The organism is Cytobacillus luteolus (assembly GCF_017873715.1).
Taxonomy (GTDB): Bacteria; Bacillota; Bacilli; order Bacillales; family Bacillaceae_L; genus Bacillus_BV; species Bacillus_BV luteola.
This window is the reverse complement of sequence record NZ_JAGGKM010000001.1, coordinates 1-115343: the sequence shown is the minus strand read 5'-3', so window position 1 is coordinate 115343 and position 115343 is coordinate 1. Positions and strand designations below refer to the sequence as shown.

The window sequence follows — 115343 nt, the reverse complement described above, 5'->3', positions numbered from 1 at the left end:
TGGTTAGACATATTTCATGCAGCCTTGGAACACAATGGAGTGGAAGTGAAGAGATAATTAACAACTTTACATTTTCACTGATTATATTAGGGAACGAAAAAGCATGATGTTTTATATGCTAAAATCACCATGCTTTTCACTACGTATTTGTGTCGTTATTTACAATTTGGGGCTCCCAGAATAACCCGTTTTTACTATACTAGAGGCCTTTTTGTTTTTCACTTTAAATACTTATCTAAAAACTCTAAAATCGCACGATATCCTGTAATTCGGTTTTCTTTCTTGGAAAAGCCATGGCCTTCATCTGTGAAGACGATATATTCTGTTGGAACTTTGTTTTTGCGAAGTTCATCGACCATCTCATCGGATTCCACCTGAAGGACACGTGGGTCGTTTGCTCCTTGCAAGACAATGACGGGCTTGTTAATTTTATCTCCATGAAAAAGTGGTGATATACTTCGGATATACTCTACCTGCTCATATGGATTCCCTAACTTCTGGTAAAGGGCGTCTCTCATGGATTCCCACCACGATGGAATGTTCTTCAGCGTTCTCTCCCAATTTGTTACACCGAAAATATCGACTCCTACTTTAAACTCTTCTTGGCGAAAGGCTAGTGTTGCTAGTACCATATTGCCGCCATAGCTTCCTCCGATGATACCAATCTTATCTGGGTCGCAGAGGGTTGTAGTAAACGGTTGATTCTCCACCTGGTCCACCGTGTACCCAAACAAGAGCCGGTACCTTTTCCGTTGCCGCTTGATGTGGAGAGTACATAATAGCTGGATGAAGTCCGAATACACGCCTTTTTTAGACTTCAATCACACATTCGACCGTGATGAAGTCCTAATACCGGTTTTAGTTTTTACGATGACATAAACTTACCCCTCGTCAATCTCGGCACATGCAACCAAAGAAACACAGATCGCCCTAGACTAAATATCACAAACGCTAACCATACCCCTTGGTTCTGATAAGTCGGTACGAGCCACCAGATGGCTACTATAAAGAGTAGCAAAGCCATAAAGATGGAATTCCTAACAGGTCCAGCCTCAGTTGCTCCAGAAAAAATCCCTTCTAGTAATAAGCCCCAGAATCCAACAATCGGAAAAATAACCAACCAGATTAATAGACTAGCGGCCGTTTCCTGAACCGCAGTAATGGTTGTGAAAAATGAAACAAGTTCATTTCCAAAGAGCATAATAACCGATGTCAATAGAACAACGGTCAGTACCCCCCATTGAGCTGAAAGGAAATAGGCTCTTTTATATAAAGCTTCATTTTTTCCACCAATGGCCCTCCCCACTAGAATGCTAGAGGCATTGGCAAAACCGCCTATCAAATAAGCCATTATATAATGAATCTGGAGTAAAATAGCATTTGCTGCTAGCGTTATCTCACCCATACTCGCACCTTTCGCGGTAAAAATGACTGTCATCGTAAGTAAACAAACGGTCCTTAAGAACAAATCGCGATTCACCTTAACCATCTTTACTAGAGCTTCAGCTTCTAATAGCATCGAAAGTTTCAGTTTACTAAAGCTTACTTTATTTGTTTTTACAATCACCAGAATCCCAAATAATATGGCACTAACCTCAGCAATTAATGTAGCATAGGCTACTCCAGCAACACCAAAGCCTAGGCCCATCACAAAGACAATATCGAGAATGATGTTCAGAACGTTCATGACAATCTGAGTGGCTAGAGCTAACTTGACCTTCCCCATCCCAATTAACCAGCCAATAATAACATAGCTTACTAGAATAAACGGTGCTCCCCAAATACGAATCGTGAAATACGTTTCCGCATAGGCTGACACTTCTTTCGTCCCACCAATCAAAGGTAACGCAATGTTGATGATCGGCTGCTGCAGAATGATGAATAAAAGCCCAAAAACAACAGCCAAAATCGCTGGTCTGAAAAAGGAAGCGAGCATTTCGTTTTCATTCTTTGCCCCTTCGGCCTGCGCGGTAAATCCACTCGTACTCACTCTTAAAAAGCCAAGAAGCCAGTACATTGTATTAAAAATTACTGCACCAATCGCCACTCCACCAATCGCTGCTGGTACAGGCATTCTCCCAACAACCGCTGTATCTACCGCCCCTAAGATAGGAGTTGAAATACCAGAAATAATAAGTGGAAGGGCCAATGCCAAATACTGCCGATGACCTAAAGGTGTAGCCTGATTTAATGTAACAGAAGTCACCACAGCCTTCATATCTTTCTCCTCTTTTCCAAAAAACTTATCGTAAAACTCAAACCCTACTCCAAAGAAGCTGCTTTAATAAGAGCTTTAGTATACTCATGCCGTTCTTCTCGATAAAGGTCCGCCAAATCAAAGAAATCAACCATACTACCGTTCTTTAAAACAATCACTTTTTCACAAAGGTAAGATACAGCTCTAATGTCATGTGAGATAAAAAGGATTGTGAGGTTCTTCGTTTTCTGAAGCTCCTTTAACAAGCCTAAAATTTGGACTTGAACCGTTACATCTAAGCTGGCCGTAGGTTCATCACACACTAACAGTGACGGCTCAATACTAATCGCTCTCGCAATCCCAACCCTTTGCTTTTGTCCTCCACTTAACTCTTCTGGGTACCGTTCACTCAAACGTCGATCTAACCCAACTGTCTCCATTAACTCTTCTGCTATCTCTTTTCTTGAAAGTCCTTCAACATTTAGAAAAGAGGGAGACACTTCTTTAAAGTTATCTAGCGGTTCAAGAATACTTTTCCAAACCGGAAGTTTAGGGTTCAAACTACTTGTAGAATCCTGAAAAATCATCTGAACATTTTTACGATACTGCCGTAATAAGGCCCTCTTTTTAGGTACGATGGGAATTCCATTAAAAAGAACAGTACCATCTCGATATGATTCCAGCCCTACAAGCACTTTTGCTAACGTACTTTTTCCACTTCCACTTTCACCAACAATCCCAATGCATTCTCCTTCATTTACAGAGAAAGATACATCATTCAAGGCCTGCACATTTTTTGTGTACTTTTTCGATAAACTTTCTACCATTAGTAAACTCATACACTACCCACTCTTTCCTGCCCCATGAATGCCACTTCGTTTGGTAAAGAAAGCAGGCAGGAACATAGTTTTTTCGTATACGGATGCTGGTGGTGACAACGGATCTCCTCTGACAATCCTTCTTCAACAATTTCTCCCTGGTTCATAACATACATACGGTCAGCCCGCTTATAAGCTAATGCGAGATCATGCGTAATCATTAGTACTGCACAGCCTGTTTCTTTTCGTAACTGATCAATAGCATCCAATACCTTCTCCCCACTTAGTACATCTAAGGCTGTTGTCATTTCATCACAAATCAATAAGGAGGGTCTTAATGCAAGCGCCAAGGCAATGGCTACTCGTTGTGTTTGACCACCACTTAATTGAAAGGGATAGCTTTGATATGTCTTTTTCGAATCTAAACCCATCTCTTCAAGTACTTGATGAGCAATCTCTTTCGCCTCGTTTTTACTCATTTTCTGATGGGTACGGATGGTTTCGACCATCTGTTTACCAACTTTAATAAACGGAGTAAAACTTCCTCTGTAATCTTGAAAAATCATCCCGATCTTGTTTCCAAGCATCTTTCGGTGTTCTTTTGATGGAAGAGCTACCACGTCTACATCGTTAAAAACAATACTTCCCTCTACTTCCATAGTTGAAGGGAGAAGACCCATGATAGCTCTAGCCGTTAAGCTTTTACCACTACCACTCTCGCCAATTAAACCGACAATCTCTCCTTTTGCTAGCTCAATAGACACACAATTAATCAGAGATTTTTTGGCACCTTTACTGTGAATGGACAAATTTTCGATAGAAAGTAAAGAACTATTCAAAACGACTCCCTCCTTTTCTTGTATCAAAATAGCTTTTCAACCCATCTCCTAGGAGGTTACAGCATAGAACCGTTATCATAATTGCTAGACCCGGGTAAATCATGAGAGAAGGAACCACTTGAAAATAGCCTCTTCCTTCGTTTAGCATCGCACCCCACTCCGGAATAGGTGGCTGAGCCCCAATCCCGATATAAGAAAGTGCGGAAATGAGCAAGATTACTTTTCCAATATCAATCGCAGCCATCACAATAATGTCCGGCATAACATGAGGTACTAGGTGAACACGAATTGTTTTAAAGGCACTTGAATGCGAGAGCTTTGAGGCTAATACATATTCCTTTTCTTTTTCAGCTAAAACAAGGCCACGAACGACACGCGCGTAAACAATCCATCTTACCAGCACAATTGCAATGATTACATTCGTTAAGTTAGGTCCTAAAATACCTGCAATCGCAATTGCTAAGATAAAATCTGGAAAAGATAAAATTCCGTCCACAATCCTCATCATAAAGGCGTCTATTTTCCCTCCATAGAAACCAGATAATAGTCCAACTGGAACGCCGATGAAAATGGCTAACAAAATAGCAAACAGCCCTAAACCAACTGTTAATTTCGCTCCATAAATGATTCTTGAAAAAACATCTCTCCCCAGTTGATCTGTCCCAAGCCAATGAGTGAAAGATGCTCCTTGTAACCTGTTCCCCATATCAACGTGAAAGGGATCGTGCGGAACAAGACTGCCGCCTAAAAAAGTTAAAAAGGCAAGGCCGACAGCAAGGAAGCCTCCGATAACTAAATTAGGATTGCGAAAAATCGTTGAAGTTTTAGTAAGTATGGCTTCCATTAGGCGATCTCCTTTCCTTGCTTAATTTGCGGGTTAATGACCATGTACAATAAATCCACAATAAGGTTTGTAAGTATAACGAGTGTGCCTACAATCAGAATGTAGCCTTGAATCACTGGATAATCTCGTTGCATGACGGCTTGAACAATGAGCTCACCCATGCCTGGCCATGAAAACAATATCTCAATCACCGTGATTCCACCAAGTAAACTTCCGATACTAAGTCCAAACATCGTAACCAAGGGAACCAAGCTTCCTCTTAAGGCATGAAAAAGAAGAACACGACCTTTGCTTAATCCCCTTGCCCTTGCTGCTTCAATATAGGAGCTTTGCAAGGTGGAAATCAGTCGTTCACGTAAAAGCCTGATATACATCGGTGCCATTGCAATTCCTAACGTAATAGATGGTAAAATATAATGTGCTAATGTCCCCTTTCCCATTACGGGTAGAAGATTAAGTTTTAACGAGAAAAAATAGATAAATAGTAAACCTAGCCAAAAGCTTGGAATGGAAGCTCCGAACATCGCAATCCACCTACTTACATAATCGGGCCACTTTCCTTCATAAACGGCACCGACTACACCAAGCGGCACGGCAATGAGAAAAAGAGCAACTAACCCACCTAAGGCTAAACTACCAGTCGCTGGTAACCTACTCATAATCATATCCAATACAGGCCTCTTAGAAATAACCGACTCTCCTAAATCAAACCTTGCTACATTTAAAATCCACTCACGATATTGGACGAGGATTGGTTGGTCAAAGCCATATTCCTTCAGTAGCCTTTCCTCATCTGCTTTCGTAGCTACTACATCATCGACCTTCAGTATTTCTCTAATCGGGTCACCTGGCGTAACTTTCATTAATACAAACGTTAAAAAAGAGAGAACCAACACCGTCATAACTAATTGAATGACCCTAGAACCAATCATAGAAAATACTCTATTCACAGGACTCACCTACCAATCCTAAATTTGATTTAAACCACGAAAAGTGAAAGTACCAAAAAGGATACTTTCACTTCGCCTATTATTCTACATCCATTTTATTTGTAATTAAGTAGTACTCTTCCGAACCAGGCTGCCAATTCTTAATCCGTTCATTTACCCCAACAATGATATGCGGATGTAATATAAACGATTGTGGCACCTCAGTTTGAATAATCTCAACCGCTTTCTTTTGTAGCTCAATTCGCTCATCAAGATTTGCTGTAACATTCAGTTGTTGTGTAATCTCATTTAATTTTGGGATATTTATTTGTCCAGGATTCAAGCCACCTTCAGGTAAATAAGCAACATTTAGAAAATATCCACCATCTCCACGAGGAGCCGTTAAGTTCGAGTATGTTACTAAATCCCACTCATCCTGTTGCTCCCATAAGTAACTATCAATATCTTCAACGGTAAAAATGTCTATTTTTATTCCAAGGCTAGCTGCTTCTGCTTGGAGGTATTGCGCCATTAAAGGAAGCTCTGGTCTTCCTTGATAGGTTGCTAATTTCAACTCAAGAGACTTACCATCTTTCTCTAACATTCCATTTGCATTTTTCTCATAGCCAGCTTCTTCTAAAAGCAACTCCGCTCTCTTTGGGTCATACCCTTCAGGAGCTTTTTCACCTGCAAAGGCGAATGTAGGGTTGAATGGCCCCGACGCTTCAGTCGCATGCCCATTCATAATCTCACTAACTGCCACAGGTCTATTAATCAATAAATCTAATGCCTTTCTAACATTTACATCCTGTAATGCAGGCTTATTAGCATTATAGAGAAGGAAATGTACACGTAAGCTTGACACCGACTCAACTCTTAAATCTTCGCGACTTTCAATTGGAGCTAATGCTTCAGGCGGTAAATGGTAAGCAATGTCTGCTTCCCCTGATTGAAGGGCCAATGCACGCACATTTCCATCTGAATTAAACTTGATTGTAACTTTATCTACCTTTGCAGCTCCATCCCAATAGCCATCATATCGCTTTAAGTTAATTTCAGATTCAGGCGTAAAACGAACGACCTCAAATGGCCCTGTTGCAATTGGCTTTTCACTCATATTTTCAGCATCAGCCTTAATGATTGAAGCATTTGTATGAACTAACTCTGATAGAAAAGCAGGATACTCTTCTTTCGTTGTGAACGTGATGTCTTGACCACTCGCTACCATGGCTTCAATTTTTAAGTTAGATCCAATTGACTCGTTTACACTCAACAACCGTTCAAACGAAGCCTTAACAGCTTCTCCATCAACAGGTGTTCCATCATGAAACGTCACACCATCTCTAATGGTAAATTTCCAGGTTGTCGGATCAATTTGCTCCCATCTTTCTGCGACCCAAGGCTGAATCTCTAAATTCTCATCGACCTTTACCAACGTCTCTGCAATCCCTGCACGAACCCCCATCCAATCTTGGTGTGGATCAATCGTTTTTGATGCAAAGCTAAATAGTAGGGTTACCGACTTTTCGGCTGTCTTACTTGATTCATTTGCAACATCTTTGTTTTCTGAAACTGATTTCGTCTCATCATTTGAGCAACCCGCTGCAAAAGCAAAAAGTAAAGCTACTAGCAAGTAAAATATTGTTTTGTTTGTGAACTTCATTATTTCCACTCCTATTTTTGTAAAGTAATGTTATGTAAGGACTTTCTTCAGTTGTGGTGCAGGAGTCTTTTTCCTTGATAGAGCAATTGATGCACCGATAATAATTGCACCACCAATCACTGAATATATACTTAAGACCTCTCCCCAAAAAACAAATCCCCAAAACACGTTAAAAAAGATCCCTATGTATCGAACAACCTCAACTACAATGATATTTTCATGCGTAAATGCACTCGTTAAAACAAGCTGACCTATAAGCGATACAACACCTATACAGATTAGGTAAAACCACCCTGTTAAGGACGGAACAACAAACTCATTCCACATCAACGGAAGTGAAACAATCGTTCCAGCTGCCAAAAAGTAAAAAACAATCTCATAGTTGTGATGTGACTTCGTTAGAAATCGTATCGAGGTTGCTGCACAAGCTGCGAGAAAGGCACTTAATACTCCGACAAGCGCATAAACCGTATAAGACTCATAGCTAAAGGGGTTGATCAAAAACATGGCCCCTAAAACAAAGAGCGGAAAAAGCAAAAGCATTCCTCTTGTCATTCTTTCTTTTAAGAAATAAATAGATAGCAAAATCGCAAAGAATGGTGACAAATGCGCTAGAATACTTGCATCTCCTAGTGGAATATGGGCAATGGTAAAAAAGTAAGCCAATAGATACAGAGCACCTAGTACACCTCTTAGCACTAGCATTGGAATGCCCTTTTTAGAAAAAGCAACTTGTGCTCTTCTCATTAGTAAGAAAATTAACAATGCACCAATCACACTACGAAAGAAGACGATTTCCGATACCGGAATAGTAACACTCGCTGCCTTCACAAAGACGTTCATAATGCTAAATGTAAACGCTGAAGCAATTGCAAGCAGTATCCCTTTTTTCACAGCCTACCCTCCAAATGCCATCCATTCGACACAAATCGTAATAATTACGATTTAAAGTCGAGAATTGTAGATAGAATTTTTATACACGACCACTATATCGTAATCATTTTGATTTGCACTAGATTACTATACGAAAATTAAATCTGCTCGTCAATATAAATCGTAATAATTACGGATTATTTTTTTAGAGAGTCATAAATCTTTGAAACACTGGGACGGTTCTAGTGTTTACTTCGTTTAGCTAAACGAAAGAAACATGAGGACCGTCCCCATGTTCCACCTTGATCTCCCTATTTCTTATGCTTGTCGTTATAACTATTCTCTACAGTCTTAAAAATTCTCGAATACATTTCCTGTATATGTGCTTCTTTTTTTTCATCATTATACAAGCCAAATCCCCAGCTTTTTAATGTGTCACCTTCTTCAGATATAAGAACCCCAGCAGCATAGTTTTCCCCACTGCTCCACCCCCAAAAATCTGAATACTTTTCATCTTTGCTAGTAAAAGGAATATGCGCCTTTGCTGATAAAAAGAAGAACGGGATACCCGAATTTAAATAAACATCAGCGTATTGACTTTCAGAAGCCTGATTAAGGTGCTCTTTCATAATAAGGACTGCATCATATGACATTAAATTATTATTTAGTAACTCATCAAAAGAAATTTCATTGAATTTCACTTGGCTCTCTTTAACCAATGGTGACGTGCCTATTACCGCTATACTTAAGGATTTACCTTCATATATTTCAAATTCAGGAGAAGTATGGGAGCAAGCGGATAGGGCAACAAAAAGTGAAATAATAAAAGGGATAACTAGGTATTTAGACTTCAAAATAAACCTCCACTACTTATATTCAAAGTGTATTATTTTTTTCAATATTTAATTGAGTAGTTCCTATTACTAATAATGAAGCTAAAAATAAAGGGACAGTATAAATCATTGTAATATCTAAAATGGAATTTACACCCTTATCACTATAAAAATTCATGAAGATAAATAAACTAATACCTATCGTAATTAGAAAGACAATACTTAAAGCATATTTATTAAACCCAGGATAAATTTTGTAAAAAACGTGTACTCCACTTAAAACAAGAAATAAAAGTGATAAAGCAAGAGCTATTACCCAAACTACTGTGCTTAAGTTTAGCCCATAAGGGATACCAGCAAATAATACATGTAACCAACTTAGAAGATAGAGAGTAACTACAAATAAATTAACATATGCCATTCTTTTCTTACCTAAACGATAAAAGATGAATGGGCTTACAAATAATAAAAGCAGTACCATACTAATTATAAAAGCACTCATTAATTCTACCTCCATAAAGCCTTATTTCAGTGTCCCTCATTAGTTGAAGAAGAGAGTTTACTCAATATTAGCACAATTACAACTTTCTGAGGACCACTGGTTATTTTTTAAAACACTGGGACGGTTCTAGTGTTTGCTTCGTTTAGCTAAACGGAGGTCCGTCCCCGTGTTCTATTTCCGTATCTTGGGCATAATACAGTTTATATTCATCAGAGAGGGGGATCGTATGAGACTAAGAAATGGAGATTTTTATACCAATGTCAATACCAATAAATTATATAGGTTAAACGAAGATAAAAATAGCAGTTGGTACTTGAGTTTGCGTGGTGAAGAAGCTGATTATCATGAAACAGAAAAGATATCAGGGCGTGATATGATTAGGTTGGTAGAAGGTAGTTTTAAAAAAAGTTAATAACAACAACCACCACCACATTCCTGTCTTAATACCTGTAATAGTTTTTTCAGTATAGAGGAAATAGTCACCTTTAAGTCGAATGCCGAATAAGGGAAAGCTTAAAGAGTGAAATTCATTCGGGAGAAGGAAGTTATGTCCTTAATTCAGTGACCAGCGAAAGTAAAATTAAGCGGAGTTTTTCCGGTTATATTCAGAATGGAAAACGTTTTTTGCTAAATAAGCGGAGTTTTTCCGCTTATTCCAAGAAAAATCTCACAATTTAATGTTTTTCGAGTCAATAGGCGGAATTTCTCCGTCTATATAAGCTAATTTCAGTGCAATATACTAATTAAGCGGAATTTTTCCGTCTATTTATCAGATCGTGTTTTATCTGAAAACTCCAATCTTAAACTAATAGTGTATCTCCAATTAAAAAGACTCAAAATTTCATGGGAAAATTCAGAAGCAAAAAAGCACAATGATTAAATTGCTAACCGGCATGCATGTTACTACTTAATTTTGTAATGTAATTTATGATTTTGCACTCCAAAAGAGAACCCGTTATTATCATATCCATTTCCCTCTTGTTGAAATAAATTAAGATTTAAAAGGAGAACGTAGAGGTTATGAATCCTCTGCGTTTTCCTTTGTGTGTTCAGTGGCACCTGTCTACTATGAAGACCTCATAATAGGCAAGGATGCTAGTCCAATACCATACAAGAAGAACGAGCCTTATAAAAGCTCGCTCACGTATCTTGTTCTATAGAATCTAGTAAAACCTCTCAAACTATAATATACGGGCAGTCTCCTCATCTATTAATTTAACGTGAATACCATTCGATGTTCCGCCTTCAATATGGTTTGGTATATCTGATAAATCGAGTAAATTCTTCATATGAATCGTTTTTATATCATTAGCTTCAATTGTAATACTATAGGGACCAACTATATTCATAAGTGACTCCATTCGCACTTCATCTTCCATGAAAAAAGAATCTAGGAATTCTAATTCAAATGTCACAGCTTTATTACTTCGATTGTGTAAAACAAGATTACATTCCCCATTCAATAAGTCTTCGCTAACCAACTGAAAATTGCAGTTTCCATTACCATCGTAGGAAACTGCGTTAACGCCACTCGCAAAAGTTTCTTGGTACATCGTTATTAAGAGTGTTGGTAAAATAGAATAGACTATTACAACAATAACTACTGTTCTAAAGTGATACTTCTTTAAACCAAACATAAGTAAAATCATAGCAATTATAAACAATATGGAACCGATTATACCGAGCAAAATATATCCATCATGATTGCGAATTGGAAACGACATGAAGGTAGAACGCGCTTCAATCATCACATTATTAGGAAATGGGAAATATAAATACATACATATACCAAAAATAATAACAGAACCTATGATTGCCACTTTACTTCTTATCATCTTATCCCTCATTTCCTAAGCAATTGAAGCTAACCTCTGCATTTAACTAAGTGATTTATAGATTAATAGAAGAGCTTAATCTATCAACACTTCCTTCTCAAAAATCTCACCATTCGAGTATTCAACTTTAATGACTAAGCGCATATTCTCATACTTCTCTATTTGATTAACATGGAAGTGGCGCGGCCATTCCTCTTCGGGCCCTAGAGATTCCATTTCCTCTTCTTCAATCAGCTTATCTCCTTCGTACTTCACAAGATACGCATTTACCACATGATCCGAGGGTTCCATCATAAATTCATTATAAAGAGTAAGACTAATGTTATCTTGATGGATATGAATATCAGATCTAATAATTCCATACTTACTCGTTCCAAAATGACCTAAATGCTCCGTATGGATTTCACTACTCTTTACCATATCGTCATACGTGACAGACACAAAGTACTTTAATCTATGCTGTTGATCGCGCTCTTCCATTCGATCTTCAAACTTTTGTTTCGATTCTTCCTCCATGCTAGAGCCTGTTGTTGTAATAACCCCAACCTCCCACAATGGTTTTACCTCAACTTCTATCGGAATCCTAACCTGGAATAATCCTTGTTGTATTTCCTTGGCTGGAAGAGTGATAAAATCCTCACCTGGACCATAGACATAATTGAATGTCACTTCAGAATTACTCTGAAGCTCCTTCACCTGCCACTCAAAGGTTGCAGCTGCCTTACCATCCTCTGCCTCACTCTGATCAAATTCCATGTGAATTCGACTGATCCAGCTCTGCTCATTTAAAAACTCATTCATGATATTCTGAATCTGCCCCGCTTGGCTGTTGACGTCACTAAGGATGTTGTGTTGATTGTGAGATAAACTGTTTACCTGATGTTCCACCCTATCTAAACTCACTAATAAGTTAAAATTCAAAATTAAGCTCGCGGCTAAGGCGATAACGATGAAAATTCGGAAGTATTTTGAGTAATTGTTGTTGTTCAATTTCTTTTGTTCCCCCCTTATTTTGATGCCCCTATGAATTTATACGAATGTACTTCCATATAGTTACAGGATTTTAGACTTTCATTCTAACATACTGGTAGTCTTTATCAATGAATACAGGGGATAAAAAATCGACAGGTACCTGGACCTGTCGATAGAAGTTATTATTTAAACTATGCCCAACCACCCTAAATATCAATCAGATTTCCATCCAAGTATTTAACATTTATTTCCTTTACAACTATTCCAGTTTGCTTTAGAGCCATTTATGTAATGAATCTATGGAACATGTCACCTATCATGAAAATAGGATAGATTGTTTTAGGAAGCTACTTAGTTGTGAACTTGAAGTTTATTTCCACTTGGATCGTAAAAATAAAAGAAGTTATGTCCCATGTCCTCTTGGATAGGTTCTACTTGAACATCTTTTGTGGTTAAATATGTGTGGAATTCTCTAATTCTTGATGTGGTAAACCCAACTGAAAATTCAGGTTGCCCATTGACTGTAAAATGTCCCCTTGAATCATGGTCTGCTCTAACCAATACATATAATGGTCCTGATTTAAGTGCTAAATCAGCCAAATGGTCTTGGCTAAATCGTAGTTGAAGTCCTAACGTTTCTGTATACCATGTTATAGATTGTTCAAGATTTTTAACCGGAACTCTAAAATAGTGTATTTCTTCTAGAAAACTATCGCTCATTTTTTCAATCTCTCCTTCTAAAAGTCATATGTTAAATAATCCCAAAATAATTATATATAATATACCCCAGGATGTAACCTTTTTAGTTTATGTCACCAGTATCCTTGTAAACAGTTTTTTCCCCTACCATCCTTGTGAGACATATTTCATGCAGCCTTGGAACACAATGGAGTGGTAGTGAAGAAATAAAGGTGAAAGTTAGAGTCAGAACACAATTTTTTCATACAAATAGAATTAGAGACGATTTCATTATAAACGTAATCGTCTCTACACGTTGAAATACTCTATAACTTAATTCGACTTTTCAAGAGCATTAAGTCCATGTACTAAAAGCTTCGCAACTAACCCCAATAGGATATAAATAGGTACAGAATAAATATGTTTCCAGTTAATAATCAAATAAATCCCTAACCACTGAAAAAGGTTTCCCCCAATATAAGCTGCAAATAGGGCCAATCCAATCTGAGCAATAATATAGTTTTTCCAACTAGAGAAATATTGATAAATTAACATATAGAAGACTGGAAGGATGGCTAAATCAGCAGGGTCAAATACTTCTCTTGCTAATGGAGTAGGTGTTACTTTATATGTCCATAAAGATAGGGATGCACCCATTTGATCCAACAGATAGGAAGTAATCATTATAAAAAAGCCAATAATGCTTATTTCCTTGATCCTTCTCCTATCAACGAACTTCCACCATAGTAACCAAGGAAGGATAAGTGTAACCAAGACAACCCACCAAGGAAAGGTAAATACGACTTCTTCATACCACCATTCTTTCGAAAATGCAGCCATTTTCTTATTAAGTATCAATAGCTCTTCAAACTTATTATCCACAAGTAATCTCCCTACAATCTATCGCAATTTAATATTTATAGTTCCAATTTACTAACATAATTAATCATTAAGTTGAGATAAAAAGTGGCTTACTAGGCAGTGGTTTTGGGCTATAGCTCAAATTTAGAGAAGTATCTTGGGACCTTTATGTTGATACCCAACCTATCAATCAAGTATTGTATTCCGTATAACAAATAAGGTTTAAGCTCAAAACTTCACAAATTGATGCCCCTATGATTTATACATATGACCTTCCACAAAGTTACTGAATATTAGATTTTTATTCTAACCTACTGGAATTCCTAACCAATAAAACAGAGAAAAAGGACGGTAACATTCCATACCGTCCTTCGTGTACTTCTAACTATTTTTTTCACCAAGTTCGTTAAGTTGTACCGGGAAAGTCAGTCATTTCAACTAACCTCCCAATAACAATGTACACAATTTTTGCCGTGTTTTTTGGCAAATCTTTCGGCCAAGTCTGCTCTTTCTATAAGCTCCTGAAATGTCAATGTTGTATTTTTATCAACACTAGATACACCAATACTAGCTGTTATTTGGTACGTATCGTTAATATAGATTTTGCGTATTTCTTTTAAAATACGATGGGCTACACCCTTCGCAATCTCTGAATAGGTATTAGGCAGGATGACAATCAATTCCTCTCCACCATAACGACCAACAATATCACCACTGCGCACAGACTGCTGGATGGTCCTAGCCACCTTCTCTAAAATACGATCTCCTTCTACATGTCCAAATTGATTATTTACGTAACTAAAATTATCAATATCAATCATAATAAAAGAAAGGTCGTTTCGGTAATCCGCTGTTTTTTGAAATTCTTCTTCCAATCTTTTAATAAAAAAGTTTCGATTATAAAGATTTGTTAACACATCAATATGGACCAATTGATTAAAGATAACATTTTCTATCTTAGGAGAGATAAAATGTAAAAATTGTTCTAAATAATAGAAGCTTTCTTCAGAAAGAATACTTTGGTTCTTTATCAGAACAATTGATACAACCTCCTTCTCATTAGATAAAATTGGGAAACCATGATAATACGTGTTACCTAACTCAAAATAACAAACTCTCAGTTCTTGATGAACCTTACGTAAGGCAGCTTCCACTTTGTCATCAGTGACCTCTTCATTTTGCAACTTATCATTAACATGAAGAGTTTTCGTCCTTATTTTATCAAAGATAAAATGAAAATAAACATCTTCAAACTTCATATTTTCATAGAAAACCTTCGTGATATATTTACAAACATCCTCAAGATTCTTGGCTGAATGAACTAATCTAATGCTCTCAAACATGATTTCATTGTTTGTCAGCAGATTCATCATTTCTAACTGCTTATTCGCTGGTATTTCTAGTAATAATTTATCAATCGTTTCGATAGTACAATCAATTTCCTGCTGTTTCAAAAGATTCTTTACCTTAGTAAAATAACTATTTGCTCGAATAAAATAAACTCTTGCTTGGATATATAATTTATTTTCCAAGTAAAATAATGCCTTATAATAATAGACATAACTCAAATAACCGAAATATCCCTTGTTATAGACCAAATCTTCAAAGGATTGCACATACTTTACGAAAGATTCCTTCTGGCCTGTTTTTATTAATGATTCTAATAGGGTCATTGAAAATTCAATTCTACACTCTACACTCAGGTTCTTTTCTTCAAGACACTTTCTAGCGATAGAAAGTGTTTTATCGTACTCCTTGATTGAGGCATAATATTGGCATTGAAGTAATAATAGATTAACTTCATCTTTATGTTTCTCACACATCTTTTCAAAAAAGGGCCAAATCCTCTTCGCCTTTTTTTCATCATTTTTCCTCAAGATGATTTTATATTGAAAAACCAATGCATCTACTCTCGCCATAGCCAGGTTATTACTCCTCACCTTAGGCTTTAATTCACGAATGAGCTTTAATGCTTGAGGATAATCCTCTATAAGATAATAAAGCTTCACTAAATTTATTTCATTAAAGTTTGAATCAATGTCTTCTCCAAGCGCTTTTGCTTTGTCTGCAAGCTCTAGAGCATGGTGTGTATCCCCTAAATACTGATAGAACATAAATAGGTTTGAAGTCGAGGCCATTTCTTGTTGTTTACTTCCTAGCGCTATTGCCAGCTCCCTCGATTTTATCATGCAATCCTTTGCTTTATTCACATTCTCTTCTAGTAATCCGATGCCCATCAGGTTATAAATATTCATTAATAAGGAAGTTTGATTGTTTTGCTCCGCCAATGATTCTGCTTCATAGATTAATTGGGCCCTTTCACCCCAAGGGCTATTATTCAATAATAGAAGAATATGCAAATTGTAGACCCAACGAATATAGTCTACAACTTTTAGCTTTTCTCTAAGCATCACATAATTCGCTTTATGATACTGGACCATTTCATGAACAAGTGATGTGTCTCGTCCAGTATAGGAGTAATAATGACCTAAAATAACTTGTAGGTGTAGCTTTTGATTTATAGTTAACGATGGAGAATGGAGACGTTCTAAGTAGGCATTCTCATATCGTTTCAGAAGTGACAAATCACGAAGGTCGATACTGATATACCCCAATCTAATTAAGGCATAGATGGAGTTATGCTTCGTGAATTGCTCATTAAAAAGGGTTAACGCCTGTTTAAGGTGACCTCCTCTTTCTAAAACATTACCAAACAAGAGTTGAACACTTACAGGTGGCTCTCTGTCAACAAGCTTTTGATACTGCGCCAATGCCTTTTCCATGCTTTCTTTTGCAGTAGAAAATAAGTCTCTCCTATAATATCTCTTAGCTTCTACGAGATGATAGGCTAACGTGCTCTTTTCCTGTGTGGCTTCTTCATTTCGTGCTGAAATCTCACCATTTTGGACGATACCTTTTATTTTTTTGTCATGCATATGACGTATCTCCTTACATATCTTCTCATTCAATAAGGTATGTATTCCACACAAACATTGGATTTTCCTTTATTAAGGAGATTACGATAAGCGGCAATAATGACATTCTTATAACTCCGTCCGATGTCTCAAGATTTTAGCTCTTACATTAACATGTTAGTTCATTAGCACTGTTTCCCCAGCTTATAGTTTGTCTCCCTGGAAGAAAGAGTTTTGGAAGACGCTTCATTGAACTTGTTATATATGACTTGGACTAAGTTTTCACATCTCTTTACATCTTGTTGCCCAGGGGTTAGCTCAACTTTTAAAGTAGCTGCAAGACTTGTATGTACAAATAACATGTCGCGAAACTTATCAACAGCTCCACAATAGCTTGGATAAAAGCTATCTCCAGTCCCAAACACGGCAGTGACTAGGGATTTTTTATTCAAGAATTCCAACGCTCGATAAAGTTTGTCCATTTCTTTTGGGATCTCTCCATTTCCCCATGTATATGTACCAATTATGAGTACATCGACATCACCTAATCGTGATAGTGGAAAACGATCCACCTGATAGACGACGGTATCAAAGGGATACTTTAGAAAGGTGTTATAAATAATAGTGGCTAATTCTTCTGTATTCCCAGTAACCGATGTATAAATAATAGCAATCTTCTTTTTATAATTCATCAAACCCATTGGACTCCATTACCTTCGTATATGTTCGAGACTTTTGTTCAAAAAAGTCCGACTTCGTTTCATTAATCATCTCATCACTAAATACTTGAATCCAAGGCATTGGATTCTTTCTCTCTTCATAAAGGTTCTCTAGTCCTAGCTGTCTCAACCGCTTATTAGCTAAATATTCCACGTACCCTTCAAACTCTTGTATATCAATACCATTAATTTTTTCAAAGATAGTATTAGCCCATTCTTTTTCAAGCATTGTAGCTTGCTCAATAGAATGATAGATATAATCAATATTCTCTTTTGTGTGAAGAGTAGGATTTTCAGTTAATAAAATTCGAATAAATTGGGACATAAAATAAGCATGCTGCATTTCATCCCGCTGAATATAGCTAATCATCGTACTTGTTTTCATCATTTTTTGTTGTCTCGCTAAATGATAGAAAAAGGCAAACCCTGCATAAAAATAAATTCCTTCTAGATTAATAGAGTTTATTGCAAGAGCCAATAATGTTTGAGGATTTGGATTTTCCCGGAATTGTTCATAAGCATCTAAAATCACCTGATTTCGCTTACGAATAATCGGGTCAATCTTTGCCTCATTAAATCTAGCGTTTTGTTCTTGTAACGGAATGAGGGAACTTAATATATATGAATACGATTCATTGTGAACAGCTTCCTGTTGTGAGATGACTGCAAAAATTGCTTTTAAACTCGAATCTGTTACATAATCCATGACTTGACTCATTGTTGGCGTTTGTAAACTATCAAGACAAGCTAGCTGCGTATTAATTCGTAAAAATACATTTTGCTCTTCAAAGCTCAAACTGTCCCATTGTTTTATGTCATCTTGCATATTGATTTCTTTCGCTATCCAAAAATTAGATAATAAAGCCTGATACAAATCATACATTTGAGGATAGGCAATATCATTCCAGTTTAATAAGCCAGAGGATTTTCCATTGATAATACCTGTTGCTTTATTAGGATGCTCTGGATTTAATAATTTGACCTTTTTAAGTGTAAGCATATTTAAATTCCCCCCTTTTTTAACTATGACAAGCTTCGCATTCGACTAGTTCTCCCTGAGACGTACTTCTAATATAGTAGGTTGTTTTTAAGCCTTGTTTCCATGCCTCTAGATGTAAGTTTAATAGTTCCTTGGCTTTGATTGTATGATGAACATACAGGTTAAAACTAATTCCTTGGTCAATATGTCGTTGCCTAGCAGCATTTTGCTTTATGCTCCAATGCTGGTCTAAAAAGTGCCTAGTTTTTCGATAATAATTGTACGTATTATGGTTTAAGTCTGGTGCAGTTACTTTAAATTTGAAATTTTTCTTCTCCTCTGCATATTCCACAGCATAAAGTGGATCAATACCATCTGTAGAGCCTCCAATTTTAGCTGTAGATGAATTAGGTGCAATCGCCATCATCCAACCATTTCTAACCCCATAGCCCGAAACATCCTTTTGTAATTTCATCCAACGTTCTGATGTATAGTTCTTTTGTTTAAAATATTCTCCTGTTTGCCACTGTGACCCTTTGAAACATTGGTATGCCCCCTTCTCCTTAGCAATTTCCATTGATGACTGTATTGTATAGAACGCTATATCCTCATATAACTCATCAGCAAATGTTACAGCATCTTCTGATTCCCAATAAATTCCCTCTAATGCTAAAAGATGATGCCAACCAAATGTACCTAGACCCACCGCTCTATATTTTTTATTCGTCGCATCAGCTTGTCCAACTGACAGAGAGTTCAGATCTATTGCATTATCAAGCATTCTCATTTGAATTTTGATTAATCTTGGTAACACATTTAACCTAAAGGCACTTGGGAGATTTATAGATGATAGATTACAAACAACAAAGTCTCCAGGCTTACGTACGATGACAATATTTCCTTCATCATCCTTATACTCTTTTACGATTGTTGTTGCTGACATATTCTGCGCAATCTCTGTACACAGGTTACTACAGAAGATAGCTGTTCGCCCTTTTCCAAAAACATGTTTATTTGGGTTCTGCCTATTTACTTCGTCACGGTAAAACATATAAGGAGTACCTGTTTCTAATTGTGATACCATTATTCTCGTCATAATATCCATTGCTCGATATGTTTTTCTTGGTAGCAAAGGGTGATGAACGGCTTCCATATATTTTTCAGTGAAATATTTTTCATCATTCTCATCATAAAAATCTTCTAAGCCAAGTGATGTACCGTTTTCATCTTTCCACCCCATCATTTGTTTTACTTGATGAGGACAAAACGTATGCCACTCTCCAATACTCCTACCAGATTCATCTTTCTCTTCTAACGTTTCCATAAATAAATCGGGGATAGAAACGCCAGTAAAAATATCATGTGCTTTTCTTCTCTCGTCACCATTATTTGTTTTTAAATCTAAAAATCCATTCATAATATCTTTGTGAAATATATCTAAATACACAGCAATTGCCCCTTGCCGTTGACCTAATTGATCCACACTTACAGCCGTGTTGTTGATTTGCCTGATCCAAGGTACGATTCCAGATGAATTGCCTTTAAACTTTTTAATATCAGATCCTAACGCACGAACCTTGCCGTAATATAAACCTAAGCCTCCGCCATCCTTACTCAATCTTGCAACATCCCAGTTATTCAAGTAAATACCGTCTAATGAGTCATCGACCGTATCGATAAAGCATGATGATAGCTGTCCAACTCGTTTCCCTGCATTAGCTAAAGTAGGTGTTGCAACGGTCATATGTAAATGACTTAAAGCCCAATAGGCCTCTTTTATATATGAAATCCGCTTTTCTTTATCTTCATTCATCATTAGAAACATAGAAATAATCATAAACCGTTCTTGTGGCAATTCATAAATAGTGCCCTGATAATCTTTCGCTAAATATCGGTCTGCTAATAGGAATAGGCCGATATATTGAAATAGATGATCTTTTTGGGGATCAATAATACTCTCTAATTCCTCTATTTCTTCCTTTGAATACGATTGTAGTAGATTCTGTTCATAAATACCTATCTCCGCTAAATGATCTACCAGTGAATAAAAGGAACCATATTTCTTCTTAGCCTCGTATCCCCTTACTTTTGCTGCATCCTGATACAATTTATGTAAATACATTTGTGCTGCTACATATGTCCAATTAGGTTCTTCTAGGGAAATTTGATTTAATGCAAAATGAAGCGCTTGTTCTCTTTGATTTTCTTCTTCTAAACCTGAAATACTTTCCAGTAAAAAATTTGTTTGTAAGTGATAAATTTGGCCTACCTCTTGAATGATACTTTCTATAGTAGTTTTGATTTGTGTTTTCATAGTTTTAGAACTCCTCTGCAAGATTTGCTATCTTTAATCTTCTTTCTTTTCTTTGTTTTGCATGTAGTAGAAACTGTTTTTCTTCTTCTGTTTCTGGAGTAACACCTGGTACAGGCACTGGCTTCCCATCTTCATTAATCGCAACCATTGTTAAAATGGACGTCGTTGTTAATGTTCTTTCTCCAGTCTCATATTTTTCACACTCTACTTTCACATAAACCTCCATAGACGTTCTGCCGGTTGAAATAACAAAGCCTTCTAGGGTTAAAATATCTCCTACTTTTGCGGAACTTAAGAAATTAACAGTATCTATCGAAGCAGTTACCACTACTTTCTTGCTATGCTTCATCGCTGCTATGGCTGCTATCTCGTCAATATAGGATAAAACAGTCCCTCCAAAAATCGTTCCCATATGATTTGTATCAGGGGGCAATACAAGCTTTGTTTGAATGGTCCGTGAGACATTCGTAGATAATTTGTTCATGCAATTTCCTTCTTTCCTATGATGTAAAATTCATTTGAAACAAAAAAAATCCATTACCTCTTGAGTAATGGATTCATTAGTAGAATTACATGATAGTATTAACACATGGGAAAAAGTCAGTCTTTCCCCACTATTAACATACCCTCATTCTACCTTCCCAACTCCCGAAGAAGATAACACGATATAAAAATGGCAGGTCTCCTGACTTGTGCTTCGTCCTACTCTAAGTCCTTCCCATCATATGACAGTGGATGTACTTATTTCGTCTGCACTTACAGTTGCGGGGACAGCTCTGGACTTTCACCAGATTCCCTATTAAGTATTTTAAACACCATTTTTATTGGTAATACACAATATGTAGTTTTTATTAACAATGAAGAATCAATATATTGGTAGTGTAGTATATATTCCCATCTTTGGCAACTAAAAAATTCTATTTTGGTTAAGACACTCTAAACTCTCTCTTCTACTACTATTTCATAAATACTCGAGGTGAAATGAAAGAAAATCAAACGGTTATTGAGCGAACGTTACCGTTATCTGAACAATTTCAGATCGAGACCCAAGACGAATCGGCGGGCCCCAGAAGCCGTATCCAGACGAAACCACCGTGTGCAGCTGTTCTTTCTGTAGATAGCCCCAGTCAACTTCGTAAATTTTACTAGTAATCAGATTGCCCGGAAACACCTGTCCGCGATGCGTATGTCCCGCTACTAGAAGGTCGATACCGTTTTCCTGCGCGATATCCAGTTCATATGGCTGGTGGTCCAACATAATGACCGGCTTCGACATATCGACACCGTCCATAAGCGCGGGAACCGAGAGCCGGTCGCTATCTGTAAGGTCCTTGCGTCCTACTATAGTCAGGCTATTCTCAATCAGTATGGCCTCATCATACAGTACCTCCATATTGCTGTCTTGGAGTACCTTAATAAGCTGTTCCATCGTGCCCTCATACTTATCATGATTCCCTAATGAAGCGTACACTCCGTATGTAGATTGAATGCCAGACAACACTTCGTCCATACCTTGCTGAATATACTGTTCAATATCATCATCAAAAACATCTCCAGGGAATAAAACGATATCAGGCTGTAGCAGATTGATTTCCTTTACAAGACGCTGGGCATGATCTCTGTTCGACAGTAAACCGAAGTGCATGTCAGATGCCATGACGACATTTAGCTCACCGATGTCACCTGCTGGCTTATCGATATTCATCTGATAGGTGCTCACGACCGGGCTATAAGCATTATAAGATCCATAGCTTATTAAGCTAATTACAAGAATAAGGGTAATAATACCTGCCCATTTCTCAACTCGGTGACGCGGAACCCGTGTTAGTTGCAATAACCAAACGCTGAGATGCACCACTGGAAGAATTATTATTAATAAATAAAATACAGCCATCCAATAAGCGCCTAAGATATTAAACAAGACAAATCCGAAAACTCGTCCCACAATGAAAGAGGTTGAAACGATTGTTAGCGTAATAATATACAGTATTTTAATTTTTCGTTTATAAGGGCTTTCTTTCGGTCGGAACAAACTCCAGCTGCTCCATCCAACGTAATAGACAAGCGCTCCATATAACAAAATCGAAACGATGCCTATAAAAACAATTCCCATCTCCTGTGTCTCCATTCCTATTAGTTATGTCTGGTTACTATATTACCGACATTTGAACCAATAGTAAAACACTGGGACGGTTCTACTGTTTTCTTCGTTTAGCGAAACGAAAGAAACATGAGGACCGTCCCCATGTTCCGCTGTTCCTCCCCATGTTCCGTAAGGTTATAGTTTCCTAAACTTTTTTAAGGCTTGTGTGTTTAGTAGGTATAACAGAAATGCATACAAGATTAACCCGAGAAGATAACCCCAGATTTGCATGAAGCCATCTCCATAAACCATGACACCTTTAATCGCTGCTGCTCCATAATAAATAGGCATAATGTAACACAGATTTCCTAATTGATATGGAATCAAGTCTAGTGGAATCAACCCCGAAAAAAACACTTGTGGAATGATGGTAAATGGAATCATTTGTACTACTTGCAGTTCTGAACTTGCAAATATTGAAATCGTGGCACCAAACGAAACAGCTGTCACGGCTAATAAAACCATCGTGAGTAAAATCCATCCAATGTTCCCTACGGAACTTAATTGCAGGACAAAAATGGAATAAAGAACAATGATAATGGCTTGAACTATGGCAAACACACCATACCCTAACGTATAACCAAGAATGACCTCACCACGTTTAATTGGAGTCATCAATAACCGCTCCAAGGTTCCGCCACTTCGCTCTCTAACTAGTGCCATACCCGAAATGATGAATACTAAGAAAAACGAGAATAAGGCAAGAAACACATAGCCAAGGGAATCAAAACTTGATTGGCCTTTTGTCCCATATACATAAGACATATTTATTTCTGCTGAAGGATGTAAGGAGCCCATCGCTGTTTGAATCTCACTAGCAGCCTTTGCACCTTTAGTAGAGGGTTCATACATTGTAATAGTCATACCCGAATTTTTTGAGAGGGTAAAAATCGCATCCACATCTGGATGTTCCTTCAAATAGTCTTTTGGATGTTCGATACTATTACTTGTAACATCTACAACATTTAAATCTTGTTCTTCCAAAGCAATTACTAGAGAATCTGGGATGGCATTTTTATCAATGCCAATTGTCGGCACATAACCTGAATCACCCAATAAAAAATAAACCAAAGTCAAAATCAATAGTGGAGCAACTAAGATCATCATGACGCTTCGTTTGTCATTAATTGTTTGACGGATAACACGTTTGGCTAAATGGATCATTGCACAGCACCGCCTTCCGATTTACCTGAAGCAATGAAAAATAGTTCCTCGACTCTCCCGTTTACAGTTTTTTTAAGTAGATTTGTTACGGTATCATATTCAATTAAGGAACCATTATAAATGAGTGCAGCCTTATCGCACTCTGTCACTTCATCCATTACATGTGTAGAAACAATAATCGTTGTCCCGGAATTTTTTATTACTTGAAATTGGTCCCATATCTTACGACGTAACACAGGATCAATACCAACTGTCGGTTCATCTAAGAATAATATTTTAGGAGAATGTAAAATGGCAGCTGCTAGGGAAAGTCGCTTCTTCATACCGCCAGAAAAATTTCTCACCAATTTCTTTCTATGCTCTGTTAAATCAACAATAGCAAGTACCTCATCAATACGCTTTCGTAACTCTTGTTTGCCGATATGGTATAGCCCTCCAAAAAAATGCAAATTGGCTTCAGCAGATAGATCGTCATATAGGGAATCATTCTGCGGCATAAAACCTACCTTTTTTAACATTTTCATATTTGGAATTTCCTTCTCTCCGAATCGAATAGTCCCCTGGTCAGCAGTAATTGCACCAATCATCAGGCGAATCAATGTTGTTTTTCCAGAACCAGAAGGACCAAGTAAACAACAAATTTCTCCTATCGGAATGGTGAATGTAATATCATTTATGACTTGCTTTTTATCAAAACTTTTACTGACGTTAGAGACCTGAATTTCCATTGTTGTACCTCCTTAAATAACATCTTGGCAACCGTGATTATTTTAAAAATGATTTTCTATTTCTTTCTATTTTCAGTTAGAATAATAAACAACGACGTGTTGTTTATTACTTACTAACATTATAAATTCTGGGTATATTCTACTCAATAAACAAAAGTTTACGATGTGTTGGATAACCGACAATATTTATAAAAGTGTTCAAAAAAATTTATAGGAGGAATTGGAATGAGTGACATAGGTTTGGATTTACGTGTGATTCGAACAAAAGAATCTATCAAGAATGCATTGATTGAATTAATAGAAGAAAAAGGATTTGAAGCACTTACTGTTAAAGACATCACAACTCGGGCAAAAATCAATCGTGGAACCTTTTACAGTCATTATTATGATAAATATGATTTAATGGTCAAATGTGAGGAAGAAGTAGTGAAAGAAATGGAGAACAAGATCATTAAAAACATTCCGAAAGTCATTGCAGGTCTATATACAAATACTCCGAATACGATCCCTTTTACCTTTCTTGTCCCATTTTTTGAATTTATAAATCAAAATAGAGGGCTTATGAAAGCTTTGTTGGGTCCAAGAGGAGATTTATCTTTTCAAACAAAATTGAAAGTATTTATGAGGAAAGCCTTATTTGATAGTAACAACAATTCTATTTTTAAGCAGGCAGATCTTCTTGTTCCACCAGAGTACCTAATTTCTTATATTGCTTCAGCACATATCGGCGTTATTCAAGAATGGCTGAATAGTGATAGAGCGGAATCACCACAAGAGATAGCACGAATTATATCGACGATGACCATAAATGGCCCCTTCTTTGCAGCAGGCTTAAAAAAGTAAATATGAAAATCACTGGGACGGTCCTCATGTTTGCTTCGTTTAGCGAAACGAAAGAAACATGAGGACCGTCCCCATGTTCCAAAAGTTTCCGTTCTAATAGATTTTGTCCTACTCATATTTTAATAGATAGAAATAGTCAGAATGGAGTGTGGATATGATTGAAAAAAGTTAAGGTTCGCTTACGCCCCATTGTAAATAATATCAATTTGCCTACTGTTATGAAAACAACGGTACTTCCTGGTGACTCTGTTGAACGTTTATTTATTGCAACCCAGGTAGGAGAAATCTTTTATATAGGTAGCGGAGAGGTTAAGACTTTTTTAGATATACGGCAGAGAGTTATAAAACTAGGTGAATCTAAGGGTGGTTATGATGAGCGTGGACTACTTGGACTCGCCTTTCATCCTCAATTTTATTACAACGGTCTGTTTTATCTTCATTATTCAAAAGCTGGCACTCAAGGTCCAGGTGCTCCTCATGATTCGTATGAGCCTAACCCTTGTGAGCCAAATACCTTAAACTTAAAATGGACTAACCGAGAAACGCAATACGATCATATTGATACAGTTGAAGAGTGGATTTTGCAAACAAATGGGGAACCTCAAAGACGACGGACATTGCTTAACTTAAGGAGACCTTTTTACAATCATAATGGTTTCAATAGCTTAACCTTTTCACCCGAAACCGGAAAACTTGTGTTAACAACCGGAGATGGTGGATCAGGCTTTGATCCATTTAATTTAGCACAAGATGATATGGAAATCGCCGGCAAGATTATTGAAATCGATGTTACTAAAAACACTTCTATCTATGATCCACCTGTGGTCACACGCTTTAATGAACTCCCTATCCCTATTCAAGAAACACTCACAGTCATTGTTAAAGGGGTTCGAAATATTCCTGGGATTTCATATCAAAGGTACTATAATCAGTATATTAAATATGTCGGGAATGTCGGACAGGAATTGATAGAATCCATCTTTTCATTCGTTCATTATAAACCTATCCCGGTTAGGCAGCTTGTTCAAGCTTCATCAAGAAACACTGAAATCAATTCAGAGGGATATATTAACCTAGGCTGGAGAGGTTGGGAAGGTGATTTGCCTACTCCTATACTGAAGGACTGTGATGAAAACTCCAATTTAGATGAGAAAACCATTGCTTTTTACAATGAAGCCATTAAACTCTCACCAAAGCGAATTCCGCCATTAACCAGCTATTATCATCAAGATCCACGCCCCGATAAGTTCGGGGGAACTGCACTTACTGGAGTGCAGGCCTATATGGGGAACGAAATCCCCGCTTTAATGGGAAGTGTTGTATTTACTGACCTTGCACGAAAAGAAGAACCTTCAGATCAAGGGTTTTTGGCTTATACAAGGTTAAGACCAGATTTTAGACAAAATGACTTTAGTATTATTGAAACCGATTATGATTTTGGGGATCAATCTGCTTATTATGTTGGGCTGGGGGCTAATATGGATCAGACTAGATTGTATATGGGTGTTAATGGGTCGATGAAGGTGACAGATTTGAATCGGGGAACTGTTTTTGAAGTTGTTCCGTGATTTTGGATTATAGAGACAGTTCGGAGTAGCGCCTCTTTCTGACTTCGATCGTGCGCTTGTTCGAGTTGAAGTCAGAAAACTTGCCTTTGGTAAAGTGACTGATCTTATCGTGGGACTGTTTTTGAAGTTATTCCTTGATTTTGGACCTTAGGGACTATTCCATTAGTGATTTCTATATTAGACCAATGGAACTCTCCCTTGGCTCCCCAAAACCATCAATCAAGAAGATGCACTTCATCATCTAAACGTATGTCACCTGTTTTTACCACAGAAGCATACACACCAAAGTTATTGTTATTTTCTTTGATTAAGGTTTTATGTAAACTCGGATCTCTTTCGGCATTATCAGGATTAACAGTAATAATCATACACCTTACACAATGTCCAACAAATTGCATTTCTACTTCAGTTCCTATCCTAATACGTCGCCCAATCCATTCTTCCTCAATAAAAGGTTTCTTGTCCAATAAGGAGATAAATAAATTAGGACGAAACCGTCTCAAATCAACTTCGTCTCTCCCCCATAATTCTTGCACCTTGTCTAATGAAGCATCTGTTGCTAGCAGGACATGTTCCACTGCAATTGGTCCAATAGGTACATGTGATGGAGTATATTGCCTTGTAGATATATTTCGTTCTGATTTGTCTTCCATTTCTCTAATTAACTCACGGTCTTGCCAATCAAAAACCTTTCCCTCAGGCGTGGTTACTTCGACTCTAGGATATTCGTCCATTGATTCTTCTCCCACAAATCTCGCTTGATAACCCACCATTTCTTGGAATTGTGTGATGGTTAAGAAATCCCCATTTTTTGTATCGTCTATATACGCATGACTACGGTCTCCGTATAAACCATAGTCCATTATTCTTGATTTTGGTACACTTTCTCCACGAAAAGATTTTACCGGGTGTCTAACAATTTCTTTAATATGACCTATTAACATTTTTTTCACTCCTTTACTAGGAATTGCTCACTCATTTACGCTGAGTCGTTTTGTATTTTTCACCTTTGCTATCATAAGTAATCCATTCACCAACAGGCTCACCTTTTTCAAAATAACCAGAACGTTTAATTGTTCCATCAGCACGATACCATTCCCAATAGCCGTCTGGATGATCTCCAACCATTTTCCCCTTTGACCATATGGTTTTTCCGTTTGCATGGTACTTTATCGTATATCCATCAACGACTTCTAATTTCTTTTCCTTAACACCATTTGGTTGAACCATGTCACATTTTTCATTTTCCATGCCTTAGCCTCCAATTTTACTTCTTTATATATCAATTATAACTAATAATGAGAATCTAATAGCCTTTAATCCAAAGATTTATTAGATAAAATGGGTTGATACTCTAGACTGATTACAGTGACAAGAATGCACAACTTGTGCCATGATTCTTACCAACAGTTGCCAAGGAATCTACCATTGGCTGTCACCTTGTTTTTGAAATAATAAAGCCTAACCCTTCTTTCCCGTACCGAGGAAATAGGCTTTAGTCTTCTTTTATTGTTTTTTGTCTCAAATACGACAAAACGATCAACCCTAAAAATAATCGTTTTTATGAATTGTATTTTGTAACCAGTATTTTTGTACTACGCAGTAAATAAAGCTGTTCTATTTTTGCTTTTTCAATAAAAGCGCCCGATAACGTAATAACTAGGAGAGGATTATATTTGGCATCTCGTAATATAAGTTCCGTGATTTTTACGACGTGATTTCTTTATGCTTAATTATTTGTAAAACAGTCTTAATGGAAATCAGTAGTAACATAATCATTATTAAACAAGCGAAAACAGGGTATGAAATCGGATATCCAAAGACGTCAACTGTTTTAAATTCATTAAATAAAAATTGTACTCTCAAAACTTCAGTGTAAGAAAATGCTAGAATCGTTTCTAACCACTGAACACCATCTATGATTATGGGTACTGCGAAAATAGATAATGAAACAAAAAAGGAGATTAATGAATTTTTACTAATAGACGAAATTAATACAATCAATAACGCAAAGGCGAATGCTGCTAATAAATGTATACCTAATTGAACGAAATGGTACTCTAATGCTGTAAAAGAATACGGAGAATCCCTATAATAAGGAGCCGTTAACAATTGAAGCGGTGTGCTCCAACCATCATTCCCGTGTTGGAGGAAATTCATTAGCAAACTAAACATTTCCCATACAAAAACAACAATTAGAGTATAAATAAGCGATGCACCCATTTTTGCCCAAGCTAACGATTTTCTACCTTTTTTGGAACTAAATATATAATTATCAACATTCGAACTATATTCATTAGAATATATTGGGGACAATCCAAGTAGCAGCATAACTCCAAGAACCATGAAACCACCGTCTGCTACAAAAATAACTATTTGCGAAGGTCCTGTAAAATAGGAAAAATAATTTAGGTTTATTTTTTCCAACATATTCTTTTCCACATTCGCTTTTACACTGTTTTCGCCTTCTAGTTCGTTTAACCTTTGTGTAACATTATTTTTTATCGTATCTACCATCATAATTTTTTTAAGAATTTGCGACTCTATAAATATAGTATCAGTGTAATTATCTCCTGAATCTACACTATGTTGTGTTCCTTTTGACTGCAAAACTTCATATTCACTTTCAGCCAGTTTAACTTTTTCCTCCGTAATAGGACCCTCCCACTTCTTATATAACTCTTTTTCTATATTTGGATCATAAGGATAATTCAAAATTAGATAAGACATGCCTAATAGAATAATGAGTGTAATCCAGATACTTTTTTGTTTAAAAATTTTATATAATTCAAATTTCAAAAGTTGCATTATACGATCACCTCTCCATCTAAATAATATAGATATAGGTCTTCTAAGTTTGGAACCTCATTTTTTGCATCCACATGGGGTTTTGAATCGCTTATAATTCGCAATTGGAATTTTTCCTGAGCACGAGCAATATTTCCTACTTTATACTTGGATTGAAAGTTCGAAATTTCTGCTTCACTTACAAAAGCCGTCCACACTTTATCTTCAATCCCTTTTAATAGTTTTTGGGGAGTTTCTTTTTCAATCAATCTACCATCTTTAAGGACTAGAATTTCTTTAGCGATAAATTCGATATCCGATACTATATGAGTGGATAAAAGGACAATTCTATTAGTAGATATTTTGGATATCAAATTTCTAAAACGAATCCTTTCCTTCGGATCTAGTCCAGCAGTTGGTTCATCTACAATTAAAATCCTGGGGTCATTCAATAATGCCTGGGCGATGCCAACACGCCGCTTCATACCTCCAGAAAATTTACCTACTTTGCCTTTTCGATGATCTAATAGTCCGACTAGTGCCAATACTTCATCGACTTTTTCTTGTGCTTCCCCTTTTGATAATCCTTTTAATGTGGCGACATATTTTAAAAACTTTTCTGCGGTGAAATTCTTATACAATCCCACATGTTGGGGCAAATATCCAATTAATTCTCGGTATTGATGGTCCATAATCACCGCATCTTGGCCATTGAAAAATACTTGTCCGGAGCTTGGCTTTATCACACTTGCAAGAATTCGCATTAATGTTGTTTTCCCTGAACCGTTCGCTCCCAAGATTCCGTAAACACCGGTTGTGAATTCCAAATTTATATGATCTAAAGCCGTTTTATTTCCGAAGTTTTTAGAAACATTATCAACGGTTAAATTCATAATTTACACCTCTTTTTTGTATTTTACTGATTTGGAAAATGGTAACTATGGCAGCAATAAAAATAACGAAAATAAATACTGCTGGTGATATGCTTTCTATTTTTTCAATAATATTTGTTCGGCTAGCTAAGCTACCAAAAACCATCCAAATCGCAAGCCCTGCAGTAACCGCATAAACCTTTCTATATCTGCTTACGATGACAAAAGAGATTGCTGTTATCACTGTGAAAGGAGTAACCCAGTAAAGCATTAGTTTCCAAATCAAAAGATCGTGATAGAGGAAGGAAATGCATGTGAAAAATAAATTAATTAGTAGGTTGAATCCACCTACTACCAACATCTTGGATAGGACTATTTGCTGTAAACTATATTTAAAAGTCACCTCGAGCTCAGCCATTCCAGCATTCATTCTCATTATCACTTCCAACAAACCAGTGATTGTAGGAATTGGTCCAAGTAACAATAAAATCACATAGGGATTTATTTCAGATAAAAGAACAGCAGAAAGACCTATAAGGAGAAATAAACTATTTGAAAACCAAAATATAGGGCTCATATAAAAGAACTCAATTATGGATTGCTTCATAATAGCAGACATGCCCTCAAAACGATTTTTCCATTTGCTTTCTTTAACAGGAACATAAGGTCTAATAGCATCAATGGTCAGCATCATTTCTGACTCACTAGGATACTCCACATCGTATTCATCTAACAAAAGCCCTATTTCTCGTTCGAGTTCGTCCAGTTCCGGATCATAATCCATATCATATTCAAATTCAGTTTTGTCCATTTTTTTCTTGCTCATCTACCTCACCTCTTTTCAAAAGTTTGGCTAATTTATTCAGCCCTTGATTCAGTCTAGATTTAACTGTAGGAACACTAGTGTTTGTCACTTTAGAAATTTCTTTTATTTTCATGTGGTGAAAATATTTCAGAATTAGAGCCTCCTTCTGATAATCAGGTAGGCTAGCTAGAGCTAATCTCACTTGTTCTCTCATCACTTTCCGTTCAAAAATATAAGGAATACTTTTCTCGTCACTTTCTAATGTCTCAGGTAACTCTGTTTTCAAAGAGGTATGCCTGTAATACGCACTTCCCCAGTAATCCCTGCAATGATTAATGGCAATTGAGAATAGCCAGCTTTTGAATGTTCCTTTATGCGAATATGATTGTATTCTTTGTATGACTTTTATAAATACTTCTTGAGTTAAGTCATATGCTGTTTCCTTGTCGCCCACTTTACGGTAGATAAAAGCATAGATGGATTTGTAATACTTTCTCGTTAACACCTCCATCGCAGCTTGACTACCGCCTAATATTTCTTCTATTAACTCTTGGTCATCAGGCACTTTCATCACCTCACCAATTAAGACGAAATTAAATAAAAAAAGATTTAATCCTGCATAATTTTATAATGTTCAAATAACTGATAAAAACCTTTAAAAATGAAATTGGTATGAGAATTATTTTTCCTTCTTAAAAGAAATATCTATTACAAAGATCGCTAAAAAAAAGAGGAGCCAATATAAATTAGCTCCTCTAAAAAATATTTGTTGCGATTTTACTTTTTGATTTTTCCTCCATAATCTATTCTATTGTTTAACATAAGTATCCAAATTTCTTCGGGATTGATCTTCCACAATATGGCCCGATTGTTGCACAGTAATGGCCTACTAAGTAATACAAGAGTTACCCGTTAATCTTTAGGATTGAAGTGGTACCACCAGTCATTCTTTAGAATCATCACCGTGAAAGTCTATTACAATTCAATCGTCAAAATAATAGAAAAAGGATAGCTTAGACCATAGAGTCCAGGCTATCCTATTTTTAACTACTTAACTTTTCACCTGAGTTTTGCAATACACATCAACAAAGTGAGTAGGGTTTAATTTTTCACCTGATACACGGCTAATTTTTTCATTCCAGTCATATAGGGCAGCTGGTTTGAAGAATTCATTGATGAGCATTTCTCCTGTTTCTTTTGTGAAAAAGTCAGGTGAAATCTTTGTTTCAATATGACGAAGAAGCTGTGCTGCCATTAGTTCTCCAAGTAGATAATTCTGATAGTAAACAGGTGCGAGTGTAAAATGAATTTTTGCAGCCCAATCAGGATTATCTGTCGAATCAGGAGGAGTCACTAGCTGAACTTCATTTACGATTTTCCACCATAAAGCGTTTAAATCTTGATCCGGATTTTCGTACAGTTCTTTTTCAAAAAATACAAAAGTAATAATCCATCTTCCTGCAATAAGCATTTGTAACTGTTGGTACTTTTGTAATTCTGGAGCAAGCTCATCTACTGTTGCTTCATCAACTTGTAAGAAGCGCTTTAGCCAACGTGGGTCTTTGCCCATTTTTCCGAATAACATCGCGATTGATTCGGTTGTTAAAGTATGACTTACTGTACGTAAATCAAATGGAAGGTTAGAGTCTACATATTTGAAATAAGCCGCATGGCCAAACTCATGTAGGTTCGTTTCCATCCAATATGCATCTTCCGTTAAGTTACAAAGAACACGAACATCACCTTCGCGGTCTATATCCGTACAAAAGGCTGTTGGATTTTTCTTTTCTCTAGGAAACAAATCGCTTTTTGCATATAGATCATCAATTTCGATTCCCATTGAGTGAAACGTATCCGTTGTGATTTGGACAATATCCTTACCCTTATAAAAAGGATCTAGATTAGCTGAATCAGTTGGTGGTGCCTCTTGGAAAAACGGATCCACATAATGCCAAGGGCGGATTTCCTCTGGTGAAATCCCAAATTTAGTTGCTAAACGTTCATCTAGTTCTTTCTTCATCGAGCGGTACGCTTCATCTGATTGCTCAATTAACTCGTTGAAAATACCGAATACTTCATCACGGTCAAGCTCTTGAAGAGCAAAGCCCATTTGATGATGGTTATCATAGCCAAGTAATTGTGCAGCTTCATTGCGCTTCTTCACAAGCTCAAGTAGGTCTTTTTCTACAACTTTCCCAACTTCCTTACTTGCAAACCATACTTTTTTACGTAGTTCTTGGTCTTTACTATTCACCAAAACGTCTCGAATTTCATTGGCAGAATACTTCTTGCCATCGACTTCAGGTGAGAATGTGTTAAATAGTAAATTCAGTTCAGAAGAGCGTTTTGAAAGGTCAGCAATCACTTCTTCAGGAAGTTGGTTGCCTTCCATTTCATTTAGTAAAAGTTGAAGCTGACGTTTTTCAATCTCTGTTACGTTTTCCGTTGCTAGAAATTGTTTTGTTTTCTCGTATGTATCTTTTGAAGAGAATAATAGACTATACCTAGTTCCAGCTTCACTTAATTTTGCAGCCCACTCAGGTTCTCCAGTTGTTTGAGCCATCCAGCTTGCCCCGGTCGCCTCTTTATATAATTCTTGCATTCTGTCATTGAAGTCTTTTAAAAATGTTTGTAGTGTTTCCATATCTATCGCTACCTTTCTATTTTCAAGTATCATAATAGTAACATTATTAGTAATTCGTTAAAGATGTTGTTAAACCTTTAAAAGCTTACAAAATATTAAAATATGGTGTAAAAATATAATTGGCTATGGTGTCAGGGTCCCACTTTCGTTTTAACTATTTAAAGAAAAGCTATCACCACCGTACTGATACCTACAATTGTAAACATCACCCCACCAAAACGTGTTGACCATATATACAACCCTGAGGGATCTGAAGCTTGACTCGATTTCCAACTCTCCGTTATCTTCCAAAAGATTGACGGATTAACTATCATAAATAACCCAATTAAGATTAGAATATTCCCAAGTACGAACATTGAAATCCCTCCTCTAAGCTTTCGTTCCTTACTTCTTTTTCAACTCCATTTCCCCGCCACATTTAACACATTTATGTTCCTTCTCCATCAGTGCTCTTGTTTCATAAGCATAAGCACCTTCATTATAGATTTCCGCTAACCTTTCCCCACATAGCATACAAGTAGCTCGTTCACTTAAGCTTGATTTATGTAAGATATAATAAATAACTGCACCAATAACTAAGGTCGTTCCTATATAAAATAAAAACATTTCTTTGTCCTCCCGTTCATTGAATACTACTATTTACGTTAGAAAGGTAAATAAGTTCCGAAGAATCAGGAAAACAAATACACGGGGACACTATGCAGCTAGTCTTTTATTTCAGCTATGTTTCTAAAACTCAGTAATATATTCCTAAAAGAAGAATTCGCAGTGAGTTGCATTTTCATTAATAAATTTCACATAAAAATTTAGAGGTAGTGCCAACCTATATCCAAGGAGGTGAAATACTTATGAGTAATAAATTAGATAAAACAATTGAATTATCAGCATGGATAATTACGTCGCTATTATTAATAAAATATGTACCTAAAAACAGAATAAGGGAAGCCCATATATCCTTTTTGTTTAAACAAGTCATTACATGGCTTTTCGGTTTACTTGTAGTTGAAAAAGCTCTAATTTCTTATCCTAATCGTCTATTCTTTAGAAAAGCAATCAAATCTAGCTTTACATTTGAATACTTTGTTTATCCTTCGTTATGCGCATTATTCAATTTATATTATCCAGAAAAGAGTAATAACGTTGTAAAACTAATTTATTACTTTATCCATACAGCAATAATTGCAGGGTTCGAAATATTTGCTGTTAAATACACTAATCTAATTAAGTATAACAATTGGACATGGTATTGGAGCTTTATAACGATGTGGTTATCTTATTACATCTCACGCATTTACCACAGATGGTTTTTTATAAGTAGATTTAATAACAAAAGAAATTTCTATAATATTTTAAAATAATCAAAGGAGTAGACGTAAAAAATTCTCTACTCTTTTTTGTTGCAAAATAAGAGTCAAATGAACAACAACTTATTGAATCAATTTGCTTTGAAATCGCAAATGATCAATGCTCATTAAACGTTGACCTTACTAGTATTTGCTATTCTTTATTCAGTAGATTGATAAACTTCTTTTTCATAGGTCTCACCATTCGCAAAGATAACTTTGATCGTGTAGCGCATATTATCCTTTCTCTCCACATCTGCTAAATGGAAAAAACGAGGCCAGATTTCATCTTCGGGCTGGTTTTGGTCTTCAAGGATAATCTCCTCTTCTCCAATGGCTGTTGAACCTTCATATTTTAAAAGAAACGCTTTTTCTACGTATGAAGACGGTCTATCTACGAAATCATTAAATAGAGAAACATTAAGCGTGTTTTCAAACAAATGGATATCCGCTCGAAGGATTCCATAGTATTTCGTTCCATAATGACCCAAGTTCTCAGTATGGATTTCACCATTCTTCACCAAGTTGCCATACGTAACAGACACAAAATACTTCATTCGATGTTCCTGGTCTTGTTTGATCATTTTTTCTTCAATTGCTTGCTTCGTCTCTTCATGGATGTTAGAGCTAGTAGTTGTTATAACCCCAACCTCCCACATCGGCTCTAACTTAATTTCTACTGGAACCTGAACCTGAAACACGCCAGGCTGCAGCTCATCCGCTGGTATAGCTCGATAGTCATCTCCTTCACCAACCGCATAATGAAACAGAACCTCCGAATCACCTTGCAGCTCCCTTACCTGCCAATTAAACGTTGCAAATGCCTTACTGCCTGCTACCTTACTTGGATCAAAATCCATGTTGATTCGACTGATCCAGCTTTGCTCTTCCTTCATATTGTTGATCACATTTCGTAGTTCATCTGTTTGGCTGTAAACGGTGCTGTTTATGTCATTTATGCTGTGATAAAGGTTATTTAGTTGATTTTCTAGGGTGCCTTGTCTGGATAATAGGTTTAAGTTCATGATGAGGCTAATGACTAACACTACGGCTATGAAAATTTGAAAGTATTTTTTGGTGGTTTTGGTTTCTAAGTTGTTTCCTCCTTGTTTTAGTATCCCCTTGATTAGACGGTCATAAATTCCATAATGTTACAGTTCTACTTCGATTCTACCATACTAAAAGCCAATAGAGATGGTTCCAACGGTTACTTTCTATTTAGTTATTTCACTAGGACCAGGCATTCGTTTATTTTTCCTTAAAATGTAACATCTATTGTTGTGTATAATACTATAGTGTATAATATACAGTATATAAAAATGAGGTGATACGCAATGGGTTCTATGTTGGATTCATACATGACAGAACTTAGAAGAGGAACATTAACCCTAGCTGTTTTAAGTCAGTTACGAACTCCTCAATACGGATATTCATTAGTTCAACTTCTTGAAAAAGCTAGCGTTACGATTGATCAAAGTACTTTATATCCCCTGTTACGCCGTTTAGAAAAACAAGAACTCGTGACGAGTAGTTGGGACACTTCAGAGAGCAGGCCAAGAAAATATTATGTATTAAGTGAATATGGTTTGGAAGTATATGAGCAATTAAAAACTGAATGGAAAAAGATGACACATGAATTACAGTCCTTACTGGAAGGAGACGTCAATAATGAATCTAATTGACACTTATATTTATGAGGTTACAAGGAGGCTTCCGGAAAAAACTCGAGAGGATATCGCAATGGAGCTTAGATCTACCATTGAAGATATGCTTCCGGAAAAGTATACGGAAGAAAATGTGATCGAGCAGTTAGAAAAGTTAGGAAACCCTGCGGTACTTGCCGCAAGCTATCGGGAAACCCCAAATTATTTGATTGGTCCAAAAGTATATGACGCATATATTCACACTATAAAACGAATTATTCCATGGGCCATTTTGGTCACCATTTTAGTGCATGTTGTTGAAAGCATTGTACGGTTTACTGGTGAACAGGCAATACTGGATGTTATGATTGGAACTTTCGCCAACATTGTCCCTAGTATACTAATGACTCTAATACAGCTTTTCTTTTGGGTTACCATTGTCTTTATTGTGATTGAAAGAGTTGGATTATCCAAAACAGATCTACCGTTGACCAAAAATGGTGTGTCGTGGTCACCTAGAGACTTAAAGAATATCATTATTATCCCTAGGAAAAAGTTAATATCCAAAGGAGAAATCATATTCAGTTTTATTTGGATAGTCCTATGGGCACTCGTTTATTTTAATGCAGATCATCTTGTAGGAATATATCAATCTATCAATGGTGATGGCTTGCAATTTATTATGCCTATATTAAACCAGGAAGTCCTCCTCTCCTATTGGCCAATTATTGTAGCTTTTATTGCTTTAGAAATAGGTTTAATCTTGTATAAATTAAAAGTTGGACAATGGACTTACTCAGTTGCATGGCTAAATGCGATCATTCACGTTGCTAGTATATTTACTTTTTTCATCATTGCAAGTAATCCAAATCTATATAACTCAGAAATTATTCCTTATTTTGCGGATATCATCGAAACAAATGCCATCTCAGTAGAAAATACAATAAAGTGGATTTGGTGGAGCATGATAATCACGTTTGTTGTAACCATTGCTATTGAAATTTACGACACTTTTCGTAAAGCACGAATGTAACAACCATAAGGGCCATTCCAGCGGTACACTTTCTATTGAGTTATCCCACCAGAATCGATCCCCTTGGCACGAGAAAAAAGTGGCTTCTCAAGTTTTTACAACTTTGAGTGGCCTTTTTTTATTGAAGTTGACACAAAACTAAATTTCACCCGTCTAATTAGGTGAATTCAAATTACGGGGGTACCCTACCTTTATGACAAATGTTAAAGAGATTATTTCAGAGTGGTTTTACTTATACAGCAATGATGTGTACAGCTTTTTGGTTTACTACACTGGTACAACAGATGTGGAAGATCTCGTACAAGAAGTGTTTATTAAGGCTGGGAAAGGCCTTAGCTCATATAAAAAACAGGCTTCACCAAAGACTTGGCTCTTTACTATTGCACGAAATACAGCCATCGACGAGTCGAGAAAGAAAGAAACCCAGATTAGCAATAACAGCACATCCTATGATGAGCATTTTGGAGACCAGCAACCAATCATGACACCCGAGCATATCCTCCTTAAAAATGAAGAACAGAAAGAGCTTTACCTATCGATTTCTAAACTGAAGAAGAAATATCGAGAAGTTGTGATCTTAAGGGGCATACAAGAATTATCCGTTAAGGAAACGGCTCAAATATTAGGTTGCAAAGAAACAGAGGTACGCACAAACTATCACCGTGCACTAAAGTCATTGCGGCTTCAAATAAAGCAGGAGGATCTCATATGAAGGATAATCAAAAAAATGTACAGGAAAAGCTTAGTGAATTACCAACTCATAGCATGAGTAAATCCACACAAGATCATTTGCATAAACAAATTATGGATGCCCTAAGTGATGTAGAAATACAACAACCAGAAAGGGGTAGATTACTGATGAAAAAGATACAAGTTGGAGTTGCATCAGCAGCAGCCATCGTGTTAATTGGATTTTTAGGTGTAAACATTGTATTGAATAGTGGAAACCAAGCTGGAGATGTAGAGCCAAATGTAGAGCAAACTCCAACAACCAATGAGGATAAACAGAAGGACAATCAAGACCAAGAGGCTATAGAGTTTTCTAAGGAAACAGCGAAACAGGTTATGCAAAATTATAAAAGTGCATTTCAAGAAATTGAAACAAACACAGAAGGAAAAATCACTAACTTTCAAACGATAAGGGAGATCGAAACTCATTTGGCTAAGGCTATGTCTATGGATTTAGTAGATTGGTTGATCGAAGCGTATATTCAAGAAACGAATGGTGAACTATTCATGCGTGCCATGGATGCACCTACCTGGTTAGCTGAAGACACTGATTTCTCCATTGAAGAAGTTAACAAGGAGCATTACACGATCATCCAAGAACGTAATAACGAGTTGATCGGCCATGTTGAAATGACCTACCATGCTAAAATGAACGACGGTAAATGGATTTTAACCGACATTGAATCAAAAGAGCTAGAAGAACAAGTAAGCATTGAAACTAAAGCAAGAGAAATATACCATGCCCTTCACAACCGGAATATGGATTTACTATCAAACTACGTTCATTCGGAAAAAGGTCTAACCTTATCACTACATTACTACCTAGATGAATTTTCAGCTATTTTCGAAAAAAATCAAGTCAAAACACTGCTAGAACATGACACCGAGTATTTATGGGGCTACGGTGAAGCCAATACGGACTTACGATATACACCAAAGGGCTATATGGATCGATTCCTAAAACCAGATACATTCCTCAACCCAAATAACGAACTTTTTGACTCACAAACACAACGCAGTGACTTAAATAAACAAATAAAAGCAGCATTTCCAGAGTCAAAAATCGTCGAGTTTTATAAAGAAAGTAGATATGAAGATTGGAAAAGTGTGTACCTTGTATTTGAACTTAACGATCAAGGGATTTGGGAGCTTGTTGGGGTTGTGAGTAATGAGTGGACGCCTTAAGGTGTAGGAGCGAGTTACACAGAAATACCAATGCTTTTGTTATGAGACATTGGCCTTAAAACTAGGGGACGGATCTAGTGTTTACTTCATTTAGCGAAATGAAAGAAACATGAGGTCCGTCCCCATTTTCCTGCACCAAAAGACGATCACATGAACGTAATCGTCTCAAAAAGATAAATTTTAAACAGTATCGCTGTACTAATCATTTAACTATAAACCTCAAATGATAAATTTGGTATAAATAAAAAAATACGTAAGAAATTAATATACAACTATATAAACAGCTATTATCCTAAAAAGGAGTTAAATGGATAATGAAAAAGAAAATAATTATTTCTAATAGAAGTAAAATACATATGAAAGTTCATCAGAACGATTTTTTATTTGATTGGCAAGAAATACTAGAGAGTTATGAGCAAGAAGGCTATTTCAATCACCTTTCAAAACAATCTGAGAAACTCATTATAAATTCACCCGAACCCATTGGCATTTCATCATTGATAAACACGGATGAGAACTCAGAAATCGTCTACGCTAAGCGAAAAGAGAGAAATATATATACTAGGTTTGTTAAGAATAGAAAGGGTAGCATAACCAATTCCTTTGTTGTAATCCTTAGCAGAAGTAGAAATAACAACAACCGATACTTATTAGTCACGATGTTTCCCGGCACTGGGGCTTATAAAGAACCTGAAGATCCTAACATTCTAACAAAACGAGAGCTCATCGAGTCTTTACTTTTTTGGGAAAATCACGCATTGGTGTTTGATGAAAGTACGATTGATTACACCACAATCACTCCAGTATGTCCATATAAAGATCTATATATAGGACTTCCATTGAAGAATTTTAGAAGGTTATTTAAAGGGTGAACAACGTTAAAGTAGTTAGATTTCAACATTTGTTTTTCACAAAGGCGGGCTTCAATAATTGAGGATCTTTGCTGCACAATAAAAAGTCAACTACGACACAATATTGAGTAACACTTTTAATTAATCTCATACTTCCATTTATAACTACTTTAAATTTTCACAGATCATATTGGGAACGAAAAAGCATGATGATTTATTTGCTAATCACCATGCTTTTTACTACGTATTTGTGTTGTGAATTACGACTTGGTACTCCAGAATAATCTGTTTTCACTTTACTGGAGGCCTTTTTTACTTCAAATACTCATCTAAAAACTCTAAAATCGCCCGATATCCTGTAATTCGGTTTTCTTTCTTGGAAAAGCCATGGCCTTCATCAGGGAAGACGATATATTCAGTTGGAACGTTGTTTTTGCGAAGTTCATCGACCATCTCATCGGATTCTACCTGCAGGACACGTGGGTCGTTTGCTCCTTGCAAGACAATGACGGGCTTGTTGATTTTGTCTGCATGGAAAAGTGGTGATATACTGCGGATATATTCTACCTGCTCATATGGATTGCCTAGCTTCTGGTAAAGGGCGTCTCTCATGGATTCCCACCACGTTGGAATACTCTTCAGCGTTCTCTCCCAATTTGTTACACCGAAAATATCGACTCCCACTTTAAACTCCTCTTGGCGGAAGGCTAGTGCTGCTAGTACCATATAGCCACCATAGCTTCCTCCGATGATACCAATCTTATCTGGGTCAATAGAATCGATCGATTGTAAGAAATTTTTCCCTTCCACACAATCAGCTAAATCTACTTCCCCATGCTTCAAGTCAGCTGCTTTGAAGAAGGTTTTCCCATAGCCCGAGCTTCCTCTATTATTGACGGCTAACACGGCATATCCGTGGTTTACTAAGTATTGAAGCATAGGGTTGTAATCTACTGTTGATTGTCCACCTGGCCCACCGTGTACCCAAACAAGAGCTGGTACCTTTTCCGTTGCCGCTTGATGTGGAAGATACATAATAGCTGGAATTTCTAGGTTATCAAAGGATTTAAAACGAACGATTTCTGCTTTGACTAAATCCTCTTCCAGTACATCAGGGTGTAACGTATCCGTTAGTTTCGTGACGTTTGCAGTTGCCACTTCATACAGGTAAATATTTTTCGGTGAAGTGGAGCTGTTAATGCTTAAACTAATCATCGATTCATCACTAGAAACCGATACTTCTGTAATCTGCCCTTCAGGAAGCCCGTTAATAGAAAGAGCCTCACCGTTTTGAACTTCTATTACTTTCACTTCTGTTTTAGAATCGTTATTAATCTTGTAAAGTAGGTAACGTCCATTTTTAGAGAAAAATGCATTGGTAATATCCCATGACTCACTTGCTACAAGTTCCACATCGTTCGTCGCAAGCTCTATCCGTTTCAGCTCCAAAAACTCTGAGCTTTCATCTGTTCGGAAATACAAATGAGTGGAAGTAGAGTTAAAGGCCTCAGCATAGTAATGACAATCTCCCTCATGCTCACAAAGATGGCTCATTTCATTCGTTTCACGATTGAACACATAAAGGTCCGAGTTGTTTGCATTAGAAACCTTGGCAAATGCTAAGTAGTTTTTATTTGGCGAGATTGCTCCGAAATTATAACCCTCTGTGTTTTCAAACAATAAAGTAGATTGATAGGTTTCGATGTCCATTTCATAGACATCATTAAATCTAGGATCTCTTTTATTAGAGCCGTAGAAAAAGCTTTTACCATCCTGTGCCCAGCAGTAAAATTCAGCGCGCTCCTTTTCATCAACAGTCAGCTCTTTAGAGGCACCATTTTCCTCTCGAACAAAAATATGTAGAATCTCATTTCCACCCTTATCCTGCAGATAAAGAAAACGGTTATCATGTGGAAAATAAGAAATAGCATGAACGGCATCATCCGTTGAATCTGTTAAAGCAATAGGCATTCCACCGGTAGTCGGAACCGAGTACGCATTAAACACACCACTTTTATCACTAGAATACAAAACTCTGCTTCCATCATAAGAAATTGAATTATAAACAACCGATTCTGAATTTAATAGCTCCTCAATACGATATTGTCTCACACTTTTCGTTGCCATCTATACCACTCCCTATTACTAGTCTACTAGTATATATTCTCCTAAAATTTCAAAAATACTGCTGGGGAAGGGAATAAGATAAAAATTTTTTTTTGGAGCTCTCTTCTAACATCTTCACCAGCTATTCAGCAATGTTACTAAAAGGAGAGGAAACATGGGGCCAGTTTCTATAGTTCAAACTTATTAATAACCGTAGCTGGAACCGTCCCCTTGGTACTCAAATATATGAAAAAAAACAGTAAGCCAAATCATATGGGTTACTGGTGTTTGAATATTATTGTGAAACATTTTATGAAAAAAATTTTCGAGCAGTACCAGGCATCCATCTCAAATGGAGATGGTGGTTCAGGCTTTGATCCCCTAAATTTTGCTCAGGATGATATGGGAATCCCCGGAAAGATAATCGAAATTGATGTTACTAAAAATTCACCTTTCTATGATACACCCGTAGTCACACGTTTCAATGAACTTCATATTCCTATCCAAGAAACACTGACAGTCATTGTCAAAGGAGTTCGGAATATACCAGGGATTTCATATCAAAGGTACTATAATCAGTTTATAAAATATGTCGGAAATGTCGGACAGGAATTGATAGAATCCTTTTTTTCATTCGTTCATTATAAACCAATATCTGTTACTCAACTTGTTCAAGCTTCATTACGAAACATTGAACTTGAACAACATGGTTTGATTAACCTAGGCTGGAGAGCATGGGAAGGGGATTTGCCTACTCCGTTACTTGGGGACTGTGCTGACGATTCCAATTTAGATGAGAAAACCATTGCTTTTTACAATGAAGCTATTAAACTCTCAGCTATTTCCGCCTTTGGCAAGATATTATCATCTAGATTACGACCAGATAAGTTCGAGGGAACTGCACTTATTGAAGTGCAGGCCTATGTTGGGAACGAGATACCAGCTTTAACGGGAAGTGTTGTGTTTACTGATCTTAACCGGACAGATAAACCTTCTGATAAAGGGGTTTTGGCTTATACTAGGTTTAGACCAGATTCTATACAAATGATTATGGCATTATTGAAACTGGTTATGATTTTTGGGATCAATTTGCTTATTTTGTTAGTTTGGGTGCTGATATGAATTAGAGTAGACTTTATTTAGGGTTTATGGGTCTATGAAGGTGGCGGATTAAAATAGGGGGATTGTTTTTGAGATTGTTCGGTGATTTATAAATACACATAGAAATGTGTCTAGTCACTTCTTTGAAAGATCTAATAAAAAGACCAATGTTCTTGTTATGTGAACATTGGTCGATCTATTTTTTTTGTTAACAATAGCTCAGAAGAATCAATCTCTCGAACTATGATCTTCTTTTTCAAAAAGTCTCACCCTCGGTGTAGACCAAGATAAAAGTAATCCTTCAATTTCCGAAAAAATTTTTCCTACAAACATTGAATAATCAAAGCTTGTGAGCTTATTTAAAAACCGTGGTAATTTCATTCGTTATATTGTTTCCGTACAACGCCATGTCTAGCGTGTATGTGACAATACTTGGGACGCTAGTGAGCCTAGCACATTAAATAATTATTTTTTCAGATAAAACGCTTTTGTTTTATTATTATATTTTTTTGTCCAATCTTTAACTTCTAAAACATTAGGAAAATGAGCTGATTTCCAACTTTGAGGTGAAACCCCAATTGGATTAATATCATTACCTTTTATATCATTTGGTATATTTCGGTGCAAAAATTCATCTGGTATGTAGATTTTATATTCAATAGAAACTGAATCATTTTCAAAATTATTTTCTTTTAAGGATTTTACTCTAATTTGACATTCAATAAAGTTAACATTTCTAGGTAGTTGAAGCAACCTATACTTTCCATTAAAAATTTCATCCTCTTCCTCCAATAAATCAGGTGAATCGTTATATTCCATTTTAAATAGGAGTTCATGCATTCCAAAGGAACCCCAAAAAGGATTAGGTGGTAGTCTATCAGATAAAATACTTGCCTTATTAACTTGGAAGTATTGTAAATTATCTAAATCAAAAACTAGCTTATCATCTTCAAGTCCCCTCAAGTTTGTCACTTCAATTTCGTAGCCAACTACAGGGAAGCGAGTATACCAATAAATAGCAGGAGAAAGGTCATTTATACCACGCAAGTACTCTGGATTACCAACATCTTTAAAAATCATTATCAATTTAGCATCAGTTGCCGGAATCATAAGGTTTTTTATTCCCGTATTTTTACTAGCATCAAGTATATCCCTTGGTTCAGGAATATCTCCAGCTCTCGGTATTTTATTCATTTTTCCTAATATATAAAAGAAGAATAATAAAATTATTATAGATAATAATGTTGAAATGGACATTACTATATATTCTGATTTATCAAATTCACTATAGTATAGCAATATAACTAATCCAGTCCATATTACTATAACAATAAATATTGCACCTCTTGCAAACCTACTAATAAGCTTAGTTAAATTCTCTGCTTTACTTATAATTTCATAATATAACCAAGATTTCTTCATTAGAATTGAAGATATAGACTTAGGGTTGTCTTTATCGACAGTTGTATATAACATTTCCCATAATAACTCTCGACCCTTTTCAATATTATGTTGACTATTTATTGAAACAAAGATGGAAATTAACCCAACTATAGTCAATAATCCTGATGTTAATCCAAAGTGATAAGTTAATAAATCTGATTGTTTTTTTATAGTGACAATTTCAGAAATATCTAAAGAATGTTTTATATTAAGTAAATATAAAGTAATCGAAAATAGAAAAATAGTAACTGGAATCCAAAAAAATCTAAAATTCTTTTTTAACGGTTCAATAAAGGGGGTTTTTATTTCTATTTTCTTATTACCAAGAAATCGTTTCCTTAGTTCTTTAAAATATATTAATAAAAACTCCCCTTTTAATAATAAAATTGTATCAAAAAGTATCAGTATTCTTAATCTCTTTAACAAAAATTTCCTCTTTATTCTATTTATGTCATTGTCACTATATATTTCTTGACCTCTCTCAATTCTTTCTATAATCCTCGACTCAATTTTTTCATTTTTCATTTTTGTTACCTCTATGTAATATCATCAAAATTATGACTCCCAGTCAATTTCCTTCAATTCTCTAATAAAGTTATCTCCATATTCTTGTTCTACCATTTTTATAAAATGTGCTAAACCAAATAAATGACCTTTATAATTCGCTTTAGTTTGTCCCTGTTTAGACAAACTGCTCGTTACACCATATTTTTTGGCATAATAAATTTGTTGTCTCAGATATTTTTTAGTCTTAGGTGGAATTCTTATTTTTTCATTTACGACAAGACCCGTAACCATCTGTTGGTGATAACTAAATTGTACTCTAACTTTTTTATGGTTTATATTGAAGTTTTCTTCTTTAATCACACGTTTAATTAATTTTATATATTTTACTATTACTTTTTCCCCTGAAAAAGTAATATCATCTGCATAACGTGTATATTTAGCACCAATTTGACTTGCTAATTTAGATAGTCTTAAGTCCAAGTTCTTACAAACAAGATTAGATATATAGGGACTAGAAGGGGCACCTTGAGGTAACTCATTATTATACATACATAACCCAGTCAATATCATCGAAAGATGTTTCGTGTATCCGGATCTATTAAACAAGTTATAAACTTGTACAAAACTAATACTTGGGAAAAAATCTTTCATATCGAGATTAATTACACACTCTTTTCCTACATGATATGATGCATTATCGACAATATTTTTTTGAGGAACAAAACCAGTAGCTTCTTGAGAAGAGTTGATTTTATATAAAATATTTTCTAGAATCCATCTTTGTATATATTTTAAATTCTCTGAAGGTGCATTTATAGTTCTACTACCTCCAGATTTTTTGGGGATAACAGCTTTTCTATACAGTGTAGATGCTAATTGATAATAAGAATATAATTCCTTAGTATCTATACCTATAAGGCAAGACAAATGCCTAGCATCAAAAATTATTGGTAATCCATTCTCAATAAGATTAGTAGCATAAGTAACACATAATTTAATATACTCCTCGCTAAATTGCTCTTCTACCATCTTAATTTTCAATATATTTATGTCCATACATATACTCCATAATATCTTCTACTGGATTATTTAATTTAACTGATCACCATAATAAAATCTTTGACCTCTAAGATTTTATTATGGTGAAACAACAAAGCGCTCTTCTTTGTTGTTTCAGTACTAATTTTACGCTTTTCAAAATTAGTACTGAGACAGCTACATAGTAACTTAACTTCACGAATAGCGACTCGCTATTCAATTCTAGAAGACACTAACTATTTATAATTTAAAATTTTTAGGTATATAAATATCCTCAAAAGAAAGAGGTTCGTCAATAAATTCTAATGTTACAGTATCCTGTTGAAATAAATCTGTTATAGAAATATTTATTAGTCCTTTCTCTTTTAAGAGAGTTTCAGATTCGGAAGTAAGAATTAATCTACCTTTACTGTTACATAACAAATTTTTATCTAATAAGTCATTAATAGACTTTTTCATTTGTGCAGTAGAAAAGTTACAAAGCTCTTTAACCTCTGAGAGCAAGTATGAGTCTTTATATTCATTCATATAGACTAGTATTAAGAGTTCTTTAAATTCAACCACCAGCTAATTTCTCCATTTTACTAACATTATATTTAGCAGCATTCTTTTTTACCTTTTTGAATGCCGGCTTTTTATCGTTTCTAGGGAACAAGCCCTCCCACTTGTTATTTTTAAACCAAAATGAACTTAATGTATTATTTGGAGTATTTCTAAAAAAAGATACAATTGCCTGACTATTTTCAAAACCTAGAATATTATTAGAGTCCCTCTTCCAAAGTCCCCTTTCAAATTCCCTTAATAACTCTTCATTTATTTTATAGTGTTCACCAAAAATATGTTTATCGCTAAATGCCTTAAGATGAATGTTATGATAAAATATTTCGCACTCAAATCCATTTTCCTTAAAATAATTTTCTAAATATTCTTTACCATCTATTAATAATTCGATACAGAAAATATAACAATTAACTTTTAATAGTTTCTCTTTATTCATATTAAAAAAACGTTCTACTGTTTTTCCAGAGCCAATAATATCATCTAAGAAAATAACATTTTTAATTTGGTCAAAATCTATTAAATCGAGTTTTTCAATATCATAACTAAAATGATTTGAGATATCATTGAGAATCTTAAATTCTTCAAGAAAAGAATTTGAACTGTCAATTTTTGAGTCATCTTCTATCCTAGAATATATTGTATAAGATTCATCTAATTTTAATTCACTTACTACAAATTGATAAAATGCAATTAAGATTTGGTCTATATGCTCTCTAGAGTAGTAATTATAATGTTTAATTAAATCCAATAATACTTTTCCCAAGGTGACATTTGATCCTAATTGACTAACGAATCTCCCTAACTTCAAACTGAAGTTCTTTGTTTTAGAGTCTTCTCCCCATCTCTCTATACACGAATTTGCTATTTCTTGAATTTCAGTTGATTTACGTTTTTCTGTCACAATAATACTCCTCTATCAATTTTCAAATCTATTAACAGAAATTTGATCATAAATATCACATTGGTAAAGAATACCAAGATAAATCATACCATAATTCGATAATTTTCTCCATTTTTCCCTATAAATTATATATTTCCTTTAATCTAATCAACCTTCTCCTGAAAAGGAAAAAGCTCATAATTGATGTTATGAGCGGTTTACTATTAAATAATAATAAATTCATATCTGGATTAGGATTATCTATTATCATGGGTTATAGTTTTTTCGAAGTTCCATCAATCTATATCTCAACTTCCTATCACTAGCATAAATATACAACCCATATATCCCCCTCTTCATTAATACATTAAGAGAGTTCAATATTATTTTCTCTTTAATCCGTTCACTATCTTCAAACTCGTCTTTCCCTCTAATGCTTCTGTGTCCTTATAATTCTCTGTTAGTATTTTTAATGAATCAGTTTCTTCATCATAAGAAATTGAAGGTCCTAAAATTACACCTACGTAATTCAAATCAAAACCTTGTATTGTATAAATTGACCCGGCTTCTTTAACTGTTTCAGCTCTTTCTGCCCAGGTATCACTTCCATATTCACCGTTCCAAGGAAGTTTAAAGCCTTCTTCTTCTACGTAGTAATCCTGGCCGTCTTTTTTATGTACATAATCAAAGGTAGAAACGATTCTCGCTAAACCATCTTCTTTATTCTTTTCTTTTATTAACTCATACATATCTGATGCCGAATCAAAGATTCTAAAATCATATTTTGTTTGGTTTGGTAGAGGATTTATCTTCTTATTCACGAAGTCATCAATCCAATGAATCATTTCATTGCTTGCTTTCATTCGGAATTGGTTAGTTAAGATATATGGCTCACCAGTGTTACAGTCACCTACTATACTTTCTAACCTACTTTCATCCCAAAAACTCTTCATCTTTAGAACTTGTTTATCATCATAGACCGCTATGACGACCTTGCTATGTCTGATAATCTCTTGTAACTGATTCTCTTCATGGAAATTATTATATCGATCTGGTTTGGTAAGTAATAAATGTGCTTCATCTACCAATACAATGTCCGCTTTTGGGTTCAGGCTTTTTCGCTTATTAATGAAACTAGTAGGTTTATCAAAGTCCTTTTTACTTAGCGCTTTAACATTTCCTGCTATTTTCTTATACGTTTTAAGCATCTCTGAATGATTTACTAATAGATAGTTTTCTGTTTTATATAGACCTGAAGATTTTTCTTTTGAAAGCTCCTGAATTTTGTTAAATACTGAACTTAATACAACACTTTTCCCTACTCCAGCCTCTCCTTTTACTAGAAACAAGTAAGTTTTATCATCCTCAATATGCTCATTGCATACTTCTATAATTGCTTGCTGCAGTTCCAGTTGTTCTATCGTTAATTCTTTAAAAGGTGACAGTTTAAAAATGTCCTTATTTTCGATAGTTGTACTGGAGTTGTCTACTATTTTTCGGTTCAGTAGTTCATTCCAGATGTCTTTAAAGACTTCCTCGTTATAAAAGGTCTTTTCATAATAGTTATGGGTAACGCTTTTGGCTGTTTGGCTCTTGTTTTGTAGCTTATAACGTTCATTCGCCAAGAAATAATTAATCAATTTTGTCTCAATATTATAAGTAGCCGATTGATTAAATTTTTCATGAATGATTAGAGTCATCTTATTTAAAGATTTTCTTTCATGATTCTTTAAGTGATTCATCATTCGATTTCGTACAGCCACAGTTTCACCAATATAGACTGATGTATTATTATTAAGAAAATAGACAACAGGGTAATCAGTATAATACTCGTTTGAAATACTATCTAATGAATCCTTGGTAAAAGGCATTGTTTTTATATCTACTGCGCCCATATGAATAACCTACCTTATAATTAATCACTCTTGATTAACAGGATATTTAATTGCATTCTTTTCAAGCTTTTTATAGACTTCTTCTTCCAGATCTACATCTAATTTATCTGCAAGCTGTACTAGATAGATAAGAATATCAGCCATTTCTTCTTTCATATTTTGCTTGGAATCTTTGACGGCTTCCTCACTGCTTCTCCACTGGAAATTCTCAAGTAGCTCATTCGCTTCCAACGAAATTGAAATGGCTAGATCCTTTTCATTGTGGTATTGCTTCCAATTCCTTTGATCACGGAATTCTATTACTTTATCGTAAATTGATTTCATTATTTATTTCTCCTATGTTGTATCAGTTAATTTATAGTTCACACTTAATTATTTCCTCTTTTTTACAGGCTACCTTCACTTTTCGACATTTACAAATCAATTCCTGTTGAATTTTGTCATAAAATAAAAATAGCCCGGTTAAAATAAACCGGGAGCTATTCTTTAAATTATCTATTTATTAGACCTTACTTTGTAACTACCCAACAAAAAATAGGTGTTCCATTAAATCTTAGCTAGGTAAAAATTTTGATTGAATATACCTCAATGGGCACTATTACTATGATTAGTTATTCCTTTGATATTCTTTCTCTTAACTGTTCTATAGATAAATAAGCACCATTTTCTTTACGATGAAGCATTGCATGGCAATTTGGACAAACAGGAATTAAATCCTTTATAGGGTCTACAATATAATCCTGTTGTATCTCATGTAGGGGAATAATGTGATGGACATGAATAAAATCTCTTCCAACTTTCCCATATGTATCTTCAAAGTTCATTTTACATACCTGACATTCCGCACCATAATAATCCATACATTTCTTCCGGGCAATTGGATTTCGTTCATATACATTAACACTAATTGTTTTACGTTTACCTTCTTCCAAAGTACCCGTAACTTCATCCGGATAATAGCCTTCCGTCAAATTATGTTCAAAGAAAGACATAATATAATCACGCAATTCCCCTTTAAGTTTCATGGCACCTTGAATATTTCCTTTTAAACCATAATCGCGTAATTTAGCAAGAGACAAGTCAGGAGTATCATTCTCATCTACCAATCTCACACGTGAGCGCTCATATTCTTGTGATTGTAGATATTTTTCTTCATCTTTCCAGAAGGTTTGATCATAAATAATGTCATTATCACGTACAATTCCCTCGATAACTTCCACTTTATAACGGACTCTCTTAACATTTCCGGACACATATATGAAAAGAATATCACCATTTTCGTAGTTATAGGAGCGTTTCCAGTCTAATGTATCATAATAATAACTAAATGCTCCCTCAACATCATAATCATTTGGATTGGCTGGGATTAACCACAAACGACGAGCATTTTTGTGCCCGCTATCTTCTAGATTTTTACGACGGTTAGCCGCAATTCCTGCAGGTGCAACAAAACGATACTCATCTTCTCCTATGTAATACGGAATGTGATATACATAGCCCCTTTCAATATGATCATAAAATTTATTCTTCGTTGTATTAAATAGCTCTGCTAAAAATTCTGCTGCTTGTTGGATATTCTTAGCTTCGATTAACAAATCATTGTTTTTATAAATGGTAATTGGACAAGACATTTAATATTCCTCCTCAAAGCATATAATCTACTATTTATTGTACATGTAACTTATTATAAAACTACCAAAATTTAGTCTTTATTCTTTTAATTAGCCCCCTTTCTTTCCTAAACTAAAAAAGTACCCTATCACTTATCAAATTCGATAAATAACAGGACACTCTTAAGTTTCTCTAGTTCTATTTTTCTATTTCTAGAAAAATAGGAATATGATCACTATGCTTAATCCATTTATCATAAGTTCCTACCTCAACTTTAGTTAAACGATTTACAAAGTTTTGAGATGCGAAAGCAAAATCTATATGGAATGGGCTTGCAAACTCTTTTCTAAAGTAATGTGTTGGTTTTGTTTCTTCTCCATGTTGTTCTTTGAAGTATTGGTGGTATAGGCTAGTAATATCATGTTTAGCTAGGATATCCACTACCTCTGTATGATTTCCAACCCGCTTAATATGATCAAATATCTTGTTACTATTCCAATCGCCAATGATAAAGCAAGGAGTTTTTAGTAAAGATTCGTAGTGCTGTAATGCTAAGTAGATTTGACCTATATAGCTTTCATAAGTGGTTGCAGTTTTTTGCGACCATACTGCCAGTAATGTGAATTCTTCCTTTCCGGAGACCACTAGAGGGATAATGTACTGAATTTTATCACAGTATGTCGGATGAACTTCGATACGATAGGAGTCATTTAAGGTAATAACACCTATACCTTTATTCTGGTTTTCTCCAAACCATTCGAATTGAGATATACTTTCTAAATACTTGCTGTTCCCCCACTTTTGAGGTGCTTCACATTCTGGAATAACTAGAATGTCAGCATTAAAAGGGAGCACATATTCAATTTTTCGTCTGAAAGCCATAGCTGCATTCCAGGTTAAGATTTTCATAGTTTTACTCCTCTACATATACTGTGAAAAATTTCACTCTTTATAGTTTCGAACCATACCAATTAATCAAAATGCATCCCGTGCTTTACAGCAATTATCGCGAAAACAATGGCGTCAAATATACTTCAGTTGCCATTAGCCCTCATGATTTCAATCGATAGGAGGCACCTCATAAATTTAGTTTATTTAATATTTCTCCAACTACGTTCAAAAACCTTTTAGTTCACTTCCAAACTATAAAAATGTGCCAGCCAATTATTGAATTCGAAAAGTGGCTGGCACTTTAGTTAATGTGATAGTCTTATGGATCCATAGGTACGTTTCCACTAGTCCACTTATTGTAATAAATAAGTAAAACTTACCCCTACTAATCGTTCCTTGAACGCTGATTATAATCTCGTTCAATTCCTTCTTTCCAGCTTCGGTCGATTTGCTGCCCACTTCGAAGCTTTACTACGGCCTCGCTTACCATTTCATAGTTTAGTTTCGTTCCTAATTCATCGGCATGATAGTCAACTGCAAAGTCTTCATCTATTCCAAATTGTGCTGCGGTTGAAACCGCATCAATATTCGCACCTAAGAACATGAAATCCCATCCATATTTCTCTTTTTGGTGTTCTATCATTTTCTTTATTTTGCTAGGGGAAAATTCACGACTGGCATTTTCCATGCCATCCGTTGTAATAACGAATAAGACTTTATCTGCTCGTTCTTCTTCACTTGTGCGCTTCTGTACATTTACAATTTTTTGAATGGTAAAGCCGATTGCATCCAATAAGGCGGTCGTACCACCTACTTCATAATCCTTATCAGTAATCGGAGATATCCCTCTTACATTAATGCGATCGTGTAATAACTCGTAACCATGATCGAATAATACAGTCGTGACGATAGCTTCTCCTTCGGCCTTTTTTTGCTTGTTTAACATAGAATTGTAGCCACCGATTGTATCTGCTTCTAGCCCTGCCATCGAACCACTTTTGTCTAATATAAAAACTACTTCTGTTATATTCTTTTTCATCCTTGTCATCCTCCGCTCTTCATTTAACTACAAATGTAGGATAACAAGAAATTAAACTAAAAAGGTCGCTTTACATGCGACATTTTAAGCACCTAGTAAAGGTAGTTCAAACTCAAATAGCACTTCATTAATTTTATGGATATCATACTTACCCTGTTTGATAAAGTATTCTATGATGAGGTCAAATTTACTACTATGTGTCAAAGTATATCCTGCGGCAGACAGTAAATGGTTTGCTTCATCTTTATTTAGTTTCAAAGCAATTACAAAGGCAATTGCTGTTTTCTTTTTAGGCGAGTAATCTTCTTCATTTCGTATTTTCGAAAATAAACGACGATCAACATTCGCCCTTTTATAAGCCTCCACATCCGTCATCCCTTTTTCATCAATCAGTCGAAGCAATCGATTTGAAAATGATTCATCAAGTGCCTCCAGTAGATCTTCTAAACTATCTTCTACTATAGATTTACTGTGTATCTCATAAAAATCATTCGATATAGCCTCAGACTCTAACACTGGTTCCTTTGTATATCTTTCTAATCGACGACTAAACTGAATCTCAGCTTCCTCAACATAATGTTCATCAATATATTCATTGATGGATTCAAATAGCTTTTGACTTACACCAAAAGACGCTTTATCAAACACAACTAGATAAACAAGCATGTCATTATCTAGCAAAAATGAGCTAATTGTAGAAACTGCTATTTGCAATGCTTCTTCTTTTGGATACCCATAGATACCAGTTGAAATCAGAGGAAAAGCAACTGACTCACATTGATATTTTTTGGCTAACTCAAGAGAATGATAATATGAATTCTTCAATAAAACCGCTTCTTGATGAGATCCGTCCTTCCAAATGGGACCTGGTGTATGGATGATATACTTTGCCGGCAACTTAAATCCATCCGTTATGACAGCCTGTCCAACTGGACATCGACCTATTTCATCACAAGCCTGTTTCAACTCATTAACGCCGGCAGCTTTAAAAATAGCTCCGCAAACACCTCCACCCATTTTCAATTCTGTATTTGCAGCATTTACAATTGCATCAACCTTCATCTCTGTGATATCATGACGGACTATTTCTAATGGCATGAATATCATCTCCTTCTTGGTTATTGATAACTTCATTATACCAAGTTGCTAAAATATGGAACAATTGAACTCTTACCATTCGTCCCTAAATTGTTTTATGATTTAGTCTTTGATAAACTACTTTCGTACATAAAGTAATAGTGAAAAGGAGCTTCCATATGATAAATAAAATCGGCAAAATCACGGTATACGTTAACGACCAAGCAGAAGCAAAGGACTTTTGGGTAAATAAAATGGGGTTTGTTGTTAAGCTAGAACAACCGATGGGACCAACTATGACGTGGTTGGAAGTTGGACCTAGTGAGGATGAGTTTACGACATTGATTTTGTATTCTAAAGCAGCAATGGAAAAACAAAATCCTTCAGCAGTAGCACATCCATCCGTTCTGTTTAGTACAACGGATATCGATTCAGCTTATGAAAAGATGAAAGCAAATGGAGTGGACGTTGACGAGATGCAAAGAATGCCATACGGCACTATGTTCTCCTTTAAAGACCAAGATGGAAACAGTTATTTACTAAGAGAAGATAAATAGCTCCTTCAGAAGAAAAGGTCTAGCCTTTTCAGTGAGTGCCGAGTGCCAAAAGAAATTAGCATGTTAATCGCCTATGATTTAGCATGCTATTTTTTTTGATTGAAAACCCTTTGTATATATTGATATTAGTTGTTTGAGAGTGTTCCTCGCTTGTTTCGAGAATCAAATAGTAAGTGGATTAAACTCTCGTAATATGGGAGAAATTCTCCATTTTTGATCATCGTCAAAATTTCTTCTTTACTTGCCCATTTTACGTTTTGAACCTCTTCATACTGTAAGGTAAGCATATGTAATTGCACATCTTTTTGGATTAAATAAATGTCATCAAATCCATTCTCAAAGTTAATCGTTAAGTGAGGTCGAATATGCTGAAAGTCTACCTTCAAACCAATCTCCTCTTCCAATTCTCTTTGTGCAGCCATTTGACTGGTATCCCCAGCTATGGCACTTCCTCCTGCAGTGAGATCCCACAGATTAGACCACCCCTCTTTGAAGGATTGCCTTTGTTGAATAAGCATTTCCCCGCTTGAATTAAAAATACACACATGAATAACTAAATGAAAATCTCCAGGTTCAAGCCCTTTACCACGAACCCATGTACGATCTGTTTTACTTCGATTTATATCATACACATCCCATAATTCCACCCGCTTACCCCCAACTTTCAGTAATTCTTATTTTGAGATTAGTCCAATTACCCTTTATTTAGTTTACCTGCTGGTGAATCAAAAGCGAATGCTCTTTTTGATCACTCGTTTCTGGTAGTCTAGTACGAATTCGACGGAACGCCTTTCCCACCCATTGTTGTTAAGGTACTGATTCTCTCCATTCCAGTAATGATTGGTTTTGCACGCATTATTAAAGCTTGCGTGGTTTCAAGAGTTAAAGATGCTTGGTGAGCATTTTCATTCCTCCACACTTCATAAACATAAACTGCATTTGGTTCACTATCAGAAATGTTCACGAGATATATCTCGCATTCATCAAGATTCCTCATGGAGTCTGCTGCTTCCAACAAAATATCTACCAGCCTATCACGTTCACCTTCTTGCGCTGTAAACTTACCAAACAAACTGAATTTGCTCAATGTGATTCTCCTTATTTTTGTGACCTATTAACTATTTCTACACCCTTCTTTTATTATCCTATTATCTCCGTAAATAAACACCAATATAGCTATCCACCTTATATTAAGAGCTCAATGACGGATCTTCCTAAACAGGTAGTTGAATAAAATAACTTGTATAGTAAACTAGTAGTACTTATAAAAGGAGCCTCTTTCTTATGAATATTTTAGTTTTAGGTGCAACTGGACGAGTTGGAAGTCACATGGTTACTTATGCCCTTCATGACAGTCATCATGTTACTGTATTGGTTCGCACTCCAGAGAAGATTCAACTATATAATAAAAAATTAACCATTATTCAAGGTGATGTTTTAAATGAAGATGATATAGTACGTGCAATGAATGGGATTGATGTAGTGATTAGTGCACTTAACACTGATGGCACAACCACTTTATCTGCCAGTATGCCGCTTATTATCGGAGCAATGGAAAGCGAAGGTATTAAACGAATAATCACTATAGGAACTGCGGGTATTCTGCAAAGTCGAGTCACGCCAAATTCTCTGCGCTATCAATCAAGTGAATCAAAGCAGAAGTCAACCCGAGCAGCGAAGGAACATCATAAAGTTTACGATATGTTAAAACAAACCACCCTCGATTGGACGATTGTGTGTCCTACGTACTTGCCTGACGGAGAAAGGGTAGGTAAATATCGAATTGAACGAAATGTTTTGCCGGAAGGTGGGTCTGAAATATCCGTACCGGATACAGCCGAATTTACATTTAAACAGATTCAAGCAAGAGATTATATAAAATCACGTGTAGGTATCGCCTACTAATCAAACTTTTACCTTACTTTTAAAAAATAGGATATCCGAACAACCCCAAGGAATTATAAGTGAAAGAGATGTTAAAAATACATCTCTTTTTTTTACTATTTAATGAAATAGGAACTGGTTAACTAAACTTTTCGTATTATAAGAGTTTTAAACTATATTTCTAGTTTGTATTTCTGAATAAACTCCTTCACTCTAGGTAGACTTTTTTCAATAAAGGGACTTGGATCTTCGCTTACAACTAAAATATAGTTTAGGAAGTTTACCCTCCTCGCGGTCATTAACAAGTCTAAGTCAAACTCTTCAAACACTGGTAATGGTCTAATTTTTTTATACCCTTTGAAGAAAAGCTGCTTTACTTCATCAAAGTTATATTCTTCATCATACCTGTAATAGTACAATAAAATAGCAATGTCATGTAACGGCAATCCAAGCAAGACATCTTCAAAATCAATAATATGCATTTCGTTTCCGTTGACCAAGACGTTTGATGGGTTTAAATCACTATGAATGAGTTGAAGATGTTCTTCATTCTTTCGATAGTACCTCGACAATTGTTTATTTAAATAAGGTATAATTCTATCCATCATTTCATGGTATTCTCTTGATAAGTAACGCTGATATTTACTGTCTTTATATACGACTTTGTCTTCTTGATAATAGAATACATTATCCCATCTTTTTGGTGAAAAAGTCTTTGGAATCTTTTCACCGTATGTAGCTATGTGAAGTCGGGCTATTAGTTCGCCTAATTGAATAAAGCTCTCTTTGGTTTCATTCCCCTCTAGATCTCTCCCCTCTAACCAGGTGTAAATAGCAACTCGCATAGGGGAACTATCCTCATCTAACTTTATTTCTTGTATTTCACTTCCGTCTTTAGAAGACAGGATTGATGGAATTGAAATTCCACCTCTGTGGCATACAAGTTTCATCGCGAATACTTCCAATAATTTATCTTCTAAAGTGCTTGAGTTTTCTTGAAAAATTTTCAATAAAAATTTATTTCCTTTGATATCACTTAATTTGTATAAAATATTTGTTTCTTCAGCTAAAAAATTCATTTCTTGAAGTTGTATCTCGTACCGGTCGACTGCCTGTTTAGCTACAGCATCAAACATTTCCATGTTATTCATCCCAAAGCTTCACCTCTTTATCAAACATTTTGACTACTTCCTCAATCTTAAAATCTCAAAACTTAAATTGTCAAAAAGGCACTTCTCTAAATAACTGATCTTTAAATAACAAAAGAAGTACTAATCCTTCTTAAGTTAGAACCCATGTTAAGATACTGTATTATCTACTTTTATTAAAAATTCTACTTAAATTGGTTTTTATCTTAGACCTATCGACTTAGAAAAAAAAAACATCAATCCTAAAAGAATTGGTATTAACACAGGTATCATTACTAATACTGTCATAAAATAACCTACCTTTTTTGAACAGTTTAGTATTGTTACGTACTACGTTCGATAAAGTTTCAAAAAATTAAAAAAACGATAAATGTAAGTGCAAAACCTCAAAAAGGACATCCGTAATTAACCACCGGATGTCCTTCGTCTTAAAATTACTCTCTTCTATGCTACTTTTCTGATATCGATCTTCTTCCCTTCCTTACGCCACTCTTTATACTCAGCTGCTGCTGTAAAAAGAACATCCGTTGACGAGTTAATAGCCGTTTCAAAGGAATCTTGTACTACACCAATAATGAAACCCACTCCAACAACCTGCATTGCCACATCAGCTGGAATTCCAAACAAGTTACAAGCTAAAGGAATCAGTAATAGAGAACCTCCAGCCACGCCTGAAGCACCACAAGCACTTATTGCTGCAAGTACACTAAGGAGAATAGCAGTTGGAAGATCAACAGGAATGCCAAGTGTATGAACGGCCGCTAGAGTTAAGACAGAAATTGTCACAGCCGCTCCTGCCATATTAATAGTAGCACCTAATGGAATTGATACTGAGTAACGATCTTTATTCAACCCAAGATTTTCACACAATCTCATATTTACCGGAATATTCGATGCAGAACTACGTGTAAAGAAGGCTGTTATCCCGCTTTCCTTAATACACTTAAACACAAGTGGGTAAGGGTTTTGACGTATCACTCCATATACAATAACCGGGTTAACAACAAGAGCAACAAATAGCATACATCCAACTAACACGGCAAGTAGCTTTCCATAACCTAGTAATGAAGCAATTCCATTTGTACTAATAGACTCAAATACTAACCCCATAATTCCAAGTGGCGCAAATTTGATAACCCATCCGACAATTTTAGAGATAGCATCTGAGAAAGAAGAAATAACACTTTTAGTCGAGTCATTTGCATTTCTTAAAGCTAATCCTAGTAGTACTGCCCACGCTAAAATACCTATATAGTTCGAATTTGTTATGGCAGAAACCGGATTATCAACGACATTTAATAGTAATGCTCTAAGCACTTCCACCACATCGCTTGGAGCAGCAACACCCTCTGCGCTGTTTACTAGTGAGATACTTATCGGAAAAACAAAACTAACAATAACAGCAATGAAACTAGCTAAAAAAGTCCCTAAAAGATATAAGATAATTACAGACTTCATATTCGATTGTTGTCCCTTTTTGTGCTGCGCGATAGCTGACATCACTAGAAAAAGAACCAACACAGGAGCAATAGCTTTCAAAGCACCTACAAATAATGATCCGAAGATAACAATCGGGCTCGCTAATTGCGGAACCGCTAGTGCTAGAACAATACCTATCACCAAACCTATCAATATTTGCTTTACTAAACTTAACTTGTTCCAATTCTTAAGTAGTTTGTTCATTTTCTTTACCCCTCTTATGTTAGTTGATTTTTTATAGTTAGCTCTCTTACAGGGGCTCTTTTCCACCTGATATGAACAATTGTACACCTGATAAACACTATTATAATGTATTGTATATATATTACAATAGCAATCTCTTTAAAATATCATTGAAATATTTCCCATATTAAAACATAAAAAAATACCTGTGACTTATCGAATTCGACAAGTGACAGGCACTTTTAATTTAGCTTACTTAGCAAACATACCTTTAATCAATTTCTCATCAATAAAAGGCATAATCGCAATTACTTCACTGATCCCATTTTTAGAGATTGCATCTAAAGCCATTTCGTTCAGGAGTTCTTTTTTAATAAAAGGGGCTAGAGAGACAAGGGATTTGATTCCGTTTGTTTGATAACTTTTTTGAGCACATTCACTTATTACATCTTCGCTAACCGAATATGCAATTGAAGAAATAGCTGCTAAACCGTTAACCTCACACTCTTTCTTTGCTGCCTCATCAATGATTTCTTGGCTTATAAAAGGAATGATGGATGTTAAACCTTTTACTCCATTTGATTCAAGTTCTTTTTTAGCGCACTCATTAAGGATCTCTTGACTAATAAACGGAGCCATGGCTGTTAATCCTTGTAACCCATTTGCCTCATATTCTTGATTAGCAAACGTATCAATTACTGCCTCACTTAAAAAAGGGGCTACTGGTGTTAAACCTTTTAATCCATGTAACTTAAAACCTTCTTCTGCACATTCATCAAGAATTTCTTGGCTTATATATGGTGCTAGAGTGACTAATCCCTTTATACCTCTACCTTTATATTCTTTCATTGCTAAATCATTAAGGATATCTTCGCTAAGGAATGGTGCTACCATAGCAAGATCTTTTGATGAGAGGTCACCATCAATATTTTGATAAACTTTATCTGCCTGGTCTATTGAAAGAATTGGAACAACAGTGATGAATTCTTCCTTATCAATTGGTGTTGCCTCAGTAATATTGTCATTTTCTACGATATTTTTAACTAATTGTGTTCCTTTACTATTACCTAAAATATCATCAATTGAGACATCAAATATCCTTGCAAGTTCTGGGAGTTTTGATATGTCAGGCATGGTTTCCCCACGTTCCCAGTTACTAATGGCTTGAAAACTAACTCCTAGCTGATCTGCAAGCATCATCTGAGTAATTTTATTTTCCTTTCGTAACTGCGCAATACGTTTTCCTACTTTTTTCATGTCAAACAAAACAATCACCTCTTTTATTAGTATAAGGTAAGTGTAACTTTTAGAGGTATCGTTTCCTATCAAGTTATACTTGAATTTATGATTTTTGTAATTCAAGTGTGAGTTGAATTGTTTGAGCTTTCTCTAAGCAGTGTTGGCACTCATCGAAATACTTTCTATAAAGAACTGGATAGCCTCTATCGAATTTCGTGCAAAGATATAGACGTAATCCTGCTCGTTCATCTTTAGACCATAAACATTGATCTCGTAAATTCCTAATATATTATTGTCTATCATTTCCTTGACTTTAGCTTTGTTAACTTTATCAAAATCATCGGGTGAGAATTCATCTTGTAATGAAATCTTATTTTCTTGTACTAAATGAAAAAAGCAATGTGCCATTGTTTTTACCTGGTGTTTTAAAAAATATTCATAAACCTCTTTTACTGTCATTGATTTCACCTCATTAGTAGATTGTTTGTTTTGTTGGGATCATATATATAACCCTTTCAAACTAGTTATTGGGGTTAGGCAATGCAAAGGTGGCATGAAAAATAAAACTTTTTTATAAAAGTACTAGGAATTGATACTTTATCCGGATTTAAGTAAGTCTTTTTTGGAAAATTAATGAAATACTTAACATACTGAGTCAAATACTTAACTTTTAAGCTTAAATACTTAATAAAATCGATAGAATACTTTCTCTTTTAAACCAAATACTTAATATATATAAATACTTAATTTTTAAAAATTCCCGAAACTCAAATAGTAAGTCCCTTTCCCTCTATATCTTCCGTTTTCTCCTCATATGTAAAAGGATACTTTCCTTAGATTGTGTTGGAACGGTGATAAGATGAACACTCTCCCCCATGTATCCTGAAAGAAAAAGACCCATCATCCCGTTCCTTCTCCTTCCAATAATTTGAAAAAACAGTTGATTATTTTATCTTTCTACTGTTAATATTTAAGCACACTTAAATATTAAGTACTATAAAATTTGGAGTGAGATTATGAACAGAGAGAAGTTAATTCAAGAAGCAACAGAATATAACGAAGCGCTAAAGATTGTATTTATAAAAGAATATGAAAAAGTTCTTAAGGAGTTTGACTTATCTACTAAGCAAATATATATTTTAAAATTTCTTTCTCAAAAGGGGAGAGCAACAGTAAATGAAATTGCAGAATATATTAATGGAACAGCAAGTGCTGCAAGCCAACAAATCAAAAAGCTAGAAGAGAAGAAATATGTTCACCGTTCCATCAATAAAGAGAATAGAAGAGAAATCTTTGTAGATATGGATCAAAGAGGGATTCAGTTTTTTGAGGAAATGAAAAAAGCGGATGACTCAATCATTCAAAAGTACTTCCTTCGGTTGTCAGATCAGGAAATTCAATCGTATCACGGCGTTATGAAAAAACTATTTGAAATGACAAAAGGCCTTTAATTTTAGTCAAGGGGAGAATCTACATGGAAATCAGCTTTATTATTCTGTTTCTGTTTTTATTAATTTATGAACCAATCGTAGGATACTTTTCTTATCAAAGGTTTAGAAACAAGCTTGCCCTACATTCAACTTCTAGAGTACCTTATTACATTGAAGTAATGGCTGCTTTATGGGCTCCTACACTTTTTATCATAATCCTTATCTTTATTACGCCTCTTACATTTATGGATATAGGGTTCAGCTCAATATCGTTAACTACTTCTATCCTTGGGAAACCCGTCACTTATATTGTTTGGACTATCTTTGCCTTATATATAGGAATGTATATTTACCATGCTATCGCAATAAAATACAGTCCATCCTACAGAAGAAAAGTTGCCCTTGCTAAAAGGGAGCAACTAAAAAAAAGCCAATCATTCGCTGATATTCTTCCTGTTACCGAAAAAGAAAAGAAAGCATGGAAATACGTTTCTTTTACTGCAGGTTTTACTGAAGAAGTACTTTACAGAGGCTTTATAATTTATGTTTTATTCTATTTTATGCCCAATATCTCAATATGGCTCACTTTAATATTCTCGGCATTAGTGTTCGGATTAGCGCATACATACCAAGGTGTCGGTGGAGTTGTTAGAACAGGAATTATCGGTCTATTATTTGGAATGATGTATGTTACTATAGGCTCTATTCTACCTTTAATTGTTTTACATTTTCTTATTGATTGGGCGGCAAGAGCACATGATGATTCGTATGAGTTTGACCTTGACGAAGAAGAGGAATGTAGCAGTAATGAAGAAAATGCATTAGAAGATGAAATGATTGATACTGTTTTTCAAAAAATGGATAAGAAGTTATTTAAAGTTTTTAATAGTTCACTATTATCATATTCTATCGCAAGGGAAGTAAGCATGTATTATTACTTCTTTACAATAAAACCCCCGATTTTTAATAATAAACTCGGGAGCACATATACCATTCATAAGAGAAATGGATATTTAGGTATTATGATAGCACTACTTTTTGTAATACTGCTAGAGAGTGCTGGGCTTTTCTATCTTCTTCATAAATGGAGCCCAATTGCTTCTTGGATTCATCTACTACTAAATGTGTATGGGTTTACTTATTTAATCAGTGATTACAAAGCAATTACACGAAATCCAATACTATTAACAAACAAATACCTATATATTAATGTTGGATTGCGTAAATCATTAACAGTCCCTATTTCAGCAATACAATCTATTCAATCAGGGAATATGAACTATGAAAAGGATAAAAAAAGAAAAGATATATTCAAAGCAACCGTACTAGATATGGATACCCCTGATTATGAAATAGGTTTAAAACATAAAATACCTACAAAATCCTTTACAGGCACTATTCAGTATGTTGAAAAAATATATATTTCTATCGATGAGCGTGAAGCTTTTTTTAGAGACTTAACTAACGCAATTGATCAAGAGACTAAGGTTGTTTAGACCATAGGGGCAATTCAGGTGGTTCATTTTAGGACCAAAAAAGGACAAAGCAAAACAATTCAGTTGCTTTGTCCTTTTTACAATTTTAGTGGTCAAATTTACCATATTTTGTTTGTTATGCTATTTTTCATAGAAAATTTTAATGAAGAGGTTTTATTCAAAATACTGTTTTACATACATATAATCTAACGAATGAGGAGGGATGGGATGGTCATTACCAAACTATTACTATTTGGAGCTATGTTGATATCTATAAAATTTATATTAAAGATTTGTCTAGTAAAGGTATTCAAGGTAAATGAAGAGCCGTATCATTAGGAGTTTGCTAACAAAACACACAAAAGCATTAATATGATTGTAGTAGCTATCACCGTTCTTATTTTTCTTCTCCTATATTACCTTTTAGAAAAAGAAACAATTTCTCAGATGTTACTATTAGGGATCAGTTTATTTCTTCTAGCTATACCTTCAGTAATCGAAGCATACTTCTGGTGGAAAGATGATCAAAAATCAAGGTATTTCGTGCTATGTATTGGAGAAGCCCTACTTTTTATCACTGTTGGGATCTCTGTCTGGCAGTTTGGCATATTTGGACTAACCTCCATATAGTTGGAAAGAGTACGTAAACATGGGGACAGTATGAGACTGCTGAAAAAGTCCAACTATTTAAAAATGAAAAATAAAAAGAAAAACGGGCTTTTAGAATCGCTTCTAAGACCCGTGTTTTTCAAAGGGAGACATTTGTGCCCCCCTCAGATAAGGTGTTTTTTCAAATTGACTACTATTTCAGTGGTCTCGGACTGTTCTCCTTTATCTATACCTCCAAACCCGCAATTCCAAACCCACCTGGCCCTGCATGTGTTGAAATCATCGCCCCTGCTTGTATCCATGTAATCTGCTTGAAACCATTGTCTCTCGCCATTTTATCCATTTGTTGCTTGATCTCTTCATCTAAGCCAAGGGAGTAGATCAAATAAAGCTGCTCTCGATCAATGTTGTATTGAGTCAAATAATCATTCATAAGCTTTTTTGTCACTGCAGTCATGTTACCGCGATACTTCTTCGTAGAAACCAGTTTTCCTTCTAGCAAATCAATACGAGGCTTTATTTTTAACAAAGCTGCACCGAAATAGGCCGCATTACTTACACGTCCACCAGCTCTTAAGAAATCTAAGTTTCCAGGAACAAAAGCTAGCCTTGATTTTGGAACTTTTTCTTGAATTAATTTGGACAAGTGCTCAGGTTCTATCGTAGGATTCTTGTCTAGTAAAGTAGCAGCAAACATGACGATTGCGGCTAAACCACCGGTTACATTTAAAGCGTCAATTAATATGACATTATCAAATTCTTCAGCTGCTATGACGGCATTTTGAAAAGAAGAAGAAGCTTTTGACGTATAACCGATATGGATTATGATGCAATCAGGAAAGTCTTCTTTGATTTTTTTGAAAAATTGTTGGTACTCATGAATGTTCGTGGCTGTTGTAGAGGGAATTTGTTTTGTGTGAGTATGGTAGTCATAAATATCCGTTACCGGTAACACACCGTCTAAATGGTCCTCCCCATTCATAATAATGTGCATAGGAACTACTTGAACTCGATGTTTTTCTGCTAAATCCTTTGGTAAATCAGCTCCACTTTCTGTAGATAAAATGATTTTACTCATATGTACCCCTTCCTCTTGCCACTTATATTTTTGTATATCGTACTATTCTACTTCTTATACTTATTCTATTAATCACCTTCTTTTCCCTCTATCAAGCTTGGAACAATTGCGAGAAAACACGCTGAAAAAGTCCAACTTTTTTAAATGACTACTTTTTCAGTGGTCTCTGATAGTTCTCGTGTTTTAAGGTGGCTATTTTTTTTATGATTGTAACTCAAACAAACGTTTATTTGTTTTTTTCAACCCGTTGGCGTATTTGAGCTGAAGTCGATTCATCAAACGTTTGATTAAGTTGATGTTAGGAAAAATTGTTGCTCGAATACACAGGATAAAATCCTCATGTTTACTTCATTATCAAAACGAAAAAACATGAGGATTCTTCCCCATGTTTCCTATAAATTATGATATTATTTCTTCACTTGACGATACAAATCAATAGATTTAATACCCTGTGATAAGATATCTACCATTTGTGCTTGGCGTTTATCACGTGTAGTCTGTTGCTTAGCAGAAAAAATATAACGCGCCCAATCCTTTTGGTAGCCTGGAGTAAGTTCCTGATAAAACTTTAGCTCATTTGGATGATCTGTTAATAGCTTTTCTAAATCTTGAACATTGTCCTCGTAATCAGCTACACATTGACTCGCGGCAGATGACTTTTTATCTTTCTTCTTTTCACGCTTTAATCCTACAACAGTATATGTATCATCCATACTAACCATCCGTGAAAATTTCACATCGCTATTTCCTACATATCCATCTTCGGTTACTTTCATTGCAGGAAATATATCATCTCTATGTATGAATGTATCGTATCGCTTATTCCCTTTTTTCGGATAAGCAATAAATAGGTAGCCATTTTCTAGCAACTTTTCTTCACTAATAATTAATTGAGTCAGATTTACCATTTCATCAATCGTTTCGGCAAAAATAAAAATAGCATCATGGTCTTGTGTTAATACATTCTTATATCCATTAAAAATATCATAATCACTTGGTTGATTAAGCACAGCCACATTCTTATATTTTTTTAGATTTAATTTATCAATAATTGTCTTCATACATACTCCTTTACTCAGTTACTTATAACTAGATTAGATTAACACTTACCTATTAAGTTATCACTTCTCTAAATAGCTTTTTAAAGCATCCAAATCTTTTGCGCAGGCTTTTTTAAAAGTACCAGCTATCAATTTCCCAAATAATTTCGTAAAGCCGGTAAGGCCCTTTATCTCACCTTGTAATGTAACTTCCGAAGTATTTCCTGTAGATGTAATACGATATGTAAACAAGTATTCTCCTTTACCGGTTGTTCCTTTCGTGCCATCAACGCGTATTACAATTTTATCTGGTTCATGGAGTTCGATAATCTCAAAATGTTCAGAAGCCTCTTTTCCAAACATTTTTCTTGTTTCCTTCCACTGACTCCCCACCTGTATCGGACCCTCATCCAATCGCTCGATTCCCACAAACCCTTTCATCCAGTGTTTGGCAGAATCAAGATCAAGTAAGGCCATGTAAGCTTGTTCTTGGGACACCTGGAAAGTTCTTTTCACTTCAAAACGAATACTCAAATCGACTACCTCCTTAAAAACCATTTTTCTATGAGTATAGCATATGGTAAACGGGGACGGTTTGAAATTCTAGAAACATGAGAGCCCCTAGGTTTCTCCTTTGTTTCTCACAACAAAAAAGAGAACAACACCCGCTGTTCTCTTTTTAACGATTGAATGACGATATTTTCTGAACTTCCGTATGTTTTTGCAAACACTCCTTATTTTTAAGAAATCGAAGTATGTTCATGAGGACCCTTATTCCAGCCCTTCAATCACCATCTCTTTAACCGGCATAAATACTTCGCCTGTGTCTAAATAGTTCACCTTCACCTTATCGCCTTCTTGTAAATAAATTGCGAGAGGGCTATTTTCAGATGAAACGACATAGCTTTTCTTGTTGTCCAATAAGAAGGTGATACTTGTAAAATCGCCTACTTTTTCCTTGTATACTCTAATAACGATTCCACTTACTTGTTTTTCCTCAGCTTTTGAAGTTCCATCAACGGTACCTCCACCTCTTTGCAAGGCTGTTTTGTAGTGCTTCAATGCTTCATTTGGTGTATTTGCGTACACAGAAATTTCTGGGTTCGCAGCGGAAACAATGAAATAATTTTGAAGGAAACCGTTTGAATCAAGTACTGGAGTTAGCCAGCTTGCTTCACCATAAAAGTTATAAAGGACAGGCATTTCCCCATTCCACTTCTTTTCAATAAATTTCTTTTCAATGATTTGCAAAGCACCTTGTGAATCCATATAGGATGCTTCCAGATTACCGGTGTAGAAAGTTGCTTCACCTGTTCTTGAATTCGTAAGAGAATAGCCGAGCATGGAATCTACGCCCTCTTTTGGACTTGTGAAATCAGTGAAATAATACATATCCCCATTTTCATCAAAAATAGGACTCACATTTGCTTCTGTTCCTTCATCAGACGGCAATCTTACATCTTTTTTGCCAAATATGCTATTCCAAAATCCATGAACATAATTACCAAAGTAACTATTTTGTAAACTGACAACCTCTGGAGACACTGCACCATCAATGAATTCCGGGATCTCTTTTAAAGGATAATCCTTTGTTTCCCCCGTCTTAGGATCTACCATAATTACCCCCAAGACGTCAAAACCATTACGAGCCGAAATAAATTGTCCATAGGATTGAATATAATAAGGCTTGCCCTCATCATCAATTTCTAATTGAACATCGCCGTAGAAAATATGGTTCGGATAATCCATCCTAATCTGTCGTTCAAGATTCTTATGAAAATAAGACGAGGGTGTGTACTCCATTTCTGCCTTTATAAATTTCGGATTATCACTAGAGTTGGTTGCACTAATCGTAAAATAACCCGGTGTTGTACCCCCATTCAGCCATTTGAAAAATCCTGAAAATTCTACAGGTGCGATGTAGACATAGTTTCCGTTGACTTTTTGGATTTGCAAGTTTCCTAGTTCGTAATAGCTCGTGTCTGGAACCTGTCCAAACGACTTTTTCATCTTATTTCGAGCAAATTTTGGCGGGACACTTGCTGGCGTCTCTTTTTCATCAAATGTTTCAATTTCTGTCTTCGAAGCCATGTTGGCAACTTCATATTTTTCATCCGCATTAAAAAGGAATGCTGATAAGAACATCACTCCAACAACTAAACTTCCTAGAAATAATACGCCTTTGACCATTCGTTCCTTTCCAGAGGCAAAGATTGTCCCTGAAAGGGTAACTAGGATGGCTAAAAACCATAAGGACGAGAAGTTTCGGTCAAGGTTCGTTAAATAATAGAAAGAAAAGATTGTAATAACGATAAGAACGATTCCAGAGAGCAGCGCTCCCGTTTTGGACTTCTTTCCCTCTTTCTCTTTCGTGTTGTTACTAGAAAACGGAATCAGCACAAGAGCAGAGGCTAATCCCACGATAAGTGAAAATAAATAAATATTGCCCATACTACCACTCCTTCGATTAAACCTATATATCTATTACGAATAATTTATGGAAAAGTTTCAGATGAGAGATTTCCACATTCAGGAAAAGTATAGAATACATATGGGGACAGTCCTAGTGTTTGCTTCGTTTAGCGAAACGAAAGAAACATGAGGACCCTTGTTTCATATTTCATGAGTAATTATCCCCTTAACATTCTCAGGGAGAATCAATGCCCCCTCCATATATGCTTTAAGAGAAAACATCATCGGTTCACAATTCTCACCAACTCCAATTATCATACTTAATTCTTTTGGAGAATAAACAACAGTATGCAATGTACCAAAGTACTCTTTATAGTACTTAAAAAATAACGGGGAACTTCCTTCATTAAAATGATGATATGCTGCCATAGGGGATAGATTCTCTGTTAATAAGGAACTTGCATACTCCTTACGTTTTACTGAGCTTAGTACCTCTACTCTATTTTTCTCTTTCAATACTTCTGATTCAAAGTGATTCGTACATATTAGCTGATTGGTGAAGTTTATAACCTGTTGTTGTGGGGAAGCCTCTACTATTATACTTTTTCCACTTTGGTCTGTGATGGAGTAATTATAGCAATAGCCATGGGGGATATTGGTGATGAAGGTTATTGCGTCTTCAACATTTGCGCACTGTTCAAGTAGCATCCTAACAATTGTCGTTGCAATAAACCCCTCTTTCCTGTGTTCGTTATTTACAAAATGTAATCCTACTACCAGCCCTTTTTCATTCATTCCATCAAGTCTTCCAATTACTTGCTGACTAAACCCTACACTCGCATAGCCACCTGTAGGGTTGGTAAATACAAGTCTTGCATCGTACATTTCTGGGCTAAATTCATAATTGCGCACGTAAAAGCCATCGTTTACCAACGTAGTACACCCCATTTCCGGAAACACTACATCATATCCACTAAATAGTTTAATGATCGTATCTAATTCCATTTGAAATCCTTCTGCCAAGCCTCTTAGTTCTTGAAAAAGATTCGGTGAAACATTCTTTACTATTTCCTTCGCCATTTTTACATTTGAATTAGTAGTAAGTTGCCTTAGTTCGTCTATTTGTTCTAAGATCGGTAATGACATTAATTCTTTACCTTGTTCTAAGCCAAACTGATAATAGCTTCCTCTCAAATCTACTATTCTTACAATTAACTCTTCATTTTTATACATTCACGATTTCCCCCTTATTCCGATTTGAGTGACAGGCATTACTAAATCGAGATCTGTAAAGTCCTCACCACGATACCATTCTAGTATAGAACCTGTTGGAACCCATTTGTTTTCGCTTGCATAGTTTACTAATTTGCGATAGCCTTCTTGTATTTTTGTGATTGGTTCATTAAAAGACATTGCTATACATACACAAGAAGCCATATGTTCTATGAATGCAATTTCAGAGAGCTCGTTTGTTTGTATGTCAGATGGTAGACCAAAGCCAATTTGTGCTTTAATCAATTCTGTTCCTGATAAATATTTTAAATAACAACTTTTTATAGGAATATTTAATATCTCGAGTTCTTTCATTCTCTTACTAAAATGTTCTTTGAATTGCCCTACATTCGATTCAGCAGAAAACCAAATAATAGTTTCCGCGTTTTTTTCTATCAAATAAATTTGTTCATGTGTAGAATCACTCTCTAAATAACGTAAACTCACATTCAAGATATCTAGCTTTTCCTTTATAATTTGAATCCAATTATCCATCATTTTTTGTCGGGTTTTATCATCGTCTACCTTTAAATAGGCTTGAATATCTTTAATCGGTACATTAGCTAAACGTAAACTGGAGATTAACTTAATGGTTGCAACTTGGGTCTCACAATAAACTCGATACCCGCTAGTGTTTCTACCTGCTGGACGAAGTAAATTTGTTGACTCATAATATCTTAATGTACTTTTGGAAATACCAGTTCTTTCAGAGAAAGTCTGTATTGACATGAACTTACTCAAACCATCACACCCCTTTACATTCAATGTTACACCTTAAAGTTACTTTAAGGTCAAGGGAAATTTGATAAATAAAAAGGCTTGCTACTCAGGCAAGCCTCTTCATGGAGGATTTCTAATATTATGAGGCTAATAAACCACATTAAATCATGGGAACTTGAAACCGACTTAAATGGTACACAAGAGAAAAACACAGGGATGAGTTGAGACTGCTGAAAAAGTCCAACTATTTAAAAATGAAAAATAATGAAAGAGAAACGGGCCTCTAGAATCGCTTCTAAGGCCCATGTTTATCAAAGGGAGCTGATTCAACTTTTAAATAGTTGCACCTATACGTTGCTACACGGAAGAGTTTATTGTTTTTGCTGTATGGCTATGGCTTGATTGTCAACTTTTTTGGCAAAATCAACTAGCTTATCACTAGTAAGTGCACTAGCTAAAATGTACAGCGTTTCATCTCGTTTCCATACCACGTAACTTGTCTGGTTGGTTTCATCTGTTTCACTAAATTGATAAGTAAGGACATCGGCTTTGATGCCATGAATATCTACATTCTCCTTAACAACAGGTCCAATACTTGAGCCTTCAAATGTAGGAAGATTCAATGGATTAGGAATAACAGCTAGAGTGACAGGTTCTTTATCGACTTCTCCAAACGCTGTAATTTCATATTGACCTTCACCAAATTTATCTACCTTAACGAATACTTCACCATTCTCTCGACTTAGTTCGGGTATTTGGAAGTTAATGTAGTTCTTGAGTTGATCTGTATATCCTGAAAAGGTCTTTACCTCAATGTTTTCAGAATTAAACGGACCTTTTTCTCCAAAACTGAATTGTGAACCTGATATTGTGTTTGGAATAGGTTTCTGGCTAGATACATCTTCGTATGTAGCTTGGTATATATATCCTAGTCCAGGTACTTTTGTTAATAGTTCAGCCATGGCTGGAGAAGCAAATCCAGAGCCTAAGATACCTGTAGTAAGGACTCCAGTTGCCGCCACTGCATATAGCCAGCCCCATTTCTTCTTAGTTCTTTCTTTCTTTGTCACTATCGCTCGCTCAGGCAATTTTGATAAAGCATCATCAATGCCGTTGCTGAAAAAAGATGGAACGTCCTTCGTTTTTTCCTTGTTTGCGAAACTTTTTATTTCTTCGTCCAATTTAAATTTGTTCATATCTAATACCCCCTACTTGAATGTTGTCTTCTAACAATTGTGCCAATTTTTTCCTTGCACGACTTAACCTAGATTTAACTGTTCCTTCGGGCTGTTCTATTATTTCAGATATTTCTTTAACAGATAAATCTTGAATATAAAAGAGAGTAATAACTATACGGTAATCCTTCTCTAATTTACTAATAGCTTCTTTTAGTTCAAAATTATCTTCTAAATTTGATTCATTCTGCGACTCTAGTATATCGATTGTATTCATAGGTATAATTTTATTTCGATTCTTCAGTAACCGGGTACATTCTCTTATTAATATCCTTGTAATCCATGTTTTAAAAAACTGTGGCTGTTTGAGCTGTTCAATGGACAAATATGCTTTTATAACAGCCTCTTGAGCAGCATCCAAACATTCATCTTCTGACCTCATGATGGAAGAAGCGATCCGATAAAGGTTCGGCTCTATCTCTTTAATGAGGCGACAAAACGCTTCCTTATCACCTTGCTGGGCTTTTATAACATCCAATTCAATCTGACTATCCACTACTTCACCCCCTACTCTGTTATCAAAAACTTTTAATTTTTTTAGGTTTTACATATATTAGAGGATTTTGAATCAACAATTGGTTCCCATTAGATAAACTTTTTTTATTTCCTTACTAGGAAAACACGGGGACGGTCCTAGTGTTTGCTTCGTTTAGCGAAACGAAAGAAACATGAGGACCGTCCCCATGTTTCTGTTTCTCCTAACATTCTTTTTGAAAGTTATCAAGCATTGCACGCACTTCATCTGTTGATTTCGTGTTCATCAATTGATTTCTTAATTCCGCCGCTCCAGGGAATCCTTTGACATATATTTTGAAAAAGCGATGAAGCCCTGTGATTGAACGTGGCAGTACTTCTGCATATTGATCTTGAAGATCAAGCTGTAGTCTTAAAAGATCAAGATATTCTTTACTGCTATGCTCTTTGGGCTCTTTTTCAAAAGCAAATGGATTTTTAAAAATACCTCTCCCAATCATAACACCATCAATACCATATTGTTCAGCAAGCTGAAGGCCAATTTGACGGTCAGGAATATCTCCATTAATTGTGAGCAGCGTATTAGGTGCGATACGGTCACGTAATTTTTTGATTTCCGGAATTAGCTCCCAATGCGCATCTACTTCGCTCATTTCCTTTCTAGTACGTAAATGAATAGAAAGGTTCGCAATATCCTGTTGTAAAATATGGGTAAGCCACGCCTCCCACTCGCTTACTTCCTTAAAGCCAAGTCGTGTTTTCACGCTGACAGGCAGTCCACCCGCTTTTGCTGCTTGAATAAGTTCTGCTGCCACATCTGGACGGAGAATAAGGCCACTTCCTTTCCCTCTTGATGCCACATTCGGTACAGGGCAGCCCATATTAATATCAATGCCTTTAAATCCTAGTTCTGCCATACCAATACTCATTTGACGGAAATTTTCGGGATTATCGCCCCAAATATGTGCCACCATTGGCTGTTCATCTTCTGTAAAAATCAATCGGCCACGCACACTTTTCATACCCTCTGGGTGACAATAACTATCCGAATTTGTAAACTCAGTGAAAAACACATCCGGACGACCGGCTTCAGCTACTACATGACGAAAAACAACATCTGTCACATCTTCCATTGGTGCAAGTACAAAAAATGGTCGTGGTAAATCACGCCAAAAATTATCTATCATATCAAACTCAAATCCTCTCACTATGGATACAATTCAAAAGATATACCCTATATCATGCTTACTAACTTATTATTAAACACAAATACGTTTGGCATTTATATTGTGAAAAACTAATGTAATAATCGCCAATGTTTATTTTAACGAAAATCGGCCCTGAATGGTATTTTTATATACAAAAACAATTGGTAAAAAAACAGGAAATATATGGGCTCCGTCCAAGACCATGTTCTCTTTTTTATAGAAAATTGCCTGCCCCCATCTCTTGTAAGAACCCTTTTTATTTAATGATAGTCAAGTAGCCTGAGCTACTTTCACCAAGATCTTTGAGTGGGAAGAAAAAAATAGGGGCGACTCCGGGACCAGTGAAAAAGAGCTTTGTATTCTGATATCAAAGTCTGAATGAGGCGTGTTTTCGGACTTCAACTCGAACAACCACAAAATCGAAGTCTGAAATGACCCTGGATTCGGACTTCAACTCGAACCACGGGTCTCGGACGATCGGAATCGCCCTTACTTACTGGTTACTTTTTTATGTTCGAAAGTCAAACAAACGTTTATTTGTTTTTTCCAACCCGTTGCCAGACTTGGGTTGAAGTCGATTCATCAAGCGTTTGATTAAGTTGGTTGTAGTGAAAATTATTGTTCATGTGCATACACGACAAGTGACAGGCACTTTATGATAATAGTGTTAAAAATCCGTCATACCTCCATAAGGTACGTCATGTGTAATTTTGTATTCTAAGTCATGGATAGTGTACCTTTGCCATTCCTCTAAGTTTTCCATATCCCACTTTTTATGGAACAGTTGATACAAAAATATTTCTCGTAATTTTAGAAAAGTAGGTATTTGCTTAATGACATCCTTATGAAGGTTATTTTCTTCTTGATATCCCAAAAAGAAATGCTCAAGAAATGTCTTAGAAAAAGTATCGGCCTCTCCATTGAAAGAGCTGTGCTGCCAGTACGCATGATAGAAAATGACCCCAATGTCTTGGGCAAACCAATTAAAAGAACATTCATCAAAATCAATGGTCACGAGTCTACCTTCCTTATTGATCATTACGTTCCCTTGATGAAAGTCATTATGAATTAGCCCAAAGGTATCTGGTGTACAAACATATGTATTTAAACTCTCCATTAATCTATCGTACTTCTCAGCCATCCAAGGACTCAGATTTTCTCTAATTCCAAAAACATCTGGGTTTTCAACAGTCCATACTGGACGATGTTTCTTATCTATCTCAAACTCTTTGGATAAAGAATGCATCTTCCCTAGAATTCTACCAAGTTGTTTAAATGTAGTTACATTCCAATGTGCTTTGTTCGTTACATCTATATGCTCACCACGAATATATTGAAAATACGCCCTTACTCTTCCTTCTTCTACTATTAAAGGCATGTGTGGCTTAGGAAGAGCCACCCCTCTTTCATACAAGAAATTCATCCACTCTAACTCTTGTAAAACCATATCCTCTGTTTTTCCTGATTCAGATATTCTCTCTACTATGTCTTCCCCTTCGATTAAAAAAACATCGTTGTGAAATCCTCCACTAAGCTTACTACGATTTCCTTCCAAGCCTTTACCTCCGTCCCCTAGGCACTCTCCTATTAAACTATGAGTCTATTATCCATTATTATAAACTAGCCTAGCAAAAGAATAGGAACATATAAAAAAAAGTGCCGGTCACTTGATAAGTAACAGACACTTTATTCTAATTCTCGTATCATCCTTTTAGAATCTAAAAGGATACTTTCTCCAATTCATATAATTAACTCATTTTCGCACTAACTCTTCTATATAATCATAGTCAATTGGATTATCTACTGATTTGTAGAAAAAACCTCTGTATCTTATTGTGTTATTTGAGTTAATGATTAACTCTTTAATAGTTTTGCCTTTTTTATCAATAATGGTTGTGTTAAAACTATAACCCATATACCCAAATGAAGACTTCCCTTTTTGAAAAGTTACTTCGTTAAGATTATTGATTATATGCTCTATCTTTTTTTCTTCAGTAATCTCCATTTCGTACCCTGTGTTCCCATCGAAAACTATTATCTTCGAAACGTTAGATGCCTCTATATTCACGACCTTGTGAGGGATGTATGTTAGTGCAAAAATCAAAACTAAAAGAATTGGAATGGCTATTATAATTATGCTTTTTTTCCGCTTCAAAACACCACTCCTTTCTACACACTCTTATTGTGACGGGCACTTTTTTTCAGAAATATCTTTATTTATCCTGCTATAGATGGTTCTGCTTGTATTTTTAGAGTTGCAACTTCCTTTCTAATTAACATGGCTGTAATAAAATAAACCAGCATTAGTGAGAAAGGAACTAGCGTAAGAGCAGATTCGATAAATAGTAATCCAACTAGTGTAGATACTAAAACAGTAACAATGGTTTGGAATAGCATGGCTTTACTATCATAGAGCCACATAAATGGTAGAAAGTGAGCCCCTGTTAACACGCCTACTACAAAAGGAACCCATTCATAGTGTTGAAATCCAACCATGATAAGCAATGGAGCAAAAAACAGTTGTAGTGCACCAAGTAATCCACCTAAAGTGGATAGTGGGTTATTTTTGGCGAAAAAATCAATCTTCAATACCTTAGAAACTAGTATCCCAACTGGGAAGAAAACACCAGTCGCTCCTAAATAAATATATGCATTTAATTCCTTCGGTAAAACAAAGCTTACCAATCCAAGGATCAACCAAATGAGCATACCACCGTAAAACATCGCAATTCCTTTATTCGTACTTAACGCATATTCTCTTTTTAAACTCTGTAAATCCATCTCCCTACCTCCATGATTCTATATTTGTAGTTATAAAAAACGGTAATAAAGGCTTGGTATTAATAACCATAATTTTATAAATATTAACAATAAAATACAATACATTTCCACATGTTTACCTATTAACATAGAATTCTGATAAACCCTTACTTTATGGGAACAAAAGGATGGTCCTAGTTATTGCTTCGTTTAGCGCACAACGAAAAGAACATGAGGACCATCTTCATGTTCTGCTTTCCAAACTATATTCTCTTGCCACAAAGAGTGCACCAGTTTCTATTTACACTTTATTCTCATACACAAAAATTTGATTTTTACCATTTTCCTTCGCCTGGTACAGGCTCTTGTCAGCTAAGAGAAAAAGATCTTTAAATTCTTTTACAAGTCCTTTTTGGTTGTTCGCTACACCCATGCTTGTTTTAATCGTTAGGGATTTACCTTGACTATCAATGTATAATTCCTCTAGAGCTTTCTTAATTTTTTCAGCTTTTTCCTTACTCGTTTCTATCGTTCCGCCATACAGAAGCATCACAAACTCATCTCCTCCGTAGCGACCAAACAGCTCATTGTCCTTCATTAAATTTTTACACACCGTACCTACTTGTTTAATGACTTCATCTCCACATAAATGACCGTACTTATCATTTATTGTTTTGAAATCATCCACATCAAATGCAATGCACACAACGTTTTCTTTTTCTTTATACGCTTTACGAAGCCATTCATTTGCCGTTGTTTCTAAGTAACTTCGGTTATAAACCCCTGACAGAAAGTCCGTATTGGCCTTCTGTTCCATTTCTTTAATATGATGTTTTACTTCAAGCTTAACTCCTTTTAATGAGAGTTCTCTTTTATTTAATTCATTTAATAGCGAAATATACTCTTTTTGAATATGATAGCCAAGTTGGATATCGCCCATTTCATCACAGATTTTACAACGTTTCTCTTGAATGGTTTTAAGCAAATTTAGATCTTGGTAGCTCTCTACAAGTTCTTTTGCAGAATTGTAGGATTCCATTGCTTCCTTCCAATTCTTTTGCTTCACATGCCAATTACCTCTCAAAATATAACTTTGAGACTTCTCTCTAATAAATGAATCTAATACTGGATGATTCGTAATCTCGTTAATGAGTGTATCAGCAACCTCTATCTCTCCAAGTCCAATATATGCATGAGCAATATTTAAACTAACACGAATTTCTAAAATAGGACTTTCTGGAGTATGTATCTTCGCCATTTCCAATCCTTTTTTAGCCATTTCTAAGGCTTCCTTGAAGTTTTCTTCCCGGATTAGCACATAACCTAAATTACTATATCCATTACTGATTATATTGTATTTCTTCAGCTTTTCTCCTAACGCAATACTTTTCGACAAGGTCTGTTTCGCATGCTCGTAATCTTTATTATAGTCATAAAGTAAAAAAAGCACGTTATAAAGCTGTAAATAGTCTGGTTCATCTCCTTGATTCCTACAAATCTCGCTATATGCTTCTATACTATTAAATGCTTCCTCTATGTCACCTATACAATAATATGAGGCTGCTAGATTTATATAACCCACTAACAAAGACTTATGGCTATTCACTTCCACACCTAGCTTAATCAAATCATAAGCAGCCTCAATCGTTTCTTTATATTTACCTTCTGCCCTAAGTAAAGTTACTTGCTGCTGAAGTATATGTACGTCTTTTTGCTCCATATGGCCCTACCCCATTCATATCTAAGATGATTGTGTAATGTTTACTATGGCTTAGTATAATTATATCTACTATTATTATATAACATTTATTGGTAGTAGGTTGTATTGAAATTGAGATGTATATAATGTTGACCAATAATTATCTTTTTAGTACACACTCATTCACTGTAGTTTTCAGCTTATTACATAATTCGAACCCTTTTTATTTATGAGCGGCCAACTGAATTACTCTCTTTATCTATCATTAATGGTCTATTTTTCATTTTATTTTAATAATGTTAAAACAGGAAAATAGACTGATGAGGAAAGGCTTAGGGTGAAAAAAATAGGAAAAGAGGGAGTGTAATGCTTAATATGTACACGATATTTGCAAGTAGAGTGCTCTTCCTTCAGGTTTTAACAAATTTATTTACAGGGTTTATTGTTTGCGACATCTTCCGCCCATTCATATGATTCAAATGGCAATTGCCCTTATATTTGCGATTTTGCTTTTAAAAGTTAAGTGGAAGTGGATGCCGGTAATTGGGGTTGTTTATGGATTAGCCTTTACTAGTTTAACGGCCCATCATTGTTTATTTCTATGTTTCGAAATATTGATCCTGAATATAATGCGATGCTTGAGGCATGTAATCCCTTTATCGGGGTAAGTTTTTTATCAGCGCTTAACTGTACTTCCGAAATAGTTGGCCCCCACCATGGAGGCATAAAAATGATAAGAACATGTGAACGATTCCAGAGGGTCAATTTATTAAAAAACCTGCGAAATCGTCACCATGTTTACCTTCAGTTCTTATAAATTAAAATACTTACTTTTCACTCATTACGCATTCCTTCGTTCCATCACATTAATCCCAATCCCCATTAACACAACACCCATTAAGGTCATAATACTCATTGGATACATCAATTCACTTATTGACTCACCGTAGATTGTCGCACCTTTTAACCCTTCCATCGCATGTTTAATTGGGACAAAATCAGATATCATTAACAAAAAGTCGGACGAGACTATCTCCAATGGCCAGTAGGCACCACCTAGCATCGACATACTGACCGAAACAAGAGAGATGATCGCATTAAATTGCTGTGTGCTTTTAACAATACTTACTAAAAACATCGTTAAGGCTACGATGGAAAAAACATATGGAACTAGGACGAGTAACGTTTTTCCAAATCCTCCATAAAAGTTAGCATCTAGTACATAACGGAAAACGAAAAAGATTAAGGCAACTTGAAAGTATCCCATCAGGAAGCTATATGTTAGGTTCCCTGCATACATTTGCCACTTCTTAAGAGGCGATAAAATCATCCGGTCCCATACGCCCAAAGTTCTTTCCTGTAAAATATGGTGAACATTATAGGATATCGTGTAAATAACGAAAAAGAGTGTAAAACCGAAAATCGTCTGCATTTGGTTATCAATGATTACTGATTCATCTCCACGGAAAGAAGCAGTCTCTACCTGAAACAATGGATTTTCCTCTCGTTCCTTTAATTCACTTACTAGTCCTTCCTTATCAATATCCGGGGATGCTGACGCAGCCTCGTCGATCCTTTTTTCCAATAAGAGGTTGCCATAGACAGATTGAAAATAGCTTTCTAGTAAATGTAGATTCTTTGTTTCAGCTGCAATGAAAATTGTATACGAATCCTCATTAACCTTCACACTTGCTTCCACATCGCCTTCACTCACCATTTCCTTTGCTTCTTCTTCGGTTACGATCGCAAATTCAAATGCCTCAGATTGGGTTAACTCCTCCCAAAGTGCCGTTTCTTCAATATTCTTGATATCCGTAAAAATGGGTGCATGAATCGTTTTATAATTTGTACTACCTAATAGTATTGCAAAGAGAATACTCATCACTGTCATGCCAATCATAAGCATTGGCTTTCTACTAAATAATTGAAACTTCGCCCTTAGAATGCTTATCATATGGCATCACCTCTTTTTGGAAAACTAACAACTGCCACTGTCATCATAATCAAACCAAATACCAGCAAAAAGAGAATATGGTTGTAAATACTTGAAAGCTCTGCTCCCTGTAACAACTGTAGCAACGAACTCATTCCTGCACCATTTGGGGTGAGATTCCCCAAAAACCCTATTACTGAGGATGAATCGCCAATTGGAGTAAAGCTTCCACCTAAAAATGCGAATATAGCGACCATGACATTCCCGAAAAAACTAGAAACAGCTTCTGAATTGATTCTGAAATTTAGCGAGGTTAATAGCGTTGCTAAACCACCAATCGCAAAGCAGAGTGATAAATTGACAACTATGAACCCTAGAATGTCTTCCCATACCACATCAAACACTAGAGATGTTACGCCATATAGAATGATTTGTTGTATAAATGCAATGAGCATGACCGAGAAGAAAACACCTGTAAGATACGACCATCTAGAAGTATTGGATAATATAATTCGATTAAATACATGAAGTTGCTTTTCTCGATAGGCAAAAGAGCTACTATTTGATGCAATAAACATAATAAACATCACACTCATACCTACTGTATAATATTGCACGGAGTTAATAGGATCCCGCTTCGAAACAGTTTCAACTGCCCCAAATGCCTTGCTGTCTACAGCTTCTAGCAGAATACCCGCTTTCCCAATGACAGTCATAGTAGAAAGCTGCTTTTGAAAATGAAGTAGAACATCCTCCACTATATTTGTAGAAATCACCTTCCCTTCATTTTTATATAACGTAATTGAAGTGGAAGCTGGCTCTTCAAGTAAAACAGAAGAAAGGATATCCAACGTGAAATTTTCTGGTATTTCAATGACTGCAGCATAACTTTCATCATTCAAAACAGCATCAATCTGGTCCTGGTTTATCTTTTCAAGCTGAACAATTTCTTTTAGCTCTTTATTTCCAAACACCTCGTTTACCAGTATTTGAATTGGCTTAAGCTGATCTGCCCCTTGAGATAAACTTTCTACTGCCTCCACTGGTAGACTTTTTGCTTTTACCTTTTCCATAAAAGCTTCTATATCCTTAGTCTCATCGCTATGGTCAATGAATGCTACCTTAGCTGAAATTGGAGGTGCATCTTTCCCCATCACACCCCCTAAGGCAAAACCAAGAATCGTAATCAGCAAAAGTGGCATCAGAAGTAATACCATTAGTTCTTGGGGGTTTCGAAGCAATACTACTAAATCTTTCTTAATAAAAGGAATAATCATCTGCTCACCACCTACTAATCTCTTAGAGCCCTTCCTGTTAGATGCAGGAAAACGTCCTCTAGTGTCGGAGCTTTAACATCAACTGAAATCAAAGTTGTATTGGTTTCTTCGGCAACCTGTGAAATTTTCTTAAACAGGTTGTACTCCTTAGGAACTATGATTGTTACGTGATGATCCTGTGTTTTTACTTGACGAATCGTAGCGTCTGATTGAAGTTGTTTGATAAACTCCTCTTTTACTCTCTCAACTTTTATTGAAATTGTATTTTCGGAGGAAAGAATGTTCTTTAATTCTTCCTTTGTACCAGATGCGATAATATGACCTTTATCCATAATATAAATTCGGTCACATAAAAACTCGACTTCCTCCATGTAATGGCTGGTATACAATACAGTCATCCCTCTCTCCTGGTTGAGGCGCTTTACGGTTTCTAATATATAATTTCGAGATTGTGGGTCAATTCCCACAGTCGGTTCATCCATGATGATGATTTCAGGATTATGCAGCAAAGCCACTCCAATATTAAGCCTTCTTTTCATACCACCAGAAAAGGTTTTGACAAGATCCTTTCGACGTTCAGTCAGTCCAACTTGTTCCAACACCTCATCGATTCTTTTTTTCAATTCAGCACCTTTTAAACGATAAATCTCGCCGAAGAAACGCAAATTCTCTTCTGCTGATAAATCTGTATAAAGTGCAATTTCTTGCGGAACAACCCCTAAAATTTTACGGATGTTCCGTGGATTTTTAATTGCACTCTCATTTAGGAGTCTTACATCACCTGACGTTGGAACAACGAGTGAAGATAGCATGGAGATTGTAGTTGATTTTCCTGCCCCATTCGGACCAAGAAGCCCCACAATCTCTCCCTTTTCCAAGAACATATTAACACCCTGCGTTGCATAGTTTTGTTTATATTTTTTCGATAAATTGGTTACCTCTAACATACCGTCCCCTCCTTTATAGTTTCATGATAGCTATTTTGATTTGAGAGCAACACTATCTGATGTCACTTGTTGATGTATAAAAACATGACCTAAGTCATTTTTAAAAAGAAAAAGGGCTATCCATAAGGCCCATTTAGACCCTTGGACACCCGTTGAATGTCAGGTAATATCATTTTTTACAGCAAAAATGGCAAGCTGCGTGCGATCCCGAAGCTCTAACTTATGTAAAACTTGTGTTATATGGTTTTTAACCGTTCCAACTGATAAAAATAATTCGTCTGCGATTTCTTTATTAGTTTTCCCTTCGCCTATTAATCTTGTAATATCTAGCTCTCGAGAGGATAAAGGAATATCAAGTTTTTTCTCTACCCTATGTAATAATCGGGGCATTACCTTAGCCATAACCTCTTCATGGATTGGCAAGCCTCCATGCAAGCAACTATGGACTGCATTAAGTAAGACATCCTTATCTGAGGTCTTTAATAGAAATGCATTTGCACCATCTTTCAAAGCCTGTATTGCATACTCATCATCATTAAATGTGGTTAGGATCAAAATTTTCACAAGAGGCCATCGTTTCTTTATTTTTCTTGTCGCTTCAAGTCCGTTCATGACAGGCATCCGTATATCCATTAACACAACATCAATGACGTGAGACTCCATCTTCTTAATAGCCTCTTCTCCATTTTCCGCCTCGGCAACTACCTTGATTTGGTTATCCTGTTCTAGCATAAGCTTTAAACCTTGCCTAACAATGGACTGGTCTTCTACAATTAACACATTCCACATACAGTTATCCTCCTTTCCATTTCTATGGAATCATCCCTTTTATGATAAATTGTTCATCCGTTTGATAGACTGTTAGAGTACCTTTTAGCTCTTCCACACGCTTTCTCATATTTTGTAATCCGAAGCCTTCCTGAAATGGTTCCTTTTTATAGATTCGGTTCGCAATTACAAACTCGATATTTCCATTTGCCGTTTTACCAAGGACAACCTGTACTTCGCGTGAGTGAGCATGACGCATCGCATTTGTTAACCCTTCTTGTATAACTCGGTATAGCACAACACTTTGTTCGTTGGTGAGTCTGTCTGAAAGAATTCCTTGCTTTGTAGTAAAGTGAACCATGATATGACTTTCAGCCTCTAGCTTTTTAATGAGCTGCAATATCGTAGCAATACCCTCATATTCCTTGTCCTTTAATGTTCTAACAGCAAATCGAGTTTCTTCTAAACTATCCTTTGCTATCTCCTTGAGTTCTTGATAGTTTTCAGCACCATTTTGAATAGAGAGAATTTCTAGTTGCATGAGTAACGCCGTTAGCTTATGTCCAACAGAATCATGAATGTCTCTTGCAATCTTCGTCCGTTCCTGATAGCGTGCTTCCTCCTCGGTTACAAGCGCAAGTCTCTTTACCTTTCTATATTCACCCAGCAATTCTTCATACAAGTCCCGCTGCTCTTGTTTCTTCGTCCACAACGCATTTAACTGTATGGCCAAAAAATAGAATAATAGAAAATAGCAAAAAGCAGAGAGCTTAATAACATTTATCAAAAAGAATAAAAATAAGCAGGCTACAGATATCATTACGAGTATTTTAAAATAGGCACTATCCAGTTGTTGAGAGGCTAATAGAGCAGTATATAGTAATAGTAATAAAATGTAAGGATTATCTGCTTCTGCAACTCCAAGGATCAATAACAGTCCTGAAATGACACTAAATAAATAAAACGGTTTTTGAGCTACTTTTAGGAAAAAGTACAATGTCATAACTACTGCACAAATCATGATTGAATATGGAGACAGATTTGTCTCTTCATAACCAAAATACAAGCCCCAAAATAGCATTAAACCTATTGTTTGGATAATAAATTGTTTCATCTTAACCTCACATTTTTCACGTTAGATCTTACTTTTATGTAGATTATAACACTTTATACCAATTTCACCCATGAATCATTTCTATTAAAATCAAAGACGGCCCTAGTATATGCTTTGTTTAGAAACATGAGGGCCGTCCCAAAGTTTAAGTTAATTAATGTCTATGCCTATCGTGTCCTTTTAACTCTCTCGATGGATTTGCTCCAGGTTCTACGACTAAAAACTGCCCCATCATCCCCATGTCTTCGTGTAATAAGATATGACAGTGGTACATGTAAGGATAGTTTGCATCTGAATAGGTTTCGAAACGTGCAATCAGCTTTACCTTGCTGTTTGGAGCCAGGTAAACTGTGTCTTTCAATCCTCTCATATGGGCAGGTGCTTTTTCGCCATTCACTTCTAGGACTTCAAAGTGAATACCATGGACATGGAAGTTATGATACATTTCTTCTCTTGGGTTGGACACTTCCCATATCTCAGTTGAACCTGCTGTAATAACATGATCCACTCTATTCATGTCCATTTCTTGTCCATTGATTCGATCATAGCCGTTTAGCTCAAAGTACCGAGTTTCTACAACTTCGTCTTTGTTTGGAAGTTTAATAGTGGCTAATTTTTCTGGTAGGTCAGGTAGCTGTGTCAGCTTTTGATTTGCTCTGATTTCAAGAATATCAAATTCATCGTCTCCGCCATTGTATCTTTCTCCCCAAAATGGAGCTCCAAGGTTCGGATCTTTACTTTGAAGAATTACTGTTTCTCCAGGTACTACCTCTACTACAATTTCTGCTCTTTCTCCTGGAGATAGCATCAGCTCTTCCAACTCTACCGGAGATTCTAGCAAACCTGAATCAGTCGCTATCATATGAAAGCTGCGGTTATCATCCAAACTAAAATTATACACACGTGCAGTTGATGCATTGAGAACCCTGAACCTAACAAGGTTTGTAGTGGCTTCAAAATAAGGGCTGTGTGTACCATTAACTAGAATTTCATCACCCAATATGCCCACATTACTGAACATTTTACTGCCTGTAGACAAGCTTCCATCATTGTTGAAATTTTTATCCTGGATAATGAGAGGTATATCATTTACTCCATATTCCTTTGGAAGCTCAAGGCTCTTAGAATTTTCATCATCAACAATAAACATTCCAGCTGCTCCGCGGTAAACGTGATCTTCTGTCTCACCGTGAAGGTGCGGATGGAACCAGGTCGTAGACGCAGGCTGATTTACCTTCCATTGTGGTGACCATGTCTCCCCAGGATAAATCATTTGATGTGGCCCACCGTCCATTTCAGATGGAAGTAGCATTCCATGCCAGTGCAACGTTGTTTTTTCTCCAACTTTATTAGTCACATTTACTACTACGCTATCTCCATTTGAAGCTCTGATGGTTGGAGATAAATAAGGGTCATTCAATCCCCATGTTTCAGTCAATTTTCCTTTTAAAAACTCGACTTCACCTTGATTAAATGTCAAATCAAATACTTTTCTTCCTTCACTGTCTAATTCAAATTCCAGCAATTCGGGGATCTTTAACGAATTTTCAAAAGTGATTTCCCCAACAGTAGATGTTTTGGAAGCAGCTAGTGACCATATGACAAAACCTACAGCTCCCCCTATTATTACCAAGATTGTAATCACGATATATATAATAATTTTTTTTACGATTGACATCTTTTGTCCCCCTTCGTTTCGCTCTTGTACTTGTACTAGGATAATATTTTTTGTGTTTTATAGTAACGAACGCAAGTGGTAATTTCTCATAAGACTTGAGGCTTAATCTTTTCTTTTCCATTTAATTTCATAGCCGTGAATCCACTCCTGGCCTTTCCCTGCAAAAATCGGAAGAAGGATTGATAAGAATCTGTCCCTGAACCAGCAGGCAACCTTGCTAAGTTCCTTCTTCCCACTTCCGTTTCTTCTTGCCGTTTTAATGATTTTTTCGGCACGTTCTTTCCGATCATCTTCAAAGCATTTGAAAATACTTTCAATTGGAATATCCAACTCCATGAGCAACTTTGCAAGGTACATGCTATCCTCAAGTGCAACTGATGCTCCCTGTCCTGCGTGGGGACTCATAGCATGGGCAGCATCACCGATTAAAACAACTCTATTTCTTGACCAGTTTGGAAGTCTGTCTATGTCGTGAATATTACTTTTAAAAATGAAGGGAGATTTCTTAATAATGTTTTCAATCGGAGAATGCCAATTTTTATGAAGCTCAAGCAGTTCTTTTCTGATGTCTTCTGTTCCTAGTGCCCGAAGTTGTTTTTTAGATAATTCCCTAGGTTCAGGTATATTGCTCCACCACATCACTTCTTCTCCTGGCCCTTTATTGCATAAGCAATATCCGAAGAAGCCTTTCCTCCCGAAGGTTAAATAAGTAGGAGATTCGTAAAGTGATAGATTTTTTTCAAGTGCTTCAATGGGAGCGAATCCACCAACATTCTGAAGACCGGTGTATACAGGCTTCGGCCCATTTTCTACAATATACTCCCTCGTTCTGGAATAGACTCCGTCTGCCCCGATAAGAAAAGATCCATGAGCTTCTGTTCCGTCCTCGAATACAGCTGTCACTCCTGATTCGCTTTCTACTACTCTATTTAATCGTTTATTGTAATTGATAACTACTTCCTTTCTCCTCACCTCTTCAACAAGGATCTCGTGAAAGGTGCTTCTGGCTATATTAACTGCCGGTATACCATATTTCTCCCCGCCATTTTGTTTCACATGTGCTAGGACTTTACCTTTTTCGTTTAGAAAACACATTTCTGAGCTTGCCACACCTTTTTTTAAAACAACATCCGCCAAGCCAAGCTCTGCCAATACCTTCATTCCGTTCGGCGCAATCTGAAAACCTCCGCCAATATCTGATCTCTCTTCATATCCTTCAAAAATTTCTGTCTCTATGTTCAATCGATTCAAAAACAATGCCATAGATGCGCCAGCAATCCCGCCTCCAATAATGATAGCCTTCTTGTGCATAATCTCTCTCCCTTTCATGAATATACTCTTTGTTTTAAAATTGATATAATATAAAAATAACTTAGAAAGTAATTATCTTACCTAATTAAATATCTTAGTTAACTAAGATAAATAATAGAGGAGGTTTTTTAGCATGTCAAGGGATGGTTTTAAAGAATCTAGTCAAATTCATGAAGCACTAGGGATAAAAATGCAAGAAATGAGCACCGCTACCGTTCTTTATCATCAAAGAATTGCTCAATATTTGGGTTTGAACCCTACAGATCATAAATGCCTCGACTTCATAATGAAAAATGAATATATGACTGCAGGGGACCTTGCACAATTAACTGGTCTTACAACAGGTGCGGTTACAGGAGTAATTGATCGGCTTGAATCGAAGGAACTAGCGCGCAGGGAAAAAGATCCGAACGACCGTAGAAAGATAGTTGTTGTAGCTAACAAAGAAAAAGCATTTAAAGAAGTTGGGCCTTTATTTTCCTCACTTGGAGCCTCAATGGACAATCTGTACAAGGAATATTCGGAAAGAGAACTTCAAACGATTCTGGATTTTGTTACAAAGAGCGTGGAAATCGTACAAAATGAACTGAAAAAATAATATAAATAGCATCTACCCACTTTGGATAGATGCTTATTTCACTTAGAGTAATTACAACTAATGGATGACATTACAGGCAGATAGTAGAATGGGTGAATTATTGAAATACTTAACTACTTCAATCAAATACTTAACTATTATGCTTAAATACTTAATAGAAACGATAGAATACTTAATTTTTTGAACTAAATACTTAACTTATTGATTAAAATACTTAATTTCCATAAATTACTCCCAGGTTATACAGCTAATAATTCCCCTTCCGTACAAACCACCTTATCACATATTATTGATAAATTAAATTGATACAGTAACAGCCTTTGTTCTTACTAATAGCTGCTTGAACTCCTGACTAAACAAATTGCACCGCGCAATGTCTTCCTCAGTGTCGGGTTCTAAGTGTATCTTCAAATTTTGTGAAACAATTGTTGCACCTCTTTCTTTTACCTTATCATGAAATAGATCAACTGCTCCACAAAACTGAGTAAACGACCGATCACCTGATCCAAAGCAGCAGATCACTTTCTCACTATAATCTACACGGTTTAGCTTTTTATAAAATACATCACAGTCATAGTGAAGTGTGCCTCTCCCCCATGTAAACGCTCCGATTAGGATAACTTCATATTGGTATTTGCTTAAAATGTGTCTCTACGACGACAATTCCCTCTTGTTAATAATTCTTAAAATCGCCAACACACAAACCGTCCCTAAAAGAACCATAATAATACAAGCCGCAACTGGGTATAAAATTGGATATCCGAAAACATCAATTGCTTTGAAATCATTAAATAAGAACTCTACCCTTGAAACTTGAAGATAAGAAAATGATAAGATCGTTTGTAAGCTTTCTACAATTCTCAAAAATTCTGGTGCAATAAATATAGCTGCACTTAGAAAGAACGTTATCAACGCATTTTTACAGAAAGATGAAATTAGGACAATTAATAGTGCAAATGACAGTCCAGCTAGAAGATGGATGCCTAGTTGGATCAAGTGATATTCAAACATCGTGAACGCATATGGGGAATCCGCATAAGCTGGGTCCATATAAAGGGTATAAAATTGAATCGGTGTTTCCCAGCCTCCCTTGCCGTGGAGGATGTAATTAAGGATGAAGTTAAAACTTTCCCAACCTACGACAACAAGGAAAGTGTAAATGAGTGCTGCCCAAATTTTCGCCAAAGCTAATGGTTTTCGTCCTTTTTTTGAACTAAATAGATAGTTATCCATTCCAGTAGCATATTCCCTAGAGTAGATTGGAGCAAGTCCAATGAGCAACATAACCCCGAGGACTAAAAACGACCCAAATTGGACAAAGGCTACGGTTTGAGAAGGCCCTGTATGATGAACAAAGTCATCTACACGAATTTCCTCAATCATTTTCATTTCCATTTCAGCTGAGTTCGTGTTCTTTGTTTTTAATTCATTTAGCCTTCTTTCATTTTCCTTCTCCACATGCTCCGATAAGATAATCTTTTGATACATCCAGAGTTGCATTGTCTCCAGATCTGAAAAAATGACCTCCTCATCGCCGCTAACACGTTGCTCCTCCTTCTTCACTAAGGCTGCATACTCATTCTTTGCTTGTACGAGTACTTCCTCTGTAAGTGGACCTTCCCATTGTTGATATATCTCTCTTTCTACTTTTGATTCATATGGATAATTTAATGATAAATACGACATCCCCAACATTATGATAAATGTTACCCATGCGCTGGTTTGCTTAAATATTTTATAAAGCTCAAATTTAAGTAGCTGCACGATTTATATTCTCCTCGTCGAAATAATGCAAATATAAGTCTTCTAGATTAGGTACCTCTTGCTTTGCTGATTCATGTGGTATTGAGTTACTTAAAATTCGTAGTTGAAATTTATCTTGAACACGATTAATATTTCCGACCTTATAGTTACTTTGAAAGTGAACAATTTCTTCTTCTGTTACTAAAACTGACCATACCTTGTCTTCAATACCCTTTAGTAATTTTTGTGGTGTTTCTTGTGAAATCAGTTTTCCGTCTTTAAGCACCAAAATTTCCTTTGCAATAAACTCAATATCCGAAACAATGTGTGTTGATAATAATACAATCCGATCCTTCGATATTTTTGATAAAAGATTTCGAAAGCGAATCCTTTCCTTTGGGTCAAGGCCTGCTGTAGGTTCATCAACAATTAGTATTTTAGGATCATTCAGCAATGCCTGTGCAATGCCGATCCGTCGCTTCATTCCACCTGAAAATTTTCCTACTTTTCCTTTCCTGTCATTACTTAAGCCAACTAACTCTAATACTTCCTTTACCTTGTCATCTGTCTCTTCTTTACTTAGGCCTTTTAAAGCAGAAATATATTTTAATAGCTTTTCTGCGGTAAAATTTTTATAAAGTCCTACCTGCTGTGGTAAATAGCCAATTAATTCCCGGTATTGATGATCCATTTTATTAATATCTTGACCATTTAAATAAATCGTTCCCGATGATGGTTTCATTACACTAGCAAGGATTCGCATCAATGTTGTTTTTCCAGAACCATTCGAACCAAGGATACCGTATACACCTGTAGTTAACTCAACTGTTACTTCATCAAGTGCTTTCTTTTGTCCGAAGCTTTTTGATAGATTATCAATGGTTAAATTCATGCGAAATTCCCCTTCTATAAATCGTTTTTATCTGGAACACAATGGCTGCAGCTGCCATGACTGTAATTATCATATAAAAGATCTTCGGGACACTTTCCAGGATAAATATTCTGCTTAAAAAGTTCCCCATAACGATCCAGAGGATAAGCGCTATTGTGACCGTATAGGTCTTCCTAAATCTAGTTGCGATAGCAAGTGCAATAGAGGTAATAACTGTAAATGGCGCGATCCAATAAAGCATCAATTCCCACACAAGTACATCCCGAATGACTAACGAAATTATGAAGGTTATTACAATATTAATCAGTAAGTTGAATGCTCCAACGACAACCATTTTAGATAGGATTACTTCCTGTAAATTATATTTAAAAGACAATTCCAATTCAGACATACCAGCATTTCGACTTTTCAAAACTTCGATTAACCCCGTTAAGGTAGGAATCGGAGCGAGAAAAAAGATAACTGTATATGGGTTTTGTTTCGTTAAAAACACTGCAGTAAGTGCAATCATAATAAACACCATATTTGCTATCCAAAAAAGTGTACTCATGTAATACACTTCAGTTAAAGCTTGCTTCGCGATTGAGGATGTACGTGTTACAAAGGTTTCCCATTTATTGATTTTTGTTGGCACATAAGGTCTTAGTGTATCAATCGTCTTCATAAATTCTGCCTCATTTGGATACTCAACATCATAATCATCTAATTCGTATTCAAACTTATTCAATAACTCCTGAAGCTCTTCATCTAAATCCTCATCAAGCTCCCACTCATTTTTTTCGGTCCTGTGCTTGTTCATCGTCTCCACCCCTTCCTAAAAGTTTAGTTAATTTATCAAGTCCCTGTCTCAATCTCGATTTCACTGTTGGAACACTGGTATTCGATACGACCGCAATCTCTTTTATTTTCATGCTGTGAAAATACTTGAGGATAAGCACTTCCCTCTGATACTCTGGAAGACTATGAATAGCATTCCTTACCCGCTCCCTTGTTTCCTTTCGCTCAAAAATATAAGGTACACTCTTCTCCTTACTTTCCAACGATTCAGGCAGCTCAGTGTGAAGTAAATTGTTCCGATATTGAGCACTTCCCCAATAATCCCGACAATGATTAACTGCAATGGTGTAGAGCCAGTTTTTGAAAGTTCCTCTATGGGAATAGGATGAAATTCGTTGGATAACCTTAATAAATATTTCTTGAGTAAGGTCATATGCATTTTCCTTATTTCCTACTTTCCGGTACACAAATGCATAGATTGACTTGTAATACTTCCTCGTCAACACTTCCATTGCGGCTTCACTTCCATTATTTATTTCTTTAATTAACTGTTGGTCATCCACACTTCCCACCTCACTCCCGTTAAAAGATTAAACTTGATTGGTTAAGTCCTAATTTCTTTCATTACACATAGTAGCTAAGCTGTTATCTCTTTTTTCTTCATAATTTGATAGATTAACACAATGAAAATTCCAACTAGCACTACCATTAGAAAACATGCAAAAACAGGAGAAAGGAGATTAACACCAAAAATAGTAACAATTGTAGCTTCTACGAAAAAGGGCTGTACCATTAATAAATTTGGGACAAACGCAATCATTGCATTTTTACTAATAGAAGAAATGAGGACTATTACTAACGAATAACATAGTGCTCCTAAAACATGCACTCCCATTAATAGTACATATGCAATATAGATACTTTTTTGTATGGCTATTTTATATAGTTCAAACTTTAACAACTGCATGTACAGAATCTCTCCTCGTCTATTATTTGAGACCACCCTGACTTTACCTGATAGCTATCAAGTTTAAAATCTCATCCATTTATGACGAAGTAGAGTAGAAAAAAGATTTAACTATATTATTTTTTTGATTTATTTTTTCCGTGACTAATAAAAAAATACAATTCCCTCGTACTATAGCCTCTTTTTGTACAAACTCAAGCAAACTCTCAAACGTCAGCATACTATATTTTTGAACAACCATTCCTTTCTTGAAAGGGGGTGAATTTTTATGAACAATGTTCAACCAAGATGTAGCATTTTTGAACTATTCCTTGGTTTCTTAACAGGTTTGGTTTGGTTACTACTATCTGTATTGGGAACACTTACCGGCTTTTTGGGATTACTAGGGCTCGGAGGTATTATTGTTGCAGCTATAAGCCTTATCATTGGTATCATTGGCTTTCTTGCTTTTCTTCTCTTTGGATTATGCATATTCAAGAGAGTGTGGCGCTGTTGCAAAAGTGGATGCTAGAGGATAGTCTAAGCAAACTACTTGTAGACAGTCTCATTATAGGAGACTGTCTTTTTCTTTTTCACACTAGGCGATTACCCAGCATAGTATGGGATGTAATTGAAAGGAGTGGGCGTATGTATAAATATCCTGTCATCATGGCTAATCCACCAGTTGAAGAGGTTACAAGCATTAGTTATCCTACCATTAGTCCAAAGGCCGTAATCGGAACAGATTCTATGATCATTGGAAACATCACCATATCTGATGATGTGTTTATTGGCTTTAAAAACCTCTTACGTGCGGATTCAGGCTATCCCTATTATGTTGGTCCTTATACAAATATTCAGGACAATGTTTTAATGCATGTACATCCAGGTAGAGAGCATGTGACAGTTGGTGCTCAGAAATGGGGAGTATTTTTAGAAGGAGAAAACAGTGTGCTTCACCATGCCTGTGTTCATGGCCCATTATTTATTGGTCGGAATACATTTGTCGGACAGCATGCTAATATTTACGATGCAAAAATTGGTCGGGATTGTGTCATCATGCATGGAGCAACCGTTACAAACGGTGTGAAAATTGCTGATAACCGTTTTGTTGCACCCGGACAGTCTGTATGGAAACAAGAAGACGCAGATGCATTACCACCTGTCCCAGAAAAACATAAAGATTTAAACAGAAGTATTGTAGATCATTATTATCGACTCGGAAAGTCTTATTTAAAAAATACACCGCTTGCGTTCTCATATCGTACACAATAAGGGGCATGGGGAAGGCCACTGTGGGTTTTTAACCGAAGTCCATCCCCTATTACCCATAATTTAAAGGTTAATAATCTACTTCCCTACCCATGATCTTTTCACCTACTATACTTTTCAAATCATTCCCCGAAGGATTTTGGAATACTCTCAATCCGAATTCAGGTGCCACTGCAAATAAGTGATCAAAAATATCTGATTGAATGGATTCATACACATCCCACCGTATATCACTTGTAAATGCATAAATTTCGATTGGCAAGCCATGTTCCGTTGGTGCCAATTGTCTGACGAGCAAGGTCATGTTATCTCTAATTCCTTTGTGATTTTGGAGGTAATGAGTTACATATGCACGAAACACACCGATATTTGTAAGTGCCCGGCCATTCACCGGATTGTTCCTGTTTATCTCATGTTTCGTATTATATTCAGCGATTTCATGTTGTTTAGTTGTTATGTAAGTGGAAAGATAGTGTATATGTTTGAACTTCTCAATCATGTCTTCCGTGCAAAAACTTATGGTATTAGTATCGATAAAAATGGACCGCTTGATTCGGCGACCACCTGACACCTGCATCCCTCTCCAGTTTTTAAAAGAATCAGATACAAGAGCATAGCTAGGAATGGTCGTAATCGTTTTATCAAAGTTTTGTACCTTTACGGTATTTAAAGAGATATCAATAATGTCTCCATCAGCTTCGTACTTCGGCATTTCAATCCAATCCCCAACACGTACCATATCATTAGCAGCAAGCTGGATTCCGGCTACGAGCCCTAAGATTGAATCCTTAAAAATTAATAAGAGCACAGCGGATAAAGCACCAAATCCACTGAGAAGTAGAAACGGACTCTCACCAATCAGGTTGGCAATAACGAGAATGCTACCTAAGGTGAAAATTATGATTTTAGCTACCTGAATATATCCCTTAATCGGCTTGGTTTTTGAGATTTCAAACGTTTTATAAATATCATTGAATGAATTTAACACGTTATTAATCACAAGTAATCCCACAATAATGATGTAAGCAATAACTCCTTTTTCAATCCAATACTGCTGCTCTGGAAAACTTCCTGCAAAGTAATAAATAATAATGGCTGGCACAATGTGAGATAGTCTATGAAAGACCCTTCTCTCCAAAAATATATCATCCCACTTGAAATTATTGTTCTTAATAAAATGGGTGATAAATCTCATGACGATTTTTTTTGTGATATAGTTTGCAACGATACTAAGGATAACTACAAATAAAATCAATAGAAAACCAGCCATATACTCAGCAAAGTTAGGATCCATCCCATATTCGACTAGTTGATTGTGAATAATCTTCATTGTTTCCCTCCCCAAAAATTTATCTTTTCTCTTTAATAAGAACTCTAGATTATTATGTTCTGTAGTTTGGATTTTTAACGTTTTAAAACAAAATACAAACTTATAACACAGGTAATCAAGCTCACATCAAAACTTCAGTAGAATAAAATTTTCGATTCTACCACCTTAAATCATACCACTATTTGGTAGAATATTACTTGGGAGGTGTTTCAAAAGTGACAGGTAAAGAAAATACCGTAGCAAAAGCACTTATGATCGTGGGTTATTTGGCTATCGTTGTTGGAATGATAACAGGATTCAGTTATGGCAGTCAGGAAGAATTAGGTGAACTAAGAGGCGTAATAGGTCTATCATTATTTGTTAGCGGTATCATATGGGGAATTGTATTCTTCGGATTCTCTGAAGTTATAAAGCTACTACAAGGAATTTACAATCAAGGTATACCAAAAAGATCAGTTATAGATACTCTAAAAGAGCAAGGGTCGTCAGCAACGTTAGAAGTAAACGAGAACAAAGTGGAAGCTCGAAGTGTATCGGAAGTAGCACGCAGAGAGATAGATGAATTCTTCAAAGATCGAGGTAACACTGTTCAATCTATTTTACTTACCGATAGAGAAGACTTCTATTTAGTAACGGTTGACGGTGAAGAAGTGGTTGTGGAGTTAGGTGGGTTTAAACCGATAATACGGGCAAAGCGATAACAGAGAGGGCTATCGAAGACAAGGGTCATGTACTTTCCATTTGTTCGAGTAATACTAGAAGGGACAGGTTTGGTTTATCCAGCTCCAAAAGTGCTAGAAAGACTTTCCTGTCCCCCTGTTCCTCACCATACCTTCTCTATCACCCTCATCCAATTCTCACCTAGAATCAGTTTAATTTCCTCATCCTTGTACCCTCTGCTTACTAAGCCTCTAGTAATGTTAATTGCTTCAATATATTGTTCAAATCCTAAGAGAGAGTCGGTTGATGGTAATTTGTCTTCTTTTCGGAATCCGATGGTTGGTGCAATTTTTGTTGCAATCAATTCTTGGACAAATAATGGCATGTTCATTGGCCAATCAGTGCCAATCCCAACATGTTCTACTCCGACGAGCTTTACTAAATGATCGACATGATCTAAGAAGTCATTCATATCTGGTCTTTCTTTTTCCTGATTTAGAAATTGCGGTACTGTCACCAATCCTATGACTCCACCTGTTTTTGCAATCGCTTCAAGAGTGAAATCATCTTTACCTCTAGCGTGTCCACTTACATCTTTACATGCTGTATGGGAGGCGATGACTGGTGCATCTGAAATTTCACAAGCATCTAAAGTAGACTGTCTACCTGTATGCCCTGTATCAACTAAAATTCCTAATTCATTCATTCTCTTTATAAATTTCACACCGAAATTAGAGATACCGGCGTCATTCCGCTCTGTACAGCCCGATCCAACATGATTATGCATATTATAGGTTAATTGAACCACTCTAAGCCCGAATTTATACATCATTTCAAGATTATCTAAATTCGTACCAAGCCACGCAGTATCCTGGGTCGTCACCATCCCTGCTACTTTCCCTTCACGTTTGGCCTGACGAATATGTTCACCTTTCGTTGCTTTTAAAAGCCAGTCAAAAGAGTCAAATTGCTGTTGAACTGCAGTTAAATACTTAATTGATTCCTCCATAGAACGACTATCTTTGCCACCTGAAATTTGTCTATTTCCAGCCGTTATTCCGGAAAGTAGCCAGCTTTCCTTAAACTCCGGTAATTCACCCCTGGCTGCCATGTTAGATGATTCGAGCATAATCTGGAACACATATTCACTTGGGTCATTTACAAACCTTTCACATCTTTTCTTCAATTCTTCTGTTACTTCTTCTGTGAAATTGACTGGTGACATAGGCCCTTGAAAGAGCATATCAATAATGATACTTTCTTCATGTAACCGTTTGGCTCTTGCCTCTTGCTCTGCTGATAAATCAAAGTCGAATAAATGAATGTTCAATCCGTCCATCTCCCTTTCATCACACCAAATGGCAAGCGATTTGCCTACCTTCAACATTTCTAATCTCTGGCTTAGCTGATATACAGATATCCTGTGCGAAGGTACATCGAGGGTGGAATTTACATCCTGAGGGTGGATTTGCTGGTGATGGGAGCTCACCCTTAAGAATGATCCGTTCTTTTACATCGTCAGGATCGGTTTTTGGAATAGCCGATATCAAGGCTTTGGTATACGGATGAAAAGGTTTTTCAAATAACTCATCTTTATCAGCCACTTCAACCATTTCCCCTAAATACATCACCCCTACTCGGTGGGCAATGTGTTCTACTACCCCTAAATCATGTGAAATGAATAGATAAGAAAGACCGAGTTCTTCCTGTAAATCTTGTAAAAGGTTCAAAATCTGTGATTGAACAGAAACATCTAATGCAGATACTGGCTCATCTAAAACAACAATTTTAGGTCTTAAAATAATGGCTCTTGCAATGCCTACTCTTTGACGTTGGCCTCCAGACATTTGATGTGGAAAACGAGTTAAATGACTTTCTGATAACCCTACCAGTTTCATTGTTTCGCTTAACAAATGTTCGTGCTCACTCCGAGGAATCTTATGGGCAATTAATGGCTCTGATAAAATTTCCCTTATCGTTAATTTCGAATTCATACTGGCCATTGGATCCTGAAAGACCATTTGTATATCTTTACGGATGTTGTTCATTTCCCTTTTAGACAGTTTCGTGATATCTTTACCTTGAAAAATCACTTCACCACTTGTAGGTTCAATTAGCCTTAACACACAGCGGCCAGTTGTTGATTTTCCACAGCCTGACTCACCAACAATTCCAATTGTTTCTCTTTCTTTTAATTCCAAGCTTACACCATTAACCGCATGGACATATTGATTAGGTTGAAACCATGCTGATTTTGCTTTGAACTTTTTTTCTATGTTTTTAAGTTCTAGTAGAGTCGTTGTCATATAACCTCCTCCTTCCTCTCGTATAACCAGCATCGACAGGCAGTTTGCCCCTCAATTTCCAAAAGAGGAGGAACTGTACTTCGGCAAATATCCATTGCTTGTGGGCAGCGATCTACAAATCGGCAACCAGGTGAGTACTCATCAGGAGTTGGAACCTGACCGACAATCGATTTCAATCTTCGTTCCCCTTTTGATTGATGAGGTGTTGACTGGATTAAGCCTACTGTATATGGGTGTCTTGGATTCCGCAGTAACGTTCTTGTATCTGTTGTTTCAACAACCTGGCCCGCATACATGACAACGACTCTGTCACACATTTCTGCTACCACCCCTAAATCATGTGTTATCAGTAGAATTGACATCTCTAAATCTTCTTTTAACGAACGTAACAAATCTAAAATCTGAGCTTGGATTGTCACATCAAGTGCTGTTGTTGGTTCATCAGCAATAAGCATCGTTGGTTTACACGCAATGGCCATTGCAATCATGACACGCTGCTTCATCCCTCCCGATAACCTATGAGGATACTCATGAAAAATTTCATTTGCTCTTGGGATTCCAACTAGATTTAGAAGTTCCACAACCTTTTGTTTTACTTGTGTACCCTTTATTTTTTCATGCTTTTCAATGACTTCACCAATTTGTGTTCCAATCGTTAAAACTGGGTTTAAAGATGTCATAGGATCCTGAAAAATCATAGAAATCTCTTTTCCTCTGATTTTCCTCATTTCTTTTTCTGTTTTACTTACTAGATTCGTATTTTTATATAGTACTTCTCCACTTGAAACTTTCCCATGCTTATCTAGTAACTGAAGGATAGAAAGTGAAGTAACACTTTTCCCACATCCTGATTCCCCTACAATTCCTAAAACCTCGCCTTTTTTCAACGAAAAATGTACATCATCGACAACCGTTAGCGGACCGTTCTTCGTTTCAAATTGAGTAGTCAACCCATTTACTTCAAGTATATTTGACATCTGTTCTTCCACCTCCTTATGTCTGATCATTTATCGTGATGATTTCGGGTCAAAAATATCTCGCAATGCATCTCCTAAAAAATTGACTGCAAAGACTACCATTGTGATGGCTATACCAGGAAAAGTAGCCAACCACCAAGCATCATACATATAGTTTTTTCCTTCAGCAAGCATGGTACCCCATTCTGGAGTTGGAGGTTGTGCACCTAAACCGATGAAGCTAAGTGCTGCCGTATCTAAAATCGCAACTCCGATAAAAAGTGTTGTATACACTAACAGTACACCCGCTACGTTAGGTAGAAACTGCCTTCGTAAAATCCAACTATGTGAACTGCCAATTGAACGACTAGCTTCCACAAATTCAGACGATTTTATTGATAGCGCTGTTCCTCTTATCAATCTAGAAAAACCCGGTATTGATGCCACACCGACTGCTATCATTGCATTTGTTAGGCTTGGTCCTAATATAGCAACAATCGCTAACGCTAAAATGATACTTGGTAAAGCTAGCAAAATATCCATAATTCGCATTAACACATTATCTACCCAACCTCCAACATAGGCACTTACTAATCCTAGAAATGTACCAATGAAAAACGTTATTGATACAGCTAACAAGGAAACGCTTATCGTAACACGAACACCATAGATGAGACGTGAAAGAACATCCCTTCCAATCGCATCTGTTCCTAATAAATGCTCTTTATTCGGCGCTTGTAAAATCGATTCATAAAACTGCTTCTCTGGGTCAAATGGTGCGAGTATTGGGGCGAATATTCCAATAAGGACAACGATGAATAGAAAGATAATGCAAACAAATGCTCGTTTATCTTTGGCTAACTTTTTTAATGTATCCGACTTAATTTTTATTGGATACTTATGTGTAATTCGTGCTTGGATTGGTTTGAAGGTTTCTAGTTTTACTTTTGCCATTCATCACGCCTCCTTTGTCCCAATTTCCACTCGAGGATCAATGATACTGTATAATACATCTACTAAAATATTCATACTGACATACACAACACCCATAAATAAAACAATCCCTTGAATTAGAGGAAAGTCTCTCGACATGATTGCACCAAGTGCTAAAGTACCAAGACCTGGCCAGTTAAATACTTGCTCAATAATAACTGTCCCGCCGAGTAAAGCTGCCATCTGCAATCCGACAACTGTTACAACAGGGATTAATACATTTCGAAGCGCATGTCGAAATAAAATAAGACGATCATCAAGTCCTTTTGCTCTTGCCGTTCGAATGTATTCATTTGATAGAACTTCAACCATACCATTCCTAGTCAGCCTCATAATCATTGTTGATGCAACGACACCGAGAGTAATTGACGGTAGAATAAGGTCTCGTAAACCTGTACCATTTGCAATCGGAAACCAACCAAGTTTGACTGAAAACACTAACACTAATAAAATTGCTAACCAAAAGCTTGGAATCGATATACCTAAAGTAGCAAAAACAGTACAAAGTTTATCAATGAATGAATCTTTAAATCTAGCAGCTAATATTCCTAGAGTTATCCCAATGACTACTGCAACAAACAAACCAAAAACTGCTAATTTCACTGTTTCAGGAAAACGGTCTATGATTTCGGTCAAGACAGGCCTACCTGTTTTTAGAGACGTTCCAAAATCTCCTTGAAGTGCATTGGTGATGTATTGCCCGTATTGAACCACAAGGGGCTTATCTAGCCCCAAGTGGTTATTTAATTTTGCAACCTGTTCAGGTGTTGCATTTATTCCAAGCATAATCTTAATAGGATCACCCGGAATAAAATGAATTAACAAGAATGAAAAGATGGAAATGCCAAAGATGACTAGAATACCGGATAAAACCCGATTAATAATGAACTGCTTCATTACTGCTTCACCCAGCTATCGTGGAATTCAATATAAACGTTATTCATTTTCACATCTTGCACTCTACTATTTACAACATAAAAAACTTTCTCGGCGTAAATTGGTACCCAATATGCGTTTTCAACAACAATCTCTTGAACACGGGCATACACTTTTCTTCTTTCCTCTGGGTCAATGGTTGTTCTACCCATATCTAAATAATCGTCTAACTCTTTATTTTTTACTCGAACGTGGTTTAATCCACCAATCTGACTCGAATGGAATAACAATGTTAAGATGTCAGGATCACCGTATGAGTAGGCAAGGAATGACATATCATAATCTCCCTGTGATACTTTTTCAATTAACGTTCCAGCTTCCATGGATTGGATATTTACTTTGATTCCGATATCTTTAAGCATCCCTTGAACCATCTGAGCTGCTTGATTATGCTGAGCCATGACTAACAGTTCAAATGTAAGTTCCTCCCCATCTTTCTCCATAACCCCATCACCATTTGTACTATAACCAGATTGTTCTAAAAGATTTGTTGCTTCATCAGGGTTCAATTTATGACCATATTTTTCCACATTTGGATCATAACCAAAAATAGTTGCTGGAATGGGACCATATGCAGGTGTACCTTCACCATTTAGGACAGCCTTAATGATGGCTTCTTTATTGACTGCCATATTGATTGCCTTTCTAACATTTAGATCTGAAAGCACTTCATTTTCAAGATTCATCTCTAAAAATAAACCTAGACCTTGGCGTTCAGCTTCTAAAATATAGAAATCAGGGTTATTACGATATCTTTGAACATCCTTTGGCGCAACATTCATTGCAACATCAATAGAACCACTATCAAGTGCAGCAAGCATTGTTTGCTGATCTTGAATAAATTTATAAACAAGCTGATCAGGATATGCTTTCCCTTGGTTTTCTAAAGAAGCTTGTGGCCAGTTAAAGTCATCATTTCTTTCTAATGTGATGGATTGTCCTGTTACCCATTCTTTGAAAATAAATGGTCCAGCACCAACTGGGTTTCTACCATAATTATCACCGTGTTTTTCAATGGCTGCCATAGATAATGGCTGCAGGTAGCCTCGACTTGATAAATTTCGTAAAAACGGTGCTGATGGAGCCGCAAGCTCAATTATAAATGTTTGATCATCCGGTGCAGATGTTGACTGAATGCCAGGTACAAGGCTTGCAGCTACTGTTGCACCAGTATCAGGATTTAAAATTCGGTCATACGTGTCTTTAAACACTTGAGCCGTTAAAGGAGTCCCATCTGTGAAAGTTACTCCTTGGCGAATTTTTAATGTAATTGTTTTACCATCTTCAGAAACCTGATAACTTTCTGCTAGATTTCCTTCTAATTCATTTGTTTCTGGATTTACCCCAAGCAGTGTTCCGCCAAGATGATGAGTAATAGCACTGGCAACCGCCATCGCTGTCTTATGAACGTCTAACGTATCAGGCTCTTCCATGGAACCGATCGTAATTGTGCCACCAGACTGAGGTTCAGAACTTACTTCAGGTTTAGTATTGTCAGAATCTGATGAATTATCTGAATTTTCACTGGGTGTAGAAGTAGAGTTAGTACTGCATCCAACAATAATAAACAAGGATAGAACCAGCATCATAAAAAACCAAATTGATTTACTCATCGCTTTAATCGCCATTTTAGTTCCTCCTATTTTACTTTAGGTACTTGCCTAAATCCAAATGCAGCGCGGACAACTTGGTTGTTATCGTCCTTTACAAAACGAAGGGAAAGCTCTGATTCTCTGAACCCAACCATAAATGTATCATTGCCAATTGGCTTTATATGTGAAAGTTCTAGCCCTTCCGCTTTAAGTTGGAGTTTACCGTCTTCAACAACAACCTCATATTTCGTTCCCTCTCCTGAAGCATATTCTCCTTCATATTGCTTTAACTCAGCTTCTGAAATGTCTATTACTTCGTAAGATAAATACGAGTCAGTGACTGATTTTCCTAACTGATCGGCAAATGCTGTTTCTAGTAGTTTCGTAGACGGTACTCCTGCTAGATTTGCAAAAGAAACTCCAGATAATCCTAGTTCAGGAAGGATATTCAATTGTGCTGCCACTCCTTTAAGAGAGCCACCATGTTCAACAAGCTTGTATCCGTAGTAATCAGGCGTAACCATCACACCATACCCATAGTAACGACCTTTATCGCACTCAATAAATGGTGTTGTGATTAATTCAACACTCTCTGGTGTTAAAATTTGAGCATTTCCAACTCTTCCTTTATTACGATAGATTTCTGCATATTTAAGCATGTCATTTACAGTTGATTTTAAAAATCCTGCTGCACGCATGGATGGCGCATCCCAAGGGTTATTCGATTCAAAGATAATCGTTTCACCGTCTTTTTTACGAGAGTTGTAGAGTGATGATACATCATCATGGTCAACTAACTCTTCTAGATGGAATACACTATTTTTCATTCCAGCTGGATCCAAAATATAGTCTTTCATATACTGTTCATAGGTAATTCCACTAACTCTCTCAATAATTGCACCTAAAAGTGAATAGCTATCATTCGAATAGCTAAATTCTGTTCCTGGTGCTCCCAATAACGTAAATTCTTGAGTTGCAATATCTGCCATTAACTCCTCAAACGTATCAACACTTTCATTTTGCTGCTCTGATGCAGCTTTCTCAACCGTACCTATATCACCTTCCGTTTGACCTTCATCCTCAAACTTCGGATCATTTGCAATACTCTTACTTAACGCCTTATATAGAGTCGGTAAGGGTGGTAACCCCGCTGAATGTGTCATGAAATGGTGAATCGTCATTTGTTTTGTGTATTCTTCATTAGGGGTTTTAAATTCTGGTAAGTATTTGACAACTGGATCTTGTACGTTTAATTTTCCTGTTTCGTGTAGCTGCATAATCGCTACACATGTAAATGCTTTTGTTACTGAACCGATTCCAAAAACGGTATCAGCTGTCAATGGGAGTTTGTTTTCGACATCGCGGTAACCAAAACCTTTATCATAGAATAATTGACCATCTTTTGCTAATCCAATTGAAAAGCCTGGTACATCAAACTTCTCACAAATCTCTTGGCAATATTGTTCAAATTCTCGAGTTACTGTTTTTTGTGTCATTTAAAAACATCTCCCTTTTCCCTAATTTTTTTATTATAAACTTGTATGTCTTGTACAAGTTACAACCATTATTTTAAAAACCTTATTGATAGAGCGTTGAAGCAATAAGTGAACTTTTTCCTGCTATTCAGGCCAATATGTTTTTATTTGAAAATACCGTCTTGCTTACTCGGTAATGTTCAAGTACTTTTCGGTTTACTTCATAGCCAATACCTGGTTTATTAGGCACATGAATCACACCATTTTCTACTATTACCTCAGGATCAATAATGTCATTTTCCCAATACCTAGAAGATCCTGCGGTATCACCCGGTATTACAAACTGAGGCAGCGTTGTTATCGCAACATTATGGGCGCGACCAATACCTGCTTCTAGCATTCCTCCACACCAGACCGGAATTCCTTGCTGTGCACAATAATCATGGATTTTCTTAGATTCCGTTATTCCACCTACACGGCCAATTTTTATGTTAATGATTTTACAACTACCTAACTCAATTGCTTTTCTAGCATCCTCGAAAGAATGTATGCTTTCATCTAAGCAAATGGGAGTAGCCAGTTCTGATTGCAATTTTGCATGATCGATAATATCATCGTGTGCAAGTGGCTGTTCAATCATCATCAAGTCTAAGTCATCCAGTTTTTTTAGAGTGTCAATATCATCTAATGTGTAAGCTGAGTTAGCATCAGCCATTAGCAAGATACTCGGAAAATGTCTTCTTACTTCCTTAAGCATTTCATAATCTGCACCAGGCTTTATTTTAACTTTCATTCGTTTATAACCTTCATTTACATAACCTTCGACTACTGAAACAAGATCCTTTGCTGTTGGTTGAATCCCAATACTGATTCCAACCTCAATTTGTTGCTTTGTCCCACCTAGTTCTTTGTATAACGGGTTACCATTTCGTTTAGCATATAAATCCCAAACTGCACCCTCTAATGCTGACTTTGCCATATTGTTTCTACGTATGAATTCGAACCGTTTCGACACTTCATCAGGATGGTTGATTGGTGATTCAAGTAATAATGGAATCAAAAATTGCTCCATCACATGCTTGTTTGTCTCAACTGTCTCCTCACTGTACCAAGGGCTTGAAAAAGCAGCTGACTCTCCAAATCCAATCGCACCAGTTTCATCCTCCATTTCAACCACGAAAAACTCCTTATCACTGAAGGTTCCAAAGCTTGTCGTAAATGGATCCTTTAGACGCATAACCATACGGTGAAGAGTTATTTCACGAATGGAGATTGTCTTTTGGGTCATGTTATCTCCTCCTTCTATCTTGTAGTAATAAAGCTAACTTACTTCATAAAGATTCTTTGAATATTTCCTCCTAATATGGCTTCAAGTTCAACTTGGGAATACCCCCTATTCACAAGGCCATCATACAGCTGAGGTATAGATTGATGACCTTTAACAATATCAAATGGTTTCCTTGGTAAACTTGCTAAATCATCAGGAGAGACATATTTCATAAAATCCTCACAAAGGTCAAGCCCTAGCGCCACATGTTCAACACCTGCCACCTTTACAAGATGATCAAGATGGTTCATCAATTGTTCCAAAGTTGAATCTTTATCCTCATCCCCGACGAGCATGCTGGCCGCATTCACACCAATCACGCCATTCGTCTTTGCTATTGCCTTTATTTGCTCATCGGTTAAATTGCGCATCGTAGAGCAGAGTGACCGAGCATTAGAATGAGAAGCGATAACTGGCTTAGTCGCCATTTCAATCACATCCCAAAACCCTTCATCATTTAAATGAGAAACATCAATGGTCATTCCTAGTTTTTCGGCTTCCGCTATTACCTTCACACCAAAGCTACTAATCCCTCCTTTTTTCCCTTCCTTAGTTGGCTGAAAGAAGCTGCCATCGGCTACTGCGTTTCGTCGACTCCAAACTAATCCTAGATTTCGAACTCCTAACTCATAAAAAACACGTAACAAGCTAAGGTCTGTCCCGATGGGTTCTGCTCCTTCTATCGAAAGGAGAAAGCCAATTTTGTTGGATTGCTTCGCTTTATTCATGTCTTCACCATTAAAGCAAATCATTAACTTATCAGGTGATTCGTTCACTTCTTCATATAGTGCACTAATTTGACTTAATGCTTTTCGTAGCCCCATTTCTGGTAAATAACCACTATCTACAAATAAAGCCGCGACAATGACATTCACACCACCTTCAATGAAACGTGGGTAATAGTCTGTCTCAATTACCTTTGTTCTACCTCTTTCTCTTTGGATTTGGACATCCATTAATAGATCAAAATGGCCATCTATTACTAATTTGTTATGTAGCACACTCACGAACTCACCTCATCTTCAGTAAGATTGACCTCAACATCTTTTGTACCTTTTATTGCAAATACATAATTTTCACTACTATGTTGGTCATAGCCAGCCATGTGTTTATGAACGATAGGGTTATCAGATGCAGCAATACTTGTTACTAGCAAGTTTAAAAGAGAAAATGTAGGTGTGATTCCTTTTAACGGAATAGGCGTTGGTGCAATAACTCTAAATAAAATATCAGCATATTGTCCAATTGGGGATAGTCTGTCATCCGTTATCGCAATAATACAAGCGCCTTTCTCCTTTGCTGCCTTTACAAAAGAAAGCGTCTCCCGAACGTATCTGGGGAAGGAAATTGCAACTACTACAGTGTCCTTACTCACCCTAGATAACAAATAGTTTGAATCCTCAATTTCTCCTCGGTACTGTGTCGTATTTCCAACAACAATGTTTAGAGCAAACATAAACCAACTCGCTGGACCATAAGAGGAACGAAACCCAAGCACAATGCGATTGTCGGCATTTATTAATTTTTCAACGGCCATTTGATATTGCTTAAAATCAATATCCTCTAATGTAGCTTTCACATAGGCATTATCTTGTTCTATTACATATTGAATTAGGTTTGTATCCTTTAAAGTGTGGGACATTTCTCGGAAATTCTCGATGGGGTTCGTTGATGAAGTATCTTCTAGTAAGCTTGATTGAATTTCCTTTTGCAGTTCACTGAATCCAGAGTATTCTAGGATATAGCATAGGCGAATGACGGTTGTTTCACTCGCCCCACATGCTTGCCCTATTTGTTTTGCCGTTTGAAAGGCAACTTCTTTTGGAAAGTCAATAAAGTATTTTGCGACTACTTTTTGTCGTTTCGTAAACTCGTTATATTTTTTTCTAATTCGATCTTTATATTGTTCCATTTAACGAATCCTTTCTGTGAGGAAGTGGAATTGTTTCTTTTGCGAATACTATTCTTTCTGCTCCATTACCTTCACAAGTGAAAGGCTTAAAATTTTAACTCCATTTAAGAGAGCATTCAGATTAAAGCTCATATTTGGATGATGTAATCCTGGTGATAGTCCAGTCCCTAAGCCTACCATTGTAGCCTGTAAGTTCGGATACGTCTGTTTGTAAAAATGAAAGTCTTCTCCACCTGGTGTAACTGGTGCTGGTACAAGTCCTTCTTCCCCTATTGCTTCAACTATTGCTTCTTTTACCACTTCCTCAATCTCAGGACTTGGTTCTGCAGCCACCATCGAGGCTTGAGGTTCAAGATTTACTTTAGCATAGTTGATTAACCCTGCTGTAATCGTAGCGTGACGAACTTTTTCAAGTAAATCAGTCATTACAGTATTATTCTCTGCTCTTACATCAATACCAAATTCCGCAAAATCTGGGATGATATTAAGGTTATTTCCACCTGCCTTGACCATTGTTACCTTTGCTGATGCTGAAACTGTTGGGTCAATTTTAATAGAATTTACAGCTTGAATGATTGCCGCAATTGAATCAGCAACATTAATGCCCAGGTTAGGCCTCGACCCATGTGCCTGTATACCTTTAACTTCACCCTTTAAAAGAGTCGTTGCTCCATGATAGATAGCAGGTGATGCTACACCAAATGGCATCTCCTGAATTGGACGAACATGAATACCCATAAGGTAATCAAGACCTGCCACTACTCCTGTTTCAATAATCGCTTTAGCTCCATTTCCAGACTCTTCTGCTGGTTGAAAGATAATCTTGATCAAGCCCTTTGGTTCAAAGCCAATTTCCTTTAGACATGTGATAGCATGAAGAACCATTGTCATATGTCCATCATGTCCACAAGAGTGGTTGGCCTTCCATTCTCCATCAACAAGCTGCCACAAAGCATCAATGTCTGATCTGATTCCGATTTTTGGTCCATCTTCTTTGTTTCCCCAGTAACCAACAACTCCTGTATGGTTATTAAAAGTTTTATAAGTTATGCCTAGTTGTTCTAGTTTCGAACATAGAAACTTAGTAGTCTCAACTTCCTTCCAACTTATTTCTGCATTCGTATGTAGATGATGATAAGTTGATTTAATCGATTCCTCGTTTTTCATCACCCAATCTTTTATAGCATGTATCACGTCATCCCTCCGTTAATGTATTTTCTACTACGTAAAAATGAATATCTGCATCTTGCTCTTTTTGCACTCTTTTGATGATATAGCCACATGATAATGCATTACTTAGTGAAGTTCTTACTGCATATCTCCAGGCAAATGCGACATCTGAATTGTGTTGTTTAATGAATTGAATGTTAGAAGGTACTGGAACACGGTATCCGTTTTGACTCAAATCAAAATTATGCTCTAGGGGTAGTGGGGTTGGAAATTCAATTCCATGTTCCCAATTAAGAAGTAATTGGTATTCATTATTTGTGTGGTTGCTTCCTGAGGTAAAAATCGCGTTTTCTACACGCTTTGAACAAATATCCCATTCTATTAACAATCGGTCTGTGGGAAGTCCTTTGTTCAATTTATCCTTCATTTCTCCATAGTAAGAAGGAATATATCGTTTAGAATAGGCTCCTAGCTTACAGAGATTAAAATAGCCATTCCTTATTTCTAATGGGTCATACGTCCAGACAATTTTTTTATATCCTGTATTTATTGCCCATTCTCTTTGCTTAATCTTAAGTTCGTAGCCAATTCCTCTATTCTGGTATTCTGGTAAAATACCTGTCATATGAGAAACTAAATAGGCCTCTCCATCATTAAAGCCTGCAAATCCGTAACAAAATCCTACTAATTGCTCTCCAGCAAAGGCTCCAATTACTAACCCGCCATGATTAATAGAAGCTACTAATTGAGGTTGAGGAGAAACAACATCTTGACTCCAAATATCAACTTGGAGCGCAACTACTTTATTAATATCCTCCAACTGATCTATCCGTTTATATGTAATCGCTTTCATTTGATTCATTTTCCTTATCTACACCCCCAATTTGGATTCAATATCACACAGGGTACAATATATATTTAGAAGTTTACACTTTATTTCTTATTTCATTTTGAAGTGTTAGCTTTTTTTAAATTATAAACGAATACAAATAACAAAACAATATGAAAATATAAAAAATTCTAAATATTATATTTCAGGTTCTAGTCATATGGTCTTTTATGTAGAATAAACTATTTAGTTGTAGAGAAAATACTGAAAATCATTATTAAATAAAACTATAAACAGCAGGAAAAAGACCAACTTTATTAAGTCGGTCTTAAGTCTATCCACAAAAGATGCTGGTTTGCACCTTAACTTTATTTTTGTTTTAATATCCAATCACCAATATCCTTAATTACATTTAGATCTACGTTGCCTGGTACCATATACTCATCAATTGTTCCTTTTTCTTGTCCCTCATATTGAACAAAAAAGTGATTTAGCTTTGGATAGCTTACTAGAGTTACATTCTTATGTTCCTCTAATAATTCTTGCCACAGTTTAAAGTCCTTCTCATAGTAAACTTGGAAGTCGTCTTCACCTTGCATAATCAATATTGGCTTCTCTGCTTGTAAGATTATAGATTTTGCACTAAATTGCTCCATTTCCTTTAAGTAATATCCACCTATCCCAAATACAGTGGTTCTATTTGCCTCGCTATCCGTCATTTCTTGTAAAAGAAGTGCTTTTTCCAATTCTATCTCTATTAGCCTATCTTGTTGTTTTCTACTAGACTCACGCATTTCCTGCTTCTTTAGTGCAGCAATATTCTGGTCATAGGCAATTTCCCATAATGGTCTTGGAGAACTACCTAGCATAATAATACCTGCAAAATTTCCACCCTGCATATCTATTCGAGGAGCCAGCATTCCACCAAGGCTATGTCCGACTACAAACACCTTATTTTCATCTATACGATTATCTTTTTTTAGTAGTTGTGCTGCGCGAATTGCATCTTCGACTGTCTCCTCATATACAGTTATCTCACTAATTTGCTGTGCCATTTTATTACCATGAGCATACGTCCTTTTATCATAACGAATAACAGCAATACCCTGTTGAGCAAGGCCCCAGGCAATATCACGAAAAGGCTTATATGCAAATGCTGTTTCATCCTGATCACTCGGACCTGAACCGTGTATCAAAACAACAGCTGGAAGCGCCTCTTGATTATCTTTCGGTAGGGTTAAAGTACCATTTAACTCATATTCAGTATTTTCACCGACAATAATCTTCTCTTCCACTACTTCCTCTTTAAATACCTTCTCTTCATTTGCACATCCAGCTACAACCAGTAGCATTATTAACATTAACAACTTTTTACTAATTCGTAAAACATTCACTAAATGTCACCTCTATTTCAAAAAATAACGAGAAACTCGATAGAAAATATGTAAATAAGTGTCCTAATAGCTTATACGTTACAATTTATAAAAGGTTTCTTCCAAATTGTAATTGATGGTTTAAAGTGAATGTGAGTAGAATGCATTGATTATTTGAGCTAACAGTTATAGTTAAATGAGAACATAAAAAAACCTCACACAATTAAGTGTGAAGCTTGATTTATCAGCGTTTTTAGCTATCTAGTAATACCGGTGGCCGGGGTCGAACCGGCACTCCAGAGGAACACGATTTTGAGTCGTGCGCGTCTGCCAATTCCGCCACACCGGCAAAATATTGCCATTATTCGTATGTCTAAGTTGAAAATATGCCGAGGACCGGAATCGAACCGGTACGGTAGTCACCTACCGCAGGATTTTAAGTCCTGTGCGTCTGCCAGTTCCGCCACCCCGGCATGATAAAAAGGATGGTCTTTTTTGGAGGCGACACCCGGATTTGAACCGGGGATAAAGGTTTTGCAGACCTCTGCCTTACCACTTGGCTATGCCGCCGTCTGGAGCGGAAGACGGGATTCGAACCCGCGACCCCCACCTTGGCAAGGTGGTGTTCTACCACTGAACTACTTCCGCAAAATGGCTGGGCTAGCTGGATTCGAACCAACGCATGACGGAGTCAAAGTCCGTTGCCTTACCGCTTGGCTATAGCCCAATGAAGAAGCTCTATTGATAAAATATTATTTAAAATAAAATGGGGCGACTGATGGGAATCGAACCCACGAATGCCTGAACCACAATCAGGTGCGTTAACCACTTCGCCACAACCGCCATAGACAAAAAAATTTGGCAGGGGCAGTAGGAATCGAACCCACACCGGAGGTTTTGGAGACCTCTGTTCTACCGTTAAACTATGCCCCTATTAAGTTTTAAAAAAAATGGTGGAGGGGGACGGATTCGAACCGCCGAACCCGGAGGGAGCGGATTTACAGTCCGCCGCGTTTAGCCACTTCGCTACCCCTCCACAAAAAAAGGAATGGTGCCGGCGAAAGGAGTCGAACCCTCGACCTACTGATTACAAGTCAGTTGCTCTACCAACTGAGCTACACCGGCAAATTATTAATTTGTATTAAAAAATGGTGGCTCAGGACGGAATCGAACCGCCGACACAAGGATTTTCAGTCCTTTGCTCTACCAACTGAGCTACTGAGCCAACATATGGCGGTCCCGACCGGGATCGAACCGGCGATCTCCTGCGTGACAGGCAGGCATGTTAACCGCTACACCACGGGACCTTGGTTGCGGGGACAGGATTTGAACCTGCGACCTTCGGGTTATGAGCCCGACGAGCTACCGGACTGCTCCACCCCGCGATAATAAATATGAAACGTTATTTTCGCTTTGCGAAAAAACGTTGGTGGAGGATGACGGGATCGAACCGCCGACCCCCTGCTTGTAAGGCAGGTGCTCTCCCAGCTGAGCTAATCCTCCAGATGTGTTTAATGGTGACCCCTACGGGATTCGAACCCGTGTTACCGCCGTGAAAGGGCGGTGTCTTAACCGCTTGACCAAGGGGCCAATATATAAGTTATAGTGGCGGAGAGCAAGGGATTCGAACCCTTGAGACAGTGGTAACCGCCTACACGATTTCCAATCGTGCTCCTTCGACCACTCGGACAGCTCTCCAGAATGGCTCCACAGGCAGGACTCGAACCTGCGACCGATCGGTTAACAGCCGATAGCTCTACCACTGAGCTACTGTGGAATATTAGGAAATACTATTTATTAAAATACAAGCCTAGCAACGTCCTACTCTCACAGGGGGAAACCCCCAACTACCATCGGCGCTGAAGAGCTTAACTTCCGTGTTCGGCATGGGAACGGGTGTGACCTCTTCGCCATTGTCACTAGACTTATTTAATAAGACAATTTCTATTATAATATCTTTATAGAAATTATCAAGAGGAAATTTTTGTTCCTTCAAAACTAGATAACGATAAGACATTCAAGTAAAGAATAAGTGGTTAAGTCCTCGAACGATTAGTATCAGTCAGCTCCACACGTCACCGCGCTTCCACCTCTGACCTATCAACCTGATCATCTTTCAGGGTTCTTACTAGCTTGCGCTATGGGAAATCTCATCTTGAGGGGGGCTTCATGCTTAGATGCTTTCAGCACTTATCCCTTCCACACATAGCTACCCAGCGATGCCCTTGGCAGAACAACTGGTACACCAGCGGTGTGTCCATCCCGGTCCTCTCGTACTAAGGACAGCTCCTCTCAAATTTCCTACGCCCACGACGGATAGGGACCGAACTGTCTCACGACGTTCTGAACCCAGCTCGCGTACCGCTTTAATGGGCGAACAGCCCAACCCTTGGGACCGACTACAGCCCCAGGATGCGATGAGCCGACATCGAGGTGCCAAACCTCCCCGTCGATGTGGACTCTTGGGGGAGATAAGCCTGTTATCCCCGGGGTAGCTTTTATCCGTTGAGCGATGGCCCTTCCATGCGGAACCACCGGATCACTAAGCCCGACTTTCGTCCCTGCTCGACTTGTAGGTCTCGCAGTCAAGCTCCCTTGTGCCTTTACACTCTGCGAATGATTTCCAACCATTCTGAGGGAACCTTTGGGCGCCTCCGTTACATTTTAGGAGGCGACCGCCCCAGTCAAACTGCCCACCTGACACTGTCTCCCATGCGGATCACGCATGAGGGTTAGAATTTCAATACAGCCAGGGTAGTATCCCACCGATGCCTCCACCGAAGCTGGCGCTCCGGCTTCTACGGCTCCTACCTATCCTGTACAAGCTGTACCAAAATTCAATATCAGGCTGCAGTAAAGCTCCACGGGGTCTTTCCGTCCTGTCGCGGGTAACCTGCATCTTCACAGGTACTATAATTTCACCGAGTCTCTCGTTGAGACAGTGCCCAGATCGTTACACCTTTCGTGCGGGTCGGAACTTACCCGACAAGGAATTTCGCTACCTTAGGACCGTTATAGTTACGGCCGCCGTTTACTGGGGCTTCGATTCAGAGCTTCTCTTGCGATAACCCCTCCTCTTAACCTTCCAGCACCGGGCAGGTGTCAGCCCCTATACTTCACCTTGCGGTTTCGCAGAGACCTGTGTTTTTGCTAAACAGTCGCCTGGGCCTATTCACTGCGGCTTTTCTGGGCTATTCACCCTAAAAAGCACCCCTTCTCCCGAAGTTACGGGGTCATTTTGCCGAGTTCCTTAACGAGAGTTCTCTCGATCACCTTAGGATTCTCTCCTCGCCTACCTGTGTCGGTTTGCGGTACGGGCACCTCTCACCTCGCTAGAGGCTTTTCTTGGCAGTGTGAAATCAGGAACTTCGGTACTATATTTCCCTCGCCATCACAGCTCAGCCTTATGGAAAGCGGATTTGCCTACTTTCCAGCCTTACTGCTTGGACGCGCATATCCAACAGCGCGCTTACCCTATCCTTCTGCGTCCCCCCATTGCTCAAACGGTGAGGAGGTGGTACAGGAATTTCAACCTGTTGTCCATCGCCTACGCTTTTCAGCCTCGGCTTAGGTCCCGACTTACCCTGAGCGGACGAGCCTTCCTCAGGAAACCTTAGGCATTCGGTGGACAAGATTCTCACTTGTCTTTCGCTACTCATACCGGCATTCTCACTTCTAAGCGCTCCACCAGTCCTTACGGTCTGACTTCGCTGCACTTAGAACGCTCTCCTACCATTGATCGTTAGATCAATCCACAGCTTCGGTGATACGTTTAGCCCCGTTACATTTTCGGCGCAGAGTCACTCGACCAGTGAGCTATTACGCACTCTTTAAATGGTGGCTGCTTCTAAGCCAACATCCTGGTTGTCTAAGCAACTCCACATCCTTTGCCACTTAACGTATACTTTGGGACCTTAGCTGGTGGTCTGGGCTGTTTCCCTCTTGACTACGGATCTTATCACTCGCAGTCTGACTCCCATGGATAAATCTTTGGCATTCGGAGTTTGACTGAATTCGGTAACCCGATGAGGGCCCCTAGTCCAATCAGTGCTCTACCTCCAAGATTCT

Annotated in this window: 108 protein-coding genes, 16 tRNA genes, 2 rRNA genes, 1 pseudogene and 1 riboswitch (1 of these 128 running past the window's edge); of the genes and pseudogenes, 20 read left to right on the top strand and 107 right to left on the bottom strand. The window is 36.6% G+C overall.

Features of this window, described 5'->3' with window-relative positions; genetic code table 11:
* Positions 1-57, top strand: partial view of an MSMEG_1061 family FMN-dependent PPOX-type flavoprotein gene (locus J2Z26_RS00630; protein WP_193537508.1) — the final stretch only. Its footprint begins 540 nt before the window's first position; the window shows 57 of its 597 coding nt (coding positions 541-597); the start codon falls outside the window, past its left edge; it ends in the stop codon at positions 55-57.
* A gap of 161 nt (positions 58-218) precedes the next feature.
* Here the strand turns inward: J2Z26_RS00630 and J2Z26_RS00625 are convergent, their stop codons facing one another.
* The 10 genes from J2Z26_RS00625 to J2Z26_RS00580 all read right to left on the bottom strand — a co-directional run bounded on the left by J2Z26_RS00625 (position 219) and on the right by J2Z26_RS00580 (position 9498).
* Positions 219-710, bottom strand: a complete 492-nt coding sequence (locus J2Z26_RS00625) for an alpha/beta hydrolase family protein (protein WP_209794270.1) — start codon at positions 708-710, stop codon at positions 219-221.
* A 155-nt stretch (positions 711-865) separates the two neighbouring features.
* Positions 866-2218 carry an MATE family efflux transporter gene (locus J2Z26_RS00620; protein WP_193537509.1) on the bottom strand — a complete coding sequence of 451 codons (1353 nt, stop codon included), beginning with the start codon at positions 2216-2218 and terminating at the stop codon, positions 866-868.
* A 44-nt stretch (positions 2219-2262) separates the two neighbouring features.
* The gene (locus tag J2Z26_RS00615) at positions 2263-3036 is read right to left on the bottom strand and encodes an ABC transporter ATP-binding protein (RefSeq protein WP_193537511.1); all 774 of its coding nucleotides are present in this window, start codon (positions 3034-3036) and stop codon (positions 2263-2265) included.
* Positions 3033-3854 (bottom strand): ABC transporter ATP-binding protein, encoded by an 822-nt coding sequence (locus J2Z26_RS00610; protein ID WP_193537514.1) that lies wholly within the window; start codon positions 3852-3854, stop codon positions 3033-3035. Before J2Z26_RS00610 ends, J2Z26_RS00615 begins: the two co-directional genes overlap by 4 nt.
* On the bottom strand, positions 3847-4698 hold the full coding sequence (gene nikC / locus J2Z26_RS00605; protein WP_193537516.1) for a nickel transporter permease: 852 nt from the start codon (positions 4696-4698) through the stop codon (positions 3847-3849). The genes J2Z26_RS00610 and nikC overlap by 8 nt, the downstream gene beginning before the upstream one ends.
* The gene (gene nikB / locus J2Z26_RS00600) at positions 4698-5648 is read right to left on the bottom strand and encodes a nickel ABC transporter permease (RefSeq protein ID WP_319638067.1); all 951 of its coding nucleotides are present in this window, start codon (positions 5646-5648) and stop codon (positions 4698-4700) included. Before nikB (J2Z26_RS00600) ends, nikC begins: the two co-directional genes overlap by 1 nt.
* Positions 5649-5727: 79 nt before the next feature.
* A complete protein-coding gene (gene nikA / locus J2Z26_RS00595; RefSeq protein WP_193537518.1) occupies positions 5728-7290 on the bottom strand; it encodes a nickel ABC transporter substrate-binding protein in 1563 nt (520 codons plus the stop codon).
* 30 nt (positions 7291-7320) lie between these two features.
* Positions 7321-8184 (bottom strand): DMT family transporter, encoded by an 864-nt coding sequence (locus tag J2Z26_RS00590; protein WP_193537520.1) that lies wholly within the window; start codon positions 8182-8184, stop codon positions 7321-7323.
* 290 nt (positions 8185-8474) lie between these two features.
* Positions 8475-9017 carry a hypothetical protein gene (locus J2Z26_RS00585; protein WP_227413767.1) on the bottom strand — a complete coding sequence of 181 codons (543 nt, stop codon included), beginning with the start codon at positions 9015-9017 and terminating at the stop codon, positions 8475-8477.
* Positions 9018-9039: 22 nt separating this feature from the next.
* Positions 9040-9498, bottom strand: a complete 459-nt coding sequence (locus tag J2Z26_RS00580) for a hypothetical protein (protein ID WP_193537521.1) — start codon at positions 9496-9498, stop codon at positions 9040-9042.
* 226 nt (positions 9499-9724) lie between these two features.
* Between J2Z26_RS00580 and J2Z26_RS00575 the strand changes: the two genes are divergently transcribed.
* Positions 9725-9910 (top strand): hypothetical protein, encoded by a 186-nt coding sequence (locus J2Z26_RS00575; RefSeq protein WP_193537523.1) that lies wholly within the window; start codon positions 9725-9727, stop codon positions 9908-9910.
* A gap of 769 nt (positions 9911-10679) precedes the next feature.
* Here J2Z26_RS00575 and J2Z26_RS00570 read toward each other — a convergent pair.
* The 12 genes from J2Z26_RS00570 to J2Z26_RS00515 form a co-directional block, all read right to left on the bottom strand.
* Positions 10680-11333: a hypothetical protein gene (locus tag J2Z26_RS00570; RefSeq protein ID WP_193537525.1), complete on the bottom strand. Its 654-nt coding sequence runs from the start codon at positions 11331-11333 to the stop codon at positions 10680-10682.
* Positions 11334-11408: 75 nt separating this feature from the next.
* Positions 11409-12323: a hypothetical protein gene (locus J2Z26_RS00565; protein ID WP_193537527.1), complete on the bottom strand. Its 915-nt coding sequence runs from the start codon at positions 12321-12323 to the stop codon at positions 11409-11411.
* Between the two features lie 333 nt (positions 12324-12656).
* Entirely contained in the window at positions 12657-13025 is a 369-nt protein-coding gene (locus tag J2Z26_RS00560; RefSeq protein WP_193537529.1) for a VOC family protein, read from the bottom strand.
* Between the two features lie 291 nt (positions 13026-13316).
* Positions 13317-13865, bottom strand: a complete 549-nt coding sequence (locus J2Z26_RS00555; protein WP_193537531.1) for a CBO0543 family protein — start codon at positions 13863-13865, stop codon at positions 13317-13319.
* Between the two features lie 413 nt (positions 13866-14278).
* Complete coding sequence (locus J2Z26_RS00550; protein WP_193537533.1) at positions 14279-16780, bottom strand: GGDEF domain-containing protein; 2502 nt, start codon at positions 16778-16780, stop codon at positions 14279-14281.
* 164 nt (positions 16781-16944) lie between these two features.
* Complete coding sequence (locus J2Z26_RS00545) at positions 16945-17451, bottom strand: flavodoxin domain-containing protein (RefSeq protein WP_319638072.1); 507 nt, start codon at positions 17449-17451, stop codon at positions 16945-16947.
* Complete coding sequence (locus tag J2Z26_RS00540; protein ID WP_193537537.1) at positions 17441-18478, bottom strand: ribonucleotide-diphosphate reductase subunit beta; 1038 nt, start codon at positions 18476-18478, stop codon at positions 17441-17443. Before J2Z26_RS00540 ends, J2Z26_RS00545 begins: the two co-directional genes overlap by 11 nt.
* A gap of 19 nt (positions 18479-18497) precedes the next feature.
* Positions 18498-20771 (bottom strand): ribonucleoside-diphosphate reductase subunit alpha, encoded by a 2274-nt coding sequence (locus J2Z26_RS00535; RefSeq protein ID WP_193537539.1) that lies wholly within the window; start codon positions 20769-20771, stop codon positions 18498-18500.
* 4 nt (positions 20772-20775) lie between these two features.
* The gene (locus J2Z26_RS00530; RefSeq protein WP_193537541.1) at positions 20776-21255 is read right to left on the bottom strand and encodes an acyl-CoA thioesterase; all 480 of its coding nucleotides are present in this window, start codon (positions 21253-21255) and stop codon (positions 20776-20778) included.
* A 174-nt stretch (positions 21256-21429) separates the two neighbouring features.
* Positions 21430-21606: riboswitch (cobalamin riboswitch) on the bottom strand.
* Between the two features lie 165 nt (positions 21607-21771).
* On the bottom strand, positions 21772-22884 hold the full coding sequence (locus tag J2Z26_RS00525) for a metallophosphoesterase (RefSeq protein ID WP_193537543.1): 1113 nt from the start codon (positions 22882-22884) through the stop codon (positions 21772-21774).
* Positions 22885-23049: 165 nt separating this feature from the next.
* Complete coding sequence (locus J2Z26_RS00520) at positions 23050-24078, bottom strand: ABC transporter permease (protein ID WP_193537545.1); 1029 nt, start codon at positions 24076-24078, stop codon at positions 23050-23052.
* Complete coding sequence (locus J2Z26_RS00515; protein ID WP_193537547.1) at positions 24075-24806, bottom strand: ABC transporter ATP-binding protein; 732 nt, start codon at positions 24804-24806, stop codon at positions 24075-24077. The genes J2Z26_RS00520 and J2Z26_RS00515 overlap by 4 nt, the downstream gene beginning before the upstream one ends.
* A 225-nt stretch (positions 24807-25031) precedes the next feature.
* On the opposite strand from J2Z26_RS00515, the gene J2Z26_RS00510 reads away from it, so the two are divergent.
* A complete protein-coding gene (locus J2Z26_RS00510) occupies positions 25032-25649 on the top strand; it encodes a TetR/AcrR family transcriptional regulator (protein WP_209794268.1) in 618 nt (205 codons plus the stop codon).
* A 158-nt stretch (positions 25650-25807) separates the two neighbouring features.
* The gene (locus tag J2Z26_RS00505) at positions 25808-27217 is read left to right on the top strand and encodes a PQQ-dependent sugar dehydrogenase (RefSeq protein WP_193537551.1); all 1410 of its coding nucleotides are present in this window, start codon (positions 25808-25810) and stop codon (positions 27215-27217) included.
* A gap of 215 nt (positions 27218-27432) precedes the next feature.
* Here J2Z26_RS00505 and J2Z26_RS00500 read toward each other — a convergent pair whose 3' ends face one another.
* The 9 genes from J2Z26_RS00500 to J2Z26_RS00460 all read right to left on the bottom strand — a co-directional run bounded on the left by J2Z26_RS00500 (position 27433) and on the right by J2Z26_RS00460 (position 34931).
* Positions 27433-28161: an MOSC domain-containing protein gene (locus J2Z26_RS00500; protein WP_193537553.1), complete on the bottom strand. Its 729-nt coding sequence runs from the start codon at positions 28159-28161 to the stop codon at positions 27433-27435.
* Between the two features lie 31 nt (positions 28162-28192).
* A complete protein-coding gene (locus tag J2Z26_RS00495) occupies positions 28193-28468 on the bottom strand; it encodes a toxin-antitoxin system YwqK family antitoxin (RefSeq protein WP_193537555.1) in 276 nt (91 codons plus the stop codon).
* A 456-nt stretch (positions 28469-28924) separates the two neighbouring features.
* Positions 28925-30025: a hypothetical protein gene (locus J2Z26_RS00490; protein ID WP_193537557.1), complete on the bottom strand. Its 1101-nt coding sequence runs from the start codon at positions 30023-30025 to the stop codon at positions 28925-28927.
* Positions 30025-30897, bottom strand: coding sequence for an ABC transporter ATP-binding protein (locus J2Z26_RS00485; protein WP_193537559.1), 873 nt, complete (start codon positions 30895-30897; stop codon positions 30025-30027). The genes J2Z26_RS00490 and J2Z26_RS00485 overlap by 1 nt, the downstream gene beginning before the upstream one ends.
* Positions 30881-31702, bottom strand: coding sequence for a hypothetical protein (locus J2Z26_RS00480; protein ID WP_193537561.1), 822 nt, complete (start codon positions 31700-31702; stop codon positions 30881-30883). Before J2Z26_RS00480 ends, J2Z26_RS00485 begins: the two co-directional genes overlap by 17 nt.
* Entirely contained in the window at positions 31674-32246 is a 573-nt protein-coding gene (locus J2Z26_RS00475; RefSeq protein ID WP_193537563.1) for an RNA polymerase sigma factor, read from the bottom strand. The genes J2Z26_RS00480 and J2Z26_RS00475 overlap by 29 nt, the downstream gene beginning before the upstream one ends.
* Positions 32247-32732: 486 nt before the next feature.
* Positions 32733-34325 (bottom strand): M2 family metallopeptidase, encoded by a 1593-nt coding sequence (locus J2Z26_RS00470; protein ID WP_193537565.1) that lies wholly within the window; start codon positions 34323-34325, stop codon positions 32733-32735.
* A 158-nt stretch (positions 34326-34483) separates the two neighbouring features.
* On the bottom strand, positions 34484-34681 hold the full coding sequence (locus J2Z26_RS00465; RefSeq protein ID WP_193537567.1) for a DUF6199 family natural product biosynthesis protein: 198 nt from the start codon (positions 34679-34681) through the stop codon (positions 34484-34486).
* 28 nt (positions 34682-34709) lie between these two features.
* Positions 34710-34931: a hypothetical protein gene (locus tag J2Z26_RS00460; protein ID WP_193537569.1), complete on the bottom strand. Its 222-nt coding sequence runs from the start codon at positions 34929-34931 to the stop codon at positions 34710-34712.
* Positions 34932-35173: 242 nt separating this feature from the next.
* Between J2Z26_RS00460 and J2Z26_RS22350 the strand changes: the two genes are divergently transcribed.
* A complete protein-coding gene (locus J2Z26_RS22350) occupies positions 35174-35683 on the top strand; it encodes a CBO0543 family protein (RefSeq protein ID WP_193537571.1) in 510 nt (169 codons plus the stop codon).
* Positions 35684-35829: 146 nt separating this feature from the next.
* On the opposite strand, the gene J2Z26_RS00455 is transcribed toward J2Z26_RS22350, so the two are convergent.
* On the bottom strand, positions 35830-36693 hold the full coding sequence (locus tag J2Z26_RS00455) for a hypothetical protein (RefSeq protein ID WP_193537573.1): 864 nt from the start codon (positions 36691-36693) through the stop codon (positions 35830-35832).
* A gap of 309 nt (positions 36694-37002) precedes the next feature.
* Here J2Z26_RS00455 and J2Z26_RS00450 point away from each other — a divergent pair, with 309 nt between their 5' ends.
* From J2Z26_RS00450 to J2Z26_RS00430, 5 genes are all read left to right on the top strand, one after another.
* On the top strand, positions 37003-37350 hold the full coding sequence (locus J2Z26_RS00450; protein ID WP_193537575.1) for a PadR family transcriptional regulator: 348 nt from the start codon (positions 37003-37005) through the stop codon (positions 37348-37350).
* Complete coding sequence (locus J2Z26_RS00445) at positions 37337-38344, top strand: HAAS signaling domain-containing protein (protein ID WP_193537577.1); 1008 nt, start codon at positions 37337-37339, stop codon at positions 38342-38344. Before J2Z26_RS00450 ends, J2Z26_RS00445 begins: the two co-directional genes overlap by 14 nt.
* 193 nt (positions 38345-38537) lie before the next feature.
* Positions 38538-39056 (top strand): RNA polymerase sigma factor, encoded by a 519-nt coding sequence (locus J2Z26_RS00440; RefSeq protein WP_193537579.1) that lies wholly within the window; start codon positions 38538-38540, stop codon positions 39054-39056.
* Positions 39053-40258, top strand: a complete 1206-nt coding sequence (locus J2Z26_RS00435) for a hypothetical protein (protein ID WP_193537581.1) — start codon at positions 39053-39055, stop codon at positions 40256-40258. The genes J2Z26_RS00440 and J2Z26_RS00435 overlap by 4 nt, the downstream gene beginning before the upstream one ends.
* A gap of 314 nt (positions 40259-40572) precedes the next feature.
* Positions 40573-41130: a hypothetical protein gene (locus tag J2Z26_RS00430; protein ID WP_193537583.1), complete on the top strand. Its 558-nt coding sequence runs from the start codon at positions 40573-40575 to the stop codon at positions 41128-41130.
* Positions 41131-41421: 291 nt separating this feature from the next.
* On the opposite strand, the gene J2Z26_RS00425 is transcribed toward J2Z26_RS00430, so the two are convergent.
* Entirely contained in the window at positions 41422-43236 is a 1815-nt protein-coding gene (locus J2Z26_RS00425; protein WP_193537585.1) for a S9 family peptidase, read from the bottom strand.
* A gap of 291 nt (positions 43237-43527) precedes the next feature.
* Between J2Z26_RS00425 and J2Z26_RS00420 the strand changes: the two genes are divergently transcribed.
* On the top strand, positions 43528-44337 hold the full coding sequence (locus tag J2Z26_RS00420; protein WP_193537587.1) for a PQQ-dependent sugar dehydrogenase family protein: 810 nt from the start codon (positions 43528-43530) through the stop codon (positions 44335-44337).
* Positions 44338-44781: 444 nt separating this feature from the next.
* Here J2Z26_RS00420 and J2Z26_RS00415 read toward each other — a convergent pair whose 3' ends face one another.
* From J2Z26_RS00415 to J2Z26_RS00370, 10 genes and pseudogenes are all read right to left on the bottom strand, one after another.
* Positions 44782-46284, bottom strand: coding sequence for a hypothetical protein (locus J2Z26_RS00415; RefSeq protein ID WP_193537589.1), 1503 nt, complete (start codon positions 46282-46284; stop codon positions 44782-44784).
* A gap of 30 nt (positions 46285-46314) precedes the next feature.
* Entirely contained in the window at positions 46315-47322 is a 1008-nt protein-coding gene (locus J2Z26_RS00410) for a retron St85 family RNA-directed DNA polymerase (RefSeq protein WP_209794266.1), read from the bottom strand.
* Positions 47323-47544: 222 nt separating this feature from the next.
* Complete coding sequence (locus tag J2Z26_RS00405) at positions 47545-47868, bottom strand: hypothetical protein (RefSeq protein WP_193537593.1); 324 nt, start codon at positions 47866-47868, stop codon at positions 47545-47547.
* Positions 47861-48766, bottom strand: a complete 906-nt coding sequence (locus tag J2Z26_RS00400) for a phosphoribosyltransferase-like protein (protein ID WP_193537595.1) — start codon at positions 48764-48766, stop codon at positions 47861-47863. Before J2Z26_RS00400 ends, J2Z26_RS00405 begins: the two co-directional genes overlap by 8 nt.
* 246 nt (positions 48767-49012) lie before the next feature.
* Positions 49013-50445, bottom strand: a pseudogene (locus tag J2Z26_RS00395) (DNA/RNA helicase domain-containing protein).
* 219 nt (positions 50446-50664) lie between these two features.
* Positions 50665-50964: a nucleotide pyrophosphohydrolase gene (locus J2Z26_RS00390; protein ID WP_193537596.1), complete on the bottom strand. Its 300-nt coding sequence runs from the start codon at positions 50962-50964 to the stop codon at positions 50665-50667.
* A 287-nt stretch (positions 50965-51251) separates the two neighbouring features.
* Positions 51252-52271 (bottom strand): HNH endonuclease, encoded by a 1020-nt coding sequence (locus J2Z26_RS00385; RefSeq protein ID WP_193537598.1) that lies wholly within the window; start codon positions 52269-52271, stop codon positions 51252-51254.
* 178 nt (positions 52272-52449) lie between these two features.
* Positions 52450-53160 carry an endonuclease/exonuclease/phosphatase family protein gene (locus J2Z26_RS00380; RefSeq protein WP_193537600.1) on the bottom strand — a complete coding sequence of 237 codons (711 nt, stop codon included), beginning with the start codon at positions 53158-53160 and terminating at the stop codon, positions 52450-52452.
* Positions 53161-53527: 367 nt separating this feature from the next.
* Positions 53528-54181: a vWA domain-containing protein gene (locus tag J2Z26_RS00375; protein ID WP_193537602.1), complete on the bottom strand. Its 654-nt coding sequence runs from the start codon at positions 54179-54181 to the stop codon at positions 53528-53530.
* 84 nt (positions 54182-54265) lie between these two features.
* Positions 54266-55279 carry a macro domain-containing protein gene (locus tag J2Z26_RS00370; protein ID WP_193537604.1) on the bottom strand — a complete coding sequence of 338 codons (1014 nt, stop codon included), beginning with the start codon at positions 55277-55279 and terminating at the stop codon, positions 54266-54268.
* Positions 55280-55437: 158 nt separating this feature from the next.
* Here J2Z26_RS00370 and J2Z26_RS00365 point away from each other — a divergent pair, with 158 nt between their 5' ends.
* Positions 55438-55815, top strand: coding sequence for a VOC family protein (locus tag J2Z26_RS00365; RefSeq protein ID WP_193537606.1), 378 nt, complete (start codon positions 55438-55440; stop codon positions 55813-55815).
* A gap of 125 nt (positions 55816-55940) precedes the next feature.
* On the opposite strand, the gene J2Z26_RS00360 is transcribed toward J2Z26_RS00365, so the two are convergent.
* Both J2Z26_RS00360 and J2Z26_RS00355 read right to left on the bottom strand, forming a co-directional pair.
* Entirely contained in the window at positions 55941-56462 is a 522-nt protein-coding gene (locus J2Z26_RS00360) for an NUDIX hydrolase (RefSeq protein ID WP_193537608.1), read from the bottom strand.
* Between the two features lie 119 nt (positions 56463-56581).
* Entirely contained in the window at positions 56582-56902 is a 321-nt protein-coding gene (locus J2Z26_RS00355; protein ID WP_193537611.1) for a putative quinol monooxygenase, read from the bottom strand.
* Between the two features lie 197 nt (positions 56903-57099).
* On the opposite strand from J2Z26_RS00355, the gene J2Z26_RS00350 reads away from it, so the two are divergent.
* The gene (locus J2Z26_RS00350; protein ID WP_193537613.1) at positions 57100-57720 is read left to right on the top strand and encodes an NAD(P)-dependent oxidoreductase; all 621 of its coding nucleotides are present in this window, start codon (positions 57100-57102) and stop codon (positions 57718-57720) included.
* A gap of 152 nt (positions 57721-57872) precedes the next feature.
* Here the strand turns inward: J2Z26_RS00350 and J2Z26_RS00345 are convergent, their stop codons facing one another.
* The 4 genes from J2Z26_RS00345 to J2Z26_RS00330 all read right to left on the bottom strand — a co-directional run bounded on the left by J2Z26_RS00345 (position 57873) and on the right by J2Z26_RS00330 (position 62207).
* Positions 57873-58850: a phosphotransferase enzyme family protein gene (locus J2Z26_RS00345; RefSeq protein ID WP_193537615.1), complete on the bottom strand. Its 978-nt coding sequence runs from the start codon at positions 58848-58850 to the stop codon at positions 57873-57875.
* 441 nt (positions 58851-59291) lie between these two features.
* Positions 59292-60530 carry a serine/threonine transporter SstT gene (gene sstT, locus J2Z26_RS00340; protein WP_193537616.1) on the bottom strand — a complete coding sequence of 413 codons (1239 nt, stop codon included), beginning with the start codon at positions 60528-60530 and terminating at the stop codon, positions 59292-59294.
* A 231-nt stretch (positions 60531-60761) separates the two neighbouring features.
* Entirely contained in the window at positions 60762-61766 is a 1005-nt protein-coding gene (locus J2Z26_RS00335) for a helix-turn-helix domain-containing protein (protein ID WP_227413775.1), read from the bottom strand.
* A 132-nt stretch (positions 61767-61898) separates the two neighbouring features.
* A complete protein-coding gene (locus J2Z26_RS00330) occupies positions 61899-62207 on the bottom strand; it encodes a hypothetical protein (RefSeq protein ID WP_193537620.1) in 309 nt (102 codons plus the stop codon).
* Positions 62208-62764: 557 nt separating this feature from the next.
* Between J2Z26_RS00330 and J2Z26_RS00325 the strand changes: the two genes are divergently transcribed.
* The 3 genes from J2Z26_RS00325 (at position 62765) to J2Z26_RS00315 (ending at position 65283) form a co-directional block, all read left to right on the top strand.
* Positions 62765-63199 (top strand): MarR family winged helix-turn-helix transcriptional regulator, encoded by a 435-nt coding sequence (locus J2Z26_RS00325; protein ID WP_193537622.1) that lies wholly within the window; start codon positions 62765-62767, stop codon positions 63197-63199.
* A 23-nt stretch (positions 63200-63222) separates the two neighbouring features.
* The gene (locus tag J2Z26_RS00320; protein WP_193537624.1) at positions 63223-64674 is read left to right on the top strand and encodes a CPBP family intramembrane glutamic endopeptidase; all 1452 of its coding nucleotides are present in this window, start codon (positions 63223-63225) and stop codon (positions 64672-64674) included.
* A 351-nt stretch (positions 64675-65025) separates the two neighbouring features.
* The gene (locus tag J2Z26_RS00315; RefSeq protein WP_193537626.1) at positions 65026-65283 is read left to right on the top strand and encodes a hypothetical protein; all 258 of its coding nucleotides are present in this window, start codon (positions 65026-65028) and stop codon (positions 65281-65283) included.
* Between the two features lie 205 nt (positions 65284-65488).
* Here J2Z26_RS00315 and J2Z26_RS00310 read toward each other — a convergent pair whose 3' ends face one another.
* The 20 genes from J2Z26_RS00310 to J2Z26_RS00215 all read right to left on the bottom strand — a co-directional run bounded on the left by J2Z26_RS00310 (position 65489) and on the right by J2Z26_RS00215 (position 88188).
* The gene (locus J2Z26_RS00310; protein WP_193537628.1) at positions 65489-66340 is read right to left on the bottom strand and encodes a DegV family protein; all 852 of its coding nucleotides are present in this window, start codon (positions 66338-66340) and stop codon (positions 65489-65491) included.
* 407 nt (positions 66341-66747) lie between these two features.
* On the bottom strand, positions 66748-67401 hold the full coding sequence (locus tag J2Z26_RS00305; protein ID WP_193537630.1) for a YdeI/OmpD-associated family protein: 654 nt from the start codon (positions 67399-67401) through the stop codon (positions 66748-66750).
* 60 nt (positions 67402-67461) lie between these two features.
* Positions 67462-67914: an SRPBCC family protein gene (locus tag J2Z26_RS00300; RefSeq protein ID WP_193537632.1), complete on the bottom strand. Its 453-nt coding sequence runs from the start codon at positions 67912-67914 to the stop codon at positions 67462-67464.
* Between the two features lie 237 nt (positions 67915-68151).
* Positions 68152-69831, bottom strand: a complete 1680-nt coding sequence (locus J2Z26_RS00295) for a hypothetical protein (RefSeq protein ID WP_193537634.1) — start codon at positions 69829-69831, stop codon at positions 68152-68154.
* 162 nt (positions 69832-69993) lie between these two features.
* A complete protein-coding gene (locus J2Z26_RS00290; RefSeq protein WP_193537636.1) occupies positions 69994-71025 on the bottom strand; it encodes a C45 family autoproteolytic acyltransferase/hydrolase in 1032 nt (343 codons plus the stop codon).
* On the bottom strand, positions 71026-71805 hold the full coding sequence (locus tag J2Z26_RS00285; RefSeq protein WP_193537638.1) for a MerR family transcriptional regulator: 780 nt from the start codon (positions 71803-71805) through the stop codon (positions 71026-71028). It abuts the gene before it with no gap.
* A gap of 350 nt (positions 71806-72155) precedes the next feature.
* Complete coding sequence (locus J2Z26_RS00280) at positions 72156-72980, bottom strand: hypothetical protein (RefSeq protein ID WP_193537640.1); 825 nt, start codon at positions 72978-72980, stop codon at positions 72156-72158.
* Positions 72967-73515 carry a sigma-70 family RNA polymerase sigma factor gene (locus tag J2Z26_RS00275; protein ID WP_193537642.1) on the bottom strand — a complete coding sequence of 183 codons (549 nt, stop codon included), beginning with the start codon at positions 73513-73515 and terminating at the stop codon, positions 72967-72969. Before J2Z26_RS00275 ends, J2Z26_RS00280 begins: the two co-directional genes overlap by 14 nt.
* Positions 73516-73717: 202 nt before the next feature.
* On the bottom strand, positions 73718-74680 hold the full coding sequence (locus tag J2Z26_RS00270) for a tRNA dihydrouridine synthase (RefSeq protein ID WP_193537644.1): 963 nt from the start codon (positions 74678-74680) through the stop codon (positions 73718-73720).
* Positions 74681-75368: 688 nt separating this feature from the next.
* Positions 75369-76256 carry a phosphotransferase enzyme family protein gene (locus J2Z26_RS00265; RefSeq protein WP_193537646.1) on the bottom strand — a complete coding sequence of 296 codons (888 nt, stop codon included), beginning with the start codon at positions 76254-76256 and terminating at the stop codon, positions 75369-75371.
* 198 nt (positions 76257-76454) lie between these two features.
* Positions 76455-76856 (bottom strand): hypothetical protein, encoded by a 402-nt coding sequence (locus J2Z26_RS00260; protein ID WP_193537648.1) that lies wholly within the window; start codon positions 76854-76856, stop codon positions 76455-76457.
* Positions 76857-76918: 62 nt separating this feature from the next.
* Positions 76919-77482, bottom strand: a complete 564-nt coding sequence (locus tag J2Z26_RS00255; protein ID WP_193537650.1) for a DUF7010 family protein — start codon at positions 77480-77482, stop codon at positions 76919-76921.
* Between the two features lie 280 nt (positions 77483-77762).
* The gene (locus tag J2Z26_RS00250) at positions 77763-79181 is read right to left on the bottom strand and encodes a tetratricopeptide repeat-containing diguanylate cyclase (RefSeq protein ID WP_193537652.1); all 1419 of its coding nucleotides are present in this window, start codon (positions 79179-79181) and stop codon (positions 77763-77765) included.
* A gap of 820 nt (positions 79182-80001) precedes the next feature.
* A complete protein-coding gene (locus tag J2Z26_RS00245; protein ID WP_193537654.1) occupies positions 80002-81114 on the bottom strand; it encodes an ABC transporter permease in 1113 nt (370 codons plus the stop codon).
* Positions 81111-82370 (bottom strand): ABC transporter permease, encoded by a 1260-nt coding sequence (locus J2Z26_RS00240; RefSeq protein WP_193537656.1) that lies wholly within the window; start codon positions 82368-82370, stop codon positions 81111-81113. The genes J2Z26_RS00245 and J2Z26_RS00240 overlap by 4 nt, the downstream gene beginning before the upstream one ends.
* Positions 82371-82384: 14 nt before the next feature.
* The gene (locus tag J2Z26_RS00235; protein WP_193537658.1) at positions 82385-83317 is read right to left on the bottom strand and encodes an ABC transporter ATP-binding protein; all 933 of its coding nucleotides are present in this window, start codon (positions 83315-83317) and stop codon (positions 82385-82387) included.
* Between the two features lie 159 nt (positions 83318-83476).
* A complete protein-coding gene (locus J2Z26_RS00230; RefSeq protein WP_193537660.1) occupies positions 83477-84106 on the bottom strand; it encodes a response regulator transcription factor in 630 nt (209 codons plus the stop codon).
* A 22-nt stretch (positions 84107-84128) separates the two neighbouring features.
* The gene (locus J2Z26_RS00225) at positions 84129-85199 is read right to left on the bottom strand and encodes a sensor histidine kinase (protein ID WP_193537662.1); all 1071 of its coding nucleotides are present in this window, start codon (positions 85197-85199) and stop codon (positions 84129-84131) included.
* Positions 85200-85353: 154 nt separating this feature from the next.
* Positions 85354-86877 (bottom strand): multicopper oxidase family protein, encoded by a 1524-nt coding sequence (locus J2Z26_RS00220; RefSeq protein ID WP_193537663.1) that lies wholly within the window; start codon positions 86875-86877, stop codon positions 85354-85356.
* A 102-nt stretch (positions 86878-86979) separates the two neighbouring features.
* Positions 86980-88188, bottom strand: a complete 1209-nt coding sequence (locus J2Z26_RS00215; RefSeq protein ID WP_193537665.1) for an FAD-dependent oxidoreductase — start codon at positions 88186-88188, stop codon at positions 86980-86982.
* Between the two features lie 133 nt (positions 88189-88321).
* On the opposite strand from J2Z26_RS00215, the gene J2Z26_RS00210 reads away from it, so the two are divergent.
* Complete coding sequence (locus J2Z26_RS00210; protein WP_193537667.1) at positions 88322-88786, top strand: MarR family winged helix-turn-helix transcriptional regulator; 465 nt, start codon at positions 88322-88324, stop codon at positions 88784-88786.
* Between the two features lie 297 nt (positions 88787-89083).
* On the opposite strand, the gene J2Z26_RS22475 is transcribed toward J2Z26_RS00210, so the two are convergent.
* The 6 genes from J2Z26_RS22475 to J2Z26_RS00180 form a co-directional block, all read right to left on the bottom strand.
* A complete protein-coding gene (locus J2Z26_RS22475) occupies positions 89084-89404 on the bottom strand; it encodes a flavodoxin domain-containing protein (RefSeq protein WP_411797404.1) in 321 nt (106 codons plus the stop codon).
* A gap of 33 nt (positions 89405-89437) precedes the next feature.
* Positions 89438-90550: a hypothetical protein gene (locus J2Z26_RS00200; RefSeq protein WP_193537669.1), complete on the bottom strand. Its 1113-nt coding sequence runs from the start codon at positions 90548-90550 to the stop codon at positions 89438-89440.
* Positions 90537-91421 (bottom strand): ABC transporter ATP-binding protein, encoded by an 885-nt coding sequence (locus J2Z26_RS00195; protein ID WP_193537671.1) that lies wholly within the window; start codon positions 91419-91421, stop codon positions 90537-90539. Before J2Z26_RS00195 ends, J2Z26_RS00200 begins: the two co-directional genes overlap by 14 nt.
* The gene (locus J2Z26_RS00190; protein WP_193537672.1) at positions 91405-92220 is read right to left on the bottom strand and encodes a hypothetical protein; all 816 of its coding nucleotides are present in this window, start codon (positions 92218-92220) and stop codon (positions 91405-91407) included. Before J2Z26_RS00190 ends, J2Z26_RS00195 begins: the two co-directional genes overlap by 17 nt.
* Entirely contained in the window at positions 92192-92761 is a 570-nt protein-coding gene (locus J2Z26_RS00185; RefSeq protein WP_319638068.1) for an RNA polymerase sigma factor, read from the bottom strand. Before J2Z26_RS00185 ends, J2Z26_RS00190 begins: the two co-directional genes overlap by 29 nt.
* Positions 92762-92835: 74 nt before the next feature.
* Positions 92836-93165 (bottom strand): hypothetical protein, encoded by a 330-nt coding sequence (locus J2Z26_RS00180; RefSeq protein ID WP_193537674.1) that lies wholly within the window; start codon positions 93163-93165, stop codon positions 92836-92838.
* Between the two features lie 268 nt (positions 93166-93433).
* On the opposite strand from J2Z26_RS00180, the gene J2Z26_RS00175 reads away from it, so the two are divergent.
* Together J2Z26_RS00175 and J2Z26_RS00170 are read left to right on the top strand one after the other, a co-directional pair.
* Complete coding sequence (locus tag J2Z26_RS00175; protein ID WP_193537676.1) at positions 93434-93676, top strand: ABC transporter; 243 nt, start codon at positions 93434-93436, stop codon at positions 93674-93676.
* A gap of 116 nt (positions 93677-93792) precedes the next feature.
* Entirely contained in the window at positions 93793-94419 is a 627-nt protein-coding gene (locus tag J2Z26_RS00170) for an LbetaH domain-containing protein (RefSeq protein WP_193537678.1), read from the top strand.
* Positions 94420-94486: 67 nt separating this feature from the next.
* On the opposite strand, the gene J2Z26_RS00165 is transcribed toward J2Z26_RS00170, so the two are convergent.
* Positions 94487-95746, bottom strand: a complete 1260-nt coding sequence (locus J2Z26_RS00165) for a mechanosensitive ion channel family protein (protein ID WP_193537680.1) — start codon at positions 95744-95746, stop codon at positions 94487-94489.
* A 215-nt stretch (positions 95747-95961) separates the two neighbouring features.
* Here J2Z26_RS00165 and J2Z26_RS00160 point away from each other — a divergent pair, with 215 nt between their 5' ends.
* Complete coding sequence (locus J2Z26_RS00160; protein ID WP_193537682.1) at positions 95962-96447, top strand: hypothetical protein; 486 nt, start codon at positions 95962-95964, stop codon at positions 96445-96447.
* Between the two features lie 122 nt (positions 96448-96569).
* On the opposite strand, the gene J2Z26_RS00155 is transcribed toward J2Z26_RS00160, so the two are convergent.
* From J2Z26_RS00155 to J2Z26_RS00005, 31 genes are all read right to left on the bottom strand, one after another.
* On the bottom strand, positions 96570-97736 hold the full coding sequence (locus tag J2Z26_RS00155; RefSeq protein WP_209794264.1) for a dipeptidase: 1167 nt from the start codon (positions 97734-97736) through the stop codon (positions 96570-96572).
* A 19-nt stretch (positions 97737-97755) separates the two neighbouring features.
* Positions 97756-98712: an ABC transporter ATP-binding protein gene (locus J2Z26_RS00150; protein WP_193537686.1), complete on the bottom strand. Its 957-nt coding sequence runs from the start codon at positions 98710-98712 to the stop codon at positions 97756-97758.
* Positions 98709-99689, bottom strand: a complete 981-nt coding sequence (locus J2Z26_RS00145) for an ABC transporter ATP-binding protein (protein ID WP_193537688.1) — start codon at positions 99687-99689, stop codon at positions 98709-98711. The genes J2Z26_RS00150 and J2Z26_RS00145 overlap by 4 nt, the downstream gene beginning before the upstream one ends.
* 30 nt (positions 99690-99719) lie before the next feature.
* Positions 99720-100622 carry an ABC transporter permease gene (locus J2Z26_RS00140; RefSeq protein WP_193537690.1) on the bottom strand — a complete coding sequence of 301 codons (903 nt, stop codon included), beginning with the start codon at positions 100620-100622 and terminating at the stop codon, positions 99720-99722.
* 3 nt (positions 100623-100625) lie between these two features.
* Positions 100626-101558: a nickel ABC transporter permease gene (gene nikB / locus J2Z26_RS00135; protein WP_193537692.1), complete on the bottom strand. Its 933-nt coding sequence runs from the start codon at positions 101556-101558 to the stop codon at positions 100626-100628.
* Positions 101558-103225 carry an ABC transporter substrate-binding protein gene (locus J2Z26_RS00130; RefSeq protein ID WP_193537694.1) on the bottom strand — a complete coding sequence of 556 codons (1668 nt, stop codon included), beginning with the start codon at positions 103223-103225 and terminating at the stop codon, positions 101558-101560. Before J2Z26_RS00130 ends, nikB (J2Z26_RS00135) begins: the two co-directional genes overlap by 1 nt.
* A gap of 11 nt (positions 103226-103236) precedes the next feature.
* Entirely contained in the window at positions 103237-104685 is a 1449-nt protein-coding gene (locus tag J2Z26_RS00125; RefSeq protein ID WP_193537695.1) for a serine hydrolase domain-containing protein, read from the bottom strand.
* A gap of 127 nt (positions 104686-104812) precedes the next feature.
* Entirely contained in the window at positions 104813-105952 is a 1140-nt protein-coding gene (gene menC / locus J2Z26_RS00120) for an o-succinylbenzoate synthase (protein ID WP_193537698.1), read from the bottom strand.
* 38 nt (positions 105953-105990) lie between these two features.
* Entirely contained in the window at positions 105991-106998 is a 1008-nt protein-coding gene (locus J2Z26_RS00115; RefSeq protein ID WP_319638069.1) for a dipeptidase, read from the bottom strand.
* The gene (locus J2Z26_RS00110) at positions 106995-107903 is read right to left on the bottom strand and encodes a MurR/RpiR family transcriptional regulator (RefSeq protein WP_193537700.1); all 909 of its coding nucleotides are present in this window, start codon (positions 107901-107903) and stop codon (positions 106995-106997) included. The genes J2Z26_RS00115 and J2Z26_RS00110 overlap by 4 nt, the downstream gene beginning before the upstream one ends.
* A gap of 48 nt (positions 107904-107951) precedes the next feature.
* Positions 107952-109097 (bottom strand): M20 peptidase aminoacylase family protein, encoded by a 1146-nt coding sequence (locus J2Z26_RS00105; RefSeq protein WP_193537702.1) that lies wholly within the window; start codon positions 109095-109097, stop codon positions 107952-107954.
* Position 109098: 1 nt separating this feature from the next.
* On the bottom strand, positions 109099-109935 hold the full coding sequence (locus J2Z26_RS00100) for a GNAT family N-acetyltransferase (RefSeq protein WP_193537704.1): 837 nt from the start codon (positions 109933-109935) through the stop codon (positions 109099-109101).
* A gap of 335 nt (positions 109936-110270) precedes the next feature.
* Positions 110271-111296 (bottom strand): alpha/beta hydrolase family protein, encoded by a 1026-nt coding sequence (locus J2Z26_RS00095; protein WP_319638070.1) that lies wholly within the window; start codon positions 111294-111296, stop codon positions 110271-110273.
* Positions 111297-111543: 247 nt separating this feature from the next.
* Positions 111544-111624, bottom strand: a tRNA-Leu gene (locus J2Z26_RS00090).
* A 38-nt stretch (positions 111625-111662) separates the two neighbouring features.
* Positions 111663-111748, bottom strand: a tRNA-Leu gene (locus J2Z26_RS00085).
* Positions 111749-111771: 23 nt separating this feature from the next.
* Positions 111772-111845, bottom strand: a tRNA-Cys gene (locus tag J2Z26_RS00080).
* A gap of 3 nt (positions 111846-111848) precedes the next feature.
* Positions 111849-111923 (bottom strand) — tRNA-Gly (locus tag J2Z26_RS00075).
* Between the two features lie 4 nt (positions 111924-111927).
* Positions 111928-112002 (bottom strand) — tRNA-Gln (locus tag J2Z26_RS00070).
* A gap of 40 nt (positions 112003-112042) precedes the next feature.
* A tRNA-His gene (locus J2Z26_RS00065) sits at positions 112043-112118 on the bottom strand.
* A 16-nt stretch (positions 112119-112134) separates the two neighbouring features.
* Positions 112135-112208, bottom strand: a tRNA-Trp gene (locus tag J2Z26_RS00060).
* Between the two features lie 18 nt (positions 112209-112226).
* A tRNA-Tyr gene (locus J2Z26_RS00055) sits at positions 112227-112311 on the bottom strand.
* A gap of 13 nt (positions 112312-112324) precedes the next feature.
* Positions 112325-112400, bottom strand: a tRNA-Thr gene (locus J2Z26_RS00050).
* Between the two features lie 24 nt (positions 112401-112424).
* Positions 112425-112500 (bottom strand) — tRNA-Phe (locus tag J2Z26_RS00045).
* Positions 112501-112506: 6 nt separating this feature from the next.
* Positions 112507-112582, bottom strand: a tRNA-Asp gene (locus tag J2Z26_RS00040).
* A 1-nt stretch (position 112583) separates the two neighbouring features.
* Positions 112584-112660 (bottom strand) — tRNA-Met (locus J2Z26_RS00035).
* Between the two features lie 42 nt (positions 112661-112702).
* Positions 112703-112778: transfer RNA gene (locus tag J2Z26_RS00030), tRNA-Val, on the bottom strand.
* A 12-nt stretch (positions 112779-112790) separates the two neighbouring features.
* A tRNA-Glu gene (locus J2Z26_RS00025) sits at positions 112791-112865 on the bottom strand.
* A gap of 16 nt (positions 112866-112881) precedes the next feature.
* Positions 112882-112973: transfer RNA gene (locus J2Z26_RS00020), tRNA-Ser, on the bottom strand.
* A 4-nt stretch (positions 112974-112977) separates the two neighbouring features.
* Positions 112978-113052, bottom strand: a tRNA-Asn gene (locus tag J2Z26_RS00015).
* Between the two features lie 31 nt (positions 113053-113083).
* Positions 113084-113199, bottom strand: a 5S ribosomal RNA gene (rrf, locus tag J2Z26_RS00010).
* A 108-nt stretch (positions 113200-113307) separates the two neighbouring features.
* Positions 113308-115343 (bottom strand): 23S ribosomal RNA (locus J2Z26_RS00005); the annotation flags it as partial.

Bases quoted from the DNA above. Each gene is read 5' to 3' on its own strand.
- J2Z26_RS00620 (WP_193537509.1), bottom strand. From the start codon at position 2,218: ATGAAGGCTGTGGTGACTTCTGTTACATTAAATCAGGCTACACCTTTA.
- J2Z26_RS00615 (WP_193537511.1), bottom strand. From the start codon at position 3,036: ATGAGTTTACTAATGGTAGAAAGTTTATCGAAAAAGTACACAAAAAAT.
- nikC (WP_193537516.1), bottom strand. From the start codon at position 4,698: ATGGAAGCCATACTTACTAAAACTTCAACGATTTTTCGCAATCCTAAT.
- nikA (WP_193537518.1), bottom strand. From the start codon at position 7,290: ATGAAGTTCACAAACAAAACAATATTTTACTTGCTAGTAGCTTTACTT.
- J2Z26_RS00580 (WP_193537521.1), bottom strand. From the start codon at position 9,498: ATGAGTGCTTTTATAATTAGTATGGTACTGCTTTTATTATTTGTAAGC.
- J2Z26_RS00575 (WP_193537523.1), top strand. From the start codon at position 9,725: ATGAGACTAAGAAATGGAGATTTTTATACCAATGTCAATACCAATAAA.
- J2Z26_RS00570 (WP_193537525.1), bottom strand. From the start codon at position 11,333: ATGATAAGAAGTAAAGTGGCAATCATAGGTTCTGTTATTATTTTTGGT.
- J2Z26_RS00560 (WP_193537529.1), bottom strand. From the start codon at position 13,025: ATGAGCGATAGTTTTCTAGAAGAAATACACTATTTTAGAGTTCCGGTT.
- J2Z26_RS00550 (WP_193537533.1), bottom strand. From the start codon at position 16,780: ATGCATGACAAAAAAATAAAAGGTATCGTCCAAAATGGTGAGATTTCA.
- J2Z26_RS00545 (WP_319638072.1), bottom strand. From the start codon at position 17,451: ATGAATTATAAAAAGAAGATTGCTATTATTTATACATCGGTTACTGGG.
- J2Z26_RS00540 (WP_193537537.1), bottom strand. From the start codon at position 18,478: ATGCTTACACTTAAAAAGGTCAAATTATTAAATCCAGAGCATCCTAAT.
- J2Z26_RS00535 (WP_193537539.1), bottom strand. From the start codon at position 20,771: ATGAAAACACAAATCAAAACTACTATAGAAAGTATCATTCAAGAGGTA.
- J2Z26_RS00530 (WP_193537541.1), bottom strand. From the start codon at position 21,255: ATGAACAAATTATCTACGAATGTCTCACGGACCATTCAAACAAAGCTT.
- J2Z26_RS00525 (WP_193537543.1), bottom strand. From the start codon at position 22,884: ATGGGAATTGTTTTTATAGGCATCGTTTCGATTTTGTTATATGGAGCG.
- J2Z26_RS00520 (WP_193537545.1), bottom strand. From the start codon at position 24,078: ATGATCCATTTAGCCAAACGTGTTATCCGTCAAACAATTAATGACAAA.
- J2Z26_RS00515 (WP_193537547.1), bottom strand. From the start codon at position 24,806: ATGGAAATTCAGGTCTCTAACGTCAGTAAAAGTTTTGATAAAAAGCAA.
- J2Z26_RS00510 (WP_209794268.1), top strand. From the start codon at position 25,032: ATGAGTGACATAGGTTTGGATTTACGTGTGATTCGAACAAAAGAATCT.
- J2Z26_RS00500 (WP_193537553.1), bottom strand. From the start codon at position 28,161: ATGTTAATAGGTCATATTAAAGAAATTGTTAGACACCCGGTAAAATCT.
- J2Z26_RS00495 (WP_193537555.1), bottom strand. From the start codon at position 28,468: ATGGAAAATGAAAAATGTGACATGGTTCAACCAAATGGTGTTAAGGAA.
- J2Z26_RS00490 (WP_193537557.1), bottom strand. From the start codon at position 30,025: ATGCAACTTTTGAAATTTGAATTATATAAAATTTTTAAACAAAAAAGT.
- J2Z26_RS00485 (WP_193537559.1), bottom strand. From the start codon at position 30,897: ATGAATTTAACCGTTGATAATGTTTCTAAAAACTTCGGAAATAAAACG.
- J2Z26_RS00480 (WP_193537561.1), bottom strand. From the start codon at position 31,702: ATGAGCAAGAAAAAAATGGACAAAACTGAATTTGAATATGATATGGAT.
- J2Z26_RS00470 (WP_193537565.1), bottom strand. From the start codon at position 34,325: ATGGAAACACTACAAACATTTTTAAAAGACTTCAATGACAGAATGCAA.
- J2Z26_RS00465 (WP_193537567.1), bottom strand. From the start codon at position 34,681: ATGTTCGTACTTGGGAATATTCTAATCTTAATTGGGTTATTTATGATA.
- J2Z26_RS00460 (WP_193537569.1), bottom strand. From the start codon at position 34,931: ATGTTTTTATTTTATATAGGAACGACCTTAGTTATTGGTGCAGTTATT.
- J2Z26_RS22350 (WP_193537571.1), top strand. From the start codon at position 35,174: ATGAGTAATAAATTAGATAAAACAATTGAATTATCAGCATGGATAATT.
- J2Z26_RS00455 (WP_193537573.1), bottom strand. From the start codon at position 36,693: ATGAACTTAAACCTATTATCCAGACAAGGCACCCTAGAAAATCAACTA.
- J2Z26_RS00450 (WP_193537575.1), top strand. From the start codon at position 37,003: ATGGGTTCTATGTTGGATTCATACATGACAGAACTTAGAAGAGGAACA.
- J2Z26_RS00445 (WP_193537577.1), top strand. From the start codon at position 37,337: ATGAATCTAATTGACACTTATATTTATGAGGTTACAAGGAGGCTTCCG.
- J2Z26_RS00440 (WP_193537579.1), top strand. From the start codon at position 38,538: ATGACAAATGTTAAAGAGATTATTTCAGAGTGGTTTTACTTATACAGC.
- J2Z26_RS00435 (WP_193537581.1), top strand. From the start codon at position 39,053: ATGAAGGATAATCAAAAAAATGTACAGGAAAAGCTTAGTGAATTACCA.
- J2Z26_RS00430 (WP_193537583.1), top strand. From the start codon at position 40,573: ATGAAAAAGAAAATAATTATTTCTAATAGAAGTAAAATACATATGAAA.
- J2Z26_RS00425 (WP_193537585.1), bottom strand. From the start codon at position 43,236: ATGGCAACGAAAAGTGTGAGACAATATCGTATTGAGGAGCTATTAAAT.
- J2Z26_RS00420 (WP_193537587.1), top strand. From the start codon at position 43,528: ATGAAAAAAATTTTCGAGCAGTACCAGGCATCCATCTCAAATGGAGAT.
- J2Z26_RS00415 (WP_193537589.1), bottom strand. From the start codon at position 46,284: ATGAAAAATGAAAAAATTGAGTCGAGGATTATAGAAAGAATTGAGAGA.
- J2Z26_RS00410 (WP_209794266.1), bottom strand. From the start codon at position 47,322: ATGGACATAAATATATTGAAAATTAAGATGGTAGAAGAGCAATTTAGC.
- J2Z26_RS00390 (WP_193537596.1), bottom strand. From the start codon at position 50,964: ATGAAATCAATTTACGATAAAGTAATAGAATTCCGTGATCAAAGGAAT.
- J2Z26_RS00385 (WP_193537598.1), bottom strand. From the start codon at position 52,271: ATGTCTTGTCCAATTACCATTTATAAAAACAATGATTTGTTAATCGAA.
- J2Z26_RS00380 (WP_193537600.1), bottom strand. From the start codon at position 53,160: ATGAAAATCTTAACCTGGAATGCAGCTATGGCTTTCAGACGAAAAATT.
- J2Z26_RS00375 (WP_193537602.1), bottom strand. From the start codon at position 54,181: ATGAAAAAGAATATAACAGAAGTAGTTTTTATATTAGACAAAAGTGGT.
- J2Z26_RS00370 (WP_193537604.1), bottom strand. From the start codon at position 55,279: ATGCCATTAGAAATAGTCCGTCATGATATCACAGAGATGAAGGTTGAT.
- J2Z26_RS00365 (WP_193537606.1), top strand. From the start codon at position 55,438: ATGATAAATAAAATCGGCAAAATCACGGTATACGTTAACGACCAAGCA.
- J2Z26_RS00350 (WP_193537613.1), top strand. From the start codon at position 57,100: ATGAATATTTTAGTTTTAGGTGCAACTGGACGAGTTGGAAGTCACATG.
- J2Z26_RS00345 (WP_193537615.1), bottom strand. From the start codon at position 58,850: ATGAATAACATGGAAATGTTTGATGCTGTAGCTAAACAGGCAGTCGAC.
- sstT (WP_193537616.1), bottom strand. From the start codon at position 60,530: ATGAACAAACTACTTAAGAATTGGAACAAGTTAAGTTTAGTAAAGCAA.
- J2Z26_RS00335 (WP_227413775.1), bottom strand. From the start codon at position 61,766: ATGAAAAAAGTAGGAAAACGTATTGCGCAGTTACGAAAGGAAAATAAA.
- J2Z26_RS00330 (WP_193537620.1), bottom strand. From the start codon at position 62,207: ATGACAGTAAAAGAGGTTTATGAATATTTTTTAAAACACCAGGTAAAA.
- J2Z26_RS00325 (WP_193537622.1), top strand. From the start codon at position 62,765: ATGAACAGAGAGAAGTTAATTCAAGAAGCAACAGAATATAACGAAGCG.
- J2Z26_RS00320 (WP_193537624.1), top strand. From the start codon at position 63,223: ATGGAAATCAGCTTTATTATTCTGTTTCTGTTTTTATTAATTTATGAA.
- J2Z26_RS00315 (WP_193537626.1), top strand. From the start codon at position 65,026: ATGATTGTAGTAGCTATCACCGTTCTTATTTTTCTTCTCCTATATTAC.
- J2Z26_RS00310 (WP_193537628.1), bottom strand. From the start codon at position 66,340: ATGAGTAAAATCATTTTATCTACAGAAAGTGGAGCTGATTTACCAAAG.
- J2Z26_RS00305 (WP_193537630.1), bottom strand. From the start codon at position 67,401: ATGAAGACAATTATTGATAAATTAAATCTAAAAAAATATAAGAATGTG.
- J2Z26_RS00295 (WP_193537634.1), bottom strand. From the start codon at position 69,831: ATGGGCAATATTTATTTATTTTCACTTATCGTGGGATTAGCCTCTGCT.
- J2Z26_RS00290 (WP_193537636.1), bottom strand. From the start codon at position 71,025: ATGTATAAAAATGAAGAGTTAATTGTAAGAATAGTAGATTTGAGAGGA.
- J2Z26_RS00280 (WP_193537640.1), bottom strand. From the start codon at position 72,980: ATGAACAAATTTAAATTGGACGAAGAAATAAAAAGTTTCGCAAACAAG.
- J2Z26_RS00270 (WP_193537644.1), bottom strand. From the start codon at position 74,680: ATGATAGATAATTTTTGGCGTGATTTACCACGACCATTTTTTGTACTT.
- J2Z26_RS00255 (WP_193537650.1), bottom strand. From the start codon at position 77,482: ATGGATTTACAGAGTTTAAAAAGAGAATATGCGTTAAGTACGAATAAA.
- J2Z26_RS00250 (WP_193537652.1), bottom strand. From the start codon at position 79,181: ATGGAGCAAAAAGACGTACATATACTTCAGCAGCAAGTAACTTTACTT.
- J2Z26_RS00245 (WP_193537654.1), bottom strand. From the start codon at position 81,114: ATGATAAGCATTCTAAGGGCGAAGTTTCAATTATTTAGTAGAAAGCCA.
- J2Z26_RS00240 (WP_193537656.1), bottom strand. From the start codon at position 82,370: ATGATTATTCCTTTTATTAAGAAAGATTTAGTAGTATTGCTTCGAAAC.
- J2Z26_RS00235 (WP_193537658.1), bottom strand. From the start codon at position 83,317: ATGTTAGAGGTAACCAATTTATCGAAAAAATATAAACAAAACTATGCA.
- J2Z26_RS00230 (WP_193537660.1), bottom strand. From the start codon at position 84,106: ATGTGGAATGTGTTAATTGTAGAAGACCAGTCCATTGTTAGGCAAGGT.
- J2Z26_RS00225 (WP_193537662.1), bottom strand. From the start codon at position 85,199: ATGAAACAATTTATTATCCAAACAATAGGTTTAATGCTATTTTGGGGC.
- J2Z26_RS00220 (WP_193537663.1), bottom strand. From the start codon at position 86,877: ATGTCAATCGTAAAAAAAATTATTATATATATCGTGATTACAATCTTG.
- J2Z26_RS00215 (WP_193537665.1), bottom strand. From the start codon at position 88,188: ATGCACAAGAAGGCTATCATTATTGGAGGCGGGATTGCTGGCGCATCT.
- J2Z26_RS00210 (WP_193537667.1), top strand. From the start codon at position 88,322: ATGTCAAGGGATGGTTTTAAAGAATCTAGTCAAATTCATGAAGCACTA.
- J2Z26_RS00195 (WP_193537671.1), bottom strand. From the start codon at position 91,421: ATGAATTTAACCATTGATAATCTATCAAAAAGCTTCGGACAAAAGAAA.
- J2Z26_RS00190 (WP_193537672.1), bottom strand. From the start codon at position 92,220: ATGAACAAGCACAGGACCGAAAAAAATGAGTGGGAGCTTGATGAGGAT.
- J2Z26_RS00180 (WP_193537674.1), bottom strand. From the start codon at position 93,165: ATGCAGTTGTTAAAGTTTGAACTATATAAAATAGCCATACAAAAAAGT.
- J2Z26_RS00175 (WP_193537676.1), top strand. From the start codon at position 93,434: ATGAACAATGTTCAACCAAGATGTAGCATTTTTGAACTATTCCTTGGT.
- J2Z26_RS00170 (WP_193537678.1), top strand. From the start codon at position 93,793: ATGTATAAATATCCTGTCATCATGGCTAATCCACCAGTTGAAGAGGTT.
- J2Z26_RS00165 (WP_193537680.1), bottom strand. From the start codon at position 95,746: ATGAAGATTATTCACAATCAACTAGTCGAATATGGGATGGATCCTAAC.
- J2Z26_RS00150 (WP_193537686.1), bottom strand. From the start codon at position 98,712: ATGACAACGACTCTACTAGAACTTAAAAACATAGAAAAAAAGTTCAAA.
- J2Z26_RS00145 (WP_193537688.1), bottom strand. From the start codon at position 99,689: ATGTCAAATATACTTGAAGTAAATGGGTTGACTACTCAATTTGAAACG.
- J2Z26_RS00140 (WP_193537690.1), bottom strand. From the start codon at position 100,622: ATGGCAAAAGTAAAACTAGAAACCTTCAAACCAATCCAAGCACGAATT.
- nikB (WP_193537692.1), bottom strand. From the start codon at position 101,558: ATGAAGCAGTTCATTATTAATCGGGTTTTATCCGGTATTCTAGTCATC.
- J2Z26_RS00130 (WP_193537694.1), bottom strand. From the start codon at position 103,225: ATGGCGATTAAAGCGATGAGTAAATCAATTTGGTTTTTTATGATGCTG.
- J2Z26_RS00125 (WP_193537695.1), bottom strand. From the start codon at position 104,685: ATGACACAAAAAACAGTAACTCGAGAATTTGAACAATATTGCCAAGAG.
- menC (WP_193537698.1), bottom strand. From the start codon at position 105,952: ATGACCCAAAAGACAATCTCCATTCGTGAAATAACTCTTCACCGTATG.
- J2Z26_RS00110 (WP_193537700.1), bottom strand. From the start codon at position 107,903: ATGGAACAATATAAAGATCGAATTAGAAAAAAATATAACGAGTTTACG.
- J2Z26_RS00100 (WP_193537704.1), bottom strand. From the start codon at position 109,935: ATGAATCAAATGAAAGCGATTACATATAAACGGATAGATCAGTTGGAG.